Annotated in this window: 100 protein-coding genes and 1 pseudogene (2 of these 101 cut by a window edge); 56 read left to right on the top strand and 45 right to left on the bottom strand. The window is 63.7% G+C overall.

Annotation, left to right across the window (positions count from 1 at the left end; translation table 11 throughout):
• Positions 1–1,368 carry the 3' portion of a TonB-dependent siderophore receptor gene (locus LOY53_RS11225; RefSeq protein ID WP_258704019.1) on the top strand. It extends 798 nt beyond the left edge of the window, so the window shows 1,368 of its 2,166 coding nt (coding positions 799–2,166); its start codon lies off the left edge, out of view; the stop codon is at positions 1,366–1,368.
• A 147-nt stretch (positions 1,369–1,515) separates the two neighbouring features.
• On the opposite strand, the gene LOY53_RS11230 is transcribed toward LOY53_RS11225, so the two are convergent.
• From LOY53_RS11230 to LOY53_RS11250, 5 genes are all read right to left on the bottom strand, one after another.
• Positions 1,516–2,127, bottom strand: coding sequence for a cell wall hydrolase (locus LOY53_RS11230; protein ID WP_252823790.1), 612 nt, complete (start codon positions 2,125–2,127; stop codon positions 1,516–1,518).
• Between the two features lie 34 nt (positions 2,128–2,161).
• Positions 2,162–3,079: an AEC family transporter gene (locus tag LOY53_RS11235; protein ID WP_252823791.1), complete on the bottom strand. Its 918-nt coding sequence runs from the start codon at positions 3,077–3,079 to the stop codon at positions 2,162–2,164.
• Positions 3,080–3,188: 109 nt separating this feature from the next.
• A complete protein-coding gene (locus tag LOY53_RS11240) occupies positions 3,189–4,052 on the bottom strand; it encodes a LysR family transcriptional regulator (protein WP_085274271.1) in 864 nt (287 codons plus the stop codon).
• Between the two features lie 81 nt (positions 4,053–4,133).
• The gene (locus LOY53_RS11245; protein ID WP_252823792.1) at positions 4,134–4,982 is read right to left on the bottom strand and encodes a proline/glycine betaine ABC transporter permease; all 849 of its coding nucleotides are present in this window, start codon (positions 4,980–4,982) and stop codon (positions 4,134–4,136) included.
• The gene (locus LOY53_RS11250) at positions 4,979–5,995 is read right to left on the bottom strand and encodes an ABC transporter substrate-binding protein (protein WP_252823793.1); all 1,017 of its coding nucleotides are present in this window, start codon (positions 5,993–5,995) and stop codon (positions 4,979–4,981) included. The genes LOY53_RS11245 and LOY53_RS11250 overlap by 4 nt, the downstream gene beginning before the upstream one ends.
• Before the next feature lie 359 nt (positions 5,996–6,354).
• On the opposite strand from LOY53_RS11250, the gene LOY53_RS11255 reads away from it, so the two are divergent.
• Positions 6,355–8,085 carry a S8 family serine peptidase gene (locus LOY53_RS11255; RefSeq protein ID WP_258704020.1) on the top strand — a complete coding sequence of 577 codons (1,731 nt, stop codon included), beginning with the start codon at positions 6,355–6,357 and terminating at the stop codon, positions 8,083–8,085.
• 32 nt (positions 8,086–8,117) lie between these two features.
• Here the strand turns inward: LOY53_RS11255 and LOY53_RS26870 are convergent, their stop codons facing one another.
• The gene (locus LOY53_RS26870; protein ID WP_371097434.1) at positions 8,118–8,873 is read right to left on the bottom strand and encodes a methyl-accepting chemotaxis protein; all 756 of its coding nucleotides are present in this window, start codon (positions 8,871–8,873) and stop codon (positions 8,118–8,120) included.
• A gap of 102 nt (positions 8,874–8,975) precedes the next feature.
• Positions 8,976–10,262 (bottom strand): annotated as a pseudogene (locus tag LOY53_RS26875) (HAMP domain-containing protein); the annotation flags it as partial.
• Between the two features lie 187 nt (positions 10,263–10,449).
• Here LOY53_RS26875 and LOY53_RS11265 point away from each other — a divergent pair.
• Positions 10,450–11,769 carry a Na+/H+ antiporter family protein gene (locus LOY53_RS11265; RefSeq protein WP_258704021.1) on the top strand — a complete coding sequence of 440 codons (1,320 nt, stop codon included), beginning with the start codon at positions 10,450–10,452 and terminating at the stop codon, positions 11,767–11,769.
• A gap of 13 nt (positions 11,770–11,782) precedes the next feature.
• Here the strand turns inward: LOY53_RS11265 and LOY53_RS11270 are convergent, their stop codons facing one another.
• The 3 genes from LOY53_RS11270 to LOY53_RS11280 form a co-directional block, all read right to left on the bottom strand.
• Positions 11,783–12,790 (bottom strand): FecR family protein, encoded by a 1,008-nt coding sequence (locus LOY53_RS11270; protein ID WP_252823796.1) that lies wholly within the window; start codon positions 12,788–12,790, stop codon positions 11,783–11,785.
• A gap of 170 nt (positions 12,791–12,960) precedes the next feature.
• Complete coding sequence (locus tag LOY53_RS11275; protein WP_258704022.1) at positions 12,961–14,730, bottom strand: acyl-CoA dehydrogenase C-terminal domain-containing protein; 1,770 nt, start codon at positions 14,728–14,730, stop codon at positions 12,961–12,963.
• Between the two features lie 78 nt (positions 14,731–14,808).
• On the bottom strand, positions 14,809–16,431 hold the full coding sequence (locus tag LOY53_RS11280; protein ID WP_252823798.1) for an acyl-CoA synthetase: 1,623 nt from the start codon (positions 16,429–16,431) through the stop codon (positions 14,809–14,811).
• A gap of 195 nt (positions 16,432–16,626) precedes the next feature.
• Between LOY53_RS11280 and LOY53_RS11285 the strand changes: the two genes are divergently transcribed.
• From LOY53_RS11285 to LOY53_RS11310, 6 genes are all read left to right on the top strand, one after another.
• Complete coding sequence (locus tag LOY53_RS11285; protein WP_258704023.1) at positions 16,627–18,033, top strand: sensor histidine kinase; 1,407 nt, start codon at positions 16,627–16,629, stop codon at positions 18,031–18,033.
• Positions 18,034–18,045: 12 nt separating this feature from the next.
• Positions 18,046–18,678: a response regulator transcription factor gene (locus LOY53_RS11290; protein WP_258704024.1), complete on the top strand. Its 633-nt coding sequence runs from the start codon at positions 18,046–18,048 to the stop codon at positions 18,676–18,678.
• 251 nt (positions 18,679–18,929) lie between these two features.
• Positions 18,930–19,403 (top strand): MarR family winged helix-turn-helix transcriptional regulator, encoded by a 474-nt coding sequence (locus LOY53_RS11295; RefSeq protein WP_099429125.1) that lies wholly within the window; start codon positions 18,930–18,932, stop codon positions 19,401–19,403.
• Positions 19,404–19,433: 30 nt separating this feature from the next.
• Positions 19,434–20,627 (top strand): HlyD family efflux transporter periplasmic adaptor subunit, encoded by a 1,194-nt coding sequence (locus LOY53_RS11300; RefSeq protein WP_258704025.1) that lies wholly within the window; start codon positions 19,434–19,436, stop codon positions 20,625–20,627.
• Positions 20,624–22,159 (top strand): DHA2 family efflux MFS transporter permease subunit, encoded by a 1,536-nt coding sequence (locus LOY53_RS11305; RefSeq protein ID WP_258704026.1) that lies wholly within the window; start codon positions 20,624–20,626, stop codon positions 22,157–22,159. The genes LOY53_RS11300 and LOY53_RS11305 overlap by 4 nt, the downstream gene beginning before the upstream one ends.
• A 484-nt stretch (positions 22,160–22,643) precedes the next feature.
• On the top strand, positions 22,644–23,390 hold the full coding sequence (locus LOY53_RS11310) for an SDR family oxidoreductase (RefSeq protein ID WP_027593552.1): 747 nt from the start codon (positions 22,644–22,646) through the stop codon (positions 23,388–23,390).
• Between the two features lie 5 nt (positions 23,391–23,395).
• Here LOY53_RS11310 and LOY53_RS11315 read toward each other — a convergent pair whose 3' ends face one another.
• The 6 genes from LOY53_RS11315 to LOY53_RS11340 form a co-directional block, all read right to left on the bottom strand.
• Entirely contained in the window at positions 23,396–25,102 is a 1,707-nt protein-coding gene (locus LOY53_RS11315) for an ATP-binding protein (RefSeq protein ID WP_252823803.1), read from the bottom strand.
• 46 nt (positions 25,103–25,148) lie between these two features.
• Positions 25,149–27,218: a PAS domain-containing sensor histidine kinase gene (locus LOY53_RS11320; protein WP_252823805.1), complete on the bottom strand. Its 2,070-nt coding sequence runs from the start codon at positions 27,216–27,218 to the stop codon at positions 25,149–25,151.
• A gap of 64 nt (positions 27,219–27,282) precedes the next feature.
• Positions 27,283–28,938 (bottom strand): PAS domain-containing sensor histidine kinase, encoded by a 1,656-nt coding sequence (locus LOY53_RS11325; protein WP_252823806.1) that lies wholly within the window; start codon positions 28,936–28,938, stop codon positions 27,283–27,285.
• Positions 28,939–28,995: 57 nt separating this feature from the next.
• Positions 28,996–30,405, bottom strand: a complete 1,410-nt coding sequence (gene mapR / locus LOY53_RS11330) for a GntR family transcriptional regulator MpaR (protein ID WP_252823808.1) — start codon at positions 30,403–30,405, stop codon at positions 28,996–28,998.
• A gap of 52 nt (positions 30,406–30,457) precedes the next feature.
• Positions 30,458–31,861 (bottom strand): cytochrome c oxidase accessory protein CcoG, encoded by a 1,404-nt coding sequence (gene ccoG, locus LOY53_RS11335; RefSeq protein ID WP_252823810.1) that lies wholly within the window; start codon positions 31,859–31,861, stop codon positions 30,458–30,460.
• A gap of 121 nt (positions 31,862–31,982) precedes the next feature.
• Positions 31,983–32,222, bottom strand: a complete 240-nt coding sequence (locus LOY53_RS11340; protein ID WP_027593546.1) for a DUF3203 family protein — start codon at positions 32,220–32,222, stop codon at positions 31,983–31,985.
• A gap of 154 nt (positions 32,223–32,376) precedes the next feature.
• Here LOY53_RS11340 and LOY53_RS11345 point away from each other — a divergent pair, with 154 nt between their 5' ends.
• On the top strand, positions 32,377–32,907 hold the full coding sequence (locus LOY53_RS11345) for an MgtC/SapB family protein (RefSeq protein ID WP_238213352.1): 531 nt from the start codon (positions 32,377–32,379) through the stop codon (positions 32,905–32,907).
• A gap of 529 nt (positions 32,908–33,436) precedes the next feature.
• Here LOY53_RS11345 and LOY53_RS11350 read toward each other — a convergent pair.
• From LOY53_RS11350 to LOY53_RS11360, 3 genes are all read right to left on the bottom strand, one after another.
• Positions 33,437–34,336, bottom strand: coding sequence for a hydroxymethylglutaryl-CoA lyase (locus LOY53_RS11350; RefSeq protein ID WP_252823812.1), 900 nt, complete (start codon positions 34,334–34,336; stop codon positions 33,437–33,439).
• A gap of 20 nt (positions 34,337–34,356) precedes the next feature.
• Positions 34,357–34,755, bottom strand: a complete 399-nt coding sequence (locus tag LOY53_RS11355; protein WP_027593543.1) for a MerR family DNA-binding transcriptional regulator — start codon at positions 34,753–34,755, stop codon at positions 34,357–34,359.
• Positions 34,756–34,821: 66 nt separating this feature from the next.
• On the bottom strand, positions 34,822–35,700 hold the full coding sequence (locus LOY53_RS11360) for a helix-turn-helix domain-containing protein (RefSeq protein WP_099454378.1): 879 nt from the start codon (positions 35,698–35,700) through the stop codon (positions 34,822–34,824).
• A 171-nt stretch (positions 35,701–35,871) separates the two neighbouring features.
• On the opposite strand from LOY53_RS11360, the gene pobA reads away from it, so the two are divergent.
• From pobA to sodC, 6 genes are all read left to right on the top strand, one after another.
• Positions 35,872–37,059 (top strand): 4-hydroxybenzoate 3-monooxygenase, encoded by a 1,188-nt coding sequence (gene pobA, locus LOY53_RS11365; RefSeq protein WP_258704027.1) that lies wholly within the window; start codon positions 35,872–35,874, stop codon positions 37,057–37,059.
• Positions 37,060–37,238: 179 nt separating this feature from the next.
• Entirely contained in the window at positions 37,239–39,044 is a 1,806-nt protein-coding gene (ggt, locus tag LOY53_RS11370; protein ID WP_252823816.1) for a gamma-glutamyltransferase, read from the top strand.
• Between the two features lie 70 nt (positions 39,045–39,114).
• Complete coding sequence (locus LOY53_RS11375; protein WP_252827412.1) at positions 39,115–39,996, top strand: LysR substrate-binding domain-containing protein; 882 nt, start codon at positions 39,115–39,117, stop codon at positions 39,994–39,996.
• A gap of 53 nt (positions 39,997–40,049) precedes the next feature.
• Entirely contained in the window at positions 40,050–40,565 is a 516-nt protein-coding gene (locus LOY53_RS11380; RefSeq protein ID WP_099454376.1) for a sigma-70 family RNA polymerase sigma factor, read from the top strand.
• The gene (locus tag LOY53_RS11385; RefSeq protein ID WP_252823818.1) at positions 40,562–41,509 is read left to right on the top strand and encodes a FecR domain-containing protein; all 948 of its coding nucleotides are present in this window, start codon (positions 40,562–40,564) and stop codon (positions 41,507–41,509) included. Before LOY53_RS11380 ends, LOY53_RS11385 begins: the two co-directional genes overlap by 4 nt.
• A 120-nt stretch (positions 41,510–41,629) precedes the next feature.
• The gene (gene sodC / locus LOY53_RS11390) at positions 41,630–42,145 is read left to right on the top strand and encodes a superoxide dismutase [Cu-Zn] SodC (protein ID WP_252823819.1); all 516 of its coding nucleotides are present in this window, start codon (positions 41,630–41,632) and stop codon (positions 42,143–42,145) included.
• A gap of 111 nt (positions 42,146–42,256) precedes the next feature.
• Here the strand turns inward: sodC and ctlX are convergent, their stop codons facing one another.
• Together ctlX and LOY53_RS11400 are read right to left on the bottom strand one after the other, a co-directional pair.
• Positions 42,257–43,216, bottom strand: a complete 960-nt coding sequence (ctlX, locus tag LOY53_RS11395; RefSeq protein ID WP_177323884.1) for a citrulline utilization hydrolase CtlX — start codon at positions 43,214–43,216, stop codon at positions 42,257–42,259.
• Positions 43,217–43,249: 33 nt separating this feature from the next.
• Positions 43,250–44,302, bottom strand: a complete 1,053-nt coding sequence (locus tag LOY53_RS11400; RefSeq protein WP_252823821.1) for an ornithine cyclodeaminase — start codon at positions 44,300–44,302, stop codon at positions 43,250–43,252.
• A 193-nt stretch (positions 44,303–44,495) separates the two neighbouring features.
• Here LOY53_RS11400 and LOY53_RS11405 point away from each other — a divergent pair, with 193 nt between their 5' ends.
• Both LOY53_RS11405 and LOY53_RS11410 read left to right on the top strand, forming a co-directional pair.
• Complete coding sequence (locus LOY53_RS11405; protein ID WP_027593533.1) at positions 44,496–44,918, top strand: Lrp/AsnC family transcriptional regulator; 423 nt, start codon at positions 44,496–44,498, stop codon at positions 44,916–44,918.
• 380 nt (positions 44,919–45,298) lie between these two features.
• On the top strand, positions 45,299–46,717 hold the full coding sequence (locus tag LOY53_RS11410) for an amino acid permease (RefSeq protein ID WP_252823823.1): 1,419 nt from the start codon (positions 45,299–45,301) through the stop codon (positions 46,715–46,717).
• A gap of 48 nt (positions 46,718–46,765) precedes the next feature.
• Here the strand turns inward: LOY53_RS11410 and LOY53_RS11415 are convergent, their stop codons facing one another.
• The 5 genes from LOY53_RS11415 to LOY53_RS11435 all read right to left on the bottom strand — a co-directional run bounded on the left by LOY53_RS11415 (position 46,766) and on the right by LOY53_RS11435 (position 51,818).
• Positions 46,766–47,689 (bottom strand): LysR substrate-binding domain-containing protein, encoded by a 924-nt coding sequence (locus LOY53_RS11415; protein WP_099454370.1) that lies wholly within the window; start codon positions 47,687–47,689, stop codon positions 46,766–46,768.
• A gap of 90 nt (positions 47,690–47,779) precedes the next feature.
• Complete coding sequence (locus tag LOY53_RS11420; protein ID WP_252823825.1) at positions 47,780–48,385, bottom strand: START domain-containing protein; 606 nt, start codon at positions 48,383–48,385, stop codon at positions 47,780–47,782.
• A gap of 101 nt (positions 48,386–48,486) precedes the next feature.
• Positions 48,487–49,323, bottom strand: a complete 837-nt coding sequence (locus LOY53_RS11425; protein ID WP_027593529.1) for a bifunctional allantoicase/(S)-ureidoglycine aminohydrolase — start codon at positions 49,321–49,323, stop codon at positions 48,487–48,489.
• 106 nt (positions 49,324–49,429) lie between these two features.
• Positions 49,430–50,821 carry an LLM class flavin-dependent oxidoreductase gene (locus LOY53_RS11430; protein ID WP_252823826.1) on the bottom strand — a complete coding sequence of 464 codons (1,392 nt, stop codon included), beginning with the start codon at positions 50,819–50,821 and terminating at the stop codon, positions 49,430–49,432.
• Between the two features lie 16 nt (positions 50,822–50,837).
• Complete coding sequence (locus LOY53_RS11435) at positions 50,838–51,818, bottom strand: aliphatic sulfonate ABC transporter substrate-binding protein (protein ID WP_252823828.1); 981 nt, start codon at positions 51,816–51,818, stop codon at positions 50,838–50,840.
• Between the two features lie 218 nt (positions 51,819–52,036).
• On the opposite strand from LOY53_RS11435, the gene LOY53_RS11440 reads away from it, so the two are divergent.
• Positions 52,037–52,921, top strand: coding sequence for a hypothetical protein (locus LOY53_RS11440; protein WP_258704028.1), 885 nt, complete (start codon positions 52,037–52,039; stop codon positions 52,919–52,921).
• A gap of 8 nt (positions 52,922–52,929) precedes the next feature.
• Here the strand turns inward: LOY53_RS11440 and LOY53_RS11445 are convergent, their stop codons facing one another.
• Positions 52,930–53,814 (bottom strand): DMT family transporter, encoded by an 885-nt coding sequence (locus LOY53_RS11445; RefSeq protein ID WP_258704029.1) that lies wholly within the window; start codon positions 53,812–53,814, stop codon positions 52,930–52,932.
• Between the two features lie 180 nt (positions 53,815–53,994).
• Between LOY53_RS11445 and LOY53_RS11450 the strand changes: the two genes are divergently transcribed.
• A complete protein-coding gene (locus tag LOY53_RS11450) occupies positions 53,995–54,666 on the top strand; it encodes a TetR/AcrR family transcriptional regulator (protein WP_027593524.1) in 672 nt (223 codons plus the stop codon).
• 6 nt (positions 54,667–54,672) lie between these two features.
• Here the strand turns inward: LOY53_RS11450 and LOY53_RS11455 are convergent, their stop codons facing one another.
• Positions 54,673–55,680, bottom strand: coding sequence for a GlxA family transcriptional regulator (locus LOY53_RS11455; protein ID WP_027593523.1), 1,008 nt, complete (start codon positions 55,678–55,680; stop codon positions 54,673–54,675).
• Between the two features lie 302 nt (positions 55,681–55,982).
• Here LOY53_RS11455 and LOY53_RS11460 point away from each other — a divergent pair, with 302 nt between their 5' ends.
• Positions 55,983–56,195: a PLDc N-terminal domain-containing protein gene (locus LOY53_RS11460; protein WP_027593522.1), complete on the top strand. Its 213-nt coding sequence runs from the start codon at positions 55,983–55,985 to the stop codon at positions 56,193–56,195.
• 50 nt (positions 56,196–56,245) lie between these two features.
• Here the strand turns inward: LOY53_RS11460 and LOY53_RS11465 are convergent, their stop codons facing one another.
• Entirely contained in the window at positions 56,246–56,563 is a 318-nt protein-coding gene (locus LOY53_RS11465; protein WP_258704030.1) for a hypothetical protein, read from the bottom strand.
• A 266-nt stretch (positions 56,564–56,829) separates the two neighbouring features.
• On the opposite strand from LOY53_RS11465, the gene LOY53_RS11470 reads away from it, so the two are divergent.
• The gene (locus LOY53_RS11470; RefSeq protein ID WP_258704031.1) at positions 56,830–57,702 is read left to right on the top strand and encodes a DMT family transporter; all 873 of its coding nucleotides are present in this window, start codon (positions 56,830–56,832) and stop codon (positions 57,700–57,702) included.
• Here the strand turns inward: LOY53_RS11470 and LOY53_RS11475 are convergent.
• Both LOY53_RS11475 and LOY53_RS11480 read right to left on the bottom strand, forming a co-directional pair.
• Positions 57,699–58,418, bottom strand: a complete 720-nt coding sequence (locus LOY53_RS11475; RefSeq protein ID WP_238213421.1) for a TorF family putative porin — start codon at positions 58,416–58,418, stop codon at positions 57,699–57,701. The two genes, LOY53_RS11470 and LOY53_RS11475, sit on opposite strands and share 4 nt — an antisense overlap.
• Before the next feature lie 81 nt (positions 58,419–58,499).
• Entirely contained in the window at positions 58,500–58,751 is a 252-nt protein-coding gene (locus LOY53_RS11480; protein WP_252823835.1) for a hypothetical protein, read from the bottom strand.
• A 131-nt stretch (positions 58,752–58,882) separates the two neighbouring features.
• On the opposite strand from LOY53_RS11480, the gene LOY53_RS11485 reads away from it, so the two are divergent.
• From LOY53_RS11485 to LOY53_RS11495, 3 genes are all read left to right on the top strand, one after another.
• Complete coding sequence (locus tag LOY53_RS11485; protein ID WP_258704032.1) at positions 58,883–59,542, top strand: hypothetical protein; 660 nt, start codon at positions 58,883–58,885, stop codon at positions 59,540–59,542.
• A 93-nt stretch (positions 59,543–59,635) separates the two neighbouring features.
• A complete protein-coding gene (locus LOY53_RS11490; protein ID WP_252823839.1) occupies positions 59,636–61,102 on the top strand; it encodes a DUF3300 domain-containing protein in 1,467 nt (488 codons plus the stop codon).
• The gene (locus tag LOY53_RS11495; protein ID WP_027593515.1) at positions 61,099–61,992 is read left to right on the top strand and encodes a DUF2950 domain-containing protein; all 894 of its coding nucleotides are present in this window, start codon (positions 61,099–61,101) and stop codon (positions 61,990–61,992) included. The genes LOY53_RS11490 and LOY53_RS11495 overlap by 4 nt, the downstream gene beginning before the upstream one ends.
• A gap of 27 nt (positions 61,993–62,019) precedes the next feature.
• On the opposite strand, the gene LOY53_RS11500 is transcribed toward LOY53_RS11495, so the two are convergent.
• From LOY53_RS11500 to LOY53_RS11515, 4 genes are all read right to left on the bottom strand, one after another.
• The gene (locus tag LOY53_RS11500; RefSeq protein WP_252823842.1) at positions 62,020–62,976 is read right to left on the bottom strand and encodes a helix-turn-helix domain-containing protein; all 957 of its coding nucleotides are present in this window, start codon (positions 62,974–62,976) and stop codon (positions 62,020–62,022) included.
• 149 nt (positions 62,977–63,125) lie between these two features.
• Entirely contained in the window at positions 63,126–65,210 is a 2,085-nt protein-coding gene (locus tag LOY53_RS11505; RefSeq protein WP_258704033.1) for a hydantoinase/oxoprolinase family protein, read from the bottom strand.
• A 13-nt stretch (positions 65,211–65,223) separates the two neighbouring features.
• Positions 65,224–66,969: a hydantoinase B/oxoprolinase family protein gene (locus tag LOY53_RS11510; protein ID WP_258704034.1), complete on the bottom strand. Its 1,746-nt coding sequence runs from the start codon at positions 66,967–66,969 to the stop codon at positions 65,224–65,226.
• Positions 66,970–67,124: 155 nt separating this feature from the next.
• Positions 67,125–67,979: a LysR family transcriptional regulator gene (locus LOY53_RS11515; protein ID WP_252823845.1), complete on the bottom strand. Its 855-nt coding sequence runs from the start codon at positions 67,977–67,979 to the stop codon at positions 67,125–67,127.
• A gap of 93 nt (positions 67,980–68,072) precedes the next feature.
• Between LOY53_RS11515 and LOY53_RS11520 the strand changes: the two genes are divergently transcribed.
• Positions 68,073–68,504: a multidrug/biocide efflux PACE transporter gene (locus tag LOY53_RS11520; RefSeq protein WP_252823847.1), complete on the top strand. Its 432-nt coding sequence runs from the start codon at positions 68,073–68,075 to the stop codon at positions 68,502–68,504.
• A gap of 4 nt (positions 68,505–68,508) precedes the next feature.
• On the opposite strand, the gene csiR is transcribed toward LOY53_RS11520, so the two are convergent.
• On the bottom strand, positions 68,509–69,207 hold the full coding sequence (gene csiR, locus LOY53_RS11525) for a DNA-binding transcriptional regulator CsiR (RefSeq protein WP_027593509.1): 699 nt from the start codon (positions 69,205–69,207) through the stop codon (positions 68,509–68,511).
• A gap of 196 nt (positions 69,208–69,403) precedes the next feature.
• Between csiR and glaH the strand changes: the two genes are divergently transcribed.
• From glaH to proP, 6 genes are all read left to right on the top strand, one after another.
• Positions 69,404–70,381 (top strand): glutarate dioxygenase GlaH, encoded by a 978-nt coding sequence (gene glaH, locus LOY53_RS11530; RefSeq protein ID WP_085272973.1) that lies wholly within the window; start codon positions 69,404–69,406, stop codon positions 70,379–70,381.
• Between the two features lie 22 nt (positions 70,382–70,403).
• On the top strand, positions 70,404–71,654 hold the full coding sequence (gene lhgO, locus LOY53_RS11535; RefSeq protein ID WP_252823849.1) for an L-2-hydroxyglutarate oxidase: 1,251 nt from the start codon (positions 70,404–70,406) through the stop codon (positions 71,652–71,654).
• A 158-nt stretch (positions 71,655–71,812) separates the two neighbouring features.
• On the top strand, positions 71,813–73,204 hold the full coding sequence (gene gabP, locus LOY53_RS11540; protein WP_027593506.1) for a GABA permease: 1,392 nt from the start codon (positions 71,813–71,815) through the stop codon (positions 73,202–73,204).
• A gap of 119 nt (positions 73,205–73,323) precedes the next feature.
• Positions 73,324–74,217, top strand: coding sequence for a PA4780 family RIO1-like protein kinase (locus LOY53_RS11545; protein WP_027593505.1), 894 nt, complete (start codon positions 73,324–73,326; stop codon positions 74,215–74,217).
• A 165-nt stretch (positions 74,218–74,382) separates the two neighbouring features.
• The gene (gene hemB, locus LOY53_RS11550) at positions 74,383–75,357 is read left to right on the top strand and encodes a porphobilinogen synthase (protein ID WP_027593504.1); all 975 of its coding nucleotides are present in this window, start codon (positions 74,383–74,385) and stop codon (positions 75,355–75,357) included.
• A gap of 142 nt (positions 75,358–75,499) precedes the next feature.
• A complete protein-coding gene (gene proP / locus LOY53_RS11555) occupies positions 75,500–77,002 on the top strand; it encodes a glycine betaine/L-proline transporter ProP (RefSeq protein ID WP_027593503.1) in 1,503 nt (500 codons plus the stop codon).
• A gap of 42 nt (positions 77,003–77,044) precedes the next feature.
• Here the strand turns inward: proP and LOY53_RS11560 are convergent, their stop codons facing one another.
• From LOY53_RS11560 to LOY53_RS11575, 4 genes are all read right to left on the bottom strand, one after another.
• The gene (locus LOY53_RS11560; RefSeq protein ID WP_252823850.1) at positions 77,045–77,746 is read right to left on the bottom strand and encodes a YoaK family protein; all 702 of its coding nucleotides are present in this window, start codon (positions 77,744–77,746) and stop codon (positions 77,045–77,047) included.
• A 2-nt stretch (positions 77,747–77,748) separates the two neighbouring features.
• Positions 77,749–78,378 (bottom strand): riboflavin synthase subunit alpha, encoded by a 630-nt coding sequence (locus tag LOY53_RS11565; protein WP_252823851.1) that lies wholly within the window; start codon positions 78,376–78,378, stop codon positions 77,749–77,751.
• Between the two features lie 83 nt (positions 78,379–78,461).
• A complete protein-coding gene (gene treS, locus LOY53_RS11570) occupies positions 78,462–80,528 on the bottom strand; it encodes a maltose alpha-D-glucosyltransferase (protein WP_258704035.1) in 2,067 nt (688 codons plus the stop codon).
• Positions 80,529–80,778: 250 nt separating this feature from the next.
• A complete protein-coding gene (locus tag LOY53_RS11575) occupies positions 80,779–81,696 on the bottom strand; it encodes a LysR family transcriptional regulator (protein WP_027593499.1) in 918 nt (305 codons plus the stop codon).
• A gap of 120 nt (positions 81,697–81,816) precedes the next feature.
• On the opposite strand from LOY53_RS11575, the gene LOY53_RS11580 reads away from it, so the two are divergent.
• From LOY53_RS11580 to LOY53_RS11590, 3 genes are all read left to right on the top strand, one after another.
• The gene (locus LOY53_RS11580) at positions 81,817–82,575 is read left to right on the top strand and encodes a 5-oxoprolinase subunit PxpA (RefSeq protein ID WP_099454349.1); all 759 of its coding nucleotides are present in this window, start codon (positions 81,817–81,819) and stop codon (positions 82,573–82,575) included.
• A 93-nt stretch (positions 82,576–82,668) separates the two neighbouring features.
• The gene (locus LOY53_RS11585) at positions 82,669–83,556 is read left to right on the top strand and encodes an allophanate hydrolase subunit 1 (protein WP_027593497.1); all 888 of its coding nucleotides are present in this window, start codon (positions 82,669–82,671) and stop codon (positions 83,554–83,556) included.
• Entirely contained in the window at positions 83,553–84,524 is a 972-nt protein-coding gene (locus LOY53_RS11590; RefSeq protein ID WP_027593496.1) for a biotin-dependent carboxyltransferase family protein, read from the top strand. The genes LOY53_RS11585 and LOY53_RS11590 overlap by 4 nt, the downstream gene beginning before the upstream one ends.
• Positions 84,525–84,551: 27 nt before the next feature.
• On the opposite strand, the gene LOY53_RS11595 is transcribed toward LOY53_RS11590, so the two are convergent.
• Together LOY53_RS11595 and LOY53_RS11600 are read right to left on the bottom strand one after the other, a co-directional pair.
• Positions 84,552–85,418: a TIGR03915 family putative DNA repair protein gene (locus LOY53_RS11595; RefSeq protein WP_252823855.1), complete on the bottom strand. Its 867-nt coding sequence runs from the start codon at positions 85,416–85,418 to the stop codon at positions 84,552–84,554.
• Positions 85,409–86,629 carry a putative DNA modification/repair radical SAM protein gene (locus LOY53_RS11600; RefSeq protein WP_027593494.1) on the bottom strand — a complete coding sequence of 407 codons (1,221 nt, stop codon included), beginning with the start codon at positions 86,627–86,629 and terminating at the stop codon, positions 85,409–85,411. Before LOY53_RS11600 ends, LOY53_RS11595 begins: the two co-directional genes overlap by 10 nt.
• Positions 86,630–86,785: 156 nt before the next feature.
• Between LOY53_RS11600 and mqo the strand changes: the two genes are divergently transcribed.
• The 3 genes from mqo to LOY53_RS11615 all read left to right on the top strand — a co-directional run bounded on the left by mqo (position 86,786) and on the right by LOY53_RS11615 (position 90,485).
• Positions 86,786–88,366, top strand: a complete 1,581-nt coding sequence (gene mqo / locus LOY53_RS11605; RefSeq protein ID WP_252823857.1) for a malate dehydrogenase (quinone) — start codon at positions 86,786–86,788, stop codon at positions 88,364–88,366.
• A gap of 276 nt (positions 88,367–88,642) precedes the next feature.
• Complete coding sequence (locus LOY53_RS11610; RefSeq protein WP_027593492.1) at positions 88,643–89,689, top strand: class I SAM-dependent methyltransferase; 1,047 nt, start codon at positions 88,643–88,645, stop codon at positions 89,687–89,689.
• Between the two features lie 100 nt (positions 89,690–89,789).
• The gene (locus LOY53_RS11615; protein WP_258704036.1) at positions 89,790–90,485 is read left to right on the top strand and encodes a tRNA (adenine(22)-N(1))-methyltransferase TrmK; all 696 of its coding nucleotides are present in this window, start codon (positions 89,790–89,792) and stop codon (positions 90,483–90,485) included.
• Position 90,486: 1 nt separating this feature from the next.
• Here the strand turns inward: LOY53_RS11615 and LOY53_RS11620 are convergent, their stop codons facing one another.
• Positions 90,487–90,750, bottom strand: coding sequence for a DUF2790 domain-containing protein (locus LOY53_RS11620; RefSeq protein WP_027593490.1), 264 nt, complete (start codon positions 90,748–90,750; stop codon positions 90,487–90,489).
• A 125-nt stretch (positions 90,751–90,875) separates the two neighbouring features.
• On the opposite strand from LOY53_RS11620, the gene LOY53_RS11625 reads away from it, so the two are divergent.
• On the top strand, positions 90,876–91,808 hold the full coding sequence (locus tag LOY53_RS11625; protein WP_252823861.1) for a LysR family transcriptional regulator: 933 nt from the start codon (positions 90,876–90,878) through the stop codon (positions 91,806–91,808).
• A 73-nt stretch (positions 91,809–91,881) separates the two neighbouring features.
• Here the strand turns inward: LOY53_RS11625 and LOY53_RS11630 are convergent, their stop codons facing one another.
• Together LOY53_RS11630 and LOY53_RS11635 are read right to left on the bottom strand one after the other, a co-directional pair.
• A complete protein-coding gene (locus LOY53_RS11630) occupies positions 91,882–93,033 on the bottom strand; it encodes an acyl-CoA dehydrogenase family protein (RefSeq protein WP_258704037.1) in 1,152 nt (383 codons plus the stop codon).
• A gap of 16 nt (positions 93,034–93,049) precedes the next feature.
• Positions 93,050–94,120, bottom strand: coding sequence for an enoyl-CoA hydratase/isomerase family protein (locus tag LOY53_RS11635; protein ID WP_252823864.1), 1,071 nt, complete (start codon positions 94,118–94,120; stop codon positions 93,050–93,052).
• 344 nt (positions 94,121–94,464) lie between these two features.
• Between LOY53_RS11635 and mdcA the strand changes: the two genes are divergently transcribed.
• From mdcA to LOY53_RS11720, 17 genes are all read left to right on the top strand, one after another.
• Complete coding sequence (mdcA, locus tag LOY53_RS11640) at positions 94,465–96,126, top strand: malonate decarboxylase subunit alpha (protein ID WP_252823865.1); 1,662 nt, start codon at positions 94,465–94,467, stop codon at positions 96,124–96,126.
• Entirely contained in the window at positions 96,126–97,082 is a 957-nt protein-coding gene (locus tag LOY53_RS11645) for a triphosphoribosyl-dephospho-CoA synthase (RefSeq protein WP_258704038.1), read from the top strand. The genes mdcA and LOY53_RS11645 overlap by 1 nt, the downstream gene beginning before the upstream one ends.
• A 1-nt stretch (position 97,083) precedes the next feature.
• Positions 97,084–97,383, top strand: coding sequence for a malonate decarboxylase subunit delta (locus LOY53_RS11650; protein WP_085272968.1), 300 nt, complete (start codon positions 97,084–97,086; stop codon positions 97,381–97,383).
• Positions 97,376–98,224: a biotin-independent malonate decarboxylase subunit beta gene (locus tag LOY53_RS11655; protein ID WP_258704039.1), complete on the top strand. Its 849-nt coding sequence runs from the start codon at positions 97,376–97,378 to the stop codon at positions 98,222–98,224. Before LOY53_RS11650 ends, LOY53_RS11655 begins: the two co-directional genes overlap by 8 nt.
• Entirely contained in the window at positions 98,221–99,012 is a 792-nt protein-coding gene (mdcE, locus tag LOY53_RS11660; RefSeq protein WP_252823871.1) for a biotin-independent malonate decarboxylase subunit gamma, read from the top strand. Before LOY53_RS11655 ends, mdcE begins: the two co-directional genes overlap by 4 nt.
• 1 nt (position 99,013) lies before the next feature.
• Positions 99,014–99,628, top strand: coding sequence for a malonate decarboxylase holo-ACP synthase (locus LOY53_RS11665; protein ID WP_252823873.1), 615 nt, complete (start codon positions 99,014–99,016; stop codon positions 99,626–99,628).
• Positions 99,625–100,545 (top strand): malonate decarboxylase subunit epsilon, encoded by a 921-nt coding sequence (gene mdcH, locus LOY53_RS11670; protein WP_252823875.1) that lies wholly within the window; start codon positions 99,625–99,627, stop codon positions 100,543–100,545. The genes LOY53_RS11665 and mdcH overlap by 4 nt, the downstream gene beginning before the upstream one ends.
• A gap of 62 nt (positions 100,546–100,607) precedes the next feature.
• Positions 100,608–101,030 carry a malonate transporter subunit MadL gene (gene madL / locus LOY53_RS11675; protein ID WP_027593479.1) on the top strand — a complete coding sequence of 141 codons (423 nt, stop codon included), beginning with the start codon at positions 100,608–100,610 and terminating at the stop codon, positions 101,028–101,030.
• Between the two features lie 2 nt (positions 101,031–101,032).
• Complete coding sequence (madM, locus tag LOY53_RS11680) at positions 101,033–101,797, top strand: malonate transporter subunit MadM (RefSeq protein WP_027593478.1); 765 nt, start codon at positions 101,033–101,035, stop codon at positions 101,795–101,797.
• 271 nt (positions 101,798–102,068) lie between these two features.
• Positions 102,069–107,936: a manganese-oxidizing multicopper oxidase MnxG gene (mnxG, locus tag LOY53_RS11685; RefSeq protein WP_258704040.1), complete on the top strand. Its 5,868-nt coding sequence runs from the start codon at positions 102,069–102,071 to the stop codon at positions 107,934–107,936.
• Positions 107,937–107,954: 18 nt separating this feature from the next.
• Complete coding sequence (locus LOY53_RS11690; RefSeq protein ID WP_258704041.1) at positions 107,955–109,946, top strand: cytochrome D1 domain-containing protein; 1,992 nt, start codon at positions 107,955–107,957, stop codon at positions 109,944–109,946.
• Positions 109,943–110,635 (top strand): SCO family protein, encoded by a 693-nt coding sequence (locus LOY53_RS11695; RefSeq protein ID WP_252823880.1) that lies wholly within the window; start codon positions 109,943–109,945, stop codon positions 110,633–110,635. The genes LOY53_RS11690 and LOY53_RS11695 overlap by 4 nt, the downstream gene beginning before the upstream one ends.
• The gene (locus LOY53_RS11700) at positions 110,632–111,297 is read left to right on the top strand and encodes an SCO family protein (RefSeq protein WP_252823882.1); all 666 of its coding nucleotides are present in this window, start codon (positions 110,632–110,634) and stop codon (positions 111,295–111,297) included. The genes LOY53_RS11695 and LOY53_RS11700 overlap by 4 nt, the downstream gene beginning before the upstream one ends.
• Positions 111,298–111,470: 173 nt before the next feature.
• On the top strand, positions 111,471–112,961 hold the full coding sequence (locus LOY53_RS11705) for an ABC transporter substrate-binding protein (protein ID WP_258704167.1): 1,491 nt from the start codon (positions 111,471–111,473) through the stop codon (positions 112,959–112,961).
• A 12-nt stretch (positions 112,962–112,973) separates the two neighbouring features.
• The gene (locus LOY53_RS11710; protein WP_027593473.1) at positions 112,974–113,615 is read left to right on the top strand and encodes a SurA N-terminal domain-containing protein; all 642 of its coding nucleotides are present in this window, start codon (positions 112,974–112,976) and stop codon (positions 113,613–113,615) included.
• A gap of 248 nt (positions 113,616–113,863) precedes the next feature.
• Complete coding sequence (locus tag LOY53_RS11715) at positions 113,864–114,397, top strand: response regulator (RefSeq protein WP_172960411.1); 534 nt, start codon at positions 113,864–113,866, stop codon at positions 114,395–114,397.
• A 61-nt stretch (positions 114,398–114,458) separates the two neighbouring features.
• Positions 114,459–114,778: the 5' portion of a GspE/PulE family protein gene (locus LOY53_RS11720; RefSeq protein ID WP_258704042.1), read on the top strand. It continues 1,351 nt past the right edge of the window; the window shows 320 of its 1,671 coding nt (coding positions 1–320); its start codon is at positions 114,459–114,461; its stop codon lies beyond the right edge, outside the window.

Consider the following 114,778-nt stretch of genomic DNA (forward strand, 5'->3'; position numbering starts at 1 on the left):
CTGCGTAACTCGGTGCGCCTGGGCGCCGGCCTCACCGATATCCCACGGGCGCCGGATGCCGACCACAACTATGGTCAGAACTGGGCTTGGACTGAAACCGAAGACACGTTCGGCATGGCCCGGGGCGACTACGACTTCAACGACAATTGGAGCGGCTACCTGGCCGGTGGCGTCAAGCACACCCATGAGAACGGCTTCTACGGCACGCCGATCCTGACCAACGCCGCCACGGGCGACGCCACCATCGCCGGTTCGAAGATCCCCCACAATGAAGACAACACCACCTTCATGGGGGGCATCAACGGCCGCGTGCAGACCGGCCCGGTCAGCCATCAGCTGAACATCGGTGCGGCCAGCATCTGGACCCAGCAAGAAAATGCGTTCGTCTTCTACAACGCGCAGGCCACCAACCTCTATCACACTGACCCGTTGCCCAAGCCCACCACCCCGACGTTTACCGGTGGTAAGTTGGATGACCCTGGGGTGACCGGCAAGACGCGCAACCGCAGCATTGCCGTGTCCGATACGCTGGGCCTGTTCGACGATAGCCTGCTGGTCACGGTAGGGGTGAGGCGCCAGCAATTGCGGGTCGAAGGGTATGCCTATGACGGCGAGGGCGCAGACCTTGGGCGCAACGCGTTCTACGATGAGTCGGTGACTACGCCTGTCTACGGCATCGTCTACAAGCTCAACCCGTCGATCTCGTTGTATGCCAACCGCATCGAGGGCCTGGCGCAGGGCGCGACGGCGTCGGGGCAGGTCATCAACGCCGGGGAAGTGTTCCCACCCGCCAAGACCAAACAGATCGAGGCAGGGGTCAAGCTCGACTACCAGACCTTCGGTGCCAACCTGGCGCTGTTCCGTATCGAGCGGCCCACCGATGGCTTTGTTCAGGGCAATGTATTCGTCCAGGACGGCGAGCAGGTAAACAAGGGCATCGAGCTGAGCGTGTTCGGCGAGCCGCTGCAGGGGCTGCGCCTGATGGCCGGCGGCACCCGCATGGACACAGAACTGAAAAACACCCAGAACGGTGCCAATGATGGCAACCATGCGGTCGGGGTACCGACCTTCCAGCTTAACGCCAGCGTTGACTGGGACGTGCCTGGCTTGCAAGGCGTAGCGCTTAATGCCCGCATGCTGCGCACCGGTGGCCAGTACGCCAATCCGGCCAACACGCTTACCCTGCCAACCTGGAACCGATTCGATGTAGGCGCACGTTACCGGTTCAAGGTGCAGCAGAAAGAGGTCACCTTGCGGGTGAACGTGGAGAACCTCACCGACAAGAACTATTGGGCCTCCGCCAACGGCGGCTACCTGACCCAAGGCGACCCGCGCCTGGTCAAGTTCTCCGGCTCGATAGACTTCTGACGCTCACTGTAGGAGCAGCCTTGCGCTGCGAAGAGGCCGGTGAAAGCACAGTGAATCTTCGCTGCTTTCACCGGCCTCTTCGCAGCACAAGGCTGCTCCTACACCCACACACCGCACACCGCACACCCACACCCACACACCCACACGTCAGCGGGCCAGTGCCTGGTTAGGCTTGTAGAACAGAAAATGCGTGGTCTCGGCGGTCTTGCGGTAGGCCTTGGCCCAATCCGGGTGCACATTGCGGTCGTGGAAGTACAGCGCACCGCCGGTAGGGTCCTTGAGCTGCTGGTTGAGCGCCTTGCGCGCGATCTCTTTGGCGATGTCGTAACGCTGCGCTTCCTCGACCTGGTCCGAGCGCCCGTCACACCACCAGGAAAACTGGCAGGCCTTGGTTTCCACGCCCTGTTTGACGACGCCACAAATGGTGTCCGGGAAGCCATCATGGCCCAGGCGGTTGAGCACGACACTGGCCACCGCCGTCATATCCTTTTCGTTGGCACCCTTGGCTTCCCAATAGATGGTGCGGGCCAGGCAGGTGATGCTGTCGTCCAGCGGCGATTGGCCTGCCGGGTCGACTGCTTTTACTTCGCCAGGGGTGATGGTTTCGGCCTTTTTCGGCGGCGGGGCGTCCTCGACCACCTTTTCTTCAAGGACTTCGGCCTTGTCCTCTGCGACCGCGGCCTTGGCCGTGTCTGCGGCGTGCAATGGGCCTGCAAGCAGGGCCGAGGTCAAGCCGATTACCATCCACGAGAGGCGCATGGCCGAGCTTCCGATCGATAAGTTGATTCAGAGTCTAGCCAAGCGTAAGCATTAGCACCAAAGGAAGGGTTGCGGCGGCCACCACGGTCTGTAGGGCGATGATGGTGGCCATCAGCGGTGCGTTGCCGCCCATCTGCCGGGCCATCACATAGGACGACGACGCCGTAGGCAAAGCCTGGAACAGCACGGCCACGACTGCCGCCTGCCCACCCAAGCCGAGCACGCGGCACAGGCCCCAGGTCGTCAGTGGCATGACCAGGAACTTGAACGCCGAGGCGGCCATCAGAGGGCGCACCTGGCGGCCGACGCGGGCACCGCCCAAGGCTGCGCCCACACACAGCAGGCCCAAGGGCAATGCGGCCTGGCCGAGCGCCTTGACCGTCGGCTCAAGCCCTGCCGGCAAGCCCAGCCCTGTGACCCGCAGCAGTAGGCCGCCCGCGCAGCCAACGATCAGCGGGTTGGCGAAGATCGCCCGCAGTACCGTGGCCGGCGAGCTGTGGCGTGCGCTGAATCGGGCGAACACCAGTACGCACAGCAGGTTGACCAAGGGCACGATGGCGGCGTTGGCAACGGCCGCCAAGGCAATGCCGGCACTGCCATAGATGCCCGCCGCCAGGGTCGCGCCGATGTAGTTGTTGAAGCGGATGCCACCCTGGAACACCGAGGTGAAATCGGCACCGTCATGGTTCACCGCGCCTTGGTACAGCACCAGCAGCAAGGCGCCGAGCAGGGTCGACAGCATCAGCACACCGACCATGCCCAGTATCGGTACCCCGTCGAGGTTGGCGGTGGCCAGGCCATGCAGGAACAGCGACGGCAGCAGCACGTAATAGCTCAGGCGTTCGGCACCGGGCCAGAAGGTTTCCGCCAGAAAGCCGCGCACACGCAGAAAGGTGCCCAGGGCGATCAGTAGGATGATGGGTAGCAGAGTGGTCAGCAGCAGGTGGAGCATGGTCGGCGTTCCGTCGTCGGGTACCGCTACAGACTACGGGGGCGCTTTGGTTTGTAAAAACGTTGTTTTCTTCAGTGACCGTTGAGAATAACTGCACGGTTGTGGTGTTTCAGGCATCCAGAGCCGTTTTCAGCACCGCACTCAGGTGGCGCCGCTGGCTTTTCTCATGCTCCAGCAGCACCACCCGGCGCGTCAGTTGCGGCTCGCCAAACGGCAGGCAGGTCGCCGGCGGCAAGCGCTGCAGGTCCGCGTCGGCCATGGGAATGATGGCCACGCCCAGGCCCATCACCGCCATGCTGGCCAGGGCTTCCTGGCTGTCCAACTCCATTTGTTCGCTGACTTGCAGGTGCTGGCGGCGCAGCTCTTGTTCGATCTGCCGCCCGGCCCAGGCGCGTTTGTCGAAGCGCAGAAACGGTTGGCTGGCCAGCAGCTCGGGCACGCTCTGGCCAGCCAGGTCGGGGCTGGCGATAGCCCAGAAGCGGTCAGCGAACAGCGGGGTGAAGACCAGGCTCTGTGGGTAGGGGCTGACTGGCTCGGTGGTGATTGCCGCATCGAGTTCGCCGTCTTCGACGCGCCGGGCCAATTCCGCCGACATGCCCGACGCGACACTGATGTGCAACTGCGGGTGGTGGGTCTTGATCCACAGCAGGGCTTTGGGCAAGCGCCGGGCCAGCACCGTGTGGATAGCCCCCAAGCGCAAACGGCCACGCAGGCTCGGGCCACTGGCCAAAGCATCGGCCAGCTCGTCATAGGCGCCGAGGATGCTCTCGGCGCGCGCGACCGCCAACTGCCCGGCTTCGGTCAGCACGACTTGCCGTCGGCTGCGATCGAACAGGGTGACCTGCAGTTCGTCTTCGAGGGTCTTGATGTGCAGGCTCACGGCCGAAGGGGTGAGGCTGAGCAGGTCGGCGGCACGGGCAAAGGTGCCGTGGCGGGCGATGGTCACCAGGGTGCGCAGGGCTTTGAGGGACACGCGAAGGGGCTCCAGGGCTGAGCGGGCAGTCGTGCATTGTCAGTGCGGGGCCGGTCGCCGGCAAGCCGGCATCTGCGTACTTTAACGCCCCGTGCGCCCATACGCCTGGCTGATGCGGTCAATCACCATGGCCAGCGCCACGATCGCCAACCCGGCCTCGACGCCCTGGCCGACGTTAAGGGTCTGGATCCCCGCCAGCACATCCTCACCCAGCCCGCGGGCGCCAATCATCGAAGCCACCACCACCATCGACAACGCCATCATCACCGACTGGTTGAGCCCGGCCATGATGCTGGGCAGGGCCAGCGGCAGGGCGATGCGACGTAGCCGCTGCCAGCGGCTGGCACCCAGGCCGTGCGCAGCCTGCAACAAGGACGGGTCGATCTGCCGCAAGCCCAGTTCGGTCAGCCGCACCAGTGGCGGCAAGGCGTAGATCAGGGTGGCGAACACCGCCGGCACCTTGCCCAGGCCAAACAGCATCAGCACCGGGATCAGGTAGACAAAGGCCGGGAGTGTCTGCATCACATCCAGCACCGGCATCAACAGCCGTCGAGCCAGCGGGCGGGCCGCCAGCAGTATGCCCAGCGGCACGCCGACTATCACGCACAAGCCCGTGCTGATCAGGACCAAGGCCAAGGTTTGCAACAGCTTGTCCCACAGCCCGAGCACGCCGATCAAGGCAAGCAGGGCCACCATCATCAGGCTGCGCAACAGGCTGCGGCTGGCATGCCAGGCGAGCAGCCCGACCACCAGCAACAGCCCCCACCAGGGCAACAGGCGCAGCAGGTTTTCCAGGCCCACCAGCAGTTGCAGCAGTTGATCCGAGAGGCTGCGCAAGTGGTCGCCGTAGTTCAACACCAGCCAGTCGACTAACTGGTTGACGCGACCCGCGAAGGAAAATTGCAGGGCTTCGGGAAAGCCGCCGCTCATAGGCTGCCCTCGACCTTGGCTGCGACCTGCGCAGGCAACCAGGCTTTCCACACATCGCGGTTATCGCGCAAAAAGGCGAGGGCAGCCTGGTTGGGCGGGATGCGCTTTTCGCTCATCTCGGCCAGGGCGCTATTGAGCCGTTCGATCGGCAGGTCGACTTTTTCGAACACCGCCACCAGGTCTGGGTAGCCTTCTTTAAACGCCTTGGAGACGCCAATCGACAATTTGGCTGGCAGTGACTGGCTACCTTGCGGGTTGGGGTTGCTGGCATCTGTCAGGGTGGCCCAGGCCTTTTCATTGAAGGGCGGCTCTTGCAGGCGGATCAGCTTGTAGCGCCCCATGAGCGGGGTCGGGTTCCAGTAATAGAACAGCACTGGCTGGCCGCGACGGATGGACGAGCTGATCTCGGCATCCAGCGCTGCGCCAGAGCCACTGCGGAAGTTGTTGTACAGCGCATCCAGCCCATAGGCCTTGAGTTTCTGGCTGTTGACCGTCTCGGACGTCCAGCCACTGGGGCTGTTGAGGAAGCGCCCTTTGTCCGGCATTTCGGGGTCGCTGAACACCTTGGGGTAACGCTTGAGGTCGTCGACACTGTGCAGGTCCGGTGCCAGGGGCTTGAGGTTGCGCGACGGGTCGCCCTGGATCACGTAGGCCGGCACCCACCAGCCTTCTTCAGCGTGCTTGACCGTGTCGCCAAGGGCGAACACCTGGCCGGCCTGCTCGGCCTTGATCCACGCGGGGCTGCGCCCGGCCCATTCCTCGGCGATTACCTGCAGGTCGTTGCGGGCCAAGGCCACTTCCATGCTCACAGTGCTGCCGGGCAGCGTGTCGGTGGGGTAGCCGTAACCCCGTTCGACGATCAGGCGCAGGATCTCGGTGGTCAGTGCACCGCTTTCCCAACCAATTGCGCCAAAGTGAATCGGCGCGTTGCGTTCCGCTGAGGCGGCGCTGTCGGTGCTGGCCAAGCCAACAGCCAGCAGCAGGCCGGCCAGCAGCGTTGGAATTCTTTTCATCGGGGCCTCCTCGGTAGCCGCTGAGTCAGTGCCGGCAAGTGTAGACGACCCCTTTGTCTGCTTTGCCTGGCGGGGCAGGGAAAGCGCTCTCTCTGTGCCCCGTGGCACGCGGTTGCAAGAGTGTGCGTTGCCATTTCGGCAGCCCATTTGGCCCACGGCGCGAGGCATTCCTGATGACCCTTGATTTGAGTTTCGTCTATTACCGCAACTTCTGTTTCGACGGAAAATTTCACGTTCGGTGCATGGGTGCAGACCTGCACAAAATCAGAAGCATTCGATACGAGCTGGAGCGGGCCGGGCCTGATGGTGCGGTTTCGTTCAGAGGCGTTTCGGTGCAGTCACAGGCGCACACTGGTCGCTTGAATAATCACGGATGCCCAGCCACGTTGATCGCCGAAGAAGCGGTTGGTGTCTACAGCATCCGGCCAAGGGTCGTCCTGCTGGATGACTATGCCCGGGCTGCGAACCGGCCTACCGGGGCTGCCGGGATCATTGACTTGCCGCCGTTGGTGCTCGAGATCAAGGCCGAGGAGTTGAACCGACGCGTGCTCGAAAAAATACCGCTGCCGGCCGCGGGCGGGCGGGGCAAGCGTGAGGTGGACCAGAGCAGCCGCGAATACGAACCTCGTGAGCAGCTCGCTCAAGGCCATGCGGCAGTGGCGCCAGGTGCCGCGTACCCCACGCTGGTTATCGCGTTCGAAGCGGGTGGCTACCAACGGCTGCTTGATGATCTGCAGCCCGATTCAGGCTCGGTACTGGTTCGTTATTGGCCCAATCTGAATACCGTGCTTACCCCCCGGCCTGTTCTGGATGAGCAGGAGCAGCATGATGATCGGCTTCAGGCATTACGCACGTTCTGCTATCTGGAGCAGCCTCCGAGCATGCTCAACGACACTTACCTCGCACTGCTCAAGACCCTGGCCGCGCTGGAGTACGTGCAGTCCATGCAGTTCCTGCAAGCCAGCGCCCAGCCAAACCTGATTTTGCTTGGCGCGGCGGCGGCGGTAGCCACGCTGTTGACCGGGGCCGCCGTGGTGGCGGGCAATCGAGCCCACGAAAATGCCCAGCCCACGCCGGACTTCGAGCCTCGCCAGCATTACCTCGACGCTCCAGGGCCAAGATGGAAAGGATTGAACGTGCGCAAGGCCTGGGCCGGGGGGGTAACTGGGCGAGGCTCGCGGATCCATTTCAGTGACGGCGGGTTATTTGCGGAACACGAGGACCTGCGGGGCAACCCTGACCTGAAGATCGTGTCGCTAGCGCCCAACGACGATCCCAAGCATGGGACTGCCTCTGTGGGGATCATCCTGGCAACGCGCAATGGGTTTGGGGCAACGGGGGTCAGTCACGACAGCGAATTGTACCTGTACCACAACCGCTCCAAGGATATTCACGGCAACAATCAGGTGCTCAAAGACCTGCTGCGCAACGTGGAACCCGGGGATATTGTCGCCATCAATCGTCAATCCGCCAACCCCACAGTATTGAGCACCCTGCTGCCGTCCGTGCACGACAAGGCCTGGTGGACAGTGATGCAGCAACTGACCCAACGAGGCGCTGTGGTGATCAACGCGGCGGCCAATGGCAGCAGCAAGACCTTGGCGCCAAAAGGGACCCAAGCCAACCAGGGCGTCGACCTTGCCAATTGGCCCTACTTCGACGACTACGGCGACGCCGGTGTCATCTTGATTGGCGCGTGCCAATCGTACAGCGGCAAGCCCCACACGTACTCCAACTACCGCTACCGCCATCGCATGCTCAACGCCTGGGGCGACAGTGTGGTGACCCTGTCCAGGGGCGACTTGCAGGACCTGCCGGGTGAAAACAGGGACTACACCGAGAACTACGCCGGCACCTCCAGTGCAACCCCCCTGGTGACAGGCACACTGAGCCTGATCCAGTCGTATGCCATGGAGCACCATCACGTCTACCTGAATGCCGACCAGATGCACCTGCTGGTCATGGCGTCCGGGTATGAAGACGCCACTGGGTCGGGTACCGATGTACTGCCGATGGGGGCCAGGCCCAACGTACACGGTGCGCTGGTCATGCTCGATCGCATACTCGGCAACGGCCGCTTCGAACCTTGAGGTGAGGCCGGCAAGCGCCGGCCTCTAACGCATCAGACGCGGAATTGATCCATCAGCGCCTGTTGTTGATTGGCCAGGCTGTTGAGCGACTGGCTAACCCGAGCCGACTCGTTGGCTTGCCCTGACAGCGATTCGGTGACGTCGCGAATGGTTGCGACATTGCTGTTGATCTCTTCGGCCACCGCGCTTTGTTCTTCGGCGGCCGAAGCGATCTGCAGGTTCATGTCGGTGATCACCGTCACTGCCTGGCCGATGCGCTGCAGTGCTGTGACGGCCTGGCCGACCTGCTCCACGCCGCCCTGGGCCTGGCGGTGGCTGTTGTCCATGGCACCGACCACTTCGCGGGTGCCGGCCTGCAAGGCCTCGATCACCTGACGGGTTTCTTCCACCGACTCCTGGGTGCGTCGGGCGAGGTTGCGCACTTCATCAGCGACCACGGCAAAGCCACGGCCGGCCTCACCGGCGCGGGCGGCTTCGATTGCAGCGTTGAGTGCCAACAGGTTGGTCTGCTCTGCAATCGAGCGGATCACTTCCAGCACCGAGCCGATCTTCTCGCTGTTCTGCGCCAGGCCCTCGACTTCGGCCATGGCGTTGTTCATGTCGGCGGCCAAGGCATCGATGCTGTGGGTGGTGCGGTCGATCACGGCCAGGCCTTCGCGGGTGGCCTGGTCGGCCTCGCGCGCTGCCTGTGCGGCCTGGGCAGCGCTGCGGGCAACGTCCTGGGCGGTGGCGCTCATTTCGTGCGAGGCGGTCGCCACCTGGTCAACCTGGCGGTACTGCTGCTCCATGCCAGCACTGGTCTCGCTGGCGATCGCCGAGGACTGGTCAGCCGTGCCACGGGCAGCCTGCACCGAACGTTTCACCTCGGCAATGGTGGGCTGCAGCTTGTCGAGGAAGCGGTTGAACCAACCGGCCAACTCGCCCAGTTCGTCCTGTTTCTGGTACGTCAGGCGGCGGGTCAGGTCACCTTCGCCACTGGCGATGTCCTTGAGCATCGCCGCCACGCCCAGAATCGGTCGGGTCACACCACGCGCCATCAGCCACACCAGCAGCAGGCCTGCGATTGCAGCGGCCAGGCCCAGGCCCAGCTCCAGCAAGGTGCCACTGGTGTTCAGTGCATCGAGTTCCTGTTTCAACGTTTCGGCGGGCCCGGTCAGGGCGTTTTCCGGCACATCCAGAAGCACGCCCCAGGGCTGGGCGCCGGGGATCGGCTCGAAGGCCGCCAACACCTTGAGGCGTTGCTGGTCGTGCAGGATGCTCAGCTTGCCCTCGGCCAGCTTGCGCACCAGTTCGGCGCCCTTGGCCGTGTCGACCTGGTCGAAGCGCTGGGCCAGCTTGCCGGCATCGGCGCTGTAACCGGCCAACAGGCCCACCGGGCTGAGAATGCCCACGGTGGTGCGGCCTTCGTAAAGGCTGCGGCTGGCATTCTGGGCCAAGGCCTGCAGGCTGTTGAGGTTGATGTCGATCGACAGGGTGGCGATCACCTTGCCGTTGACGGCAAGGGGGAAGACGATGCTCGTCATCAGCACCCGCTGGCCATCGATGTCATAGAAGTAGGGCTCCACCACGCAAACCTTGCCGCTGCTGCGCGGGCACACCCACCACGTGTTGGCGGGCTGGCCGCTGGGGCCGACCTCGGTGTTGGCCATGTCATGCTCGGGCAGGGCCATGGCGGTCAGCTGGCCGGCACGTGGTTGCGACCAGTACAGCGCGAAACGCCCGGTTTCGTTGCTGCCCAGCTCTGGCTTGGCAGTGAACAGGTTGTCCTTGTGGTCCAGGGCGTTGGGCTCGAACACCAGCGACATGCCGAGCAGGTCGGGGTTGGCCTGCAATGCGGCGCGCACCTGGCGGGTCATGTCCTCGCGCAGGTCGTAGGCGTCGAGGAAGCGCTTTTCAGCCTGCTCGCGCAGGAACAGCACCTGGCGGGCGAAGCCGGCGCCGTACTGATAGGCGTCCATGAATTGACGGCGAATGTTCAAGGCCTGTACTTCACCTTGCGACTCGATGCGCCCCTGGGCCGCATCGGTGAGCATCTGCATGCTGCTCGCCTTGACCAGGTCCGAGCTGTGGTCCATGCGGTACAGCGAAAGGCCGACGAGCAGGGTGACGATGCCGGCCAGGCACAGACCGGCGAGCAGGGTGATCTTCCACTGGATGGAAAGTTGTCGCAAAGGCATGGGGCGAATCCCTTGTAATAGTTCTGGCTGTCGACTGTGTCGGCCATCGCGTTTTTTTCTTTATTTAAACGTTCAATTTAAATTAAGACGGGGCTGAGTAATGCGCCGCAACATGGCGCTTTTGACATCTGCCGCCCACTGCTTCAGAGTGCGCGCTTTTTTTCTGTCCTTATGAGGTAAGCCAACCATGAATGCAGTGATCGCCGCGGTCGGCATCATGCTGATACTCAGCCTGTCGCGGGTACACGTGGTCATCGCCCTGATCATTGGTGCCTTGGTCGGCGGCCTGGTCGGCGGCTTGGGCATCGAGGGCACGCTGAAGGCCTTCAATGGCGGGCTGGGTGGCGGCGCCACCGTGGCATTGTCGTATGCGCTGCTGGGCGCCTTTGCCGTGGCCATCGCCAAGTCAGGGCTGGCGCACGCCCTGGCCGATCGGGCCTTGGCCATGATCGACCGCCAGGGCCATGCCAATGGCGGCAAGGTGAAGTGGATGATGATCGGCCTGATGCTGGTGGTGGCGGTGTCGTCGCAGAACATCCTGCCCATTCACATCGCCTTCATCCCGCTGCTGGTGCCGCCGCTGCTGTATGTGTTGACGCGTTTGCGCATCGACCGTCGGCTGATCGCCTGCGTGATCACCTTTGGCCTGATCACCCCGTACATGTTTCTACCGGTGGGCTTTGGCAACATCTTCCTCAACGAAATCCTGCTGGCCAACGTCGCCCGCGCCGGGGTCGATGTGAGCGGCGTCAATGTGACCCATGCCATGGCCATTCCGGCGGCGGGCATGCTCGTCGGCCTGTTGTTGGCGGTGTTCTTCAGCTATCGCAAGAAGCGCGACTACGACCTGGCGCGTATCGAGCAGGTCGAGCAGGTCAGCGTGCAATACAACCCGTTGACCCTGATGGTCGCTGGCCTGGCGATCGCGGCAGCGTTTATCGTCCAGCTGTTGCTGGACTCGATGATCATTGGCGCCATGGTCGGGTTCCTGATCTTCTCGCTGTCGGGCATCGTGCGCTGGAAAGACACTGACGACCTGTTCACCGAAGGCATGAAGATGATGGCCATGATCGGCTTCATCATGATTGCCGCGTCGGGCTTTGCCGACGTGATGAAGGCCACCGGCGAGGTCAAGAGCCTGGTCGAGACATCGGCGCAGTGGATCGACCACAGCAAGGGCGTCGGCGCTTTGCTCATGCTGCTGGTGGGTTTGCTGGTGACCATGGGCATCGGCTCGTCCTTCTCCACCGTGCCGATTCTGGCGGCGATCTTCGTGCCGCTGTGCGTGCAACTGGGCTTCGACCCCGTGGCCACGGTGTGCATCGTGGGTACCGCCGGGGCATTGGGGGATGCAGGTTCGCCCGCGTCGGACTCGACCTTGGGCCCGACTTCGGGCCTGAACGTGGACGGCCAGCACCACCACATCTGGGACACGGTGGTGCCGACCTTCATCCACTACAACCTGCCGCTGCTGGCGTTTGGCTGGTTGGCGGCGATGACGCTGTAAGACGGGGCGGGCATCAGCCCTTGTCGGGCGGCGGCGAGATCCTGTTGAGGACTGTGCTGCCGTCCTTGCTGCGGGTCAGGTAGACCGGCAGCACCTTGGGCAGGTTGTTGACCAGGCGCCCGACTTCGCGGGTGTTATAGATGCCGCTGATGCGGATCCGCCCGGTGCTGGCATCGGCCAGCAGCAGCGGGGCGTCGAGGTAGCGGTTGATCACCGGCAACGCCTGTTCCAGGCTCAGGTTATCGAGCACCAGCTTGCCATTGCGCCAAGCAAGGGCATTGCCGTAATCGTCGCTTTGCGCGAGTTGCGGCTCGAAATCGCCCTTGTGATAGCTGGCCTGCATCCCAGGGCCGAGACGGTAGCCGCCGGCACTGCCGTCGCTGGACACCAGCACCGAACCTTCCACCAAGGTGACCTTGACCTGGTCCTGGTACTTCCACACGTTGAACTGGGTGCCGGTTACCCGGGTCTGGCCGCGGCCTGCGTGGACGATGAAGGGGTGTGCACTGTCGTGCTGGACCTTGAAGAACGCCTCGCCGCGCTTGAGGGTAACCTGGCGCTGGTCCTTGAAGTTGAGGTATGTCAGCTCGGTATTGAGGTTGAGCTGCACCGTGCTGCCATCGCTCAGCTCTACGGTCTGCATCCGGTCGCTGGCTTCGAAGTGCTGGTAATGGTTGGGCAGCCAACCTTGTTCCCAGCCTATCCAACCTGCCAATGGCAGTACCGCCAGGGCGATGGCCGCAGCCGAGGCCAGCGGGCGCCAGTTGCGCACGCGTGCGGCCTGGCGTGACGGCGGGTTGAAATCGACCACGGTCGCGTTGCGCGGCAGCAGGTCGGCGGTCTGCCAGATCTCCAGCATCGCCTGGTATTCCTCGGCGTGCCGTGGGTCAGTCGCCAGCCAGCGGGCGAACGCCTCGCGTTCTGCCGCCGTGCAATCTTCGGCGTGCAGGCGCATGCACCAATGCGCGGCGGCGTCGGTAATGGCATCGTCTGGGCTGGGATTGAGGCGGTCGTGATTCATTGCGGCTCCGGGTTTTGCGCATTCTACCCTTGCTAGAGGGTTCCCGAGAACCGAGGTAATGGCGAATGACTATCAGTTGTGCCGGTTTTTCGTCGGATTTGCAATGGAATTTCAGCGTTTGAGAACCCTTCGCGGGCAGTGTCGGGGGGCGCTTACGCCCCCCACGCCGATCAGAACTGTTCTGCGTTCAACCCGTACAGGCTCGCGCTGCCGGCCTGGATACTGGCTTCCAGCCCAAGGCTGCGTGGCAACACGCGCTGGAAGAAGAACGCCGCACACGCCAGCTTTGCCTCATGGAAGGTTGGGTCTTGTTCGCGCTTGGCCTGCGCCACGGCGGCCATGCGCGCCCACATGTAGGCGTAGGCGGTCAGGCCGAACAAGTGCAAATACTCCACGGCCACGCTGCTGACCAGGTTGGCGTCCTCGCTTGCGCGTGCCCGCAGCCATGCGCTGGTGGCTTCCAGGCGCACAATACTGGCTTGCAGGGCTTCGCGGTACAGTGGCGCGGCAACGCTGAAGGCGCGCACTTCGGCGGTGAAACTGGCCAGTGCCTGGCCACCGTCTGCCAGCACCTTGCGCCCGAGCAGGTCGAGGGCCTGGATGCCGTTGGTGCCCTCATAGATCTGTGCGATACGTACGTCGCGCACGCGTTGTTCCTGACCCCATTCGCGGATGTAGCCATGGCCGCCATACACCTGCTGGCCGAGCACGCAGCTTTCCAGGCCGTTGTCGGTGAAAAACGCCTTGGCCACAGGCGTCAGTAGCGCCACCAGACGCTGGGCATGTTCGCGTTCTCCGGCGTCTTCGGCGTAGCGGGCCAGGTCCAGCTGTTGCCCCACGTAGGCCGCAAAGGCCCGGCCACCCTCGGTAAGCGTGCGCATGGTCAGCAGCATGCGCCGCACATCGCCATGCTGGATGATCGGGTCGGCCACCTTGTCCTTCGCCTGCAGGCCCGTGGCGGCGCGGCTTTGCAGGCGTTGGTTGGCGTAGCGTGCGGCGCTCTGGTACGACGCTTCGGCGCAGCCGATGCCCTGGATGCCAATGGACAGCCGCTCGTAGTTCATCATGGTGAACATGGCCGCCAGGCCCTTGTTCGCATCGCCTACCAGGTGGCCGATGGCGCCATCGAAGTTCATCACGCAGGTGGCCGAGGCTTTTATGCCCATCTTGTGCTCGATCGACCCGCACTGCACGGCGTTGCGCTCGCCCAGGTTGCCATCGGCATTGACGCGGTACTTGGGCACCAGGAATAGCGAGATGCCTTTGGCACCTGCCGGTGCGTCCGGCAACTTGGCCAACACCAGGTGGACGATGTTCTCGGTCAGGTCCTGCTCGCCACCGGTGATGAAGATCTTGCTGCCACTGATGCGGTAGCTGCCATCGGCCTGGGGCTCTGCGCGGGTGCGGATCAACCCTAGATCAGTACCGGCGTGGGGTTCGGTCAGGCACATGGTGCCGGCCCAGCGGCCTTCATAGAGCGGCGGCAGGTAGGTGGCCTTGAGTGTTTCGCTGGCGTGGGCGTCGATTGCCAGGCAACTGCCGGCACTCAAGGCCGAATACAGGCTGAAACTGCAGTCGGCGGCGTAGAGCATTTCTTCGAACAGTACGCCCAGCATCTTCGGCATGCCCATGCCGCCATGCTCGGGATTGCCGCCCAGGCCAACCCAGCCACCTTCCCGGTAGGTGCGCCAGGCGTCGCGAAAGCCATCCGGGGTGGTGACCTGGCCGGCTTCGAAGTGCACACCCTGCTCGTCACCGTTGCGGCTGAGCGGGGCGATCAGCTGGCTGGTGACCTTGGCCGCTTCTTCGAGGATGGCATCGGCGGTGTCGGCGTCGATGCGCTCGGCCAGGGCAGGGAGACGTGCCCACAGGGCAGGGGCGTCAAACACGTCATGCAGGACGAAGCGCATGTCGCGCAGGGGGGCGATGTAGTCGGTCATCAGGGGCTCGCTAGGTGCGCAAATAGGGGGCGGTGCTGGCCTCAGCGCCGGTCTGCCGGCGATAAGGCCAATGGGCGATCAGAGGGCCTTGGCCTGGTCCCTTAGCAGGTACTTCTGGATCTTGCCGGTGGAGGTCTTGGGCAGCTCGCCAAAAATCACGGTCTTTGGCACTTTGAACCCGGCCAGGTGCTCACGGCACCAGTTGGTGATGTCGGCTTCGCGGGTGTCTTCCCGGCCAGGCTTGAGTGCCACGAAGGCGCAGGGCGTCTCGCCCCATTTGTCGTCGGGGCGCGCCACCACGGCGGCTTCCAGCACCGCTGGGTGTTTGTAGAGGGCGTCTTCGACTTCGATTGTGGAGATGTTTTCGCCACCGGAAATGATGATGTCCTTGAGCCGGTCCTTGATCTCGACATAGCCATCGGCATGCCAGACTGCCAGGTCGCCAGTGTGGAACCAGCCGCCGCGGAAGGCCTCGGCCGTGGCCTCAGGGTTTTTCAGGTAACCCTTCATTACCGTGTTGCCGCGCATGAAGATCTCGCCCAGGGTGTTGCCGTCGCGCGGCACCGGGGCGAGGGTTTGCGGGTCGGCGACCATCAGGCCGTCGAGCGTCGGGTAGCGCACGCCCTGGCGTGACTTGATGCGTGCGCGCGCTTCCAGCGGCAGCGCGTCCCATTCCTCATGCCAGGCGCAGACCGTCACCGGGCCGTACACCTCGGTCAGGCCGTAGGTGTGGGTCACCTGGATGCCCATTTCTTCCACCGCGCCAATCACCTTGGCGGGCGGCGCGGCGCCTGCGACCATGGCCTGCACCGGGTGCTCGATGGCAGCCTTGGCGGCCTCAGGCATGTTGACCAGAGCGTTGAGCACGATGGGCGCGCCGCACAGATGGGTGACCCGGTGTTCGCGGATCAGGGTGAGGATCTTTTGCGGGTCGACCCGGCGCAGGAACACGTGGGTCCCGGCCAAGGCGGTGATGGTCCAGGGGTAGCACCAGCCGTTGCAGTGGAACATGGGCAGGGTCCACAGGTACACCGGGCGGTGGCCCATGGCCCAGGTCATCTGGTTGCCCAGCGCGTTGAGGTAGGCACCGCGATGGTGGTAGACCACGCCCTTGGGGTTGCCGGTGGTGCCGGAGGTGTAGTTGAGCGAAATGGCCTGCCATTCGTCATCGGGCCATTCCCAGGCAAATTCCGGGTCGCCCTCGGCCAGCAAGGCTTCGTAGTCAAGCGAGCTGACCGCGCGGCCTTCGCCGTACTCCGGGTCATCGACGTCGACCACCAGGGGCGGGTGTTCGAGCAAGGCCAGGGCGGCTTCGATGACCGTGTGGAACTCGCGATCGGTGATCAGCACCTTGGCCTCGCCGTGTTGCAGCATGAAGGCGATGGCTTCGGCGTCCAGGCGAACGTTGAGGGTGTTGAGCACCGCACCGGTCATGGGCACGCCGAAGTGCGCTTCGAGCATGGCCGGGGTGTTTGGCAGCATCACCGCGACCGTGTCGCCACGGCCGATGCCGCGTCCCACCAGGGCGCTGGCCAGGCGCCGGCAGCGTTGGTAGGTTTCCTGCCAGTTGCGGCGGATGGCGCCATGGATGACAGCCGGGTAGTTGCCGTACACCGCAGCGGTGCGTTCGATGAAGCTCAGTGGGGTGAGGGCGACATGGTTGACGGCAGAGGGCATCAGGCCCTGGGCATAGATCGACATGCGGTAATCCTGTAGGGGAGGCAAGCGCAGCCAGTGCGCGTGACCCCCGGTGGCTGATTGTTAGCTCTGTTCAGGGTGTGGAAAAGCGTACGGTTGGCCGCTTTCCCCTGTCGCAGTTTTACGCGAGTCGCTATGGTAGATGGAATATCGACTATAGCAATATAGTAAAACTACTATAACAACGAGTTGCACGCCGTGGACAAGACCCTGTCTCCCTTGCTCGCCAAAGACCCACAGCCCAGCCTGTTGCTGGCCGCCGATGCCAGGCCGCTGGCCACCAACCCGGCCTTGCAGGCCTTGCTGCACGAAGGCCCGCTGCTGGCGGCCTGGCTACCGGCCAACTGCGCCGCGCTGGTGCGGGCCTGCCTGCGGCAGCACCGGGCAATTGCCGACGTGGAAGTACAGGTTGGCGAGCGCATCGTGCTGTGGACCTTCATCCCAGATGACCAGGGCCAGCAGGTGCTTGGCCGCTGCCGTGACGCCAGCGCCGAACGCCAGGGTGCCCGCGAAGCCAGCCGCGCCCGGCGCCTGTACCGTTTGATCATCGAGAACACCACGGACCTGATCTCCCGGCACAGCCCTGACGGGCGCTTCCTCGACGCCTCGCCGGCGGCCTTCCGCCTGTTGGGCCGGTGGCCCGAGCAACTGCGTGGCATGGCCGTGCGGACCTTGCTGCACCCGCGTGAACGCCGCCAGGTACTAGCTCAGGCTGCTGCTGCCCTGGACCAGGACGGCTACCACACCATGACCTGCCGGGTGCGCCAGGCCGCGGGCGGCTACCGCTGGTTCGAGATCGCCAGCCGTGCCATCCGCGAGACCTACACCGGGGCAGTGGTGGAAATCGTCAGTGTTTCCCGTGATATCACCTTGCGCATCGAAGCCCAGGAGAGCCTGGCCCACAGCGCGCGGCTGGCCACTTTGGGCGAGCTGGCCTCGGGCATCGCCCACGAGATCAATCAGCCGTTGGCGGCGGTGGTCAACTATGCCAACGCCAGCCAGCGTTACTTGCAAGGCCTGGAGCGCGACCCGCAGGCGCGTGAGCGGGTCGGCCAGGGGCTGCAGCGCATCACCGAGCAGGCTACCCACGCCGCGCAGGTGATCCGCCGGCTACGCGTGTTCCTGCGCAAAGGCCCCCGCCGGCTGCAGGCGCTCGACATGCTCGATGTGGCCAATGAAGCCATGCGCCTGTGTGCCTGGGAGGCGGCGCGCGACCAGGTCAGCATCGAACTGCGCATGAGCGCGCAATTGCCGGCGGTGTATGCCGACCGGGTGTTGCTGGAGCAGGTACTGCTGAACCTGCTGCGCAATGCCATCGATGCCAATCGCGAGCAGCAGGGCGAACGGCCCTCACGTATCCTGCTGGGCGCCGTGCGCGAAGGCGACGGCGTGTTGGTCGAGGTCACCGACCAAGGGCCGGGCGTGGCGGCCGAGCGCCTGGATGAAATCTTTACCCCATTCACCACCAGCAAGGCCGATGGCCTGGGGCTGGGCCTGAGCATGAGCCGCAGCCTCATCGAAGGCTTTGGTGGCAGCTTATGGGCGCGTGCGGGCGAGAACGGTGGGTTGGTGTTGTGCTGCCGCTTGGCAGTGAGCAGGGAATAACGGGAGGTCAGGGTGCAAGCGAAGGTGTATGTGGTCGACGACGACCAGGGCATGCGTGATTCCACGGTCTGGCTGCTGCAGTCGGTGGGGCTCGAGGCCCTGTCGTTTGCTGGTGGGCAGGCGTTTCTGGACGCGTGCATCGATGACGGCCCGGCCTGCGTGCTGCTGGATGTGCGCATGCCTGGGCTGGGCGGGCTGGCGGTGCAGCAGTTGATGAAGGACCGGGGCTTGGACCTGCCGGTGATCTTTGTCAGCGGCCATGCCGACGTGCCGATCGTGGTTAGGGCCTTCAAGGCGGGTGCCTGCGATTTCATCGAAAAACCCTACAGCGACCAGTTGCTGCTCGACAGTGTGCAGGCGGCATTGGAGCGAGCAGGGCGCGCGCGTCAGGGCGACCAGGCATTGGCCCAGGTTCAGGTGCGGGTCGATGGCCTGACGCCACGGGAGCGCGATGTGTTCGTGCCGTTGGCCCAGGGCTTGAACAACCGCGAGATCGCCGAGCGCCTCGGGGTTAGCGTAAAGACCGTTGACCTGTACCGGGGGCGGGTGATGAAACGGCTGCAAGCAGGAAGCCTGGCGGAACTGGTAGGCATGGCGATTGCCTGCGGCGCTGTGCCAGCGTTGGGTTTGGCACCTGAGCGGTGACCTAACAGAAATTTGATCTGGCAGGGACTTGTGGGAGCAACTGTCTTGTGGTGCTTGTGCCGGCCTCATCGCTGGCAAGCCAGCTCCCACAGGTACAGCGCTGGCCTTGAGCACTGAAAGGTCCCTGTGGGAGCCAGCTTGTTCAAGAAAAGCGCGGCCAAATCATGAAATTTTGCATAGCACCCTAATCAAAGCTTTGACATTCACTGCCTAGGCAGTAATATTTTTAAACAATTAACCGGGCAGACTCCATGGCGCATTTCTCTCCAGAAAACTTCCAGACCTGTGCCATCGGCATGCTGCTGGGCCGCGCGGCGATCCTCAAGGACCGCATTCTCGACTGGCACCTCGAATCAGAGGGCGTCACCGCCGCGCAGTTCAAGGTGTTGATCATCGTCACCCAGTACCAGGTGGACACCCCGGCCGAGCTGTGCCGCTACCTGGGCCTGGACAGCGGTTCGATGACCCGCATGCTCGACCGCCTCGAGCAGAAGGGCCTGATCCTGCGCAACCGCTGCGCCGACGACCGACGCCAGGTGCGCCTGGCCTTGACCGCCGATGGCCAGCGCCTGGCGGACCGGCTGCCAGAAATCGGAGCGGCAGCGATGAACGAATTGTGCGGCGCACTGCAACCCGAAGAGCTCAAGACGCTCGAGCGCTTGTTGGCCAAGGTGCTGCTCAGCGCTGGCGACCCTTTGACGATCCGCCGCTTTGGCGATCGTTGACCCCTGTTACGCATTATCCAAGGTATTGTCATGGCCACTTCCACAGACACCCCAACCCCTGCCGACGCGCCTGCGCCGTCGCGCAAACGCAAGGCCTGGCTGCTTGGCTTGCTTCTGCTGCTGATCCTCGGCGGTGTCGGCGCCTGGGCCTGGTATTCCCTGGTCGGGCGCTGGCACGAAAGCACCGATGACGCCTACGTCAATGGCAACGTGGTGGAGATCACCCCGCTGGTGACCGGCACCGTCACCAGCATTGGTGCCGATGACGGCGACCTGGTTCACGCCGGCCAAGTGCTGCTGCAGTTCGACCCGTCCGACAGTGAGGTGGCGCTGCAGTCCGCCGAAGCCAAGCTGGCGCGCACGGTGCGCCAGGTGCGCGGTTTGTACAGTAATGTCGATGGGCTCAAGGCCCAGTTGCAGACGCGCCAGGCCGAATTGCAAAAGGCCCAGGACAACTACAACCGGCGCAAGGTGCTGGCCGACAGCGGTGCGATTGCGGCAGAAGAAATCTCCCACGCCCGTGACGACCTGAGTGTGGCCCAGAGCGCCCTGGCCAGCGCCCGTCAGCAGCTCAACACCAGCACCGCGCTGGTCGACGACACCGTGGTTTCCTCGCACCCTGAAGTGATGGCAGCCGCTGCCGACCTGCGCCAGGCTTACCTCGACAACGCCCGCACCACCCTGGTGGCGCCGGTGACCGGGTATGTCGCCAAGCGTACCGTGCAACTGGGCCAACGCCTGCAGCCGGGCACCGCGACCATGGCGGTGATCCCCCTGGACCAGGTGTGGATCGATGCCAACTTCAAAGAAACCCAGCTGCGCGACATGCGTATCGGCCAGCCGGTGGAAATCAGCGCCGACCTGTACGGCAGCGCGGTCAAGTACAGCGGTACGGTCGACAGCCTCGGTGCAGGTACTGGCAGCGCGTTTGCCCTGCTGCCGGCGCAAAATGCCACCGGCAACTGGATCAAGATCGTGCAGCGGGTGCCGGTGCGTATTCATTTGAGCCCGGACCAGCTCAAGGACCATCCGCTGCGTATCGGCTTGTCGATGCTGGTGGAGGTCGACTTGCACGACCAGAGCGGCCCGACCCTGGCCCAGCAACCGCCGCAGCAGGCCAGCTACACCACCCAGGTGTACGACCGCCAACTGGTCGATGCCGATAACCTGATCGCCCGGCTGATTCACGAGAACAGCGCATCCGGCAAGACGGCGCAGCGATGAGCAACCAGGCTGCCGCCCAGTTCACGCCGCCGAGCCTGTTGCTGACCACCATCGGGCTGTCGCTGGCAACGTTCATGCAGGTGCTCGACACCACCATCGCCAACGTGGCCTTGCCGACCATTTCCGGCAACCTGGGGGTGAGCTATGAGCAGGGCACCTGGGTGATCACCTCGTTCGCCGTGAGCAACGCCATTGCCTTGCCGCTGACAGGCTGGCTGAGCCGGCGCTTTGGCGAGGTGAAGTTGTTCATCTGGGCCACGTTGCTATTCGTGCTGGCATCGTTCTTGTGTGGCATCGCCCAGTCTATGCCGGAGCTGGTGGGCTTTCGTGTGTTGCAGGGCGTGGTGGCGGGGCCGTTGTACCCGATGACCCAGACCTTGCTGATAGCGGTATATCCGCCGGCGAAACGGGGGATGGCCCTGGCGCTGTTGGCAATGGTCACGGTGGTGGCGCCGATCGCCGGGCCGATACTGGGGGGCTGGATCACCGACAGTTACAGCTGGCCGTGGATCTTCTTCATCAACGTGCCGATCGGGCTGTTTGCCGCCGCTGTTGTACGCCAACAGATGCGCTCGCGGCCGGTGGTGACCAGCCGCCAGCCGATGGACTATATCGGGCTTTTGACGCTGATCGTGGGGGTGGGGGCGTTGCAGGTGGTGCTCGACAAGGGCAATGACCTGGACTGGTTCGAGTCGTCGTTCATCATCATGGGCAGCTTGATCTCGGTGTTGTTCCTGGCGGTGTTCGTGATCTGGGAGCTGACCGATCGGCATCCGGTGGTCAACCTGCGGCTGTTCGTGCACCGCAACTTCCGGGTCGGCACCATCGTGTTGGTCGGGGGCTATGCGGGGTTCTTCGGTATCAACCTGATCTTGCCGCAGTGGTTGCAGACGCAGATGGGTTATACGGCGACCTGGGCGGGGCTGGCGGTGGCGCCCATCGGGCTGTTGCCGGTGATCATGTCGCCCTTTGTCGGCAAGTACGCGCACCGGTTCGACTTGCGGCTGCTGGCGGGGTTGGCGTTTCTGGCGATTGGCACGAGCTGCTTCATGCGTGCTGGGTTTACCAGTGAGGTGGACTTCCAGCATGTGGCGTTGGTGCAGCTGTTCATGGGGATTGGCGTGGCGCTGTTCTTCATGCCGACGTTGAGCATTTTGCTGTCGGACTTACCGCCGCATCAGATAGCCGATGGCTCGGGGCTGGCGACCTTTCTGCGTACGCTGGGGGGGAGTTTTGCGGCGTCGCTGACGACGTGGATCTGGATACGGCGGGCGGATCAGCATCATGCGTATCTGAGTGAGAATATCAGCCAGTTTGATCCGGCGACGCGGCATACGCTGGAGCAGCTTGGGGGGGCCAGTGTGCAGAACTATGCGCGGTTGGAGCAGATCGTGAATGCGCAGGCTTACATGATGTCTACGGTGGACTATTTCATGATGATGACTTGGGTGTTTGCGGGGTTGATTTTGTTGGTTTGGTTTGCGCGGCCGCCGTTTACGGCTAAGGCTGGGCCTGCTTCTGCGGGGCATTGATTCTTTGGCTAAAGATGGGGCCTTCGCTGGTATTGAGAGATAGGCAGGGGCCAGTTGCCGGGGCGACGCTTAGTCACCTTTCCGCCCTTACGGCGGGTCACTTTTTGGCAAACGCCCCAAAAAGTAACCAAAAAGGGCTGCGCTCCATCATCCGGCCCCTACGCTGCGCTTCGGGGTCCCCTCGCTACGGCCTTGCTCCCGGGAGGACCGCGCTGCAGGGCCCATCCTGGGCCCCAGCGCTTGACGGGCATCCTTGCCCGTCACCTCCCTCCGCAAGGCCTGCGCTCGGCCTCCTGAGTCGCTGAAGGTCAAAAGCCAGATCAAGATCACGATCAAGATCAAGATCAAGAGCTGGATCAAGGGCCGGATCAAGAGCTGGGGCAACGTCGCGTGCGATTGTGCGCTTTGGGGAAGGGGTGGCATTCCCATGCGTTGGCATTTGTCCTATTGTCGAAAGCCCACTTTCAACAGCATTGGCAGACCCATGGAGAACGTCATCGTCATTACTGGCGCCAGCCGAGGTATCGGCGCGGCGACAGCCCTGCTGGCCGCTCGGCAGGGGTATCGTATCTGCATCAACTACCACGCGGATGACCAGGCTGCCGAGCGCGTCCTTGGGCAGGTTCGCGCGCTTGGCGCCGAAGCGATCGCGGTGCGGGCCGATGTCAGTGTCGAGGATGAAATCATTCAGCTGTTCCAGCGTGTCGATGAGGCGCTTGGCCCGGTGACTGCACTGGTCAACAATGCGGGCACCATCGGCCAGCAGAGCCGTGTCGAGGAGATGTCCGAGTTTCGCTTGCTCAAGATGATGAAGACCAACGTCGTGGGGCCCATGCTTTGTGCCAAACATGCGCTATTGCGCATGGCGCGTCGGCATGGCGGGCAGGGCGGGGCGATCGTCAACGTCTCTTCAGTGGCTGCGCGCCTGGGCTCGCCTAACGAATACGTCGACTACGCGGCCTCCAAAGGCGCGTTGGATACTTTTACCCTTGGCTTGGCCAAGGAAGTGGCAGGCGAGGGCGTGCGGGTCAATGGCGTGCGCCCAGGCTATATACACACCGGCTTCCATGCGCTTTCCGGTGACCCGGACCGGGTCGCCAAGCTCGAACCCGGGTTGCCCATGGGCCGCGGCGGCCGGCCAGAAGAAGTCGCCGAAGCCATTGTCTGGTTGCTCTCGGACAAGGCCTCGTATTCCACCGGCAGCTTCGTCGATCTGGGCGGCGGACGCTGAGGGGCTTATCCTTCCAGTAACTGGCCGACCTGCTCGGCCAGTGCCTCGAGGCTGAAGGGCTTGGTCAGCACGCGCATGTCGGTTTCCAGGTTGCCGTTAGCCAGCGCTGCACTCTCGTCATAGCCCGTGACGAAGAGCACCTTGAGCCCGGTGTAACGCCCGCGCAACGTGTCGGCCAACTGGCGCCCGTTGATCCCGCCCGGCAAGCCCACGTCGCTGATCAGCAGGTCGGGCGCCGGTTGCTCTGCCAAGCCTGCAAGCGCTTGGGGGCCATCTTCGAACATCATCACGTCGTGGCCCAGGTCATGCAGCACTTCTGCAATCACCAGGCGCATGGCGCTGACATCCTCGACCACGGCGATCCGCTTTGTCGCGCCTGTATTCGAGCGCGGTACCGGTGCTGCGGGTTTGAGTACGGCAGGGGCAGGCTGCGCGTGGTGTCGCGGCAGCAGCAAGCGCACCGTGGTGCCCTGGCCCTGGGACGATGCGATGTGCAGTTGCCCACCGGACTGGCGCACAAAACCGAAGACCATCGACAACCCCAGGCCCGTGCCGCGGCCAAGCGGTTTGGTGGTGAAAAACGGGTCGACGGCGCGGTTCAGGGTCTCATCCGTCATGCCACTGCCGTTGTCTTCGACGCTGAGGCAGAGGTAGTCGCCAGGCTTCAGCTCAAGCTGCGCAGCTTGCTCGCTGGTCAACGAGACATTGCACAGGGCGATGCAGACCCTGCCCCCATCGGGCAGGGCATCGCGTGCATTGATGCACAAGTTGAGCAGGCTGCTTTCAAGCTGGGGAGGGTCGATATGCACCGTCCAGCAAGCCTCGCTGCACTGGTAGTCGAGTTCGATGTGGGGGCCGGTGCTGCGGCAGATCAGGTCCAGCATGCCGGTGACCAGCTCTGCGACATCGGTAGCGCGTGGCTGCAAGGTCTGTTGACGGGAGAACGCGAGTAATCGATGAACAAGCGCCGCAGCCCGTTGTGCTGCACTATGGGCGCTTTCCAGCAAGGGGGTGATGGTTGCCTTGGGCTGGTCGATGGCCACCCTGTCCCTGGCCAGCTCCAATGCACCGAGTATGCCGCCGAGCAGGTTGTTGAAGTCGTGCGCAACGCCCCCTGTCAGCTGACCTACAGCCTCGATTTTCTGCGCTTGGCGCAAAGCTTCTTCGGCCTTCTGGCTCTGCGCCACGGCTTGTTCGACACGCTGCTCAAGCTCTGCATTGAGGTCTTGAAGGGCACTCTCAGCGCGCTTGCGCGCTGTCACATCACGAAAGATGACCGCAACCTGATGATTGTGGGCCGGTTCGATACGGATTGCCGCCAGCCCAAGGCAGCGGCCGGTGGCAAGCAACTCATGCTCGAAGTACAACGGATTGCCAGTGCGCTCCACGGTGCCGAAGTAGTCGAGCCAGACATGGGCCTCGTCGGGTATCACTTCACGCAGGGTGCGGCCCACGACATTGGGCAGCCCGGCATGGCGGCAGTAAGCCGGGTTGGCCATCAGGTGTACATAATCGCTCAATGGCCCAAGCGGGCCATCGATGAACTGGATGATGCAGAAGCCTTCTTCCATGTTCTCGAACAGAAAGCGGTAGCCTTCCGACGCCTGCGCGCGTGCGTTCAAGCGCAACAGTTCGCTGCTCAACAGGCTGTTTTGCTGTTCGAGATGATCGATTCGCTGGCGTAAAACCTCCAGCTCATCGGTTGTGTTCAAGCAATCACCGGGCATTCATTTCGCTCCATCGATAAACCACGGGCCGCTAGTGCGTCAGCAGCTGTGCGACCCTTTCCACGAGTGCCGCCAGGTCAAAGGGTTTGGTCAATACACTGGATGCTTCCAGGGGCTGGCCGTGGCTGAGTACGGCGCTTTCATCGTAACCGGTGATGAACAGCACTTTAATGTGCGGGTGCCGGGTGCGGCTTCGGTCTGCGACTTGTCGCCCGTTCAGCCCACCGGGCAGGCCGATATCGGTGATCAGCAGGTGCGGCGGCGGGCAGCGCTCGAGGTACGCCAGCGCGCTTGGGCCGTCGGCGAATGCCTGGACGTCATGGCCGAGCTCTTCGAGTACTTCGCGGATGACCAGGCGCAGAGGCTCCTGGTCTTCTACCAGCACGATTTGCCCAGCCTGCACGCTGTTGCAACTCGTCGGCAGGTGAGCCGGGGTTTCGAAGCTGTTCGTCGCTTGCCGCGCAAGGTGGCGCGGCAGATACAGTTCGACCAGCGTGCCTTCATCGGGGTTGGACAGGATGCGCATCTGGCCCCCAGACTGGCGCACAAAACCGTAGACCATGGAAAGCCCAAGGCCAGTGCCCTGGCCCATCGGCTTGGTGGTGAAGAACGGATCCACCGCGCGCGCCGCGACCTCAGCCGACATGCCTCGCCCGTTGTCCTTGACCCCAAGGCGTAGGTAATCGCCAGCAGCCAGGTCGAGGCTTTGGGCGAGCGGCGGGTCAAGGGTCAGGTTGTCGCCGCTGAGGGTAATTGCGCCACCTTCTGGCAGTGCGTCTCGGGCGTTGATGCATAAGTTGAGCAGGGCGTTTTCCAGCTGAGGCGGGTCGATGAACGTTGGCCACAGGTGCTGCGGGAAGTGGCTGTGCAACTGGATGGACGGGCCGATGCTGCCACGGACCAGCTGCTCCATGCCATTGACCAAGCGGGTGACATCGGTGGGCTGCGGTTGCAGCGTCTGCTGGCGCGAGAACGCCAGCAGGCGGTGCACGACGGCGGCGGCACGCTGCGCCGCGCCACTGGCAACGTCCAGCAAGCTGTCGAGTTGGTCGTGACGCGCCTGTTGCAAGCGTTGCTGCATCAATTCCTGGGCCGCCAGGATGCTACCCAGCAGGTTGTTGAAGTCATGGGCGATGCCCCCACTCAAGTGCCCCACAGCCTCCATTTTCTGCGCATGCCGCAGTGCCTCTTCAGCGTTGAGCAGGCGCTGCTGGGCGGCGACGCGTTCGCTGATGTCATAAGCGAACAGGTAGGCACCAAGAATCGCGCCATCAGGGTCGCGAAGGCAGTTGAAGCGCAGCTCGTAATGCCGTTGTGCAGCCCCTGTGCCGAAACGCTGGGTTATCGTGAACTGCTCGCCCGCCAGTGCACGCTGCCACATCGGCATGATCACGTTCAGGTCGGTGAGGTTGTCGCCCATCAGCGCGGGCAAATAGTCGCCCACTTCCGGGGTGGCGCCATACAAGTAATGAAATTCCAGCTTGGCCTGCCGGTTGATCGCCAGCCAGCGCAAGTTGCTGTCGATCATGTGCACGTTAGCCAGGCTGTGCTCGACCACTTCAGCAAACAACCGGCGCTCTGCCAGCGCCGCATTGACCCGCTCTTCGAGCTCTTCGTTCATGCGCTGCAGGGCCAGCTCTGCACGACGCCGTTCGGTGACATCCTTGAACAGCACCGCCACCTGGCGCCGCTCAGCGGGTTCGACGCGAAAGGTGGTGACGGACAGGACATGGCCAGTGGCAACCAGCTCCTGTTCGAAGTGCAGCGGCTCGCCGGTGCGCAGCACTTCGCCGTAGCGGGCTACCCAATCATCCGCCTCGTCGGGGACCATCTCGCGCAGTTTTTGCCCGACCACGTTGGGGATGCCGGCATGTTTCGCATACGCCGCATTGGCTACGACATGCACGTAGTCACTCAAGGGGCCATGTGGCCCATCGAAGAACTCAATGATGCAGAACCCTTCGTCCATGGTGTCGAACAAGGAGCGATAGAGAATCTGATCGTGTTCCTGGTAGCTCGCCAACTGCGACTCCAGCAGTGCGTTACGGCGCTCCAGGTCTTCGACGTGTTGGCGCAGGGAAAGCAGGTCGCGGGAAGGCATGCCGACGTCCGACGAGATTAAAGGCCCAAACTCTAACGTGTTCACCCCAAGGGCGAAAACACCCTTAACGCAAATGCGCAGCCACACCCAGCAAGCGATCGATCCGCTCACCCAGTGCCTTGAGCTCGAAGGGCTTGGACAGCACCTCGGTACGCTCTGCAGACCAGCCTCGGGCCATGCTGCTGGCAATGTCGTAGCCGGTGATCAGTATCACCGGCGCTTCACTGGCAAGGCACCGGTAGGCCTCTGCGAGCTGGTTGCCGTCGATGCCGCCGGGCAGGCCGACATCGGTGATCAACAAGTCAGGCAATGGGCCGTGCTGCAACGCCACGAGTGCGCTGCGGCCGTCCTCGAAAACCTGAACCTGGTGGCCCAGCTCTTTCAGCACTTCGCCGAGTACCAGGCGCAGGGTCGCTTGGTCTTCTACCAGCATGATCCGGTGTGGCCTGTGAAGCGGCCTGGCGTCAGCATGTTCAGGTGCAGTGCAAGAGTGCGCGGGCGTGATGTTTTCGTCCCGGGGCAAATACAGGTGGACGCTGGTGCCTTGCCCGGGCGTGCTGTCGATGCGTAATTGCCCGCCAGACTGGCGCACGAAGCCATAGACCATCGACAGCCCCAGGCCAGTACCCTGGCCCATGGGTTTGGTCGTGAAGAACGGGTCGAGGGCACGCTGCATCACGTCCTTGCTCATGCCCATGCCGGTGTCGTCCACCCGAATGTGCAAAAACTGCCCTGGCGGCACGTCCAGGCGGCGGGCCTGCTCGTCGTCGAGCTCGGCATTCTCACAGCCAATGCGCAGGGCACCACCCAGGGGCATGGCGTCGCGGGCGTTGATACACAGGTTAAGCAGGGCGTTTTCCAGCTGTTGAGGGTCGATACGGATCGACCACTGGCTAGCCAGTGTTCGGTCCTGCAAGTCGATGTGTGAATCGATCGAACTGCGGATCAGGTCGTGCATGCCGGCCACCAACCGCTGTACATCGACCGGTTGCGGCAGCAGCGTCTGCTGGCGCGAAAAAGCCAGCAGGCGCTGCACCAGCGAGGCAGCGCGCAGCGCGTTATCTTTGCCGACTTCGAGCAGCCTGGCGGTGTCCAGCACGCGATGCTGACTCAGGCGTTGCTCGGCCAGCTCCAGTGCGCCGAGGATGCTGCCAAGCAGGTTGTTGAAGTCATGGGCAATGCCACCGGTCAATTGGCCGACGGCTTCCATTTTCTGTGATTGGCGCAGTGCTTCTTCGGTTTGGTGCAAGCGTTCCTGCTCGGCAATGCGCTCGGTGATGTCGTAGGCGAACATATAGCCGCCCTGGATGCGCTGCTGCGCGTCGAGCAGCGGGTGGTAGCGGATTTCATAGTGGCGCAGGGCGTCAGGTGGCCCGAGGGCGATGGTATCGATAAACGCTTCGCCGGCCAGTAGGCGCGGCCACACCGGGGCCAAGCGGCCCATGATGTCCGGTTGGTTGGCGAGAAACTGCGGGATGTAATCACCGATCTGCGGCACAAAACCGCGCCACCGCTGGAAGGTTTCGCGGGCTGTGCGATTGATCGCCAACAGGCGCATTTTGCGGTCGGCTGCAAACACATTGGCCAAGCTGTTATCGACCAGTTCGCCGAGCAGATTGTTGTTTGCCTGCGCAATGTCACCGCGCTGGCCCAGCAGGGTTTCCAGCTCTGCGACACGCGCCTGCAGTTGCTCGTGGGAAGCTTGCGTGACTGGCTGCATGGTGGCGAACCGGTGAGCGGATCGGGCAACTATAGTCGCGACGCAGGCTGACAGCTATCAAAACGAACGAATGATTCGCCCGAGGGTTTCCATGGCCTTTTCGGCGCCCTCATGCCAGGGGCTGCCGTAGTTCAGGCGGATGCAATTACCGAAGCGACGGGTCGGTGAAAAGATGGGGCCGGGGGCGATGCTGATGCCCTGGGCCAAGGCCATGTGGAACAGCTTGAGCGCATCCATCTGCTCTGGCAGTTCAAGCCACAGGAAGTAGCCCCCAGACGGTTGGCTGACCCGCGTCTGCGCCGGGAAGTGGCGGGAGATGGCGGCGAGCATGTTGGCTTGCTGGCCTTCCAGCGCGTAGCGCAGCTTGCGCAAGTGGCGGTCATAGCCGCCGTGTTGCAGGTAGTCGGCGATGGCCGCCTGGGCCGGCATCGATGCGCACAGCGAGGTCATCAACTTGAGGCGCTCGATCTTCTGCGCGAAACGCCCGGCGGCCACCCAGCCGATGCGGTAGCCGGGCGCCAGGCTCTTGGCGAACGAACCGCAGTGCATCACCAGGCCTTGAGTGTCGAAGGCCTTGGCGGGCTTGGGTGCCTGTTGCGCGTAATACAGTTCGGCGTAGACGTCGTCTTCGATCAGCGGCACCTGGTGGCGTGCCAGCAACTCGACCAGCGCCTGCTTCTTGGCCTCCGGCATGCTGGCGCCTACCGGGTTCTGGAAGTTGGTCATGCACCATACGGCCTTGACCGGGTGCTTCTCCAGGGTCTGCGCCAGTACGCTCAGGTCCATGCCTTCGCGCGGGTGAACGGGAATTTCCACGGCTTTGAGTTTGAGCCGCTCCAGCACTTGCAGGCAGGCATAGAAGGCCGGCGCTTCAATCGCCACCAGGTCGCCGGGTTCGGTCACGGCCTGCAGGCACAGGTTCAGGGCTTCCAGCGCGCCGTTGGTGATCAGCAGTTCTTCCATCGGCAGCATCAGCCCGCCGACCATGTAGCGCAGGGCAATCTGCCGACGCAGTTGGGGGTTGCCGGGCGACAGGTCGGTGACCACCATGCGCGGGTCCATCGCGCGGCTGGCACTGGCCAGCGAGCGTGACAGGCGCTGCAATGGGAACAGTTCGGGGCTTGGGAAGGCCGAGCCGAACGGCACCGTGTTGGGGTCCTTTATCGAGTCGAGGATGGAGAACACCAGCGCGCTGACGTCGACATCGGTGGACTCGCTGACCGGCTGCAAGGCCTGTGGTTCGCAGAACTGGCGCGGTGCATGGGCGTTGACGAAGTACCCCGAACGCGGGCGCGCGCGAATCAACCCGCGCCGTTCCAGCAGGTAATAGGCCTGGAACACCGTGGATGGGCTGACCCCGTGGGTCTGGCTGGCATAGCGCACCGACGGCACCCGCTGGCCAGGACCTAGCACACCCGAGCGGATCAGTTCGGCAATGTCATCGGCGAATCGTTCGTAGCGTTTCATTCTGGCCTTCTGTCGAAGCCTGGCAGGCAAGGTGGAAAAACAGTGTAAGGGATCAGCGGTTCATCGGTGCGACGAAGCGGCTTTGGGCCACGCTGCGCACGGCAGGTTCATCACTGTCCTGCACCTCGAAACTCAAGGTTTGCGAACTGCTGGTCGGGCGTTCTGCAAGCATCGCCACCGAGACCGGCAGTTCGCTCATTTCGCCAGCCGGGATGATGAACTCGGTCTTGCCCTGCAGGGTGAAGCCGTCAGCGTCCAGCAGGCGCAGGTGATAGCGCTGGGTGCTTTCGGTCTTGTTGATGACCTTGAGCAGGTAGATGTTCTCGATCTGGCCGTGGGCGTTCTCGCGGAACAGGCCGCGGTCCTTGATCACGTCCAGCGACACCATCGGGCGCAGCTGCAAGGCAATGACCAGCGCGCCGACCATCACCACCAGTGCCGCGGCGTAGCCCAACAGGCGCGGGCGCAGCCAGTGGGTGGTGCCGCCCTGCAGGCTGTGCTCGGACTTGTAACCGATCAGGCCGCGGGCATAACCCATTTTGTCCATAACCCCGTCACAGGCGTCGATGCAGGCCGCGCAGCCGATACAGGCCATCTGCAGGCCGTCGCGGATGTCGATGCCGGTAGGGCAGACCTGCACGCACATCGTGCAGTCGATGCAGTCGCCCAGGCCTTGGGCGTGGGCGTCGCTGCCTCTCTTGCGCGGGCCACGGGTTTCGCCGCGGCGCGGGTCGTAGGCCACCGCCAGGGTGTCCTTGTCGAACATCACGCTTTGGAAGCGGGCATAAGGGCACATGTGCAGGCACACCGCCTCGCGCAGCAAGCCGGCGTTGATGTAGGTGGCGGCGGTGAAGAACAACACCCAGAACAGCGCGACGCCACTCAATTGCAAGGTGATCAGTTCTGCCGCCAGGGGCCGTATGGGGGTGAAGTAGCCGACGAAGGTCAGGCCGGTGAGCAAGCCAATGGCCAGCCACAGGCTGTGCTTGAGCGCCCGGCGGGCCAGTTTTTCCAGGCTCCAGGGGGCAGCGGCCAGCTTGATGCGCTGGTTGCGGTCACCTTCGCTGACCTTTTCGCACCACATGAACAACCAGGTCCAGGTACTTTGTGGGCAACTGTACCCGCACCACACGCGGCCGGCGTAGACCGTGATGGCGAACAGTCCAAAGGCGCAGATGATCAACAGCGCAGACAGCAGGATGAAGTCCTGCGGCCAGAACGTTGCGCCGAAGATATGGAACTTGCTGCTGCCCAAGTCCCAGAGCACTGCCTGGCGGCCGTTCCAGGTCAGCCAGGCAGTGCCGAAGAACAGTGCGAACAACGCCCCCGCAAAACCGATCCGCAGGTTGCGGTACAGCCCGGTGAAACTGCGGGTGTGAAGGCCGCTGTCAACGTGGCGTTTGGCGGCTGAACTTGCGGACGCGGCGATCTCGGTAAAGGGGATTCTATCGTTCATGGCTCGGTGCTCATCAGGCCTCGATCAGGCATGAGCACTATGGCCCCCGAGCTGTTATCAGCACAGGCTCAGGTTTGGCGATAAAAACCGTATCAGATGATCAGCAAAACCACGCCAGGCCTTAGATTACCGAGCCTGGCACGCTGGTCTTCAGATGCCTGCGGCTATCCACCGCACCCGCTACGGTCAGGGCATCAGCTTCTGCTTCGGTGATTGGCACCCGTTCCCCCGCCAGCACCGCCACCGACATGCGCAGCTGCTCATCGGTGATGATTTCGATGGCAGGGCCATCGCCTTCGAGGTGCACATGGTCGCCGATGAGCGTGCAACGGCGGGTGCTTTCGTCGATTTCAACCGGCATGGGAATGTCCTCTTGGTGGCGGTTACAGGTGTGACCACGGTGCAGAGGTGGTTGCTGCATCGATCCGCTGGGCGGGATATATCGCACTTGCCGGCGCTGCGCGAGTCAACTCTCACAGAGGCACCCCCAGCGCATTCTGGTCAGGAGCGTCACGATGAACCCTTGGTGGCATCCGATTTGGCAAACCATTCAGGCTGAGTTCGCCGACCTCGGCGACGAGCGCGAAGTCACGCAGGTGCTGGTGCGCCTGCTGATGGCGGCCGTGCTGGGTGCTGTGCTGGGTTTTGAGCGTGAGCACAAAGGCAAGTCTGCCGGCGTGCGCACCCACATGCTGGTCTCGCTGGGCGCTGCGCTGTTCGTGTTGGCGCCGAGCATGGCCGGGGCCGACGAGCAGGCGCTCAGCCGGGTGATCCAGGGCATTGTCGCCGGTATCGGTTTTCTGGGCGCGGGTACCATTCTCAAGGGCAACGGCCAGGACACCAGCCATGTGAAAGGGCTGACGACTGCTGCTGGGCTGTGGATGACCGCCGCGATCGGTACGGCCGCTGGCATGGGGCGCGAAGCCACGGCATTGATCAGCACGGTGCTGGCACTGTTGGTGCTGGGCACGATGCCTATGCTGGTGGACAAGGTCGAGAAACAGGATGAGGAGAAACAGAGCGAGGAGGAGGGCAGGAAGCACTGAGGGGAGCCGAAGCTCCCCCCAAAGCGTTGTTGCCTGCTCTTTTTATTATTGAAGACGGCCTTTTGTTGTTTTTGTCAGCCTGTCTTTGTGTCGCGGGCGACCCCCATGCGGGGTCAAGAACAAACGTATTTTTTTGAGCGCTGACCTGCTTTCATCATGACTGATCCGATGCTGACTGCCGCTACCTTGAGGTAGTTTTATTGTTCTGTGTCAGACCGCGGGGCGTACCGCTGAAAAGCGTGTCTACTCCAAAAAAATCTGCTTGCTACGCCTCTGCCGTGTTGTTCTTGTTATGTCAGAGCCGTTACCTGTTGTTTTTATTGGGTGTCACATTTTTTTTGTTCTTGTACCAAAGATATAGCATGGCCCGTGCCAACTTTTTCAAATCCTTTAAAATCAATCGCTTAGGTGTTTTGGTCAAAAATGATCGACCTGAAATTTTGTCGATTTGTTTCCCTGTTACCCGATTTTTTGCTGCGAAACGTGGGGGAGGTAACACTCCACCCACATTCATGTGACACCCGTGTGACTAGTGCGCGCTGCGTGCGCGTGCCACCCGCGACCCGTTGGCGCGGCCCAGCACCGTGCTGATGCGTTGCCCTGCGGCGATCAGGCGGTCCAGGTCGATGCCGGTCTCGATGCCCAGCCCCTGTAGCAGGTACACCACGTCTTCGGTTGCGATATTGCCGGTGGCGCCCTTGGCATAGGGGCAGCCCCCCAGCCCGGCCACCGAGCTGTCGAACACACTGATACCTTCAAGCAGGCTGGCATAGACGTTGGCCAGGGCCTGGCCATAGGTGTCGTGGAAGTGCCCAGCCAACTGCTGGCGCGGCACCTGGGCCGACACCACGTCGAACAGCCGGCGGGTATCGCCCGCAGTGCCGGTACCGATGGTGTCGCCCAGCGATACCTCGTAGCAGCCCATGTCATGCAGGGCGCGGGCGACCGGGGCGACCTGTTCGGCGCTGACCTTGCCTTCATAAGGGCAGCCCAAGACGCACGACACATAGCCACGCACGCGCACGCCGTGGCTGCGCGCAGCTTCCATGATCGGCTCGAAGCGCTTGAGGCTGTCGCTGATCGAGCAGTTGATGTTGCGCTGCGAGAACGCCTCGGATGCTGCGGCAAACACCGCCACCTCTTTCACCCCGGCAGCCAGCGCATCTTCGAAGCCGCGCAGGTTCGGCGCCAGGGCGGCATAGGTAACACCGGGGCGCTGCACGATGCCTGCGAACACCTCTGCGGAACCGGCCATCTGCGGTACCCACTTGGGCGAGACAAAGCTGCCGACTTCGATGTAGGCCAGGCCTGCTTCGGTGAGGTCGTCAACCAGGCGCACCTTGTCGGCGACGCTGATGGGCTGGGCTTCGTTCTGCAGACCGTCGCGGGGGCCTACTTCGACCAGACGGACTTCTTTAGGCAAGGGCATGGCGGGTTTCCTGTGGCGGGTCAACGGTTGTCTTTATTGTTCAAGGTCGCGGCAAGGGCCTGCTCGCAGCGCTCCTGGGCGGTGTCGAGCTCCAGTTGCATCTGGTGGATGTCGAGCATCTGCTGCTCCAGCTGGGCACGTCGTTCGGCGATTTTCACCAGCATGCTGTTGAGCTGTTTCAGGTTGCCGCTGGTGGGGTCGTACAGCTCGATCAGTTCACGGCATTCGGCAAGGGAAAAACCAATGCGCTTGCCGCGCAGGATGAGCTTCAGGCTGACTTTGTCACGTGCCGAGTAGATGCGTTCCAGGCCGCGTCGCTCGGGGCTCAGCAAGCCTTGTTCCTCGTAGAAGCGGATGGCACGGGTGGTGATGTCCAGCTCGCGGGACAGGTCGGAGATGCTGTAGGTCTGGAGGCTCATGCGGGGGCTCGGCGTGGGGTATGGGGCTATCCTGAATGCAGGTTGACGTATACGTCAAGCAGGGCGCTATTCAGGCACCCCCACCCGGCGATAGCCATTGGGCGTCTGTCCGCTCAGCCGCTTGAAAAACCGCGCGAAGTAGGTGGGGTCGGTGAACCCCAGGCTATCCGACAATTGCCCAATGCTCATGCGCGTATAAAGAAGGTTGCGCCGCGCTTCCAGCAGCAGCCGCTGATGCACCACCTGCAAAGCCGTTTGCCCGCTCAGTGCCCGGCACAGCTGGTTGAGCTGCAGGCTCGAGACATTCAGGCGCGCGGCGAAGTCCTCCACGGACAAATGCTCGCGGTAATGCGCCTCGACCAAGCGCAGGTATTGCCCGAGCAACTGCCGGTCCCGCTCATCACGGTTACGGGGTGCTTGGCCCAGTTGCTGCCGGCGGCTGATCCAGACCATCAATGCGGTCACCAGCGCCTGCAGCATCGTCGCCCGTGCCGGGGCATTGCCCTGGTATTCCTGCTGCAGCGTGTCGATCAGGCTGCGTAAACGCTGGCGGTCCTTGCCCAGCGCATAGCATGCCGGCGTGGCCAGCATACCCAAGGGCGCGCCCAGTTGCTGTTCCAGTTCGGCCACCAGCGCGGTGCCGAAGGTCAGTACATGCCCCTGGATATCGGCGCTGAAGCGAAAGCCGTGCACGGTCAGTGGCGGTACCACCTGGATGGCGGCCTGGCTGATCGAGCTGCGGACACCTTCGATCTCCACCTCGGCCTGGCCACGCTGCACATACAGCAACTGGAACAGCTCGGCATGCTGGTGCGGCTTGATCTCCCAGTGGTGCAAGCGGCTGCGTGCCGGGATCGACTCGCAGTGCAACAGGTCGGTGCCGGGCCACGCCTGGTTTTCGCCGTACAGCTGGAACAACGGAATGCCGGGGAGGGTGGATTTCATGCGGTTTTGCCTGTCCGTTAATCGAACGTTTTTTGTAAAAGTGCAGGTTTTGCATGGAATAGCACACTTAACCGGCAGCCTTTGCCAGTAAAAATGCAGGTGTAAACCCTAACAGCAGATGCCATGCCACTGCCAGTCCAGGCCGGCATCGCCCGACTAGAGACAACAACAATGAAAACTCAGGTTGCAATCATCGGCGCAGGTCCGTCCGGCCTGCTGCTCGGCCAGTTGCTGCACAAGGCCGGCATCGAGACCGTCATCGTCGAACGCCAGACCCCCGAATACGTGCTCGGCCGCATCCGTGCCGGCGTGCTGGAGCAGGGCACGGTAGACCTGTTGCGTGAAGCCGGCGTGGCTGCGCGCATGGACCGCGAAGGGCTGGTGCATGAAGGCGTCGAGCTGCTGGTCGGCGGGCGTCGCCAGCGCCTCGACCTCAAGGCCTTGACCGGTGGCAAGACGGTGATGGTCTACGGCCAGACCGAGGTCACCCGTGACTTGATGCAAGCGCGTGAAGCCATTGGTGCACCGATCATCTACGCGGCGAGCAATGTGCAGCAGCATGACCTCAAAGGCGAGCGTCCGTACCTTACGTTCGAAAAGGACGGGCAGGTTCACCGCCTGGACTGTGACTACATCGCCGGGTGCGATGGCTTCCACGGCGTTTCCCGGCAGAGCATCCCCGAGGGTGTGCTCAAGCAGTACGAGCGGGTGTATCCGTTTGGCTGGCTGGGCTTGTTGTCGGACACCCCGCCGGTCAATCACGAGTTGATCTACGCCCATCACGAGCGGGGCTTCGCGCTGTGCAGCCAACGCTCGCAGACGCGCAGCCGCTACTACCTGCAAGTGCCGTTGGACGATCAGGTCGAAGCCTGGTCCGACGAGCGTTTCTGGGACGAGCTCAAGGCCCGCTTGCCCGAGGACGTGGCAGCGAGCCTGGTGACCGGCCCTGCGCTGGAAAAAAGCATTGCCCCGCTGCGCAGCCTGGTGGTCGAGCCGATGCAGTACGGGCATCTGTTCCTGGTCGGCGATGCCGCCCACATCGTCCCGCCTACCGGTGCCAAGGGCCTCAACCTGGCGGCATCGGACGTCAATTACCTGTACCGGATTCTGGTCAAGGTCTACCACGAAGGGCGCACCGACCTGTTGCAGCAGTACTCGCCGCTGGCCTTGCGCCGGGTCTGGAAAGGCGAGCGTTTCAGCTGGTTCATGACCCAGTTGCTGCATGACTTTGGCACGCACAAGGACGCTTGGGACCAGAAGATGCAGGAGGCTGACCGCGAGTACTTCCTGTCGTCGCCGGCGGGGTTGGTGAACATTGCCGAGAACTATGTGGGCTTGCCGTTCGAAGAGGTGGCGTAGGGGTAAAGATCGAGCGCCGCTGGCGCTGCGCTTCGCAGCACAAGGCAGCTCCTACAGTTTGTATCGGGCCGGTGACTCCACAGGCATAATTGGCCCGAATTGAACTGTAGGAGCAGCCTTGTGCTGCGAAGCGCAGCGCCAGCGGCGCTCGATCTCAAGAGCGAAAAAAATCCATCGCCATGCACTCAAGCCTCTCATCATTCCCCCGGCAACTGATAACCGCCCTGTGCCTGGCCGCTACCGTTGGCCCTGCCTGGGCCGACCAGGTACTTCCCCCTCCCCCAGAATTGCAGTCCGGCTACCGCAGCGCCTTGCAACCCGTCCACGCCAGCCGGCACATGGCCGCAGCTGCCAACCCGCTGGCCAGCGAGGCGGGGCGTGCGATGCTGCGCGCCGGTGGCAGTGCCATCGATGCGGCGATCGCCATGCAGATGGTGCTCACCCTGGTCGAGCCACAATCCAGTGGCATAGGTGGCGGGGCCTTCATCCTCTATTGGGACGGCAAGCGTGTGCAGGCGTTCGACGGCCGAGAGGCAGCGCCTGCAACGGCCACGGAATCACTCTTCCTGCAAGCCGACGGAACGCCGATGCCCTTCAGGGCGGCGCAAATCGGTGGGCGCGCGGTCGGCGTTCCTGGCGTGCTGCGGGCGCTTAAACTGGCCCATGAACAGCATGGCAAGCTGCCGTGGCAGGATTTGTTCGCGCCTGCGATAGCGCTGGCGCAAAAGGGCTTTCCAGTCTCTGAGCGTCTACACACCTTGCTGGCAGCTGACCCTTATGTCGCCCGCTCACCCAGCATGGCCCGCTACTTCCTTGGCGAAAACGGCAAGCCACTGCCGGTCGGCACGATGCTGCGCAACCCCGAGCTTGCGCAGACCCTGGCGCGCATCGCCGCGCAGGGGCCTGATGCGTTCTACACCGGTGAGGTGGCCGAAGCGATCGTTGCCCAGGTGCGTGGGCATGCCAATGCCGGGCAACTGTCATTGCAGGACCTGAGCCAGTACCGTGCACGCGAGCGTGAGCCGGTCTGTGGCCCGTACAAACTGTGGCGTATCTGTGGCATGCCGCCGCCTTCTTCGGGCGGGGTCGCTGTACTGCAGACACTGGGCATCCTTGAAGCGCTACAGCGCGCTTCGCCGCACTATGACCTGGCGAAACTTGCGCCACGCTCAACGTCATCGCCCGCCGGCCTGGAGCCCACGCCGCTGGCGGTTCACGTGATCGCCGAGGCCGAACGCCTGGCCTATGCCGACCGCGCCCAATACCTGGCCGACAGCGACTACGTGCCGGTGCCGGTCAAAGCCCTCATCGACCCTGCCTACCTCGCTGGGCGCGCCGCGCAGATCGGCACCTACAGCATGAAGCGCGCCCGCCCTGGTACCCCGCAGGGCGCCGACCTGGCCATGGCCCCCGACCGTTCGCCGCTGCGTATTTCCACGTCGCACCTCTCTGCCGTGGACGACAGTGGCCAGGCCTTGGCCATGACCACGTCAGTGGAGGCAGCGTTCGGCGCACACGTGATGGTCAAAGGTTTTTTGCTGAACAACCACCTGACCGATTTCTCGTTTCTGCCACAGGAGCAAGGTAAGCCCGTGGCGAACCGGGTCGAGCCGGGCAAGCGACCCTTGTCGGCCATGGCGCCGACCTTGGTGTTTTCGCGGTCATCGGGTGAACTGGTGGCCAGCCTCGGTTCCCCCGGCGGCTCGCAGATCATCGGCTACGTGAACAAAGCGCTGGTCGGCCTGCTGGACTGGCAACTGAACCCGCAACAAGCCAGTGACCTGCCCAATTTCGGCAGCCGTAATGCCGGCACCGAGGTGGAAGCGGGGCTGACCAGCCCGGCGCTGATCCGGCAACTGGCGGCCTGGGGGCACGAGGTCACGCCCATGACCATGACCAGCGGCATGCAGATCATCCTGCGCACTGGCACTGGCTGGTCCGGGGGCGCTGACCCGCGACGCGAAGGCGCGGCACTCGGCGATTGAGCAAGCGCGTTGCGGGGTGCGAGGTGGCGTGATAGAACGCTACCTTGCCATTCAGAAGTTGAATACCCAGATGTCTATCAGCGTGAAATCGAATAGAGCACTGTTCGACCTCGACTTGCTGCGCGCGATCGTCGTGGTGGCCGATTGCGGCAGTTTCACCACCGCCGCCGCGCGCCTGCACTCGACCCAGTCCACCATCAGCCAGAAGGTGCGCCGACTCGAAGAAATGGTCGGCCACCGTTTGCTGGTGCGCGGCAACCGTGACGTGCTGCCCACCGACGCCGGGCAGACCTTGCTCGGCTATGCCCGCCATATGCTGGCTTTGAACGACCAGATGCTCGAAGCGCTGGCAGGGGCGATGGTCGGTGTCACCGTGCGCCTTGGCGTGCCCGAGGATTTCGTCGGTGGGCGCACCACTAACGCCCTGTCGGCGTTCAGCCGGCTGCACCCGCAGGTCAAACTGGAAGTGACCAGCGGGCTGTGCCGTGACCTCAGCCAAGCCTATGACAATGGCGAGCTCGACCTGGTGCTGCTGAAACAGCGGCGCAACAGCCGCGAAGGGGTGGCCTGCTGGCCGGAGCGCCTGCAGTGGATCGACAGTGCGCGCACGCCCGCTTTTGAACTCGACCCGATCCCGTTGGTGACCTTTCCGACACGCGGGCTGTACCGGGACGACATGATCACCGCCATCGAAGGCATGGGCAGGCGTTGGCGCATCAGCTTTACCAGTTCCAGCCTCAGCGGCATCCAGGCTGCAGTCGCCGATGGCATGGGCATCAGCCTGCTACCGCCGCGGGCGGCAACGCGTGAGCATCGGGTGCTGGGGGGCGAGCAGGGGTTGCCCGAGGTCGACAGCTACGAAATCGTCATCGTCCACCGGCCAACGGCAGACGTGATGGTCAAGGCACTGGCCGAGGTGATGACGCAATTGTTGGCTGGAGGTGGGATCTAAAAGCAATTAGAATCAGTCGCATTCATACCTTTAGCCCGCTAGCGTGCCCTTGAATGACCGACTCCACTCCGGCAGACGAAACCTCCTTCGGCACGCTTTACCGCGACCATCGCAGTTGGCTGGAAGGCTGGCTCTCGCGCCGCCTGGGCGATGCCTGGGAAGCTGCCGACCTGGCCCAGGACACCTTTTTGCGGGTGCTCGCCGCGCACCCGGGGCAAAAGCTGCCCAGCCTGCGTGAGCCCAGGGCCTATCTACTGACCGTGGGCAAGCGGCTGCTGATCAACCACTACAAGCGGCGCAGCCTGGAGCGCGCCTATCTGGAGGCTCTGGCCAACCTGCCCGAAGCGCTGGCGCCCTCGCCGGAGCAGCGCTGGTTGCTGCTTGAAGCCTTGCAGGCCTTGGACGAACTGCTCGACGGCCTGCCACGCGCCGTGCGCCAAGCTTTTCTATGGGCTCAGTTAGAAGGGGTCGACTACGCAACCATTGCCGAGCGTTTGCAGGTCTCTGAGCGTACGGTCAAACGCTACATGGTCAAGGCGTACGCGCATTGCCTGTTGGTGGCGTTGTGAGTGCGCCCGTCGACGCCCGCGCTCGGCAGCTGGCCCGCGAGGCCGCGCATTGGTTGGCCTTGCAGGACGCTGGCCCGCTGGATGATGGGCAGGTTGCCGCGCTGCTTAGCTGGCGTGCACGCAGCGCTGCCCATGAAGCGCTGTGGCAAAAAGCCGAGGCCCTGCGCACGCAGTTTTCCGCCGTGCCATCGTCGCTTGCCGTGGCCTGCCTGGACCGTCCGGACCCCGACCGCCGCCGGTTGCTGGGCCAGGCCTTGGCGATCGGCACCCTGGCGCCGCTGGCTTGGTATGGCTACCGTCAGCTACCCGTGGACAGCTGGCGCGCCGACCTGCACACCGCCACCGGAGAACGGCGTGGCCACGTGCTGGCAGGGGGAGGGCGCGTGCATTTGAACACCGCCAGTGCGGTGAACCTGTTTATGCAGGGCGGCCAGCAAATCGTGCAACTGGTACGGGGTGAGATTGCCGTGGACTGCGTTGGCCCGTTGCAGGTGCAGACCGCCCAAGGCGCCGTCTTTGCTACCCGCGCGAGTGTTTGTGTGCGTCAGCAAGGGCAGCACTATCGCGTGTCGGTCAGCGATGGCGCCGTGCACCTGCAAACGGCCCAGGGCGGCGCGCTGTCGTTGCAGGCTGGGCAGCGGGTAACCCTTGCTGCAAGCGGGGCGGGGCCTGTCGAGGCCTTCGACCCGCAGTTGCCGGGTTGGCAGCAAGGCCTGTTGATGGTCGACAACCAGCCCCTGGGCGATGTGTTACGCGAACTCGACCGCTATCGCCCCGGGCTGCTGCGTTGGGACCCGGCTCTGGAGCGCCTGAGCGTGACCGGCAGCTTCCAGCTCGACGACAACGACCGCATCCTTACCTTGTTGGCTGCCAGCCTGCCGCTGCAAGTGCATTATCGGACCCGCTACTGGGTGTCGCTGACACCGCGCAAGCAACTTGCCTGAGGGTACACCGCACACGTGTAAGTGTTTCAGTCTGTGGCCAAATGGAATACCTGGCGGGCTGCGCAGTCCCAACTGTTACCTGGGTACGACACCCGTCATCCCATGCCATGGAGAACCCACATGAAAGCAGCGCTTTTCGTTGCATTGCTGGCCAGCACCGGCCTTGCGCAGGCCGCCCAGACGGTAGAACTCAAGTTGGCAGGCCCCGACGGCCCAGGCAAGTCGATCGGGACCATCAGCATCGAGCAAAACCAATACGGCACCCTACTGACCCCTGATCTCAAGGACATGCCGCCCGGCGTGCATGGCTTCCATTTGCATCAGAATGCGTCGTGCGCACCCACCGAGGAGAACGGCAAGCCGGTGCCTGCTGGCGGGGCGGGTGGCCACTGGGACCCGGATTCGACCCAGGCGCATAAAGGCCCCTACGATGACAGCGGCCACCGGGGTGACTTGCCGGCGCTGTACGTGGGTGCCGATGGCAAGGCCAGCTATCCGGTGCTCGCACCACGCCTCAAGGCTGCGGACTTCAAAGGCCATGCGTTGATGGTGCATGCCGGTGGCGACAACCACAGTGACCACCCGGAGAAACTGGGCGGTGGTGGTGCGCGGATGGCATGCGGGGTTGTGCAGTAACGGCGGGTAGAAGCAGCCTTGCGCTGCGAAGAGGCCATTGCAGCCACATCCTCTGCAACAGCTGTACCGGCCTCTTCGCAGCACAAGGCTGCTCCTACAGGTGGCTTTCAATTAATTGATCGAAAGCGGGCGTGAGCTTCTCGGTGACAGGTGAATCCCGGCGATCATGCAGCGCACCGAGCCCCCGGCCATCTCGATGGTCGGCACATCCAAAGGCACCAGCCGCGCCGAACGCTCGATGCGCTGACGCTGCTCACCCGTAAGGCTGTCGAACGCTTTGCGCGAAAGCGCAAGGATTCGACCATCACGCCCAGAAAGCTCGATGGCGTTGCCGGCAAACTGGCTGATCTGCTGGTTGCTCAGGTCGATCACATCACGGCCTGACTCGATCAGGCGCATGCGCACCTCCTGCGCACGGCTCGGGTTGGTGAACGTGTCAAACCCCACCAGTGCAAACTCCGTCGCCACGCACATCAGGACGTTGGTGTGGTAGATCGGCGTGCCTTGCTCGTCTGCCGTGTCGAACACCATGGGCTCGAAGTTGAAGTGCGTGCTAAAACGCTCGAGGGCGATCGGGTCGGCGCGGTTGGAGCGGGCGGTATAGGCGACCCTGGACAAATGGTCGAACACCATCGCCCCAGTACCTTCGAGAAACAGCTCGTCCTGTTCCAGCCCGGAATAGTCGATCACATCCTGCACCCGGTACTCATGCTTGAGCATCTCGATGACATCCGCCCGCCGTTCGCGGCGGCGATTGCGCGAGTACATCGAGTAGATCGCGATGTGGCCGCCCGGGTGGGTGGAAAACCAGTTGTTAGGGAACACCGAGTCCGGCGTGTTCTGCTCGCCAAAGTCGTCGAACAGGTGCACCCGCACGCCCTCGGCTTCAAGCCGCCCCGCGGCCTGGGTGACTTCGTCGCGCGCCACATCGGCCACGGCCTGCGCGGCGACGTCAGGGTGGGTGCTCTGGAACGAGTTGTCTGCCGCTGTTTCGGGGTTGGGGGTGAAGGCGTGCGGCCTGACCATGACCACTGCCGCAGGTGCTTGAATCGAACGCGTTGGAAATGCCATCTGGAATACCGAAATTAAGAGCTGACCGTAGGGTTATGCAACGCGTCGGATGCGGCTTTTGGTAGCGCGGCCGCGGGTGTGGCTGAACAGGTCTTTCGGGTCTTCGTCCACCCAGGGCACCAGGTCGATTTTTGAGCCCAGGCCGCGTTTTTCGGCTTGCTGTAGTACATACCGTAGTACGGTATAGTCTTCGAGCGCGAAGCCCACCGAGTCGAATACCGTTACCTGGCTGTCGCTTTGGCGGCCTTCGGTTTCGCCCCGCAGTACACGCCAAAGGTCGACCACAGGGAAGTCGCCAGGCAATTGCTGGATGTCACCTTCGATACGGGTCTGCGGTTCGTACTCGACGAACACGCGTGCGCTGCGCAATACATCGGCATGCAGTTCGGTCTTGCCTGGGCAGTCGCCACCCACTGCGTTCACGTGCATGCCGGGTTCGAGCATGTCGGGGGTGATGATGGTCGCGTAGGCCTTGTCGGCGGTCACCGTGGTGATGATGTCGACGCCTTTGACCGCCTCGGCAACAGAGCGGGCCTTGCGAATGGTAAGGCCGCTGTACTCCTTGAGGTTGGCGATCAGCTTGGCGGTGGCCAGCGGGTCGGTGTCGAAGGCGACGATTTCTTCGATACCCAGGTGCTTGTGGAAGGCCAGTGCCTGGAATTCGCTTTGCGCGCCGTTGCCGATCAGCGCCATTTTTTTCGCGTTTGGCCGGGCCAGTGCCTGGGCAGCCATCAACGATGTGGCTGCAGTGCGCAGGGCAGTGGCGATGGTCAGTTCAGACAGTAGCACCGGGTAACCGGTCGCCACGTCGGCCAACACGCCAAAGGCCATGACGGTATGTAGGTCTTTTGCTGTATTGGCAGGGTGCCCGTTGACGTATTTGAACGCATAGCGATGCGTGTCGGCGACCGGCATCAATTCGATCACACCCACTTCCGAATGGCTGGCAACACGGGCGGACTTATCAAAGTCCTGCCAACGTATAAAGTCTTCGCGCAGGGCGGCGGCGAGTTCGCCAATGAAGGGCGCTACGCCAATGTCATGGACCAAATCGGACATGGTTGGAACATCAATGAAATACGTCATGCTCTTGCACCTTTTATGCGCGCGCTCTCACCTCAAGGCCTGCAGGGTGAACGCTTAAGATTGTTGAGGGGTTGCCAGCACGAAGAGTTTGATGAAAGGTTGCGTCAAATTGAAGAGAGCAGGTTGCCAGTTTCGTCATCTTTCTAGACAATCTGCGACCCCAGAATAACAATCTGATTAATGGGCAGGCACCATGGACACTGTAGACCGGGAACTGATCGCGCTGTTGCGTGATAATGCACGCACGCCGATCCTCACCCTTGCCAAGAAACTCAAGGTTGCCAGGGCAACGGTGCAGAACCGCATCACCAAGCTTGAGGAACAAGGGGTGATCATGGGCTACACGATTCGCCTCAGGTCAGATGCCCTGGAGCAAGGCGTACGGGCAATTACCAGCATCGGCATCAGCGGCCATCATGCTGCGGAGGTCAAGCACGCGCTGCGCGGGCACCCCAACGTGGTGGCCATTCACACCACCAATGGCCGCTGGGACCTGATGGCCGAGCTGCGGGCCGACACCCTTGAGGCCTTCGACCGAGCGTTGAACACCATTCGCTCGATACAACACATCGAGAACACCGAGACCAGCATTTTGCTCTCCACCTTCAAGATGTGATCACCGCGATAGCCGGAATGGGCAGGCGCCTGGCGCAAACTGTCACCCCGGCCTTTCACAGTGCAACAAATCCCATTTCGTGTGTGCAGTCTGTAGCGTTCCGATTGACCACAACGGCTGGCAAAATGAAACAGCGTCAGCACGCTGTGTTTCACGTTTAAACGTCTTGCCGGGCATGTTCAGATTAATCGGCGTGTACGTGTGATGGGCTTTCATAATTAATTAAGCCTGATGAGAAGTTTCATCGGGGCGTGTATTTCCGTCTGCGTTAATACCCATGCCTGCCGCACTTGTCATTACAAAAAGTGTGCACGTGCGTACCAATTAAAGGGCGCCGTGAAGGGCATGTGGTTTCACAGAAAAAGAATAAGAGGTCAACTATGCAGCAAACGTGCAACTCGCAAGACGCGACTGGGCAACCTGGCCGTACGCTGAAGCGACGGCTGGAAAACAGGCACATTCAGCTCATTTCGATCAGTGGTGCGATCGGCACCGGGCTGTTCATGGGCTCGGGCAAGATCATCGCGCTTTCCGGCACTTCGATCATCCTGGTGTACGCCATCATCGGCTTTTTCGTGTTCTGCATCATGCGTGCAATGGGCGAGATGCTGCTGGCCAACCTGCACATGGAGTCGTTCGCAGACCTGGTGCACAACTACCTCGGGCCGCGCGCCGGTTTCATCCTCAGCTGGTCCTACTGGCTCAGCTGGGTGGTCGCGGCGGTGGGTGATGTGGTCGTGGTGGCAGGCTTCTTCCAGTACTGGTACCCCGATGTGCCCACCTGGCTACCGGCATTTGCCACGATGTTCCTGCTGCTGGGCCTGAACATGCTGGCGGTAAAGGCGTTTGGCGAGGTCGAGTTCTGGTTCGGGCTGATCAAGATCGTTGCGATCGTGCTGCTGGTGGTCACGGGGCTGGTGATGGTGGCCACGTCTTACACCTCGCCAGCCGGGGTCACGGCGTCCTTCAGTCATCTGGTGGCACCCGGTGTGGTCATGCCCCACGGCATTCTCGGCTTCCTCGCCGGCTTCCAGATCGCGATCTTCTCGTTCGTGGGTACCGAACTGATCGGTACCGCGGCCGCAGAAGCCAAGGACCCGGAAAAGACCCTGCCCAAAGCGATCAACACCATTCCCGTGCGCATCCTGCTGTTCTACATCTGCTCGCTGGTGTGCATCATCAGCGTGGTCTCGTGGGCGAATGTGCCAGCAAACCGCAGCCCGTTCGTCGAGCTGTTCCTGCTGGGCGGCCTGCCGGCTGCGGCCGGCATCATCAATTTTGTGGTGCTGACGTCTGCCGCCTCGTCGGCCAACAGCGGTGTGTACTCGGGGTCGCGGATGCTTTACGGCCTGTCTCACCAGCAACAGGCGCCGACTGCGTTCGGGCGTCTGTCCGGGTCGGGTACGCCGGTCAGGGCGCTGGTGTTTTCGGGGGTGTGCATGGCGATTGCGTTGACGCTGTTGTTCGTGATCCCGGAGGTCATGACGGTCTTCACGTTGGTGTCGACCATTTCGGCGGTGATGATCATCGTCACCTGGTCGCTGATCTTGATGTCCTACTTTGCCTACCGTCGGCAAAACCCCAAGGCGCATGAGCAGTCCAGCTTCAAGCTGCCAGGTGGCAAAGTGACGGCGGCATCGGCGCAGCTGTTTCTGATCTTCGTGTTGTGCCTGTTGGTGCTGGAGCCTGACACACGGACCGCGCTGTATGTGATGCCGCTGTGGTATATCGGCTTGCTGCTCGCCTACCGGCGCCGGGTTAAGGTGTGCGCTCGGCAAGTAGCGGCTACGGCTTCCTAAAACGCTGTGCAGTTGGCCGTGGGGTCACGCCCACGGCCATTGCCGCTTTCAGCTGTCGCGCAGCCAGTCCACCAGGCCCAGAATGGTCGGGGTAGTGCTGCGGCCATGGGGCACGACCAAGTAGTAGGCCTCGCGGGGTTTGACCACCAGGTCGGTCAGGCGCACCAGCTCACCGGACGCCAACAGGTGATCGACCATTCGGCCCCACCCCAGCGCTACACCATGCCCATGCAGCGCCGCCTGAACAGTGTCTGCATACAGGTGGCAACGCAGGCTGTAGCGAAGTTTGGGCGGGTGCCCACCCGCTTCGCGGAACCAGGTAGGCCAGGTCATCCAGCCCTCGGTCGTGGCATCGGCATCGAGCAAGTCGGCGCTGTACAAGCCTTCTAGTGACTCCGGCAGGCTGTTGCGGGTGAGCCAGTCGGGTGAACACACCGGAAATATTTCTTCCTCGAACAGCTGCACGGCGGTGCCGTCTTCCCAGCGCCCGTTGCCATAGCGCACCAGCAGATCGACGTCGTGATTGCGCAGGTCGCCCATGAACATCTGTGTGGCCAAGCGCAGGCGCACGTGGGGCAGGGCGGTGCGCAAGGTGCCCAGGCGCGGCATGACCCGCAGCTGGGAAAACGTCGCGGTGCAGCTCAGCACCAGTTCTTGCTCGTTGCCACCCTCGCTGAGGCGGTCGAAGACCGAGGCGATCTTTTGCAGCGAGTCGGAAATGACCGCATACAGGGCTTGGCCCTCGCTGGTCAGGCGCACGCCCCGGTGCAGGCGCTGGAACAGCTGGCTGCCGAGGGTTTCTTCGAGCTGCTTGACCTGCTTGCTGACTGCCGCCTGGGTCACGCCCAACTCCTGCGCGGCCAGGGTGAAGCTGTTGTGCCGGGCCACGGCTTCGAATTCGAGCAGTGCCGTCATCGACGGGATGATGCGCCGGTAGCCTTTGTGTTTGTTGCCGTATTCTTGTGTTTTCATGCGACGTCCTGGCAAGGCGCGACGCGCTGGTCCGCGTCGCGCCCAGACAGTGGCAGAAAAACCGCCAGGGCGGTAGTCGCCAGCATGCCTTCAGTGCTGGCGCTCGGCCACCGCCCGCAGCGTGCGCAACGTCACCACCGGTGCATCCACCACAAAGCGGTTGGCCAACCACCCCGGCACATCCCCGGCCGGGTCTGCCTTGAGCTGGTACGTGACTTCGGTCTGCTTGTCACCCAGCGGTTTCATCACCCACTCGCCACTGAGGCGCTGCACGCGGATCAGCCCCTCCACTTCGGGGATCTTGCCAGGGTCGGCGCTCAGGTGGCGCAGCAGGGTGCCGTCGTCGCGCTGTTCAGTGGTCACCTTGACCACGATGTCGCGCGGCAGGGTCGGCCACGGCAGGTTGGTGGTCAGGTAGACCCAGGTACTGTCGCCGTCGACCTCCAGCAAGCGCATCTCGGCGCAGGCATACAGCCATTTACAGGCCACGCGCAGGTTTTCCTGCAGGTCTGTCAACGTGCGTACGCTGGCCTTCATGGTGCTGACACCGCGAAACTGCTGGTAGGGGGAATCGCCGGCGCCGCTGAGGTAGACACGGATGCCTTCCCTGTCGTAGGCCAGGTTCCAGTCGTCGGTCGCCTGAACGGTACTGGACAGCGCCAGCAACAAGGCGGCAAGCAGGCGGTAGCGGTTCATGGTGAGCACCGCGCAGGGCAGGATTATTCAGTATGAGCGGCAAACAGAAAGCCCGCCAGGGAGGCGGGCTTCGGTCCAACAGGCTGGGCTTAACTAAACGCTTAGCGCTGTGGGTTGAGCGTCAGGTGCACGTGGCGGTTGACGTCCTTGTACAGCAGGTAGCTGAAGTTGCCTGGGCCACCGGCGTAGCAGGCTTGCGGGCAGAAGGCGCGCAGCCACATGAAGTCACCGGCTTCGACTTCGACCCAGTCCTGGTTCAGGCGGTACACTGCCTTGCCTTCCAGCACGTACAGGCCATGTTCCATGACGTGGGTTTCAGCGAACGGAATCACGCCGCCCGGCTGGAAGGTCACGATATTGACGTGCATGTCGTGGCGCATGTCGGCCATGTCGACGAAGCGGGTGGTTTTCCAGCGGCCTTCGGTGCCCGGCATTTCGATGACGGTGGCGTTGTCACGGTGGGTGACGAAGGACTCTGGCAGGTCCAGGCCTTCAACCTTCTGGTAGTGCTTGCGCAGCCAGTGGAAGGTGACGTTGGCCTTGCTGTGGTTACGCAGGCTCCATTCGGCGCCTGGGGCGATGAAGGCGTAGCCGCCTTGCTTCAGGGTGTGGTGCTTGCCTTCCAGGGTGATGTCGAGCTCACCCTCGACCACGAACACCACGGCTTCGGCGTTTACGTCCAGCTCTGGGCGCTCGCTGCCGCCTTCCGGGGCCACTTCGACGATGTACTGCGAGAAGGTCTCGGCAAAGCCGGTCAATGGGCGGGCGATGACCCACATGCGCATTTTGTCCCAGAACGGCAGGTGACTGGTGACGATGTCACGCATCACGCCCTTAGGGATGACGGCATAAGCTTCGGTGAACATGGCACGGTCAGTCAGCAGCTCGGTTTGAGCCGGGTGCCCACCGTGGGGGGCGAAGTAGGAATGATTCGACATGGACGATCTCGACTTGTTGTTCTCTCCCCGTGCCGTGAACCGCACCGGCCGGTGCGGCGCAGGGGATGTGCCGACAGAATAGGGTCGAGCGCGTGCCATCTACAAATTAAATGTTGGAATACCCGGTATTTGCTTGCTGAATGCTAACCTGGCGCCCTGCATGCTGCTCCGGCAAGCGGTCGCCCTGGCCGAACAGCTTGTGGCGCAGCGTGCCTTCCTGGTAGTGCAAGGGGTAGCGGCCGCGGCGTTGCAGCTCGGGCACCAGCAGCTCGACGACGTTGGCCAGGTCATCCGGTTGCACCGCATACGTGAGGTTGAAACCGTCGATGCCGGTCTCGTCTAGCCATGTTTCCAACTGGTCGGCGATGTCAGTGGCAGCGCCCACCAGGACCGGACCACGGCCCCCCAGGCCGACGAATTCGGCCGCTTCGCGCACGGTCCAGCGGCGGTTGGGGTCGGCGGCGGTGAAGGCGGCCAGGGCGGCGCGGCCGGCATCGTTCTCGACATACTCGATCGGTGCGTCGGGGTCGAGGCCGGCGAAGTCGATGCCAGTCCAGCCCGACAGCAGGGCCAACGCGGCGTCCAGGTCGACATAGCCCCGGTACTCGGCAAAGCGGGCTTCGGCCTCTTCACGCGTGGGGGCGACGATCAGCAGTGCCTGGGCGTAGATCAACACCTCGTCGCGGCCGCGCCCGGCCACTTCGCTGGCCTGGCGAATGCCTTCGGCATAGCGGCGCAGTACCGTAGTCGTTGGCCCGCTGATGAACACGCACTCGGCATGCTGCGCAGCAAACTGCTGGCCGCGTGCCGAGGCGCCGGCCTGGAACAACACCGGCGTGCGTTGCGGCGAGGGCTGGCACAGGTGGGTGCCGGGCACCTGGAAGTGCTCGCCGACGTGGCCGATCGGGTGGACCCGGGAAGGGTCGATATACCGGCCGCTATCACGCTCCAGCACCACCGCGTCGTCGTCCCAGCTTTTTTCCCACAGTTTGTACAGCACCTGCAGGTATTCCTCGGCCAGGTCGTAACGCTGGTCGTGGCCCAGTTGGCGCGCCAGGCCCAGGTTACGCGCGGCGCTGTCCAGGTAGCCGGTGACGATGTTCCAGCCGACACGGCCATTGCTCAGGTGATCGAGCGTGGACATGCGCCGGGCAAAGGGGTAGGGGTGTTCGTAGGTCAGTGAAAAGGTCACGCCAAAGCCCAGGTGGTCGGTTACGCCGGCCATGGCCGGGACCAGCAGCAGCGGGTCGTTGACCGGCACCTGCACGCCTCCGCGCAAGGCCGCTTCGGGGCCGCCCTGGTAGACGTCGTAGATGCCCAGTACGTCGGCAATGAACAGCGCGTCGAACAGGCCGCGCTCCAGCAGGCGGGCCAGCTCGGTCCAGTAGCCCAGGCGGTTGAAGGCCACGCTGGTGTTACGCGGGTGGCGCCACAGGCCGGGGGACTGGTGGCTGGCGGCGTTCATGCTGAACGCGTTGAAGCGGATCGGGCGGGGCATGGCGGTCATTCTCCGGTCACGGCAGCACGGAAGCCGGGTAGACCGCATCGGCTACCTGCAACTTACGCGGGATCAGGCCCAGGCCCTGGAAGGTGTCGGCCAGCTTCTGCTGTTCGGCGACGATCTGCGGGGTGATGGCCACGGCGTTGTAGTTACGGCGTTCGCTGGCCACTTCCAGCACATCGGCCTTGATCCCCAGCTGCGGCGCCAGCAGCGCGGCGACTTCGGCGGGCTTGGCGTTGGCCCATTGGCTGACCTTGCCCAGTTCGGCGAAGAAGGTCTTCAGCAGGGCGCGGTGCTGGTCGGCGAATGCCGCAGTGGACAGGTAGAAGGTGCGGTTATTGGACAAGCCACTGCCATCACGCAGGTTCTTCAGGCCCGGCTGGCTTTCTGCCGCGGCGAGGAACGGGTCCCACAGGGTCACGGCCTGGACGCTGCCCGATTGCAGGGCGGCCACGGCATCAGCCGCATTATTGACGTAGGCGGGGGTGATGTCCTGGTAGCTCAGGCCGGCTTGCTCCAGCGCGACGGCTAACAGGTATTGCGCGTTCCAGCCACGGCCGGTGGCTACCCGCTTGCCTTTAAGGTCCTGCACGCCTGTGAGGTGGTCCTGTTCGCGCACCACCAGGCCGATACCGCGGGGGTAGGGTTGCTCGGCGGCCAGGTAAACCACTGGCTTGCCGGCGGCCTGGGCAAAGACCGAGGGGGCGTCGGCGGCGTGGCCGAGGTCGATGGCGCCGGTGCTCAGCGCTTCGAGCAGTTGTGGGCCCGCGGCGAACTCGTGCCAGCTGACGGTCACCCCTTGCGGGGCGAGGGCCTTCTCCAGGGCACCACTGCCCTTGAGAATATTGATGCTGTTGAATTTCTGGTAGCCGATGCGCAGGGTTTTGGCCTCATCGGCGAGGGCGTTGGACCAGGGCAGCAAAGCGCTGGCGACACTGGCCAACAGGCCGCCGATCAACAGGCGGCGCAAGGGGGAAAAGGCACGGGTGGGCATGAGGGGGGCTCCTGGAATGGGGTGATAATCCGTGCGCCCAGACTAAGGAGGTGGCGTTTGGCTTTCAATTTTTTAATTCCATTTGGTTAGAATGTTTAGTTATTTTTATATCCTTTTTGTAGTTTAGAGGCGTGCGCTTGCACAGAAAGGCACTGTGCCATCACTTTTTTTTCACATCTCTTTGCTAGGATCCCGATCACGTTTGAGGAGCCTTTTTCATGCCGCACACCCTGCGCAAGCGCAGCACCCGCATCGCCCTGACCGCTACTGCCAGCCTGCTCGCGGCCACGCTTGGCTTCTTTGCCTGGCAGAGTTTCTACCCCGTCCAGGCTACCAGCGGCTGGGACGTCGAGGTGTTGCACCGCGACGTGGCCAAAGCAGCCTCGTTGCTGCCGCAAGCCGACGGCAGCCTGCTGGTCAGCCGCGAACTGGACGACGGCAAAGGCAGCATCCTCAAGATCACCGCCCAGGGCGACCGGGTTGTGGTGATCGACAACCTGTCCAAACCTGACGGCATGGTCGCCGTCGACGGCGGCTGGGTGTTCAGCCAGGAAGGAGGCTTCGCACCGGTCAGCCTGTCGCGTGATGGTCAGGTGACCCGGCTGTTCGACGGCGAGAGCGTGCAAGGGTTGTGGAACGAGGGCGATCACCTGTATGCCATCGAAGACCGCAAGGGCAATGGCCGTTTGATGCGCTATGACTGGCGCACTGGCCAGCTTGACGTGCTGCGTTCCGGGCTTACCGAAACCGAAGGCCTGACCCGCTGCAGCGATGGCCGGCTGCTGTATACCGAGAAAGCCAACGGCAAGGTCCGCGCGTTGTCCGAAGACGGCCAGGACCCGGTGGTGGTCGACGGCCTGCGTAACCCAACCTTCCTGTTCTGTGATCAGCGCGGTTTGTGGATCAGCGAAGACAACACGCACCGCGCCCGCTTGCTGCGTATCGACGCTGATGGCTCGCGCCAGACCGTGCTGTCGTTCCTCAAGGCGCCGCAGTCAATCGTCGCCGATGGCAAGGGCGGCTATCTGCTGGCTGAGGGCGGGCGCAACCGCGTGCTGCACCTGACCCCACCGGTGGAGCGCAGCACCGCGCAGCGTGACTGACCGATCGTTCAGCTCGGCAGGCGTTGCTTGCGCCCGGGCAGCAAGCCCAGCACCAGCATGCAGCCGAGCAGGATCACGCCGCCGCCGGCCACCTGCAGCAGGCTCAAGGTTTCATCGAGGAACAGCGCCCCCACCAGCACCGCCACCAGGGTGACCACGAACTCTACGCTGATGGCGCGGGTGGCACCGATACGTGCGACCAGGCCGAAAAACAGCACATACGTGGTAGCGCTCATGACCCCGCCGCTGATCAGCAGGTAAAGCCAGTCGCTGGCCTGGGGCACGCTAGGCACGGGCACCACCAGCAACAGCGGCAAGGTCATCAGGCCGCCGGCCAGGAATGCGCCGCCGGTCACCGTCCATGGGTCCTGACCACGCAAATACAGGCTGGCGTAGTTGCTGCCGAACGCAGCGCTCAAGGCACCGAACAGCGACGCGATACAGCCGTGGATGAAGACGTCGTTGACCGGTTGGGCCGGAAACCCCACCAGCATGGCGATACCGACAAAGCCCAGCAGCAGGCCGATGAGGCCTTGCAGGGTGATCTTCTCCAAGCCCCAGACACGGCCGATGATCATCGAAAACAGCGGGATGGTGGCCACGAAGATCGCTGCCATGGCCGTGCCGATCCGTGGCGTGGCGTAAGACATACCGATCAACTGCCCGGCCACGGTAGTGGCGCCGATCACCAGCAGTGGTTTCAGCAACGGCCGCAGGCGCAGGGTACGGCCGCACACCGCGCCCAGAATGGCCAAGGTACTGCCGGCAATCAGCGAGCGCAGGCTGACCGCGCCGACCCAGCCAAAGGCGTGCACCGTCTTGAGCACCACCAGAAAAGAAAAGCCCCAGGCAATGGCTAGAAACAGGTAAGCGGCAAGGTCACGCGGTTGCATGCGGCAGGGTCCGTCCGGGGCAGAGAAACGCAGGCTAGCGGGTTGAGGGGCGTGACGACAAGCGCCGCCGGTGGTTTGCCTGTAATGCCCTTTCGTGGCTACCCGACCAACAGCGTGCTTCCCTGCATGGCCGCGCTCACGGATAATCACCTCATTCCAATAAACAGCCTGTGAGTGGGTATGAGTGATTCCGTAGTCAGCCTCGGCCAGCCTGAGATCGAAGGGGTGCGCAAGTCGCGCAAGAACAACCCCGAGAAAACGCGCGAGGACATCCTTCAGGCCGCCATCAACGAGTTCGTCCAGCAGGGCCTGGCCGGCGCGCGCGTCGATGCCATCGCCGAGCGCACCGCCACCTCCAAGCGCATGATCTACTACTACTTCGGCAGCAAGGAGCAGTTGTACGTCGAGTGCCTGGTCAAGCTCTACGGTGATATTCGCAAGACCGAACAAAGCCTGGACCTGGAGTCGCTGCCGGCCGAGCAGGCGATCCGTCGCCTGGTGGAGTTCACCTTCGATCACCACGACCGCAATGTCGATTTCGTGCGCATCATCTGCACCGAAAACATTCACTATGGTGAGTACGTCAAGCAGTCGCCGGTTATCCGTGAGATGAGCAGCCTGGTGCTCGAGGCCCTTGGCAGCACCTTGCGTCGGGGCGAGCAGGAAGGCGTGTTCCGTTCTGGGATCGAGGTCATCGACCTGCACATGCTGATGAGTTCGTTCTGCTTCTACCGGGTGTCGAACCGCCACACCTTCGGCGAGATTTTCCAGATAGACCTCGCCGACGACGAGATCAAGCAGCGCCACAAGAACATGATCTGTGACGCAGTCATCCGCTATATCCGCGCCTGAGCGGGGTCACTCGCCCAGCCGTTGCTCGCGTGACGGCGGGTAGCCGAAGTACGCCGCATAGCACTTGCTGAAGTGCGACACCGACACGAATCCGCAGGCCACTGCCACTTCCATCACCGACAGGTCGGAATACTGCAGCAGCCGGCGGCTTTTGGTGATGCGCAATTCCATGTAGTAGCGCCGAGGCGAGGTGCCCAGCTGGGCCTGGAACAGGCGGTCGATCTGCCGGCGTGAGCGCCCGCTGTAGGCGGCCAGTTGATCGAGGCTGAGGGTTTCTTCGAGGTTGTTTTCCATCAGCTCGACGATGGTGCGCATGTGCAGGCTCATGGACTTTTTCGCCCCGGGCCCGACCTGGCGATAGCGTGCGCCGGAGAACGACAATATTTCTTCGACGCCTTCGGCCAGGCCATCGCCGTACAGCCTGCGGACCAGGCCGAGCATCAGCTCCATCGCGCCATTGGGGCTGGCGGCGCTGAGGCGGTCGCGGTCGAGGGTGAAGCTGGCCGGGGTGATGCGGGTTTGCGGGCTGCGTTCGGAGAGGCTGGCGCGTTGCTCGGGGTGGATGCTGCACCCGTAGTCGTCCAGCACGCCTGCGCGGCCGAGGAACCAGGCGCCGTTCCACAGGCCGCCCAGGGCCATGCCATGGGCGGCGCAGTCGTCCAGCATGCGGTCGAGTTCAGGGTACTTGAGCGGGGTGCGCAGGCCACCGCAGATGATCAGCAGGTCGAGTTCCTTGAGCGCTTCGGCGGACAGTTCGCTGGCGACCAGCTCCAGCCCCAGGTCGCTCAGCACCCGGTCGCCGTCCAGCGACAGTGGGGTGAACTGGAAGCTGTCGGCGCGCAGTAGGTTGGCTGTGACCAGCACATCCATGGCCACGGTGAAGCTGGCCATGGAGAAGTGTTCGAGCAATACGAAATCGACCCGATAGGGCGCTTGGGCATTTCCGGTGGTGGACTTTAGCCGCAGCATGTTGCTGGTGCTGGTCTTCTTGCTGAACTGGCGTGGGGTGGGCACTCTGGACTCCGCTTCCTGGCTGGCCAGGCGGAGTGTGGCGGGTGGCCGGGGGAAAGACAATCTCTCGGGTGGGCCTGTCGTATTTCAGGTCGTGTTCAGGCAATGGGTTGAAGGGTGGTTGTGAAGTCGAGCGCCGCCCGCGCGTAGGGTTTGTAGGAGCAGCCTTGTGCTGCGAAGCGCCGCCCGTACGGCGCTCGATCCAACAGGCGCTGCAAGCCCGACGGCATGCCCCCGGGAAATCAATCTGAACCCTCAGCGCCCAAGGCAACCCAACCCATTACATGCCAAATGGGAGAGCGCTCATGGAAATCGGAACGATCTGGATCATCATCGCGGCCTTTGTGATCCTGCTGGAAATCTGGGCCATCTGGCACATCATCGGCAGTGACCGCCGCGCCGAGCGCAAGATGCTGTGGGTCGTCTTCGTGGTCTATGCACCGTTCCCCGGCCTGCTGTTCTGGGCCTGGCGCGGGCCGCGAGCGGTGAAGGGCAGGGCAGTGCTGCAAGAAAAGTGATGGCCATGGCACCAGGCGCGGGGGCGCCTGGTGCGGTCACTGCTCGCGGCTCAGGGCACGATGCTGAAGTGAATGGCCTGGCCCAGGCCGTCGACCATCAGGCTGCCGTGAAACTTCACCCGCGACACCACACGTAGGCTTTTGAGCTCTTCGTGTATGCGGTCGCGAATCTGCTTTTCGGCTTCATCGATACGGGCTGCCGTGGTGCCTTGGTAAAGCTGGACCACGCCTAACAGGGTGGTTTCGATGTGTTCCATGGTGTCCCAGCCGATTTTGCGCAAGTGCAGCCGGGCGCGGGCGGCCTCGTCGTCATCGCCGTCATGCCGTGGATTAATGGTGTAGGCAAGTTGAAAGTGGTGCTTGGTCATTGTCGCTTTCCTTGTTGCGGGCAGGCCTCCGTGCCGGGCTTTGCAGTCTAGCGGCAGGCAGACGCCGCTGAAAACACACGCGTGGTTCAACACGCTGACGGCATCATGTGAAAAGTCCTACAGTGCGCTTGACCTCAAGATAACTCGAGGTCTGATATTCGGCGGCACTTTCTCCGTGAGAGTATTCACCAGGGAAACACTCTGTTGTATATCGGTAGCTGCAGGGCCGATATAACAACAGTAACCCTCTCAGAGGTGACCCCACCATGAGCACCGGCACCACCACGCTTACCGACCGCAAGGCCAGGGCCTGGCTCTGGCCCGCACTGTTCAGCCTGGTGGCTTTTGCTGCCAATTCGGTGTTTTGCCGGTTGGCACTGCGGGACGGGGCTATCGACCCCGTATCGTTCACGGTGGTGCGCCTGGCCAGTGGTGCGCTGTTCCTCATGCTGCTAATAAGGCTGCGCAAGCCCGCAGTCCCCCAGGGCGGCAGCTGGAGAGGCGGCCTGGCGCTGTTCCTTTATGCATTCCTGTTTTCTGCGGCGTACCTGCAACTGGGCGCTGGCGCAGGTGCGTTGCTGTTGTTCGGCGCCGTGCAGATCACTATGTTTGGTTTTGCCGCGTACAAAGGCGAGCGCATCACCCCGCGGATGCTGCTGGGCATGCTGATCGCCTTCGCCGGCCTGTTGCTGCTGTTGTTGCCCGGTGCAGAGGCGCCACCCTTGACCAGCGCCTTGCTGATGGCCGCCTCGGGCGTGGCGTGGGGTGTGTATTCGCTGTTGGGCAAAGGCTCACCCAGACCGCTGGCGGATACCGCCGGCAACTTTGCCCGCAGCCTGCCATGCCTGGTGCTACTGGCACCCGTGCTATGGGTCGGTGGTGGCACGCAGTTGACCGCACCGGGTTTACTGTATGCGCTTGCCTCGGGCGTGCTGGCCTCGGGGGCAGGTTATGCGGTGTGGTACGGCGTGGTCAGGCAGGTCAGCGCACAACAGGCGGCAACGATGCAGCTCAGTGTGCCGGTGATTGCCGCAGTGGGCGGCGTTTGCCTGATTGGTGAACCGCTGTCGATTCGCTTGCTGCTGGCGTGTGTCGTGGTGCTGGGCGGTATCGCGCTGGCGCTGGCAACGCGCCGTTAAAAGAAGCTGCGCTGCGCCTTGAGCGTGACTACGCTTTCGCAATACGTGTTGATCCCCGAATACGCATCACAACCGCCGCCACTGAGGTTGGAGTTGCTGTAGATCAGGTTCAGGTCGATGCCCAGCCAAGGCCGCGACAGTTCCAGCGACCAGTCGGAAAAGGCATTCACCTGGCTGCCATCGCCAATGGTGAACGGCGTGCCCAAACGGTGATGGGCGAGTTTGACGGTGAGGTCGACGTCGAACAGCGGCAATTGGCCGAAGTCGGCGAAGAGGGTGCCGGTGCGGTTGTCGGGGTTGTCGCGCAGTGCCCCGCCAAAGCGGCTGCCCAGCACCGACACGCCGCCATACAGCGCGTAACTGTCGGGGCCTGCGACAGTGGGCTGGCTGTAATGAATCAAACCCACCTCGTAACCCAGGCTGCTGTCAAAGTGATGCTTGTAGCCCAGGTAGCTGTCCAACCGCAGGGTGGAGTTCGGGGTGACACCCATGCTCGGGGCGTATTGGCCCAGGTACCAGCCACTGCGGTGGCTGAGGTCGAGGCCACCATGGAATGCGCCGATGGCGCTGGGCGAAATCAGCCCTTGGGCCATGCTGCGGGAGGGTGTGGTGCCTAGCGTGAAGTCGATGTCGCCCAGTTCGCGTTTCATTTGCTGGGCCAGCAGCAGGGGGCTGAAGAGCAGTGCAGCACTCAGCAACAGAAGGGGCCTGGTCATGGTCTCCGTCCTGGAAGGCTTGCGGTTGAGCGGTAAAGGATACCTGCGCAGGCGGGAGGAGGGAACCGTTGGCTATCCCTTTCAGCCTTTGGTCGAAGGGGCAGCGTCGGCGGCTTCAGTGACCACAGGCAGGTCGTTGGCACGCTGGATCACCCGCCGTTGCTGCTCATAGTCGTCCAGCGACAGGCCACGGCGCTGCAAGGCTTCCAGTTGCAGTTGGCGGGTTTCTTCGGCGCTGTACGGGCGCAGTTCGGGGTGGCTGGCACAGCCGCTCACAAAGGCGACGGCAAAAACGGCAAGGGACGTGAGCAGCAAGCGGGCCAGGGTATTCATCGGGGTAGCTCCAGGGGCCGGGGTCGTGGGCGGCGGCTCGATGGAGCAAGGTTATTCGGCAACGTCGTTGGGTAGAAATTGCCGTTCTCGATAGTGACTATCGACGGATCCTGAGGGGCCGGGAGGGCGTGATGGAGCAAGACGAGCAACCGCGTAAATGGGGTGTGCTGGAGCCGATCGACCGCATTACCGAAGTCATTTTCGGTCTGTTGATGGCGATGACCTTCATCGGCTCGCTGAGCGTTGCCACAGCAGGGCGCGAAGATGCCCGGCTGATGCTGATTGCGGCGTTCGGCTGCAACCTGGCGTGGGGGTTGGCCGATGCGGTCATCTACCTGCTGCGCACGTGGACCGAGCGCACGCGCAGCCGTACCTTGCTGGCCCGCCTGCAGGCCGGTGATGACAGCCAGGGGCGCAGGTTGATTGCCGATGCGCTGCCGGCGCGTATCAGCCTGGCATTGGATGAAGATGGGTTGGACGTGCTGCGGGTCCGGTTGTTACGTGATGCCAACCGCCCGGTACCCGTACGTTTGGGCCTGGATGACTTCAAGGCTGCCCTGGCCACCTTTCTGCTGGTAGTAGTGGCGACATTCCCGGTGGTCATCCCCTTCCTGCTGATAGACGTCACTGCCACGGCCATCCGCGTGTCGCATCTGGTCGCCCTGGGCATGCTCTACCTCGCAGGCTGTTTGCTGGCGCGCTATTCCGGTGGCCGCATGCAATTGACCGGCGTGATCCTAGCGGCGGTTGGGGCGTTGCTGATCCTGGCAATCATTGCCCTGGGCGGTTGAACCGTACGTCAAATGTTTGCGCTGTGGCGTCTGGCCAAAAACGTGGCCATTGCTACCCTTAACCCACGCGGTCTGACCTCATGGGGATTAGCGATGCGCATGCCATTGATTGCCGTCCTTTCGGCGGTGCTGTGCCTGAGCGCTGCACCCGGCCGGGTGCTGGCAGAAGATGTACCCGCGCCGGACCCGGCCCCACAAGCCGACACGCTCGCGGCCAAGGAGGCGGTGTTCACCCAGGAGCAACTGGACCAGATGCTCGCGCCCATCGCGCTGTACCCCGACGCGTTGCTGGCCCAGGTGCTGATGGCCGCCACCTACCCGGGGCAGGTGAGTGAAGCCGTGACCTGGTCCAAGGCCAACCCCAAGGCCTCTGGCGACGATGCGGTCAAGCAGGTGGCGAAACAGCCCTGGGACCCGAGCGTGCAGGCGTTGGTGGCCTTCCCGCAGTTGCTGGCGACCCTGGGCCAGGACCCCGTGTGGGTACAACGCCTGGGCGATGCTTTCCTAGCGCAACCCGATGATGTCATGGCCGGCGTGCAGCGCTTGCGTCATCAAGCGCAGGCGGCCGGCAACCTGCAGAGCAACCAGTACCAGAACGTGACCGTGCAGGCGGCTCCGGCGGCAGCGCCGGCTTCCAGCGGTGGTAGCAGCAAGCAGGCGGCCCCGGCCAGCAGCCCGCCCACCACCATCATTATCGAGCCGGCCGACCCGCAAGTGGTGTACGTGCCCAGCTACAACCCGACCACCACCTACGGCACCTGGGCCTACCCGGCCTCGCCGCCGGTGTACTACCCGCCACCGCCGATGTACTACGCCGGTTCCGCGCTGGTGGCGGGCCTGGCCTTCGGTACGGGTGTGGCGATTGTCAGTTCGCTGTGGGGCGACTGTGACTGGGGCAACAATGACATCGACATCGACGTCAACCGCTACAACAACATCAACGGCAACAACCGCATCACCAACAACCAGAACAAATGGCAGCACAACGCCGCGAACCGCGAGGGTGTGCCTTACCGCGATGCCCGCAGCCGCCAGCAGTATGGCCGCCAGCTGGACGGCGCCACCCAGCGTACCGCGTTCCGTGGCGACGACGCCCAGCGTGCCCAGGCACGCAACAAAGCCAGGGCTTCGATGGACCGTGCTGGCATCGAGCGGCCGGCCACCAGCAACCGCCAGGCCCGCCAGCAGGTGCGCGAGGCGCAGGCGGGCAATTCGGTCGGCAATCGCATGCAATCGCGTAACGACGCGGCACGGCCAGCCGACCGCCGACAGGACACACGTAATACCCAAGGCCGGCAGCAGAACAACCAGGTGAACTCACGCAGACAAGGCGAAGGCCAGGCGCGGCAAGGGGCGCAGAACCGCCCCGCCAATACCGCAGGCCGGGCGCGTAACAATGCCTTCGACGGCGTGCGCTCGCCGTCGCGCACCAGCGCGCAGGCCAGCCGCGGCCGTACCAGTCAGTCGTTCGCCCAGCGGCCGAACGCATCGCGTGCCGCCGGGCACCAGATCTCCCGGCCCAGTGCGCCTGCACGCCGCGGGGGAGGTGGCCGTCGATGAACCGTCCATTACTCGGGGCATTGCTGCTCACTGCAGGCCTGGCCTGGTCATCCCTGGCCGCTGCGCAAGACGCTTTTCCGACACCGGAGAAGGCCGTGGAGGCCTTCGTCGCGGCGCTGGGCCAGGAGCAACCTGATGAAGCTCGTCTGGCCCAGTTGTTGGGCGATGATTGGCGTACCTATATCCCGCGCGGGGGGGTGCAACGCAGCGATGTGGACACGTTCCTGGAGCAGTATCGCGCGCAGCACAGCATCGACATGACGGCCCAGGGCAAGGCCATACTGGCGGTGGGCAGTGATCACTGGACGTTGCCTATACCCCTGAGCAAAAGCAGCCAGGGCTGGCGTTTCGACCTCAAGGCCGGCAGTGCCGAAATCCGCGCCCGGCGCATTGGCCGCAACGAACTGGGCGCCGTGCAGTCGATGCTGGCGTACCACGACGCGCAGATGGACTACGCCTCACAAGACCGCAACGGCAATGGTGCGCTGGAATACGCGCAGAAAATTTTCAGCGAGCCTGGCAAGCATGACGGCCTGTACTGGGACGATGAAGGTGATGGGCAGGTCAGCCCGCTGGGGCCGCTGTTCGGCCAGGATGTGGTGGGTGACGACTGGTATGGCTACCACTTCCGCATCCTCGATGCGCAAGGCCCGTCGGCTCCCGGTGGCGCTTACAGCTACCTGATTGGCAACCAGATGAGCCGCGGCTTTGCCCTGATCGCCTGGCCAGCGAAGTATGACGACACAGGGGTGATGAGCTTCATGATCAGCCATGACGGCCAGGTCTTCGAGAAAGACCTCGGGCCACACGGGGACAGGCTGGCCAAGGAGATGAAGCGCTTCGACCCGGATGACAGCTGGAAAGAGGTCGATACCACGGCGATCGAGTGAGCACGGCGCATCCCTGCGCTGCCGCCTTCAGTGTGCGCGCGCTGCGCGCACCTCGCGGGCGGTACACCCATAGCGCTGGCGAAAGGCCCGGGTGAACTGCGCCTGGTCGGTAAAACCCCAGCGAAACGCCAGTTGGCCGATAGACAGATGGCAGTGCGGATCGCGCAGTTGGCGATGCACTGCCTCCAGGCGCTGTTGGCGCACCCATTCGCCCAGGGTATAGGGCGTGATCGAGAACAGCTTGTGCAGGTAGCGCAATGACAGGCCGCAGGCCGTGGCGACGGCTTGCGGTGACAGGTCGGGGTCGCCGAGGTTTTGCAGCACGTAGTGCTCGACACGGGTCAGGTGCAACGTGCTGAGGTTGGAGCCTTCACTGCCCAGCACCCGTTCGTCCTGCTGCAAGGCCAGCAGCAGGGTCGCACTGGCCTGCTCCAGCAACAGGTGGCGGGCGGCTGCGGGGCTGGCGTCGAAGTGGCGCGCGCAGAGGTCCAGTTGCTCGACAAAGATGCGCCCAAGGCCTTGGCTGGCGTCGAAGCAGTGGCGGGTGTAGCGCTTGTGCCCAAGCAAGTTGGCCTTGAGCGCGCGTTCAGGCAGTTTCAGCACCCATAGGTCGTTCTCGGCTCGGTAATGGAAGCGGTAAGGCGCATCGCCGCGCTCGACGATGAAACCGCCCGGGCGGCAGCTCACTGGGTGGCCATCCTGCTCGAAGTGCACCTCGCTGCGGCTGGGCACGGTGACCAGGTAGAACGCGTCAGTGTCCTGGCCGATGTGCGCCTTGCTGCGGGAATAGCCAAGCTGGCTGGAGCGCAGGCGTGACAGGCTCAGCGGCGTGCTGGGGGTGCTCCAGCGCTGCAGGTGGCCATTGAAGGGTTGCTCGGCGGCAAATTCCAGGCTCAAGGGGAAGTAGGTGTCGCTGATGGCTTCGGCCCAGCGTGCCTGGCGTTCGGGTTGCGGCCAGCCGTGGGTCGACAGTTCTGTGGGCATGGGTTGTCCTTTTTCAAAGAGGGCAGCATTGAAAAAAGGAACTGCAGGCAAGCTACTCAAGCAGCTCTTGTTATTGTGCAAAAACGCCCGGCAGCGCAACGCTGCCGGGCGGGTGTCACGCCCATGATCGGCGCGTGCCGACCCTTTGATCAAGCCCCGCGTGTCACCCGGTACGTGGCCGAAGGTTCCAGGCAGGCCTGCCAGCCTGGCGGCACGACGATGTTGGTGGTGTCCTCCTCGATCACACAGGGGCCTTGCACCGTGTGCCCGGGCAGCAGGTGGTTACCGTTGAACACCGGGGTGTGCTGCCACTCGCCGTCGGCACTGAACAGCATCGGGCGCTCGCCCGCCGGGATTGCAGCAGGTGGCTGGGCCGGCCCCTGCAGTTCTGGCTGCGGTGGGCGCGGCAGGTGACCGATCACCGAGCACTCCAGGTTGACCAGTTCTACCGGGCTGTCGGGCTCACTGTACGAGTACAGCGTCTGGTGGCGAGCGTGGAAGGACTCGATCAACGCTGCCAGCCCGTCACTGTCCAGGCTGTGGCGCTCCAGCTCCACGCTGCACTCATGGATCTGCCCGCTATAGCGCATTTCCAGTGTGTAGTGACAGCTGCTGGCCTGGTCGCCGAAGCCGTCTTCACGCAGGTTCGCCAAGCCTTGCTGGCGCAGTTCGGCCAGGGCCTGGTTGAGCTGCGCGAGGTCGGCGTGTTCGGCGTCCAGGCGCATCGACAGGCTGGTGAGCTGGTCGTAGCGCACATCCGAAAGGATCTGGCCGAAGGCGCACAAACCAGAGGCCACCTTGGGGATCAACACGGTGTGCATGCCAATTTCTTCGGCCAGGCGCACCACGTGCATACCCGCTGCGCCACCCGCGCCGATCAGGGCGAAGTCGCGCGGGTCGTGGCCGCGTTCGATGGAGACACGGCGGATGCCGTTGACCATGTTCAGGTTGACCAGGGTGGTAATGCCAAACGCGGCGCGCTCAACACTGATGCCCAGCGGTTCGGCGATCTTGCTGCGGATGGCCTCCAGCGCAGCCTGGCGATTGAGCGTGATACTGCCGCCCAGCAACGCACGGTCCGGCAGGTAGCCCAGGGCCAGGTTGGCGTCGGTCACGGTGGGTTCACTGCCGCCTTTGCCGTAGCACACCGGGCCAGGCTTGGCGCCCGCACTACGGGGCCCGACCTGCAGCATGCCGAACTCGTCGAGGTGCGCGATGGAGCCACCGCCGGCACCCAGTGTCTCCACCTGGATCATCGGCACGCCGATGCGCTGGCGCAGGAAGTCCACATCCTTGCTGAAGTTGGTGCGTCCGGCATTGGTCAGGGTGATGTCGAACGAGGTGCCCCCCATGTCCACGGTGATGACGTTGTCGATGCCAAACGGGCGGGCGACCGAGAGCCCCGCCTGAGGCGCCGAAGCCGGGCCGGAGTTGATGGCATTGACCGCGCGTTCACGCATCAGGTGGCCGGGCGCCAGGCCACCGTTGGACTGGAAGTAGCGCACCGGTTGCTGGGCGCCCAACTCCTCGAACAGGCTGTCGATACGCGCCACGTAGCGCGCCATCACCGGGCTCAGGTAGGCGTTGACCACGGTGGTGGAGGTGCGGGTGTATTCGCGGATTTGCGGGAACACTTCAACGCCTGTGCAAACGAACACCCCGGGCAGCGCTGCCCTGACCAGCTCGGCGGCACGCTGCTCATGGCTGGGGTTGCGCACCGACCAGAGGAAGGAAATGGCCACCGCTTCCACGCCTTCGGCACGGAAGTAGTCGATAGCCTCATGCACCGCGCGCTCGTCCAGCGGGCTGTGCTCGCGGCCATCGCCGAGGATCCGGCCACCGATCGGGCGCCGCAGGTGACGCGGGGCGAGCATGTGCGCCGGCGGGTAGTGGGCGTCATAGCGATGGCCCTCTTCCTTGTGGCCCAGGCGGATTTCCAGGCTGTCTTCGTGGCCCTCGGTGCACAGCAAGCCGACCTTGACCCCGGTGCGCTCGATCAGAGCGTTGAGGGCGACCGTGGTGCCGTTGATGCACAGGTCGCAGTTGGCGATGATCTCGGCCGGCGTGTGGCCGGTGGCGTCGGCGATTTGCGCCAGGCCCGCGCGGATGGCCAGGGTGCCGTCCTGTGGCGTGGAAGGGGCTTTGAACAGCTGCACGCCGCCATCGCGGTCAGCCAGGATGAAATCGGTGAAGGTGCCGCCGGCGTCGATGCCCAGGCGATATTGATTGCGCATGATGGGTCTCCGGTCAGTGCAGGTCGCGGGCAAGGCGGGTGGCGGTTTCGTCGAGGTGGCCGTCAGCATCGACGACCACGCCGTATTCCAGGGCGGCGCCCTGGGGCGAGACCAAGCCGTTGCGCAGGTCTTGCAGCACGGCGGCTACCGGGCGGCGCAGGGGGTCGCCATAACCGCCGCCCCCCGGGTTGATGTTGATGATCCGCTCGCCGGGCTGGAGGGTGAGCATGGGGTTCTGGGTGTAGTGGTCTTCCGAGCCATCGGCGTGCCGGTGGATCAGGCGGCCGAGTTTGGGCTCCAGCAGGGCATTGCGGGCCCCGGCGGCGCCGGCGGTGGGCAGTTGGCGGCCCTCGCCGAAGCCGACCACGGTCATCGCGTGTTGCAGGGGCTCGATCTCCAGGCGGGTGCCGGAGCCGCCGCGAAATTCACCGGCGCCGCCACTGTCGGCCATCAGGCTGTAGCGGTGGATGAGTATCGGGTAGGCGTGCTCCAGCAGCTCGATGTCACCGCTCATCAAGGCGCCGAAGCAGCACAGCGGCCCACAGGCATGCCAGCCATCCATGACTTTGTTGGCCCCCGCGCCGGCAATGATCGAGGCCAGGACCATGGTCACGTACTCGCTGTTGCCGTTGCGTGGGTCGTGGCCGGCGATGTTGATGCCGCTGGTATGCCCCCAGGAGGCCGTGACCCGCTGCGGCGAGGCTTGCTCCAGTGCCGTGCGCACGGCATCGGCCAAGGTTTCCATTGGGGTGGTGGTGCAGTTGACGTGAGGCGCCGGTTCCTGGGCGTTGCACAGTGTGCCCTTGGCGCCGACATCGACCGTGACGCAGCGATACAGGCCTTCGTTGTAGGGCGGTGCGACCTGGGCGAACATCATCAGGCCAAGGTACACACCCGACACCGAGTTGCCCTCGTAGGAGTTGATGAAGTAGGGCACCTGCGGCGGGCTTTCGATACGCACATGAGCTTGCTCGCCGCGTATCTCGACATGCGCGGTGATGGCCAGTTCGCCCAGGCCGTGGCCGGCGTCTTCGAGCACGGCGGTGCCGCTGTAGTGGCCGTCCGGCACGTCACGCAGCAAGGCGCGCATGTGGCGGTCGGCCATGTTCTTCAGCTCGGCGATGCAGGCACGCACTTGCTCCACGCCGTACTTGTCGAGCAAGTCGAGCAGGTGCCGCTCACCGACTTTGCAGGCGCCGTACTGGGCGTTGAGGTCGCCCTCTTGATAGGGGCGGGCGCGCATGTTGGTGAGCATGAAGTTGATCACGTCTTCGCGGCGTTTGCCCTTTTCCCACAGCTTCACGGGCGGGATGCGCAGGCCTTCGGCGTAGATTTCCTTGGCGTCTGGGTTGTAGCCGGCCGGTACCGGGCCGCCGATGTCGGTCAGGTGGCCCTTGCACACGGTCCAGAACACCAGTTCGCCCTGGTAGTACACCGGCTTGTACATGCAGCAGTCGAGGATGTGGCTGCCCTTGTACGCCGGGTCGTTGTGGTAGATCACGTCACCTTCGGCGATATCGTCACCGAAAAACTCGGCCACGCACTTCATGGCGGGGATCAGTGAACCCAGGTGGATGGGGATATCCTGGCCTTGCAGGATCATTTCGGGGAGGTGGTCGAACAACGAGTTCGAGTAATCATGGGCCAGGTTGAACACACTGGAGCGGCCGGTCTTTTCCAACGTCAAGGTCATTTCGCGCTGCGCTGTTTCCAGCGCACCCCGGACCACCGCAAGGGTGATCGGATCTACTGTTTTCATAGGTCACCAACGTTTGTTCTTGTGCTTTTGGGTGCGTGCCGCAGTGATCGGCGCGTGGTGACAGGCTACGGGGCGAGCGGGGTGGCTGACTTGTCGGTGGGTGTACTGCTTGTTGCGCTTGGGTGCACTGGCCTCTTCGCAGCGCAAGGCTGCTCCTACACGCCCAGCAACCGCTGCACCAGCCATTGCCCGGCTGGGCCGAGGGCGCGGCGGCGGGACCAGGCGATGTCCATGTCGACGCGGCGCGGATAACCGGCCACCTGCAATTCCACCAAGTCGCTGCCAAAGCGTGTGACCAGGGCCTTGGGCAGTTCTGCCCAGCCAAAGCCACGGGCGGCGAACTCCAGCAAGGTCAGGTAGTCCGGCGCCGACCAGGCCTGGCCGCGGTCGTGGTGCAAGCTGGGGGCGTAGGTCTTGATGTACAGCTGGCGTACGGTCTCCAGGTGCTGGCGCTGCACCGTGCGCAGCGCCGCCAGCGGGTGCTCGGCGCTCACGTACACACAAAACTCCGCCTGCTCAGGCAGGCGCGCTACGGCGACATCGGCGGGGTACTGGCGCTGCGCGGCAAGAATGCCGATCTGGGCCATGTCCTGCTGCACCAACTCGATCACGTCAGCGTCTTCCGAGGGCCCACAGCGCAGCTCGGTATGCGGGTAGCTGTGTGCGAAGCCGGTCATGACCGCGCTTTGGAAGGTGACGCTGTAGCTGTCCGACATCACCACCGAGACCAACGCTTCAACGTGCTCAGCCAGCCTCAGTGACAAGGCGTCGAGCCCGGCACTGGCGTCGAGGATCGCTTCGACATGGGGCAATACCTGGCGCCCGGCAGCATTGAGCGTAGGGTGGCGCCCGCCGCGGTCGAACAGGGGGCAGCCGATATCCGCCTCGAAATTGGCTATCGCAATGCTGACGGTGGACTGGCTTTTCTTCAGTTTACGGGCCGCCGCAGAGAACGAGCCCAGCGAGGCGGCTTCGACAAAGGCAAGCAAAGCTTCAGGTGAGTAGCGCATAGGTATTGATAAAACCGATAGGAGCTATGTCGCGAGTATCTGTTCCATCAAAGAAAATAGGAAGCACGTCTCAATCAAATGATGGAATTCAAGATGAAAAAGGTCTCGTTCACCGAACGCATGGTCCATGCCGTAGGTTATGAAGTATTCGCTGTACTGTTGTGCGCACCGCTGTTGTCCTGGGTGCTGGGCAAGTCGTTGGCAACGGCCGGGGGGCTGGCGGTGACCCTGTCGGTGATCGCCATGGCCTGGAACGTGGCCTACAACGCACTGATCGACCGCATCGTGCAGACCGAACGGGTTGCCTGGAAGCCTTGGACGCGTGTCGCCCATGGCCTGGGCTTCGAGGCAGGCCTGGTGGTGTGGTGCCTGCCCGTGGCGGCCTGGATGCTGGATATTTCGCTGCTTCAGGCGTTCATGGTCGAGCTGGGCTTCTTCGTGATCATCCTGCCCTACACCGTGCTGTACAACTGGGCGTTCGACAAAGCCCGGCACTATGTGGTCCAGCGCCAGGCCGCCGCCTAACGGCCTACTCCCCGCGCCCGATGCCCTCGGCATGCATGATCTGCGCGATGATCGGCACGGGGGTCATCAGGTGCGAGTGCATCATGGCGCTGGCGCGCTTGGCGTCGCGGGCCAGAATCGCCTCCACCAACGCTGCGTGCTCCTGGCGCTTGAGTTCAAGGGCCTGCTCGGAAAACACCGTTTGCGTCAGCCACAGATGCCGATAACGCTCGGCCTGGTCGAACAGGTAGGTGCGTGCCTGCAGCAAGTGCTTGGAGCCGCACCCGGAGGCGATGGCGGTGTGAAATGCCTTGTGCCGCTCATCCCAGACGTCCAGGCGCTGCTCGCGGGTTTTCACTTCCACCACTTTGGCCAAGGTATGCGAACAGGCCAGCACCGAGGCCTCCCAGGCGTCGTCGCCGCGTTCGATGGCCAGGCTGATGATCATGGCTTCCAGGTTGGCACGGGCATCGTAGATGTCGTTCATCTCCGCCAGTGACATGGGGGCGACACGGTAGCCCTTCTGGCTGATGGCATTCACCAGGTGCTCGGCCACCAACTGCGAGAGCGCCTCGCGCAGGGGCCCTACACCCAGTTCGTAGCGGTCTTTGAGGGTGCTCATCAAGAGCTTTTCCCCCGGCTTGAACACACCACGGATGATGTCCTTCTTGAGCCTCTCATACCCGCTGAATGCTGAATTTTGTCGGGGCGCGAGCGCTTCCAAGGTCCTGTTCCTCAAAACGTTTTGCCGATCATACCGAAACCACTGGCGGACGAAAAACAATGGACATATACGATGTTTGTCTTCGTTTTATAAAAATGTAGACATTTTTATTGAGTAGCGATATTTTTGCTTCGCCTGCACTGATCCAGATCACGTACTGGGCAGCGCCACTCACTTTTTCTGCCAGGACCTAGCCATGAACGCTTTTACGCAGATCGACGAACTTGTCATGCCGTTGCCACTCGAACCGCGGGGTTACACCATCGCCCCTTCGAAGCAGTCGCCGCGTCTGCTTGAACTGACCTTTGCCCGCGAGACCGTGGAGGCGTTCGTCAAGGCCGTGGCCGAGTGGCCGGTGCAGGCGTTGGAGTACAAGTCGTTCCTGCGTTTCCGGGTGGGCGAAATCCTTGATGAGCTGTGCGAAGGCACGCTGCGCCCGGTATTGCTGAACACCATCCTCGACCGCGCCAGCGGCGGCATGCTGATCACCCCGGTCGGGCTGGATGACGTGAGCCAGGCCGAGGACATGGTCAAGTTCACCACCGCCTGCGCCCACCTGATCGGTCGCTCCAACTACGACGCCATGAGCGGCCAGTACTACGCCCGCTTCGTGGTCGTGAACAGCGACAACTCCGACAGCTACCTGCGCCAGCCACACCGCGTCATGGAGCTGCACAACGACGGCACCTTCGTGAACCAGATCACCGACTACGTGCTGATGCTGAAGATCGACGAAAAGAACATGGAAGGTGGTAACTCGCTGCTGCTGCACCTGGACGACTGGGAGGACTGCGACGCATTCTTCCGCCACCCGATGGCGCGCCGCGAGATGCGCTGGACCGCGCCACCGAGCAAAAAAGTAGCCGAGGATGTGTTCCATTCGGTGTTCGATACCGATACCGAAGGCCGACCGACCATGCGCTACATCGACCAGTTCGTGCAGCCGGAAAACTTCGAGGAAGGTATCTGGCTGAACGCCTTGTCCGAGTCGCTGGAGGGCAGCGACAAGAAACTTTCCGTTCCGGTGGCGGTGGGCAGCTTCGTCTTGATCAATAATCTGTTCTGGCTCCACGGCCGCGACCGCTTCACCCCGCACGACGGCTTGCGCCGCGAGCTGATGCGCCAACGCGGCTATGTCGCCTTCCCCAAGCCGCTGTACCAGCGCGGCCAGTAAACACGGCGCGGGAGGTAACACTGTGTACGACTTCATCATCATCGGCGGTGGCATTGTGGGCATGTCCACTGCCATGCACCTGATCAAGGTGTACCCGGACGCCAAGATTCTCCTGTTGGAGAAAGAGTCCGGCCCGGCCCGCCACCAAACAGGGCACAACAGCGGCGTAATCCATGCCGGGGTGTACTACACCCCTGGCAGCCTCAAGGCGCGCTTCTGCCTGGAAGGCAACAAGGCGACCAAGGCCTTTTGCACCGAGCACGGCATCGCCTTCGATGAGTGTGGCAAGTTGCTGGTGGCCACCAACGACCTGGAAATGCAACGCATGAAGGCGTTGTGGGAGCGCACCGCGGCCAATGGCCTGGAGCGTGAATGGCTGTCTGCTGCCGAGCTGCATGAGCGCGAGCCCAACATCGTCGGCCTGGGCGGGATCTTTGTCCCCTCCAGCGGCATCGTCAATTACGCCGAGGTCACGGCGGCCATGGGCCGTCAGTTCCAGCGTGCCGGTGGCGAGATCCGCTACAGCGCCGAGGTGATCGGCCTGGAAGAACGTACCAACGAAGTGATCGTGCGTACCCGCAGCGATGAGTTCCACAGCCGCTTCCTGGTCACCTGCTCGGGGCTGATGGCCGACCGCGTGGTGAGCATGCTGGGCATCCAGACCAATTTCGTGATTTGCCCGTTCCGCGGTGAGTACTACTTGCTGCCCAAGCAGCACAACCAGATCGTCAACCACCTGATCTACCCGATTCCGGACCCGTCCATGCCGTTTCTAGGCGTGCACCTGACGCGGATGATCGACGGCACCGTGACCGTCGGGCCAAACGCGGTGCTGGCGATGAAGCGCGAAGGTTATCGCAAGTCCGACGTCAGCCTTGGCGACATGTTCCAGACCCTGACCACACCCGGCATCCTCAAGGTGCTGGCCAAGAACCTGCGGCCGGGCCTGATCGAGATGAAGAACTCGCTGTTCAAGGGCGGGTACCTCAAGCAGGTGCAGAAGTACTGCCCGAGCATCACCAAGGACGACCTCACGCCATACCCGGCGGGTGTGCGGGCACAGGCGGTGTCACGCGATGGCAAGCTCATCGACGACTTCCTCTTCGTCAACTCCGCGCGCAGCGTGAACGTGTGCAATGCGCCGTCGCCTGCCGCCACCTCTGCCATTCCGATCGGCGCCTACATCGTCGAGAAGGTCTGCGAACAAGTCAGTTGCCAAGGGGGCGGCTCGCTCAAGCCTGACCTGGCGGGCAAGCAGCGCGCTGCCGGCTGAGGCGGCAGCTAACCCCGGCGGATCTGCGTTTCGTTTTACTCAACCCGTCCTTGCCCTACTCACCATTTAGGGCAGGGCGGGCTTTTTCGCGCCCGCGTTCGCTAGCCATGCGTGCTGACGGCCTAGCGCGGGCATGACAAGAATAAGAAGGTAAGACCATGCAAACAGACAAGAACAATTTGAGTCATGGATTGAAATCGCGGCATGTCACCATGCTGTCCATTGCCGGGGTGATCGGCGCCGGCCTGTTCGTTGGTTCCGGGCGTGCCATCGCCGAGGCCGGGCCTGCCACTATCCTGGCCTATATCCTGGCCGGCGGGCTGGTGGTGCTGGTGATGCGCATGCTGGCGGAAATGGCAGTCGCTTCGCCGGACACCGGCTCGTTCTCCACCTATGCCGACCTTGCCATCGGCAAGTGGGCCGGCTACACCATCGGTTGGCTGTACTGGTGGTTCTGGGTGCTGATCATCCCCATCGAAGCCAACATTGCCGCCACCATCATCAACACTTACGTGCCGCAGATGGAGATCTGGGTATTGTCGTTGGTGATCACGCTGCTGTTGACCGCCACCAACCTGTTCAGCGTGAAAAACTACGGTGAGTTCGAGTTTTGGCTGGCGCTGGTGAAGGTCATTGCCATCGTCGCCTTCATCATTCTGGGTGCCTGTGCCATTTTCGGCCTGCTGCCCAGCTCCGGTGTCAGCGGTGTTTCGCGCCTGTGGGACACCGGTGGGTTCATGCCCAACGGCTTTGGCGCGGTCCTCAGCGCCATGCTGATCACCATGTTCTCGTTCCTTGGGGCCGAGGTAGTGACCATTGCCGCTGCAGAGTCCGACGAGGCAGGCAAGCACATCTCCAAGGCCACCAACTCGGTGATCTGGCGAATCACGCTGTTCTACATCCTTTCGATCTTCATCGTCATCGCGCTGGTGCCCTGGACCGACCCACGGCTGGCCACTGAAGGCTCGTATGTCACGGTGCTGGATACGCTCGGCGTGCCGCATGCCAAGGCCATCATCGACTTCGTCGTGCTGACCTCGGTGACCAGCTGCCTCAACTCGTCGTTGTACACCGCCTCACGCATGGTCTATTCGTTGAGCCGCCGGGGTGACGCGCCGGCCTGTGCCCAGGTGACCAGCCGCAGCGGTACGCCGATTGTCGCGGTGCTGTTGTCCACCGGGGCGGCGTTCTTGGCGGTGATCGCCAATTATCTGGTGCCGGCCAAGGTGTTCGGTTTCCTGATGGCCAGCTCCGGCGCCATTGCCTTGCTGGTTTATCTGGTTATCGCTATTTCCCAGCTGCGCCTGCGCAAGCGCCTGACCGCCCAGGGCAAGACGCTGAGCTACCGCATGTGGCTGTTCCCGTGGCTGACCTGGGGCGTGATCCTGTTCATCAGCAGCGTGCTGGTGCTGATGCTGTTCCGCCCGGATCATCGCCTCGAGGTGGTTTCGACAATGGTGCTGGCGGTGTTCGTGGTGTGCTCGGGGTTGTTGATCACGCGCCGACGGGCGCGGGTGGCGCAAGGCAGTGCTGTGGGGCAGGGCGCCTAGGCGCCCGAAACACCCCGAACAGACGAACGTTGCATCACAGACGAGCAAGATCCATCAGGCTGTGAGAGGATGACCGCCACCTCCACGGCTCGGCCACAGGACCCCAGAACTCAAGCCTGATGAAGACTCCAAAAAGAATCGAACCCCTGATCGAAGACGGCCTGGTCGACGAAGTACTGCGACCTTTGATGAGCGGCAAGGAAGCAGCCGTCTACGTAGTGCGTTGCGGTACCCAGGTGCGCTGCGCCAAGGTCTACAAAGAAGCCAACAAACGTAGCTTCCGCCAGGCCGCCGAGTACCAGGAAGGCCGTAAGGTCCGCAACAGCCGCCAGGCCCGGGCCATGGCCAAAGGCTCCAAGTACGGCCGTAAAGAGGCCGAGGATGCCTGGCAGAACGCCGAAGTGGCGGCCCTGTTCCGCCTGGCCAGTGCCGGTGTTCGGGTGCCAAAGCCTTATGATTTCCAGGATGGCGTACTGTTGATGGAGCTGGTGACGGACGCCGATGGCGATGCCGCGCCACGCCTGAACGACGTGCACCTGGAAGCCGACGAGGCCCGCGAGTTCCATGCATTCGTCGTCCGCCAGATCGTGTTGATGCTGTGCGCGGGGCTGGTGCATGGTGACTTGTCTGAGTTCAACGTGCTGCTTGGCCCGGAAGGCCCGGTGATCATCGACTTGCCGCAGGCGGTGGATGCGGCCGGTAACAACCATGCGTTCAGCATGTTGCAACGTGACGTGGGCAACATGGCGCTGTACTTCGGCCGCTTCGCCCCCGAGCTCAAAAGCACCCGTTACGCGCAGGAAATGTGGGCGTTGTACGAGGCCGGCGAGCTGAAACCGGACAGCCCGCTGACTGGCGAGTACGAGGAGGATGACGAGGCAGCCGATGTGGATGGCGTGTTGCGCGAAATCGACGCCGCACGGCTCGACGACGCCCGCCGCCGAGCGGCGCTGGCCGATGCCGAGCGCGGCCCGGTCAAGGGCGAAGAACCGCCACCGCCCTGGTTGCAGTAAACAGTCACCCACAGGTACAGCGCCGCTTTTACCCAAAGCGCTGTGCCTGATGGGCGCCAAACTCCCGCTATTACCCCCACCGCAAGACACAATCTCGTCATTCAGCCTTTTCACTGAAGCTCAACAGGCATATGGTGTACGCCGTCCATATTCCCTGGAGCTGTCATGTCCAACCGTTTTCCCTCCGTTCGTCCCCGCCGTCTGCGCCAGAACGAATCCCTGCGCTCGATCTTCCAGGAAACCGAGTTTCGCCTTGAAGACCTGATCCTGCCGATTTTCGTCGAAGAAGGCATTGACGATTTCGTGCCGATCACCAGCATGCCTGGCGTCAACCGCATCCCTGAAAAGCTGCTGGCGCAGGAAATCGAGCGCTACGCCCGCGCCGGCATCAAGTCGGTGATGACCTTTGGTGTCTCGCACCATCTGGACGAGGTTGGCAGTGACACCTGGAACGAGAACGGCCTGGTGGCGCGCATGGCGCGGATCTGCAAGGACACCGTGCCGGAAATGATCGTGATGTCCGACACCTGTTTCTGCGAATACACCAGCCACGGCCATTGCGGCGTGGTGCACGACCATGGCGTGGACAACGACGCCACCCTGGCCAACCTGGGCAAGCAGGCTGTGGTCGCAGCCGCAGCCGGTGCCGACTTCATCGCGCCATCGGCGGCGATGGACGGCCAAGTCCAGGCGATTCGCGGCGCCCTGGATGCCGCAGGCTTCCATGACACCGCCATCATGGCCTACTCGACCAAGTTTGCCTCGTCGCTCTATGGCCCCTTCCGCGAAGCGGGCGGCACAGCGCTCAAAGGCGACCGCAAGAGCTACCAGATGAACCCGATGAACCGCCGCGAAGCGGTGCGCGAATCGTTGCTCGACGAGCAGGAAGGGGCCGATGTGCTGATGGTCAAGCCGGCCGGCGCCTACCTGGACGTGATTGCCGACATCCGCGCGGCCTCGCGCCTGCCGCTGGCGGCGTATCAGGTCAGTGGCGAGTACGCGATGATCAAGTTCGGCGGCCTGGCCGGTGCCATCGACGAAGGGCGTGTGGTGCGTGAGAGTATCGGTGCCATCAAGCGCGCCGGTGCCGACCTGATCCTGACCTACTTCGCCATGGACCTGGCCCGCGAAGGCATCTGATCAGTAGAAGGTGTTCGCGGCCCTCCGAGGGCCGCGAATACCCACAGATGGCCTCTAGCCACAAAAAATTTACTAAGCGCTGAATTATTTTGTGTCCCTTTGTCTCTGATGCCATAGAGCATTCAGTGACAAGGAAATGGGCATGAAATCTCGCAAGAAAAGCGTCAAGCCAATTGGCTTGAAAGATATCACCATCGTCGACGACGCCAAGATGCGCAAAGCGATCACCGCTGCCGCGCTGGGCAACGCCATGGAGTGGTTCGACTTCGGCGTTTATGGCTTCGTCGCCTACGCGCTCGGCAAGGTGTTCTTCCCCAACGCCGACCCCAGTGTGCAAATGATCGCCGCCCTGGCGACGTTCTCGGTGCCGTTCCTGATTCGCCCGCTGGGTGGGTTGTTCTTCGGCGCCCTGGGCGACAAGTTCGGCCGGCAGAAAATTCTCGCCGCGACCATCGTGATCATGTCGTTGAGCACCTTTGCCATCGGCTTGATACCGTCCTATGCCACCATCGGCATCTGGGCGCCCATCCTGCTGTTGCTGGCCAAGATGGCCCAGGGCTTTTCGGTGGGCGGTGAATACACCGGGGCGTCGATTTTCGTTGCCGAGTACGCACCCGACCGCAAACGCGGCTTCCTCGGCAGCTGGCTGGATTTCGGCTCGATCGCAGGCTTTGTGCTCGGCGCAGGTGTGGTGGTGTTGATTTCCACCGTGCTGGGCGAGGAGAAGTTCCTTGAGTGGGGCTGGCGTCTGCCGTTCTTCCTGGCCCTGCCGCTGGGCATCATTGGTCTCTACCTGCGCCACGCACTGGAAGAAACACCGGCGTTCCAGCAACACGTCGAGAAGCTCGAACAGGGCGACCGCGAAGGCCTGGCCTCCGGCCCCAAGGTGTCGTTCAAGGAAGTCGCCACCCAACACTGGCGCAGCCTGGTGACCTGCATTGGCGTGGTGATCGCCACCAACGTCACCTACTACATGCTGCTCACCTACATGCCCAGCTACCTGTCGCACAACCTGCATTACAGCGAAGACCACGGGGTGCTGATCATCATCGCGATCATGGTCGGCATGCTGTTCGTGCAACCGATCATCGGCCTGCTCAGCGACAAGTTCGGCCGCCGGCCTTTCATCATGGTCGGCAGTGTCGGCCTGTTCGCGCTGGCCATCCCAGCCTTCATGCTGATCAACAGCGGCGCGCTCGGGCTGATCTTTGCCGGGCTGTTGATCATTGCCGTGCTGCTGAACTTCTTCATCGGCGTGATGGCGTCGACGTTGCCGGCGATGTTCCCCACGCATATCCGCTACAGCGCGTTGGCCAGTGCCTTCAATATCTCGGTGCTGATCGCCGGGCTTACCCCGACCTTGGCGGCCTGGTTGGTGGAAAGCACGGGCAACCTGTACATGCCGGCGTACTACCTGATGGTGATCGCGGCCATCGGCCTGATCACGGGCCTGACCATGAAAGAGACCGCCAACAAGCCGCTGCGCGGCGCAGCGCCTGCCGCGTCGGACATCGATGAAGCGCGCGAGCTGCTGCAGGAGCACCACGACAACATCGAGCAGAAGATCGAGGACATCGACACGCAGATCGCCGAGCTTGAGGCCAAACGCAAATTGCTGGTGCAGCAACATCCGCGCATCGATTAAGGGACGGGCCGAAGGTTTTTCGGCGCTAGCCGCAGCGTTTGATTAACGCGGCATGTAGCCGCGTTGCCATGAGCGCGGAATGAACCGTGTCACCAGGGCCAGCAGGCACGCCAGCGCGCAACTGCCTGCCAGCGCCTGCAGGCCCAGTTGGTGCTCAAGCCAGGCGCCCAGTGCGGCGCCCAGCAGCATGCCAGCCCAAGGCACCAGCTGTACCCGCCAGCCATTGCGCCGTTCGCCCAGCAACCAGCGCCCCAAGCCGCGGCCGAAGCGGGACAGGGCGCCGGTGACGTAGGTCAGGCCGATCGGCAGGCCATTCACTTGTTCGACCACAGCATTGATCATGCCCATCGCCAGCGTCGCTGCCAGCAGCGCCGGAAAGGTCATGGGCAGCGGCCAGGCTGCCGCCATGCCAAGCAGTACGGCGACCATCAGCAGCACCGGCCAGGCGCGGCGTCGGCAGGCCCGGGCCAGTATCACCCCCAGCGCGTTGCCTGCGACAAAGCCGAGCACCGCGCCACTCAGGCGCAGCACCATGGCCAGGTCCGCCTCGCTGATGGCCACTGCCAGACGGGTAGTGTTGCCACTCATGAACGACACGAAATCACCCAGCGCCAGCAGGCCGATAGCATCGGTCATGCCGGCCAGTACCGACAGCGCGGCGACCAGCCCCAGGCCCACGCGACCGCGCAGGGCCTGCAGCTTCAGCCGTCGTGCGTTGCGGGCGGGCAGTGCGTTGGGCAGCATGCTCAGCGCAGCAGTGTTTCGCGGGCCAGCGTGCCCTTGAGCGTTCGCTCGACCACATCGACCAGTACCATGGTCTGGTGGTCCACTTCGATGTTGAGCAGCTCGCCAGCCTTGTAGTGGGCGAAGGTGGTCTGGCGCAAGGTCTCGGGGATCAGGTTGATGGTGATGACATTGTCATCGACATCGGCGACGGTCAGGCTGCAACCGTTGACCCCCAGGAAGCCGCGGGGGAATACGTACTTGGCCCATTGCGCTGGCATGCGGAAACGGATGAACGCACCGGTCTCTTCGATCACCTGTTCGACGATCTCGGCGGTGGTGGCGATGTGCCCGGCCATCAGGTGGCCGCCAACCTCGGCGTTCATCTTCGCCGAGCGCTCGATGTTCACGCCTTGGCCGGCCGTCAGGCAGCGCAGGTTGGTGCGTTCGAGGGTGGCATTCATGGCGTCGAACTTCACCTGGGTGCCGTCGATCTCGGTGACTGACAGGCACGTGCCCTCGACACTGACGCTGGCGCCGATCTTGAGGTCGTCGAGCAGTTCAGGGGTGAGGTCGACGGTGAACTGCCGGTGGCCTGGGTAAGGGGTCACAGCAAGCAGCGGGCGAACGGCCTGGACGATGCCGGTGTACATGGAAATTGCTCCTGGGCACGGGAAAATGAAGTCCCCCGGAAACTATGCCTCTGAAGCGGTAAAAGCAAGGCGGACGCTGCCCCTCAAACATGCCCGCTGCTGTTCACGATGCGCAGGCACAGCGCCTCGTACGGCTCCAGGTTGACCATCAAGCGCCCATCTTCGGTCAAGTCCCCCTCGACCGTCTCGTTGATCATGTCCACCACCGTTCCCGGTGTGAAGCCGGTCAAGAGCAGCTCCTCGGCAATGACCATCTGGCCAAAGTTCAGTGCGCTGATCTGGATGCCGCGCCCCGCTGGTAGCTCGTGCACCATCACCAGCAACCCAGGGCTGCTGACCTCGGGCACTAGCACTTGGCGGCTGGTGGCGATGCCATAGGCCTGGCGCACGGCCAGCAGTTTTTTCACCTTGCTGGCGAACGAGTCGCTGTTCTCGAGCTGGCTGTCGAGGCTGCCGTAGAGCGCCCGCGCCCGGGGCATGCCGCGCACCGACGCCTCGGCGTCGGGGGCGAGCCCGGCCAGGTCGTAGCCGCCACGGTGGATCCAGCGGGTGTCGCCATCGAGCATCCGTTCGGCCACCACCTCGGCAGGCAAGGGCAGGGCGCCGACCAGGTCCCAGCCGGACAGTGCGACAACGCCGGGCTGCATGGCGTTGTACATCACCAGCAGCAAGTGGATTTTCTGAATGCGCTCGATATCCGCTGCGTCGATCTGCTCAAGGTCGCGGATACCCAGCGCGGCGGTGATCAGGCTGGCGGTGGTGCAACTGATGCCATTGGTGACGAAGCGCAAGTTGTAGGGGGCATGTTCGCCAGACAGGCGCTCATAGATTTCTTCGCGAATGTGCTCACGCAAGATACTGCCAGGCAGGGTTTGGCCCTTGAACAGGTACATGTCGTGGGCATGCAGGGTCCAGAAGTGCACCAGTTCGACGGTCAGCTCGTCATGGTTTTGCAGGGCGTGGATCAAGGAAGCCGGGTCGATACCAAACGCGTGCATCTCCTTGAGCATCAGGCGCAGGAACTCGGTGTCGCCGGTCAGCAGTGCATGCTGGTAGGCGGGGCGGGTGATGAAGTCATAGGACAGATCGGCGCCGCCTGTGGACATCTGGGCAATGTCGTCGATTGTCAGGTTAAGCTCCTGAAAGCTGAACCCGCCCGCCTTGCGAATCATGCCGCCAATCAACTGGTTGCCGACGATCGACAGCGGGTGGCTTTCGGACCAGGCGGTGCCCTGGGGCCGAGTTTCCACCCCGAGAAAACCATTGGCATCCAGGCGCAGGCCACGCGCGCCCAGGCAGTCCAGCGCATGCAGGGCATCCCCGATGATCATCTGCTGGGCGGCGAAGGTTGGGTCGAGCCAGTTGAGCGAGGGCTGCCCTTCCTTGAAGTAGTGCAGGTACACCCAGCGCCGGGTCTTGCCATCGACGCCGGTGATGGGCGGGGTGACGCTCCAGTCGGTCTCCTTGACCCCAGGCTCGAAGAAGATCACCCGCTGCAACTGGCCGACGATGTAGTGGCGGGCCTTGAGCTCGTCGCACACGGCCGGCAACAGGTTGACCGCATCACGGCCTGGCGGCACCTCGGGCAGCAGCGACCAGTCTTCCTCGCGCACTTCGACCATGTGGTAGAGCCCAGGGTAGGCCCCGTGGGCCAGCTCAGCCAGGCGGAAGTCGGCACCTTTGCCGGTGTGCGAGGGGATCAGGTCATCGATGGTCACAGCGTTGTGCGCAGCGGCCATGCGGCTCATCTGGATCAAGTCCTGCTCGCTGCCGTAGAGCGGGTCGATGTCAAAGCTGATGCGGTCGAAGTTACCGTCCACGCTGGGGGTGAATTCGCGGCCACGCACGCCGCCGGACTGTTTGATCGGGCCAGTGTGCACGCCTTGTATGCCAATCTCCGACAAGCGCTTCCACAGCGCCTCGTGGGCCAAGGCCGCCAGCACCGAGCCGCCCTCCGGGGCAATGATGGCGTCGGGGTAGACCGTCAGCCACACCGAGGCGATTTCAGTGGCGCGGCGGGGCTGGGCTTCGGCGTAGGGGTTCTGCCACAGGCGCGATTGCCCCGAATACAGGCGGGCCCGTTCCTGGGAGGCCTTGAGCATGGAACGGTCTTCGAGCCACTTGATGTATGACGGGTCGGGTTGGGTCATCTCGCGTCCTCTCTGCGTGTCGGCACCGGCCACAGTTATGACGGCGTTGCAGGCGGAACGTTCGGCGTGAAACGCGGTGGCTGCAATCTTCAAGCTTGCTTCGCCCCAGTGGGAGCAACTGTCTTGTGGTGCTTGTTTGGCGTCATCGCCGGCAAGCCAGCTCCCACAGGTGCGGCGCTAGACTTGGAGGCTACACAGTTCGGGTGGGAGCCGGCTTGCCGGCGATTGGGCTGCAAAGCAGCCCCCCGGTTCAACGCCGCGCCGACAACTGCTGCGGTGCCAGAAATGCACCATGAAAGTAGTTGCGCAACGCCTGCATCGCCGGGCTGAACGCCCGCTCGCGATGCCAGGCCAGGCCCACGCTCATCGGCGTGACCGGGTCGCTGATGGTCACCGTTTCGATCCGTTTGCCTTCCAGCGACCAGGGCCTGTGCACCAAATCAGAGAGGATCGCCACGCCGCTGCCATTGGCAACCATGCTGCGCACGGCCTCCACCGAGCTGGTCCGCACGCGCACGCTGGGCCGCTGCCCGGCCTGCTCCCAGTAACGCATGGCGCTTTGTTCGGCTTCGTCCACGGTCAGCAGAATGAACGGTTCGCTGGCCACATCGGCCAGGCTCACCGCCGAGCGCTCGCACAGCGGGTGGTGGCCTGGCAGCCACAGCCGGCGCTCGGAGTTGAACAGGGTTTCCGAGACGATATCCGGGTGGGTGAGGTTGGCGGTGAGCACCACGGCCATATCGAAGCGCCCCTCCAGCAGCCCTTGCTCGATCGCGCTGCGCTCCTGCTCGTGCACTTCCAGGGTCACGTCCGGGTGCCAGTGTTCGAGGCGTTGCAGGTGGTGTGGCAAGAAGTAACCAATCACCGTATAGCTCGCCGCCAGGCGCAGCAGGCCGCTGGCGCGCACGTCTGGCAGCGGGCTGTTCAGCGCATCGTCGACGCTGCGCAAAATCACGTAGGCGCGGTTCAGAAAGTGCCGGCCCGCCTCGGTCAGGCTCATGCCTTGGGCCGAGCGCTGGAACAGCAGCACGCCGAGCATCGCCTCGAGTTCCTTGATTGCGGTGGTCACCGCCGATTGGGAAATGTTCAGGTGGATCGCCGCCTGTGAAATCTGGCCGATCTCGGCAGTGGCGACGAAGTAGCGGACCTGGCGCAGGGTCAATGACACGGTTGGCTCCCGGTGTATCTGATTTTCAGAAGGCACCCTATCTGTTTATAGATCTTCCCAAGGGGGTGTGGAAAATCTAACGTGGCTTGCATGCAGTCACAAGTGCCAGGAGATACGTTCATGCAGGTGGTGGATTTCAATTCGGACATGGGGGAGGGCTTCGGCCCGTGGACCATCGGTGATGGCGTCGACAACGAGCTGATGGCTTTTATCAGCTCGGCCAACATCGCCACCGGCTTCCATGCCGGCGACCCCGGCACCATGCGCCGCACCGTCGAGCGGGCCAAGGCGCTGGGCGTCGGCGTCGGTGCACACCCAGGCTTTCGTGACCTGGTCGGTTTCGGCCGCCGGCACATCAATGCCACCGCCCAGGAGCTGGTCGACGACATCCTGTACCAGTTGGGTGCGCTGCGTGAAATCGCCCGTGCGCAAGGTGTGACCTTGCAGCACATCAAGCCCCACGGCGCGTTGTACATGCACCTGGCGCGCGATGAGGTGGCGGCCCGGCTGCTGGTGCAGAACCTGCGCGTGATTGAGCCTCAATTGCTGTTGTACTGCATGCCAGGCTCGGTGATCTGCCGTATTGCCGAAGAACTTGGCCAGCCGGTGGTGCGCGAGTTCTATGCCGACCGCGAGTACGATATGAGCGGCTCCATCGTGTTCACCCGCAACGTACGCGGCTACCAACCCGAGGCCGTTGCCGAGCGCGTGCTGCGCGCTTGCCAGCAAGGCCTGGTGCGCACGGTCGAGGGGCAGGACCTGGCCATCACGTTCGATTCCATTTGCCTGCACAGCGATACCCCCGGCGCACTCGACCTGGTCGAGACAACGCGCAAGGCGCTCGATCAGGCCGGTATCGAGGTGCGTGCGCCGCGCTGAGTTTTACCGGCACCCGGCGCACCTAAGCCGGGGCCGCTGTATCGATTTGATTTCGCCTGCCTTTCTATAAAGATTCCAAGAAAAGGAACAGTCATGGCCGAGCCGGTTGCTTCTACCCCGATCCGCTACAGCTTCGGTGCCGACGAGCACCTGTTTGCCGAAGTCAGTGACAGCATGTCGCTGGAGGCCTTTTTCAAAGGCATGGCCGTCACCCGCGCGGTGGAGCGGCTTGGCCTGGAGGGCGTCCTCGACGTGTGCCTGGCCAACGCGTCGTTCCAGATCCGCTTCGACCCTGACCGTATTGCCCCCGAGGCCCTGCTCGAAGCCGTACGCGGCGCCGAGGCAGAGGCGGTGGCCGAGCGCTCGCTGCACACCCGCATCATCGAAATCCCAGTGCTGTACAACGACCCCTGGACCCACGAAACCCTGATGCGTTTTCGCGATCGCCACCAGGACCCGAGCAGCACCGACCTTGAATATGCGGCGCGCGTCAACGGCCTGGCCGATGTCGAGGCGTTCATCGCCGCCCACAGCGGCGCACCCTGGTTCGTGTCGATGGTCGGCTTTGTCGCCGGCCTGCCGTTCATGTTCCAGATGGTCGAGCGCGAGCGGCAACTGCAGGTGCCCAAGTACCTGCGCCCACGTACCGACACACCCAAGCTGACCCTTGGCCATGGTGGTTGCTTCGGTTGCATCTACTCGGTGCGCGGGGCGGGGGGCTACCAGATGTTTGGCGTCACCCCGGCACCGATCTACGACCCGCAGCAGACGCTGGCCTACCTCAAGGCGCACATGGTGTTCTTCCGCCCCGGTGACATCGTGCAGTTCAAGCCGATCGACCGCCGTGCCTATGACCAGGCGGTGGCGGATGTGGAAGACGGTTGCTTCAACCTGCGCATTCGTCCGGTGGCGTTCTCCCTGGATGCCTTCCTCGCCGACCCGGTCGGCTACCCCAAGACGCTGCAGGAGGTGCTGGCATGATCAAGGTACTCAAACCCGGCCTGGCCACCTCGGTACAGGACCTCGGCCGCGAGGGCTATTACCACCTGGGCATTCCGCCTTCCGGGGCGCTCGACCAGTACGCTTTGAGCGCAGCCAACCATCTGGTCGGCAACCCGGCAGGCGCCGCGGGGCTTGAATGCGCGCTGGTGGGCCCAGAACTTGAGTTCCAGCAGGATGCGCTGGTGGCGGTGTGCGGCGCGCAGATGCCGGCATTGCTCGACGGCCGTGAGCAGCGCCCCGACACCGCGTTCGCGGTCAGGGCAGGGCAGGTATTGCGCTTCGGCTTCCCCACGGCAGGTGCCCGGGCGTACCTGGCCGTCGCCGGCGGTATCGATGTGCCCGAGGTGCTCGGCAGCCGATCGACTTACGCGCTGGGGGCCTTGGGGGGGCACCATGGGCGAAAGTTGCTGGCAGGCGATGTGCTGCCAGTCGGTGTGCCCAGCGGCAAGACCCGCGCCGGCGCAAGCCTGCCGATGGCGTTGCGACAGTCGCTGGGTGGCGAGGTGGTGTTGCGGGTGGTCCCAGGCTTGTATTTCCATCGCCTGACCGACGCAGCAGCGCAGCGCTTCTTTACCGAGGCGTGGACCGTCGGCTCCGAGGCAGACCGAATCGGCTACCGCTACAAAGGCGGCAGCCCATTGAGTTTCCAGCCGCGTGAGCAGCCGTTTGGCGCCGGCTCGGACCCCTCGAACATCGTCGACAGCTGCTACCCGATCGGCTCGATCCAGGTGCCGGCGGGTCTGGAGCCGATCATTCTGCACCGCGATGCGGTGTCCGGCGGTGGGTACGCCATGATCGGCACGGTGATCAGTGCGGACCTGGACCTGGTCGGGCAGATGCAGCCTAATCAGCAGGCGCGGTTTTTGCCGGTGAGCCTGGAGCAGGCGTTGGAGGCGCGGCGGTCGTACAAGAAGAAGCTGGGGTGTGTTGCCAGGCTGTTTGGCTGAGTGCTGGGGCGGGATCTTGCTTGCCCGTTATCGGTCAGAGGATTTCGGTATTCTCTGGCCGTTCTCGTTTATTTGCTTCCCCCGCTGCGCAGCCACCTCCAGCGCCTGCCCATCCCGCTGCTTACCCTGGCGCGCCAGGCCTTCGAGCTGGGGTATCAGCATCCCTTCCGGCAAATGCCGCCAGAACCGCCCCGGCATGTGCAGGCGCAGCGCGTCCGGGTTGAGGCGGGCGGGGTTGAAGGTGTGGCGATAGTAGGTGCGCCACAGCTCGGCGCCGGGGTCGTCGGCATTGCGTGCCCATTGCCGCCACTCGTCAGGGCAGGTACGCCGGTAGTCGAAGGCCTGGCCGTCGAAGCGGATAGCGTCGGCAGGGGTCGCGATCAACCAGCGTTGCCGGCCCAGGCGGTCGGCGAAATGCGCACTGGCACTGTGCAGGATGTCGTGGGCGGGTTCGTAATAGGCGACCAGGTCCAGTTGCAGCTGCTGCGCCAACGCTTCGGGTAGCGGCACGAAGCGTACGAAGGCATGCAGGTGATGGGCTTCACGGCTGACCTGTTTGATGCGCCGGTGCAATTCGCTGCCCAGGCGATCGCCGGCCAGCATCGCGGTGCGGTCACCATGGGCCACCCGCCAGAGCACTTCGTACAGCAGGTTCCAGCGTTGCTCGCCGCGGTAGCAGGCTGCCTGCTCCAGCTGGCTCAGTAGGGCTGCCGGCACTTTGCCGCGAAACGGGCCGGGGCCTTGGGGCAGCGGTGCAGGGGTGGCCAGCAGATCATCGATCGGGCCTTGTGACCAGGTGACGTCGGCTGGGTCTATGCCATGGCCGAGCAACGTTCGGGCTTGGTCACGCCAGGTGGCGAAGCGGTCATCGCAGTCGAGCGCGATCATCCCCATAACCCCATTTGCACCGGTGCCTGGGGTTCGCGCAGGCGTTCGCGCAGCAGGCCGCTGCGCAGCTCGGCCTGGGCCGGGCGGTAATCACTGGTGACGATGAATGGGCGCGCTTTGTCCAGCACGCAGCGCAGTTGAATCAGGTCGTCGTAGCGGATGCGCCGCTCTCGTCGCAGCGCCACCAAACGCTGCACGCTGCGCAGGCCGATGCCCGGGATGCGTGCCAGCAGGGCCGGCTCGGCGCGGTTCACATCCAGCGGGAAGACCTCACGGTTGGCCAGCGCCCACGCAAGCTTAGGGTCGATGTCCAGCGCCAGGTTGCCGCTTTGCGCCAGCAGTTCGCCGGCCTTGTAGCCATAGCCACGCAACAGGAAGTCGGCTTGGTACAGGCGGTGTTCCCGCAGCAGCGGCGGCGCTGCCAAGGGCACACTGTCGGGGCTGTCGGGGATCGGGCTGAAGGCCGAGTAGTAAACGCGCTTGAGGCCGTAGCCCTGGTACAAGGACTCGGCATTGCGCAGCAGGGTGCTGTCGTCGGTGGCGTCTGCGCCGACGATGACCTGGGTGCTTTGCCCGGCCGGGGTAAAGCGCGGCGCCTTGGGTTCGTTGGCCACGGCTTGCTGGCCGTGGTGGATGACTGCCATGGCCTGGCGGATGGTGTGCGCGTGTTTCTCAGGGGCCAGGCGCTTGAGGCTGGCGTCGGTTGGCAACTCGATATTGACGCTCAGGCGGTCGGCCAGGCGCCCGGCTTCTTCGATCAGCAGCGGGTCGGCATCGGGGATGGTCTTGAGGTGGATGTAACCGCGGAAGTTGTGCTCCTCGCGCAGCAGGCGTGCCACGCGGATCAATTGCTCCATGGTGTAGTCGGCCGAGCGGATGATGCCGGAGCTGAGGAACAGACCGCTGATGCAGTTGCGTCGGTAGAAGTCGAGGGTCAGGCGCACCACCTCTTCTGGTGTAAAGCGCGCCCGCGGCACGTTGCTGGAGCGCCGGTTGACGCAGTACTGGCAATCGTAGAGGCAGAAGTTGGTCAGCAGCACCTTGAGCAGCGATACACAGCGCCCGTCCGGGGTATAGCTGTGGCAAATGCCCATGCCATCGGTGGCGCCCAGGCCTTCGCTGCCGCGCGAACTACGCTTGGGCGCACCGCTGCTGGCGCAGGAAGCATCGTACTTGGCGGCGTCGGCAAGAATGCCGAGTTTGGCGATGAGTTGCATGGCGGCTGACTCGAAACACTGAATATTCATACAGTATTTTGAGAATGCCCTGATTGCAAGCCCCATCGATGAAGGCCGTGGATCAATGCCCGAGTAAATCCGTCAGCTAAGCTTGTGCTGGACTTACGGACAGCAACGAGGCGCGCGGGAGAGGACATGAAAATCACCAACGAAGCGAAGCGGGCGCTGGCCGGCCTGGCGCTGGCCATGGGGTTGGGCGCAGTCATGCTCAACGCCCAGGCCGTTGAAACGAAAAAGGTCGATGTACTGCTGGTGGGCGGCGGCATCATGAGTTCGACCCTGGCTATCTGGCTCAACGAGCTGGAGCCCGGCTGGTCGATGGAGATGGTCGAGCGCCTGGACAAGGTGGCCGAAGAAAGCTCGAACGGCTGGAACAACGCCGGTACCGGCCACTCGGCCTTGGCAGAGCTGAACTACACGCCAGAGAAAGATGGCAAGATCGACATCAGTAAGGCCGTGGAGATCAACGAGTCATTCCAGATCACCCGCCAATTCCTTGCCTGGCAGGTCAAGCAGGGCGTGTTGAAAAACCCCCATTCCTTTATCAACACCACGCCGCACATGAGCTTCGTTTGGGGCGACGACAACATTCGCTTCCTGAAGAAGCGTTATGAGGCGTTGCAAGCCAGCCCGCTGTTCAAGCCCATGCAGTATTCCGAAGACCACGAACAGATCCGCAAATGGGTGCCCTTGATGATGGAGGGCCGCGACCCCAATCAGAAACTGGCCGTGACCTGGACGCCGATCGGTACCGACGTCAACTTTGGCGAGATCACTCGGCAGTATGTGGGATACCTGCAGACTCGGCCTAACTTCGACCTCAAGCTGTCGAGCGAGGTACAGGACATTACCCGCAACGCCGACGGTTCCTGGCATGTCGAGTACAAAAACCTGAAAGATGGCAGCCAGGCGGCCACCGATGCCAAGTTCCTGTTCATTGGCGCCGGCGGCGCGGCGCTGCCCCTGTTGCAGAAGTCCGGCATCGATGAAGCCAAGGACTACGCCGGCTTCCCGGTCGGTGGTTCGTTCCTGGTCACCGACAACCCGGCGATTGCCCAGCGCCACATGGCCAAGGCCTATGGCATTGCGGCGACCGGCGCGCCGCCGATGTCGGTACCGCACCTGGACACCCGCGTCCTTGATGGCAAGCGCATGATCCTGTTCGGGCCATTTGCAACCTTCTCGACCAAGTTCCTCAAGCAGGGCTCGTTGCTCGACCTGTTCGCCAGCGCCAGTGTTCACAACGCCTGGCCGATGGTGAGGGTAGGTGTACGTGAGTTCGATCTGGTGCAGTACCTGGTCGGTCAGGTTTTGCAGTCGGACGATGACCGCTTCGAAGCGCTGCGCACCTACTTCCCCGAGGCCAAGAAGGAAGACTGGCGCCTTTGGCAAGCCGGCCAGCGGGTGCAGATCATCAAGAAGGACGAGGCCCAGGGTGGGGTGCTCAAGCTGGGTACCGAAGTGGTCACGTCCAAGGACGGCAGCATCGCCGGCCTGCTTGGGGCCTCACCGGGTGCCTCGACCGCGCCACCGATCATGCTGGATGTGTTGAACAAGGTGTTCAAGGACAAAGTGGCCTCGCCGCAATGGCAAGCGAAGATCAAGCAGATCGTGCCGTCTTACGGCATTCGCCTGAACGAGCACCCGGACAGGGTGCAGCAGGAGTGGACGTATACCAATGAGGTACTGCAGCTGAATCCCCCGTCAGTACCGTAAACAGGGCGAATGCGCTGTAGGAGCAGCCTTGTGCTGCGAAAGGGCCGGTCTGGCTATTGAGGATCTTGTTGCCGCACGGGCCTCTTCGCAGCACAAGGCTGCTCCTACAAAAGCGCGCGCACTCTGCAGGCTGCGCTTGGCAGAATATTGTCCATCTACACTTACACAGCACATCACGGCGAATGTCGTGGTGAGCGAATTAATCACCGGACCACCGCCCCCTCGGACCCGGACTTCCCTCGTTGACGGTGGCCTTCTTGCAGAGGAGGGCAGGTCATGGACGAGGCACGGCTTCACGAATTCATGGGCAAGCTGGTGGGTGACATGGGCGCTGCGGCGACGCTGGCCAATGTCATTCTGGGCGACGAGCTCGGGCTGTACCGGGCGATGGCCGACAGCCTGCCTACCACCCCTGACGCGCTGGCGGCAAAGACCGGCTGCCACCCGCGCCTGGTGCGCGAATGGCTCAATGCCCAGGCGGCGTCGGGCTACATGGTGCATGACAAGGGCAGTTTCGTGCTGCCCGAAGAACAGGCCATGGCCCTGGCACTGGAGGATTCGCCGGCCTACATGGCCGGTGGCGCCGCGGTGGTGGCGGCGCTGTTTCACGACAAGGACAAGCTGGTCGCGGCCATGCGCGGCGACGGCGGGTTGGCGTGGGGCGACCACCACCCGTGCATGTTCAGCGGCACCGAGCGGTTCTTCCGGCCGGGTTATCGGACGTTTCTGGTGGCCGAGTGGCTGCCGGCGCTGGACGGGGTAGTGGCCAAACTGCAAGCGGGCGCCAAGGTGGCCGATGTGGGCTGTGGCCATGGCGCCTCGACATTGGTCATGGCCCAGGCGTTTCCTGCATCGACCTTTGTCGGCTACGACTATCACGGGCCATCCATCGCCACCGCCAACCAGCGCGCCGAAGAGGCGGGGTTGGGCGCGCGGGTGCATTTCCAACAGGCCACTGCTAAAGACTACCCGGGCCACGACCATGACCTGGTGTGTTTCTTCGATTGCCTGCACGACATGGGCGACCCGGTGGGCGCCGCGCGCCATGCCTACCGTGCCTTGAAGGCTGACGGCACGGTGATGCTGGTGGAACCGTATGCCGAAGACTCGCTGGAGGGCAATCTGACGCCGGTAGGGCGCTTGTTCTACGCAGCGTCGACCTTTATCTGCACGCCGAACTCGCTGTCTCAGGAGGTGGGGTTGGGGTTGGGTGCCCAGGCCGGGGAGGCACGGCTGCGGGCGGTGTTCGAAGAGGCGGGGTTCACCCGGTTCCGGCGTGCGACGCAGACACCGTTCAACCTGATCCTGGAGGCGCGTAAATAGCCGCTGCCCTTGCCGCAACCGGGCCATTCGGCTTTTACGCATTGTAATGCCGCGCCCTGATCGTCAGAATCGCGCCCGGTTGTCGAGCAAGGGGCTTACGTTGAACGAACAGACACTCTCCATGCGCCTGGAGCGCGTGGCGGCGCATGTGCCACACGGCGCGCGCCTGGCCGATATCGGCTCGGACCACGGTTACTTGCCGGTAGCGTTGATGCTGCGCGGCACTATCGAAGCGGGCGTGGCCGGTGAAGTGGCGCAGACGCCCTTTGCCTCCGCTCAGCGCAATGTGCGCCGCAATGGCTTGGAAGCACGCATCACCATTCGCTTGGCCGATGGGCTGGAAGCGATCGAAATAAACGACCGGATCTCTGCCGTCAGCCTCTGCGGCATGGGCGGCGACACCCTGTGCGAAATTCTGGAGCGCGGCAAGCATCGCTTGAACGGCACCGAGCGCCTGATCCTGCAACCCAACGGCGGCGAGTGCGCGCTACGGGGCTGGCTAATGACCAATGGCTATCGCATCGTCAGCGAAGAGTTGCTGCGGGAGAACCGCTTCGACTACGAAATCATCGTCGCCGAACCGTGTGAGGCAGTGGCGTATACCGCCGAAGAACTGTACTTCGGCCCACTGTTGATGCGCGAGAAAAGCCCAGCGTTCATGACCAAATGGCAGCGCATGTTGCGTCAGAAGCAGCAGACGTTGGCCAACTTCAAGCGCGCCCGGAATGCGATCCCACAGGAAAAACGCGACGATTTCGCCCGGCAAATCACCTGGATCAACCAGGTATTAGCCTGACTCACTGCTGCGAGCAGTTGCCCATTTCCCGGTAATTGATTTCGCGGGTGTGGCCTTGGTGGTCGACATAGACCATGTGCGCGGTGCCAACCTGGCAATCTGCTGCATTGCTGGCTGGGGTGATGGAGATGACTTTGGCCACATCCAGCGGCATGCCGTATTCGTAGTTGCTGCTGGCAACAGGCTGGTTAGTGCCTGCGTCAGCCAAGGCGCCGAACGAGGCGAGGGCAGCGGTAACGGCAAGCACAGCGATCGAACGTTTCATGGCAGGTTCCTTTTTCGATGTTTTACCAATGATGTATTCGTTGGTGATCCACAATAAATGGGCTAACCCGTGATAGATTCCTGCCTTGAACGTAAGAATAAGATTGAACAAGGAGCCCATCCCTCATGGACATGCTGCATGCCATGCGTACCTTCACCCGGGTGGTGGAGTGCGGCAGCTTTGCGGCGGCTGCCAATGCCCTGGATATTTCAGCGGCGCAGGTGTCGCGCATCGTTGCCGAGCTTGAGAACCAGCTACAGACCCGTCTGCTGCACCGCACCACGCGCCGTTTGCGCATGAGCGAGGCGGGCGAGCGTTTTCTTGAGCGCGCCCGGCAAATCATGTTGTTGACCGAAGAAGCCGTGGGCGAAGCGCGCGGCGCGCACCTCACGCCCCGTGGCCGCTTGCGCTTGCATTGCCCGCACGGCCTGGGCCTGCTGCTGATGCCGCTGGTGGCGGGCTACAACGCGCTGTGCCCGGAGGTGGTGGTCGAGTTGACCCTGTCCCAACGCAACCCCGACCCGCTGGCTGAAGGGCATGACGTGGTGATCACCGTGGACGGTGCCTTGCCGGACTCGCAATTGATTGCGGTGCCGTTGGGCGACATCTTCAGCATCCCTTGCGCGGCGCCCAGCTACCTGGAGACCTTTGGGGTACCTGAGCGGCCTGAAGACCTGCATGATCATCGTTGCCTGCGCATGGCGTATCCGATGTATGAAGGCGACTGGGTATTCCCGCAAGGCGTCGATCAGTGCGTGATCGCGCCGCGAGACAGCTTCCTGACCAACGTCGCCGATGCCATGCTGCTGGCCAGCGAGTTGGGCATGGGCATCGGGCTGTTGCCGTTCTACACCGCCAGCCAGGCCATCGAGCATGGGCGTTTGCGCCGGCTGCTGGCCCCGTATCGCCTACGCGAGTGTGCGCTGTACGCGATCTACCCGTCGCGACACTACCTGGATGCCAAGGTACGTACCTGGATCGACTACCTCAAGGAACAGCTACCCGCGCTGTTCGAGGCCCATGCGCGGATAGTGGATGATGAGCGGTATTGGCGCTGAATCGGGCTGACTTAGCTGAACCTGTGGGAGCCGGCTCCCACAAGTCAGTTGCTCCCACAGATTGGACTGCCCGCTACAGCGGATAGTGCTTGAGCTCCCGCGCAATCAGCATCCGCTGGATCTCGCTCGAGCCTTCGTAGATCTGCGTGATCCGTGCGTCGCGGTAATAGCGTTCCACCGGGTAATCCTCCAGGTAGCCATAGCCACCATGCACCTGGATGGCCATGGAACATACCCGCTCGGCCATTTCCGATGCGAACAGCTTGGCCTGCGAAGCCTCCGACAGGCACGGCTTGCCGGAACTGCGCAAGCGGGCTGCATGCAGGATCAGCAGGCGTGCGGCATTCACCTGTACCTGCATGTCGGCCAGCAGGTTGGCGATGCTCTGGTGTTCGTTGATCGGCTTGCCGAACTGCACCCGATTACGGGAGTAGACCAGCGCGGCTTCGAACGCGGCGCGTGCGATACCCAATGCCTGCGCGGCAATGCCGATACGCCCACCTTCGAGGTTGGACAAGGCGATGGCCAGGCCCTTGCCGCGCTCACCGAGCATATTGGCGGCCGGGATGCGGCAGTTGTCGAAGGTCACCGCGCAGGTATCCGAGGCGCGAATGCCCATCTTGTGCTCGCTGCGGTCAACCTTGAAGCCAGGGTTGTCGGTGGGTACCAGGAAGGCCGACAGGCCTTTCTTGCCCAGTTCCGGGTCGGTCACCGCGAAGACGATCGCCAGGCCCGCTCGGCGAGCATTGCTGACAAACTGCTTGGACCCATTGATTACCCATTCGCCCTCCACGCGTTCGGCACGGGTGCGCAGGTTGTGCGCCTCGGAGCCGGCCTGGGGTTCGGTCAGGCAGAAGCAGCCAATCACCTCGCCCGTGGCCAGGCGTGGTAACCAAGCCTGTTGCTGTTCGGCTGTGCCATAAGCCAGCAACGGGCCGCAGCCCACCGAGTTGTGGATGCTCATCATCGCCCCAGTGGCGCCGCAGCCAGCGGCGATTTCTTCCACGGCCAGGGCGTAGGCGACGTAATCGGTATAGCTGCCGCCAAAGTCTTCAGGCACCACCATGCCGAGCAGCCCCAGCTCGCCCATCTTGCGGACCACGCCATCATCGATCCAGCCGGCTTTTTCCCAGGCCTGGGCATGGGGCGCGATTTCGCCACGGGAAAAGTCCCGGGCCATGTCGCGGATCATGATCTGCTCTTCGCTCAGTTCCAGGTCTTGCATCTGTGTACTCCCGGGCTCACAGGCCTTCGAAGAATTGGTCGATCCGCTGGCGCTCGAGCTCGGCCAGGGTGGGCGGGTTCCAGCGGGGCTGCTTGTCCTTGTCGATGATCAGGGCACGCACACCCTCGATGATGTCGCCGTACTGGAACCACTGGCGGTCCAGGTGCAGCTCCATGGCAAAGCACGCCTCAAGTGCCAGGTGGCGACCGCGGCGCAGCATTTCCAGCGTAACCGCCATGGCCAGTGGCGAGCGGCTTTCCAGCTGGTCGGCGGTTGCCAGGGCCCATGTGTGGCTGTCGCCGATGCTGACGGTGCGCAGTTGCTCGATGATCGCTGGCAGGTCGGGGAGGGCAAAGAAATGGTCGATGACCGGGCGCAGCTTCTCTAGCGGCGCGTCATCCAGCGCCTGAGTGCCGAGCTTGGCCAGCAGGCCTTGCAGGTCCTTGAGCGGGTGGTCGCCAAAGGTCAGGCGGTCCAGGCCCTGGTCGAGTGCGGTGAGTTTATCGCAGGGCACGTGCCAGTCGGCGAGCCCGCAATACAGGGCGTCGGCGGCCTGGATCTGGGTGCCAGTGACACCGAGGTAAGTGCCCAACTCGCCGGGGATGCGTGAGAGGAAATAGCTGCCGCCCACATCCGGGAAATAGCCGATGCCGACTTCCGGCATGCCCAGCCGGCTGCGCTCGGTCACCACCCGCAGGTCACAGCCTTGGGCCAGGCCCATGCCGCCGCCGAGGGTGAAGCCATCCATCAGCACCAGCACCGGTTTGCGGTAATGATGGATGCACAGGTCGAGCGCATATTCCTCGACGAAAAAGTCTTCATGCAGGCGTTCTGCGTTTTTGTAGCTGTCGTGCAGCGAGCGGATATCGCCACCGGCGCAAAATCCTTTAGGGCCTGCACCACGCAGTACCACTGCGCGCACCTGCGGGTCGTCTGCCCATTGGTCGAAGTGCAGGCGCAGGCTGCGCACCATGTCCAGGGTCAGGGCATTGAGGCCGGCGGGGCGGTTCAGGGTCAGGTGGCCAATCTGGTTGCGGACTTCAGCCAAGACATGATCCGTTGCCGAAGTGTAAGCATGCGCGGTCATCGCGTTCTCCCTGCTTTGTTATTGATTTTCCAAGTGAAGTCTGGAGTTCGCTGGAGGATCGCTGGATCCTGTCATGCGAATTTGTCGTGCACAATCGACAAATCTGCAGGGGTGTTCTGCATTTTTGCCTTGTGCTCAGGTTAAGCCTTGCAGCGCTTGGGAGACCGTGCGCCGCGCGGGCGGCGCTCGATCTGCGCCACCCACTAATATCACGCCATACACCCCAAGCCCAACCCACCCTCAATTCATTAACCTGAGCGTAACGATCACCCACCCAGCTTGATTGATGCACCCTCACGCCTCGCCCTAAGGTGGCTCCACGACAGCGAACCCGTGGAGTCACCATGACAACAACCAAGAATCCACCGCCGCAATGGTCGCGGCGGCGCGCCGAGAAACAGCGCCGCCTCGACCGGGTCCGCCACCTCGCCGACGGCGTGGTGCTGCCCACCGCGCAAATCGTCGAGGCACTGGAACTGCTGCTCGCCCCCGGCGACCGGGTGGTGCTGGAAGGCAACAACCAGAAGCAGGCCGATTTTCTCTCCCGTTCACTGGCCAAGGTCGACCCCGCGCGGCTGCACGATTTGCACATGATCATGCCCAGCGTCAGCCGTGCCGAGCACCTGGACCTGTTCGAGCGGGGCATCGCCCGCAAGCTCGATTTCTCGTTCGCCGGGCCACAGAGCCTGCGCATCGGGCAATTGCTGGAAGACGGCCTGCTCGAAGTCGGCGCCATCCATACCTACATCGAGCTGTACTCACGGCTGCTGGTCGACCTCATCCCCAACGTGACCCTGGTCGCGGGCTTCATGGCCGACCGCGATGGCAACCTCTATACCGGCCCCAGCACCGAAGACACACCGGCCCTGGTCGAACCCGCCGCCTTCAGTGACGGCATCGTCATTGCCCAGGTCAACCAATTGGTAGAGCGGGTCGACGACCTGCCGCGCGTCGATATCCCCGCGTCCTGGGTCGACTTCGTGGTGGTCGCCGACCAGCCGTTCTACATCGAGCCGCTGTTCACCCGCGACCCACGCCACATCAAGCCGGTGCATGTGCTGATGGCGATGATGGCGATCCGTGGCATCTATGAAAAACACCAGGTGCAGTCGCTGAACCACGGTATTGGGTTCAATACCGCAGCCATCGAGCTGATCTTGCCGACCTATGGCGAGTCCCTGGGCTTGAAAGGCAAAATTTGCCGCAACTGGACACTCAACCCCCACCCCACGCTGATTCCCGCCATCGAAACGGGCTGGGTCGAGAGCGTGCATTGTTTTGGTACTGAACTGGGCATGGAAGACTACATCGCCCAGCGCCCGGACGTGTTTTTCACCGGCCGCGACGGCTCGCTGCGCTCCAACCGCATGATGTGCCAGCTGGCGGGGCAGTACGCCGTCGACCTGTTTATCGGCGCCACGTTGCAGGTGGATGGCGATGGCCATTCCTCGACCGTGACCCGCGGCCGCCTGGCGGGCTTTGGCGGTGCGCCGAACATGGGCCACGACCCCCGTGGGCGCCGCCACGCGACACCGGCCTGGCTCGACATGACCGTGCCCGAAACGATGCTCGAGCGCGGCCGCAAGCTGGTGGTGCAGATGGTCGAGACCTACCAGGAGGGCGGCAAGCCCACCTTCGTCGAAACCCTCGATGCGGTCGAAGTGGCGAAAAAAGCCGGCATGCCGCTGGCACCGGTGATGATCTATGGCGACGACGTTACCCACTTACTCACCGAAGAAGGCATCGCCTACCTGTACAAGGCGCGCAGCCTTGAGGAACGCCAGCAGATGATTGCAGCCGTGGCCGGTGTCACCGCCATTGGCCTGCGGCATGACCCCAAAGACACCCAGCGCCTGCGCCAGCAGGGCCTGGTGGCGTTGCCCGAGGACTTGGGCATCCGCCGTACCGATGCCAGCCGTGAACTGCTGGCTGCGCGCAGCATCGCTGACCTGGTGGAATGGTCCGGTGGCCTGTACAACCCACCCGCACGGTTCAGGAGCTGGTGATGAAAGTACTCGACCTGCAATCGCATGGGCTGCTTCGCCAGCAAGCTCGTTCCTACAGGTATGTAACGGGCCTTGAAGCCAGTGGGGGCTCTGTGGGAGCGGGCTTGCCCGCGAAGAGGGCTGAACAGACAACCGAAATCCCTCTGGCCGACCACCTGGCGGATTTGGCAGTAGAAGCCCTGATCGACGAAGCCGACCTGTCGCCCAAACCGGGGCTGGTAGACCGCCGCAGCAACGGTGCGCACACCGACATGACGCTAGCGTTGATGCACGCTTCGGCGCTGGCCCTGTGGCCGTGCCTGCGGCAGATGGCCGAAGCAGCCGAGGCCATTGGCGGCGTCGGCCAGCCCTTACGCACTGCGCTGGGCCGCATTGGCCGCGAAGGCGAGGCTGCGATGCTGGCGACCACTGGCGGGGTGAATACCCACCGAGGGGCGATCTGGGCTCTGGGGCTGCTGGTGGCGGCCCGTGCCCTGGGGCCCCACGCTGACCCGTGCGCAGTGGCGGCACGCGCCGGGCGCATCGCGCTGATCGACGACCCCGGCGCAGCATCGGAAGACAGCCATGGTGCCCAGGTTAGGCGCCGGTATGGCAGCGGTGGTGCCCGTGAGCAGGCGCAACTGGGCTTCCCAGCGGTTATCGCGCATGGCCTGCCACAGCTGCAGCGCAGCCGCGCCTTAGGTGCCAGCGAACCCCACGCGCGGCTCGATGCCTTGCTGGCGATCATGACGGCGCTGGCCGACACCTGTGTGCTTTGGCGCGCCGGGCCACAAGGGCTGGCAACGGTACAGCAGGGTGCCCGCGCCGTCCTGGACGCGGGTGGCAGCGCCACGCTGGACGGGCGCCGGCAACTGCGTCTTTTGGATGAACAATTGCTGCAACTGAATGCCTCTCCGGGTGGCGCTGCCGATCTGTTGGCGGCCTGCCTCTTCCTCGACAAATCCGGGAGCCTGTGACATGGAAACCCTGACCTTTCAATTTCCCGCCGCCGAACCGGGGCGCGGGCGCACCGTGGTCGGCTGCGTCAGCTCCGGCGACCTGGAAGTGCTGATTGAGCCCGGCATCGCCGGCAGCCTGCAGATCCAGGTCGTGACGTCGGTCAACGGCAGCGGCGCGCGCTGGACGCAACTGTTCCAGCGCCTGTTCGAAGGCCGCCAATGGCCAGCGGTGAACATCGACATCCATGATTTTGGTGCCACCCCAGGCGTGGTGCGCCTGCGCCTGGAGCAAGGTTTCGAGGAGATCGCCCATGACTGACACCGAACGTTTGTTGCACAGCCGCAGCCTCGTCGAAATGGGCGCCCGCCAGCGCGCCCGGGCACTACTTGACCCAGGGACGTTCCGCGAGCTGCTGGGCCCCTTCGACCGACTCATGTCACCTTGGTTGTCGCGCCAGGGCATCGTGCCCCAGGCCGATGATGGCGTGATCATTGCCAAAGGCCGGTTGAATGGCCGCAACACTGTGGTCGCCGCTATCGAGGGTGGCTTCCAGGGCGGCAGCATGGGCGAGGTGGGCGGGGCGAAGATTGCCGGTGCGCTGGAACTGGCCATCGAAGACAACCGCAACGGCACCCCGACCTGCGCCGTGCTGCTGCTGGAAACCGGTGGCGTGCGCCTGCAGGAGGCCAACCTGGGCCTGGCGGCGATCGCCGAGATCCAGGCCGCGATCGTCGAGCTGCGCAGCTACCAGCCGGTGATCGGCGTGATCGCAGGCTCGGTCGGCTGCTTCGGCGGTATGTCCATCGCTGCCGGCCTGTGCAGCCACCTGCTGGTCACCCGTGAGGCGCGCCTGGGCCTCAATGGCCCGCAGGTCATCGAGCAGGAAGCGGGCATCGCCGAATACGACGCCAAGGACCGCCCCTTTATCTGGAGCCTGACCGGTGGCGAGCAGCGCCATGCCAGTGGGCTGGTCGACGGCTACGTGGCCGATGATGCAGATGCAATACGCCAGCAGCTTTTGCACCTGCTCGACACCCCCAGCACAGACCGTGCTCGCCACTACGCCTGGTACCTCGAGCGGCTGTCGCGCCTCGGCGATGACTGCCCGCAACTGGATGCCGCCGCCGTACGCAGCCTCTACCAAGGAGAAGCCAAATGAACCGAGCCATGAACTGGCTGCCGGGCCTGGCCGGCGGGCAAGCGCTGCGGGGTTACCCCGCGTCGCTGCTGGTGGTCGACGGCGAACTGGACAACCGCCTGGCACGCTTCATTGCCGTGGTGCCCGATGCGCACAACCCGTTCCCCCGGGCGTGTGCGGGCGAGGTCGGTCTGCTGGAGGGCTGGGGGCTGGCCAAGGCGGTGAGCGAAGCGGTCGCGGCAGACCGCGACGGCGAGAAGCGGGCCATCGTCGCCGTCATCGATGTGCCCAGCCAGGCCTATGGCCGCCGCGAAGAGGCGCTGGGCATTCACCAGGCGCTGGCCGGTGCTGTGCAGGCGTATGCCGAGGCGCGCTTGGCCGGGCACCCGGTGATTGGGCTGCTGGTCGGCAAGGCGATGTCCGGCGCCTTCCTCGCGCATGGCTATCAAGCCCAGCGACTGATCGCGCTGGACGACGCTGGGGTGATGGTGCACGCCATGGGCAAGGCCGCTGCCGCGCGCATTACATTGCGCAGCGTCGAAGCGCTGGAGGCCCTGGCCGCCGAAGTACCGCCGATGGCCTATGACCTCGACAGCTATGCCTCGCTGGGCTTGCTGTGGCGACGTCTTGGCGTGGACAACGCCGAGACGCCAAGTGCGGCCGACCTGGCCAAGGTACGTACCTGCCTGGCCGAAGCGGTGCGCGATATCGGCAACTCGACCGACCTGTCATCGCGGCTGGCGGGCGAAAACCGGCGTGCCTCCCGCGAGGTGCGCGAACACTTGCGCCGTCAGTGGCAGGGGGCCTGAGATGAATAGCCCACGCGCGCACGACCTGCTGTGGGGGTTGCCCCTTTGCGCGCTGCCTGAAGATGCCCCGCAGTGGGCGCATCAGGTGGTGGCAAGCGGTCAGCCTGTGGTGGTGCGCCGCGCCGCCTGCGCTGACGGCTGGGTGGCGGTGGGCCTGCGCGGCCTGAGCCGGGATCAGCGGCTGGGCACACAGATGCGCCTGGCCGATATCCAACGCCTGCAAAGCCCTGAGTCCCTGCGCTGGCAAACACCGAGCCCGTGGCCTGCATTGCAGGCGTTGGCCTCGGTGGCCCCGGTGCTCGATACCACCGGGCTGGCCTGGGGGCCGACAGGTGGGGTGGGGTACCAACTCGCTACCGAGACTGGCGTGCTGCACCTGGCCAGTGACCTGGACGTGGTCGTGCGCACGCCGCACCCCCTGGCACGCGCAAAAGCGCGGGAACTGCTGGACATACTGGACTGCGCGCCATGCCGTATCGATGTGCAATTGGAAACACCGGCAGGTGCCGTCGCCCTGCGTGAGTGGGCCGGTGTTGCCCGCCGCGTACTGCTCAAGTCGCCCCATGGCGCGCGCTTGGTGGTCGACCCCTGGGCAGCCTGGGCGTGTGCGGCATGAGCAGCTTGTTCGCGTTCCCCGGCCAGGGTGCACAGCAGGTAGGCATGTTGCACCGCTTGCCCGAGGGGGCCGGCCCACTGTTGGAGGAGGCCAGCGATACGCTGGGCCATCAGGTGCTGGGCCTGGACAGCGAGCAGGCATTGCAGAGCACCCGGGCCGTGCAGCTGTGCCTGCTGCTGACCGGGGTGGCCTGGGCGCGCCGACTGTTGCAGCAAAGCTCCGCCCCCGACTATGTGGCAGGGCTGTCGATAGGGGCGTATCCCGCCGCTGTCACGGCCGGTGCGCTGGCGTTCGCCGATGCCGTGCGCCTGGTTGCCCTGCGCGGTGAATTGATGCAGCGCGCCTATCCGCAGGGGTATGGCATGACCGCGCTGAGCGGCCTGGACCTGGCCAGTGTCGAGCGCTTGCTGGTGGAGGCGGGCGGTGAGGTCTACATCGCCAACCTCAACAGCGAAAACCAGATTGTCATTGCCGGCAGTGAGGCGGCCATGGCTGCGGTAGCCCAACGCGCGCGCAGCCTGGGCCAAGGCGTCGCGCGGCGCCTGGCGGTCAGCGTGCCGTCCCACTGCCCACTGCTAGATGCCCCGGCTGCGCAACTGGCCGAGGCCTTTGCTGCGGTCGAACTGCGAAGGCCCATCATCACCTACCTGAGCGGCAGCAGTGCACGGCCGATCTACGACCCGCAACGCTTGCGCGACGACCTGGCCGGCAACATGGCGCGGGTGGTGGATTGGCGTGCCACGTTGCGCAATGCCTATGAACGCGGGGTGCGCCTGCACCTGGAAATACCACCGGGCAGCGTGCTCAGCGGCCTGGCCCGCCAGGTGTTCGCCAACGGCCGCGTGGTGGCCATCGAGTCCACTCGCCTGGACAGCGTCGACGCGCTAATGCGTCAGGAGGTGGCCGGCAACCGATGACCGTGCTGTGCAACGCGAAGGACAACAACAAGCAACTTCGACAACACCTGAGGACAACAACAATGATTATTTATGGTGTGGCTCTGCTGGCGGTGTGCACGCTTGCCGGCGTTATCGTCGGCGACTTCCTGGGCGTGCTGCTGGGCGTCAAATCCAACGTGGGCGGGGTCGGTATCGCCATGATCCTGCTGATCTGTGCGCGGCTGTACATGCACCGCCATGGCGGCATGAGCAAGGAGTGCGAGTTCGGCGTCGGCTTCTGGGGCGCGATGTACATTCCGGTGGTGGTGGCCATGGCGGCCCAGCAGAACGTGGTCACGGCCCTGCACGGCGGGCCGGTGGCGCTGCTGGCGGCCGTCGGCGCGGTACTGGTGTGTGGCGCGACCATCGCGCTGATCAGCCGCAGCCACCGCGGTGAGCCCTTGCCCGCACTTGAGCCCACACCCGAAACACCTGTGCAGGTTGCCCCTGCAGGAGGGCGCTGATCATGTGGCCGATCATTGATAATGCCTTGGAACATAACGGCCTGATCACCGCGTTCGCGGTTGTCGGGGCGATCATGTGGTTGTCGGTACTGATGTCGAAATACCTGACGTTCGGCCGGGTGCACGGCTCGGCGATTGCCATCGTCATTGGCCTGGTGCTGGCCTGGGTTGGCGGTACCGTGACCGGCGGGCAAAAGGGCCTGGCGGACATGGCGCTGTTCTCTGGCATCGGCCTGATGGGTGGGGCGATGCTGCGCGACTTCGCCATCGTCGCCACGGCCTTCGAAGTGCAGGCCACCGAGGCGCGCAAGGCCGGGATGATTGGCGCTGTGGCGTTGCTGCTTGGCACGGTGCTGCCGTTTATCGTCGGTGCGGCGGTGGCCTATGCCTTTGGCTATCGCGATGCCGTAAGCATGACCACCATTGGCGCGGGCGCGGTGACCTATATCGTCGGGCCGGTGACTGGGGCGGCGCTGGGTGCGAGCTCGGACGTGATGGCCTTGTCGATAGCCACCGGGTTGATCAAGGCCATCCTGGTCATGGTGTTCACCCCGGTTTCGGCACGCCTGTTGGCCCTGGACAACCCGCGTTCGGCCATGGTGTTCGGTGGCTTGGCAGGGACGGTGTCGGGGGTGACCGCAGGCTTGGCGGCCACGGACCGGCGGCTGGTGCCGTACGGCGCGCTGACCGCGACCTTCCATACCGGCTTGGGCTGCTTGATGGGCCCTTCGATACTGTATTTCTGCGTGCGCGGCTTGATGGGCTGACCCACCCTTCACGCATTCTCTGTAGGAGCAGCCTTGCGCTGCGAAGAGGCCCGTAATAGCGGCAACTCTCTACGGTGTTGTCACCGGCCTCTTCGCAGCACAAGGCTGCTGCTACCTGCAACTCCATCCCCCGAATCGGGGAAAACCGCTGGGGAATCCTCCCCAATCTGTTTCGGTTAGCCCTGTAACTCACCAAAAAATATAACAATTCTCATCTGGCATATACCTTGCTCAACCTCCACCCAGAGACCCTGTGTTCCGGAGGTGCAGCATGTCGACCCCGCTCAAAGGCCCCGTCCTGTCATCCCTTGTCCTGGCCCTGCTCGGCTGGGAAGCGACCAGCGAGGCAGCTGTGCAGTGCCAGCGCACCCTGGTTGCCAATGTGGTCGCACTGGACCAGCCGCTGATGTTCAACCGCCTTGGCGCGCAAAACGCCAATGGCATGATGTTCGCCCTGCGCGAAGATGTCGTGGACGAGCACCAGGTCCCGCTTGGCAAAGGCGGGGCCGCAGTGCCTGGCAAAGTCACCTTGCGCCCGGACAAACGCCCACGGCCAATCGTCTTGCGGGTCGCTGCCGGTGACTGCCTGACCGTCAACCTGACCAACCTGCTCGCCTACCAGGCCAACCCCAACAAGCACGTTATCGACCACGAAGAGAACGAGGCCGAAGGTGAGGAAGAAGAAGGGCCGGAAACCGAATTCGAGAACGAAGGCGGTGAGCACTTCGTTGCGGATGAACAAGTCAGCGACCGCCACGTAGGTTTCCAGGTCAACGGCATGCAAGCCGTCAACAGCATTGGCGACATCGCCGCCAACACCGGCCGCAACGGCAACTTCCTGGTGTCGCCGGGCAACACCCGCAGTTACACCCTGTATGCCGAACGCGAAGGGGCCTTCGCCGCAACCAGCCAAGGTGCGACCTTCGGCGGCCAAGGCGGTGCCGGCAACGTTGCCAACGGCTTGTTCGGCCAGGTGGTGGTGGTGCCCAAAGGCGGGCGCACCTTCCGCAACACCCTGACCGAAGAAGAAATGCGCCTGGCCACCACCGGCCGTACCCCTACAGGCCAACCTGTCATCGATTACCAGGCCCGTTACCCGCAGGCCGAGCCCTGGATCACCGAAGGCAAGGCCGGCAAGCCGATCATCGCCATGGTCGATGGCAACGAGATTCTCAACAGCGAGACCGATGCCATCGTCATGGGCCCCAACCCAGACGGCAGCTTCCCCCGTTCGACCTACCCACTGGAGAGCGTCAACAAGCGCAACCCGGCGCTGCCCAACCGGCTGGATGCGTTTCGTGATTTCGCCTCGCAGTTCGCCGACGAAGTGGCCGGCACCCAGGCCTTCCCCGGCTACTGGGCCGACCCGATCATGGGCCACGTGCTGGAGCCGACCCGCGATTCGTTCATGATCAACTACGGCTCGGGCGGCATGGGCGCTGAGGTTGTGGCCAACCGACTGGGCGTGGGCCCGATGCATGACTGCCTGTCGTGCGCCTACGAGGAGTTCTTCCTCAGCGCCCACACTGTGGGCGATATCGGCACGCTGGTGGACGTGCCAGCCAACGTCGGCCTGGAGAACATCCGCCCCGGCGAAACCCCACCGGCCAATGCCGTGGGCGTCAAGGCCAGCATGGCCCTGTACCCGTCGGAGCCGGCCAACGTCCACCACAGCTACATTGGCGACTTCACCAAGTTCCGTAATACGCACAATGGCCATGAACAGCACATCTTCCACTTGCACGGCCACCAGTGGCTGTTCAACCCCAACGACGACAACTCCGACTATGTGGACGCCCAAGGCATCGGCCCGGGCATCGGGTACACCTACGAGATCGCCAACGGCGGCTCTGGCAACCGTAACCGCGTAGCGGGCGATGCCATCTATCACTGCCATTTCTACCCGCACTTCGCCCAAGGCATGTGGGCCATGTGGCGGGTGCACGACGTGTTCGAGGAAGGTACCCGGCTGGAGGTCAGTGGCCAGGATGCAAACGGCTTCCACCGCACGCCGTTTGCCCTGCGCAGTGGCAAGCCAGCCGTCGGCGCACGGGCATTGCCGGACGGTGAGATCATTGCCGGTACGCCGATCCCCGCCATCGTCCCGCTGCCGGGCAAAGCCATGGCGCCGATGCCGGGCAAGGTGGTCGTGGTGCCTAAGCTTGCAGAGCAGTGGGTGGCCGCGAATGAGCAGGACGATGATGAAGACGAAGAAGAGGGCGACGATGACCATGGCCACGGGGCAGCTGCGCCCAAGGCTGTCGGCTCCCTGGCCCTGGTCGACCGTAGCGAGACCAACCGCAACGCCGACGGCACCTTGAAAAACCCCGGTTACCCGTTCTGGATCGGTGGCATGGAAAGCAGCGTCGGCCAGCGCCCACCGACCCCGCCGCTGGACATGCTCGACCCTGCGCTTGCCCAGCAACTGAAGAACAGCGGCAATGCCTTGTGGGCCAACCTGGACCCCAACCAGGTCGATGGCTGGGATGGTGGCCTCGGCCGGCACGCGCTGGATGGCATCTCGGCAGGTGGCGAAGCACTGACCACCACCACCAAGCTGGATTTCTCCAAGGTGGTGCATAAAGCCAAGCCGATCTACCTGCCGGAAGAGGGCACCGAAGTCGAACAGGCGGCCATGAAGTTTCACGCCAAGGCTGAGCACCCCAGCTATGCGCTGATGCCGGGCAGCCAGCCGGTGGCGCGCAACTTCCGCACCAACGGCGCCTTGCCGACGGCTGGGGCACCGTTTTTTGAACCGTGCATGGACGACCGCGGCAAGCGCCTTACCCAGACCTCGGGCATAGGCGAGTTCGCCAGCGGTGAAAGCCTGACCGGCATGAGCTTCCGGGGTGCGTCTGCCTTCACCGCCGACCGCCCACGCATCTACAAAGGTGCCAACATCCAGTTCGATGCGGTCTACAACAAAGTCGGCTACCACTTCCCGCAGGCGCGCATCATTGCCCTCTGGGAAGACGCCTGGCCAGTGATCACCAAGCAGCGCCCACCCGAGCCGCTGGTGATGCGCATGAACACCTTCGACTGCACCATGTACCAGCACACCAACTTGATCCCGTCCATTTATGAGATGGACGACTACCAGGTGCGCACCCCAACCGACGTGATTGGCCAGCACATCCACCTGCCCAAGTGGGACCTCACCGCGGCCGACGGCTCGGCCAACGGCTGGAACTACGAGGACGGCATTCTTTCGCCCGGCAGCGTGGTCGAGCGCGTGCATGCCATTCGCGCCTACAACGGTTGCACCGAAGGCGATAGCCGAGACGGCACCGCCGCCTGCCCAAGCGCCAAGCAGCACCCGTACTTCGGGCGCTTTGGCCGGGCTGACTGGCTGGGCGCGCGTACCGCTATGCAGCGTTGGTTCGCCGACCCTGTGGTCAACGTGCACAACGTCGACCGCGGCCTGGGCACCATCTTCACCCACGACCACCTTGGCCCATCGACCCACCAGCAACTGGGCCTGTACGCCACAGTACTGGCCGAACCTGCCGGCTCCACCTGGTACCACGCCGAAACCGGCGAGCAGCTGTACAACCCGGCTGTACGCCAGGACGGTGGGCCAACCTCGTGGCAAGCAGTGATCAAGACCGGTGACCACGATGGCGACGGCAAAAACGACAGCTACCGTGAGTTCTTCCTCGAGTACAGCGACTTCCAACATGCCTATGAAGCCGGCGTGTACGTGGGCGCAGGGCCGGACGGTATTCCCAATGGCCAGTCGTACCCGGCCACGGCCGACAGCTTCCGCTACGCCATCAACCCACCGGTACGGCAGAAAGCCTCGTCGCTGCTCGAATCGGTGGTGGAGTCGCGTGGTGGCTTGAGCCCTGGCTGCCCAAGCCGGCCGTGCCCACAAGCCATTTCGGTGGATGACCCTGGGATGTTCGTCGTCAACTACCGAAACGAACCGCTGGCCCTGCGGGTGTTCGACCCCAACAAAGTGGCCCCGGACGGCAAGCGCGGCATGCAGGCCGACGGCCTGGGCGGTGACCTGAGCTATGCCTTGCAGAGCCGCACCGACCGTGCCATCCCAGCGATGAACATGGCGCCTTCGGCGATCACCTCAGCGGTCGGCCCAACCGGTGGCACCACGGTGTTCCCGCCGCACATCAACACCGCCGGTAGCGAGCCCGGTGACCCGTTCACGCCGCTGCTGCGCACCTACTCGGGTGACAACGTGCGCTTGCGCATGCATGCCGGTGGCCATGAAGAGGAGCACAACGTCACGCTGCACGGCGTCAAGTGGCTGCAGAATGGCTCGGGCTTCGGCAGCAGCTCCAACTCGGGCTGGAAGGCGTCGCAAATGATCGGCATCTCCGAGCAGCTGGGCTTCATGGCGCCGGTGTCGATGATTTCCAGCTCTGCGGCCACCAACGGCGACTACCTGTACTCGCTGGATGCGGCACTGGAAGGCTACTGGAACGGCATCTGGGGCATCATGCGCAACTACACCACCTTGCGCCCGGACCTGTTCCCGCTGTCGAACAACCCGCAGCCGGTGGCCATGCGCAACACCGTGAACTTTGACGGCATATGCCCAAAAACCACCACCAACGCCAACGGCATTGGTACCCGCGCCACGGTCAAGCGCAGCTACGAGATCGTTGCCGCACTGGCCAACGACATTCTTGAGAACCGCCACGGGGTCAGCATCACCGACCCGGCCGGCGTCGGCCAGCATGTCGGTGGGCCGCTCAAGCCTGGCGGTGGCACGCTGGTGTTCAACAGCCGCAAGACCAGCATCCCGCAGGTGAGCGTGGTGGATGAGGAGGACGGCACCACCTTCACCGTTGGCGGCCACAGCGCACCGCTGCACGACCCGACCGCAGTGCTGTATGTGCGCAAGGCAGACCTGGACGCGACCACCGGCAAGCTCAAACCCGGCGTGCCGGTAGAGCCCCTGGTGCTGCGCGCCAACGCTGGCGACTGCATCAGCATCACCTTGGAAAACCGCCTGCCGCTGGTGATGCCCGACCTGCCAAGCACGGCCGTGATGCAGAACGTGGTCAAGCGGGACCGTAATGGCAGCGAAGGTTCCACAGCGTTCAACAACAACCTGATGCGGCCGTCCAGCCATGTTGGCCTGCACGCGCAGTTGCTGGCCTACGACATCACCAAGTCCGATGGTGCCAACGTCGGCCTCAACCCGGTGCAGACCGTGCCGCCGCGTGCCGGCAACAGCGGTGCCTACCCGAGCAAGGTGTACCAGTACTACGCCGGGCACCTGGAGCGTGAAGGCAAGCCGGTGCTGCAACTGGGCCGTACGGTGGACAACATCAACACCACGGCGATCGAATTCGGCGGCCTGAACCTGACCCCGTCCGACTTCATCAAGCAACCGCAAAAAGGCCTGGTGGGCGCCATGAGCATCTTGCCGCAAACCGCCACCTTCATCGAGGACACCGCCAGCCGTGCTCAGGCCACGGTGAAAGTCAGCGGGCAGCCGGACTACCGCGACTTCGTCACGGTGTGGCAGCGCTCGATGAACATGCGCTGGGCAGACGGCCGCCCCGTGGAAGGTATCGCCACGGAAGGCAATGGCGTGCCGGGCGATCCGAAGGACAACGGCAACATGGCCATGAACTACAAAACCGAACCGCTGTGGTTGCGCTTTGGCATGGCGCCGGACGCACCGTTCGGCCACGCCGACGGCAATGGCTTCGCCGATGTGCCAAACGCCCACATGGCCTACAGCAACGCCCTGGTCGGTGGCGACCCACAAACGCCCGTGCTCTGGGCCAAGCCCGGCCAGCCGGCACGCAGCCATGTGCTGATGCCCAGCGGTGGTAGCCGCGGCATCACCTACCAGCTGGACGGGCACCTGTGGCCACTGCACGCCTACCAGGCCGAGAAGAACGACGCCGATGGCTACCCGATGAACCTGCCAGGCATCGGTTCGGTGCGCTTCGGCTTCAACCCGATGTCGATCTACATCGGTGCCCAGGAAAGCGTACTGCCGGCGGCGCACTTCAGCTTCATGCTGCCCAGCGCGGGTGGTGCCAACGCGGTGCCGGGGGACTACCTGTTCCGCGACTATGCCGCCTACGGCAACCTTTCGGGGCTGTGGGGGATTTTGCGGGTCAGCAACGAAGCGCCGCCCGCAACGGCTGCGCCACAATAACGACACGGGAGTGCGAGCATGAACAAGAAGACTCGCCCTGCTTACTTGGGGGTACTGCTGGGAGTGGCACTGATCGGCCTGGGCGTGGCATATGAGCAGCTCTGGTGCGACCCACGCGAACTGCTGCAGGAGCCTGCCGACCCGCAGGCCCTGCACCGGCTCAGCCGGGACGGGGTGACTGTAGAGTTCGAGGCGCGGCCGGTGGCCGGGGGTGAACTGCGTGAAGGCGCCTTCGCCAACGTGCGCTTCAAGGTCAGCGACCAGACCAGCGGCCAGCCGCTGTCGGGCATGGCGCCGGGGGCCTGGATCGACCCGGCCCAGTCGGCACCGGTCGGCGACCGCGACCAAAGCTGCAAGGCCCGTGTCGCGCTTTTTCTGAAAAGCAGCATTGGTGCCCGGCCGTTGCTCGACCTCAACAGCTACTTCCTGTTGATGCTGAACAAGGACGCCAGCCTGACGGTCATCGACCCGACGGTTTCGGTGGGGGGCGTCACCAGCACCATGGCCCGTATCGAACTGCCAGGCAGGCCCATGGACTGGGCGGCCACCGGCGACGACAAACAGGTATTCGTGTCGATCCCGGAGCGTGGCAAGGTGGCGGTGATCGATACCGAGACCTTCACCCGCGTGGCCGACCTGGATGCTGGCGACCAACCGACGCGGGTGGCGCTGCAACCGGACCAGCATCGGCTGTGGGTCGGCAACAACAGCAGCGACCCGGCCAAGGGCGGGGTAACGGTGATCGACGTGCCCGGGCGCAGCACCCTCAAGTCCTTCGCCACTGGCTCCGGGCACCACGAGATTGCCTTCAGCAGCGACTCGCGCTACGCCTTTGTCAGCAACCGCGACAGCGGCACCCTGAGCATCATCGACATCCCTGAAATGCGCCTGGCCAAGACCCTGGAGGTGGGGCCGCACCCGCTGTCGGTGAGCTACTCGGCGCTGTCCCAGGCGGTTTACGTGGTCGACGGCCAAGAAGGCACGGTGCGGGTCATCGACGCCCGCAGCCATCAACCGCGCCACACCGTCACGGCGGAACAGGGCCTGGGCCCGATGCGTTTTAGCAGCGACGGGCGCTACGGCATCGTGCTCAACACCCTGGAGAACCAAGCCTTGGTGATCGATGCCAGTACCGACACGCTCATCCACCGCATCCCGGTGGCGGCCGAACCCTACCAACTGACCTTTACCAAGGGCTATGCCTACGTCCGCGGCCTGGCCTCGCCCAAGGTCAGCATGATCAACCTGAGCAGCCTTGGGGAAGGGCGTTCGCCGATCGTCCAGGGCTTCGACGCCGGCCCTGCCGCGCCGCGCCAAGCCGGTGATCTGCCGCTGGCACAAGGGTTATCGGTGTCGCGTGACGACAACTCGGTGTTCGTGGTCAACCCGGTGGACAACACCACCTACTTCTACGCCGAGGGCATGAACGCGCCGATGTCGGGCTACAACAACCGCGGCCACCAGGCCCGCGCCGCCATCGTCGTCGACCGCAGCCTGCGCGAGGTGGCCCCAGGGGTGTACGGCTCGACGGTGAAGCTGCCGGCGGCCGGCAAGTTCGACGTGGCCTTCCTGCTCAACCAGCCGCAAATCATCCACTGCTTCAGCACCGATGTGGGCGAGGCGCCAAATGCCCGCAAGCACAAGGGCGCGCATGCCGAGTTCCTTGGCCTTGAGCAGCCTTTGCCGCAGCACGGCGCCTTCACCGCACGGGTGCGCATCGTCGGCGACGACGGTGAACCGCGCCTGGGCCTGAATGACCTGAGCCTGCGCTACTTCCTGGCGCCGTCGTCGATGCCGCGCAACCTGCGCCTCGAAGAAGTGGGCGAGGGCGTCTACCAGGCGGCCTTGACCCTGCCCGAAGCCGGCGCCTGGTACCTGCATGTGCAGTCACCGTCGCTGGGCCGCAAGTTTGCCGAAGAGAATTACACCAGCCTGCGTGTCCTGCCAGCCTCGGCCTCCACGGCGTCCCAAGAGGACGCTTCCCAGATGCAAACCAGGAGTGTGCGATGAACGCCAAGCATGCTTTCACACGGCTGGGCCTAAGCCTGGCGCTGCCGCTGTTGATGTCCAGCAACCTGGCCCTGGCCCATGCCGGGCATGACCACAGCGGCCATGCCGAGCAACCGCCCACCGCGCGACAGGAGAAAGCCAGTGTGCGCTTTGCCGATGTCTCGCTGCTGGACCAGGACGGCATGCCTGTGCGCCTGGAGAAGGACCTGGTCGGCGATCACCTGGTGGTGATGGGTTTCATCTACACCAGTTGCACCACGGTGTGCCCAGTGGTGTCGTCGATCATGGGCAAGGTCCAGCAGCAGTTGGGCGGCCGTGTGGGTGAAGAAATCCACCTGGTGTCGATCAGCGTCGACCCCCAGCGCGACGATTCCAAGCGCCTGCAGAGCTACGCCAAGGCCTTCCAGAAAGGGCCGGGCTGGAGCTGGCTGACCGGTACGCCGTACGCCATCACTGAAACCCTCAAAGGCCTGGGCAGCTTCAGTGCCGACCTCAGCCAGCACCCGCCGCTGATTCTGGTGGGCGATGGCCGCAGCGGCCACTGGACCCGCTACTACGGCTTCACCGACCCGGCGGTACTGGTCGCGGAAATCAACCGCCTCAGCGCCCGCCGGGTGCATGCCAAGAGCACGGCCATCGCCGAACACCATGCCGACCACACCGGCGACCATAACGAGGTGCAACCATGAGCCATCTGATCTCACGCCGCGCCGGCATGCGCGGTCTCGACTGGCTGGTACTGGGCGGTTGCCTGTGGATTCTTGCCTCGGTCGCATTGGCCCATGAAGGCCATGCCCAGCAGGCGCCCGAGCCACAGGCAGCGCCCCAGGCGATGACCAGCGGCGGGGGCACCCGCGATGCCCAGACCTGGTTCACCGACACCGTGCTCAAGGACCAGAACGGCCGCGACCTGCGCTTCTACAGCGATGTGCTCAAGGACAAGGTGGTGATGCTTAACGTCATCTTCACCCACTGCACCGACGCCTGCCCGTTGATCACCCGTAAGCTGCGCGAGGTACGCGAGGCCATGGGGCCGGCGTTGGCCGGGCAGGTGACGTTCGTCTCGATCAGCAGCGACCCGCTCAACGACACCCCGGCAGCGCTCAAGGCCTTTGCCGAGAAGCAGGGCGTGGATGGCCCCAACTGGCTGTTCCTGACTGGCGACAAGGCCAGTGTCGACCTGGTACTGGGCCGCATCGGCCAGTTCCTGCCCAGCCCCGAACAGCATTCCACGCAGCTGATTGCCGGTGACGTGGCAGGCAAGCGCTGGAGCAAGATCCGCCCCGATGCGCCAGCGATGGCGATCGCGCAGCGCATGCAGCTGCTGGCCCAACCACTGGCGGGGCGGTGACGGCCATGAATGCCTGGACTGCATTGCGCTGGCCCCATCGCCGGCAAGCCGGCTCCCACAGGGTATGCACAACTTTCAGCGGCAGCGCTATCCCTGTGGGAGCCGGCTTGCCGGCGATGGGGCCAGCGCAGGCAAGAAATGCCCTCATCAGGTCCCTGACCTTGCTCATCACCATGAGCCTATGCAGCACAGCCTTCGCCCTCGACCTCACCGAGCACGAACAGGCCGGCAAACGCCTGTACCGCGAAGGCCAGTCGAGCAGCGACGCACAATTGCTGGCGCGCGTCGGCTCCAGCGACATGAGCGTCCCTGCCAGCGTCTTACCCTGTGCTAGCTGCCACGGCACCGACGGCCGCGGCCGCGCCGAAGGCGGTGTACGCCCGCCGAGCCTCGACTGGCAACGCCTGGCCCTGGGCCAGGGCGAGCGGCAGGCCAATGGCCGCAGTTATCCGCGTTACACCGACGCCAGCCTGGCCAGGGCGATCCAGCAGGGGGTGGACCCTGCCGGCAATCGCCTGGACGCCGCCATGCCGCGTTTCGAATTGACCCTGGCCGACCAGCGCAACCTCACCGCCTACCTCAAACGCCTGGCCGAAGAGCGCGACCCGGGCGTGGAGGAGGGCGTGCTGCGCCTGGGCACTTTGCTGCCGGCCTCCGGCCCACTGGCCGAAGCAGGGCACGTGGTGCGCGCAGTACTCGAAGACGGCCTGGCGCAACTCAACCAGCAAGGCGGTGTGCACGGGCGGCGCCTGGAACTGGTGGTGCTCGACCCTGGCAGCGACGCCGACAGCGCCGAGCAGGCCCTTCGCCAACTGCTGGGCAAGGAGCAGGTGTTCAGCCTGATTACCCCCCTGGCACCCATGCTCGACCAGCGCCTGACCGCGGTGTTGGCGCAGCAGAACGTGCCGCTGATTGGCAACACCCCGCGCAGTGGCGGCAGTGCGCAGATCTTCGACCCGCTGCCGGGCTTGCCTGCGCAACTGCTGAGCCTTGCCGGCCACGCCCGTGACACCTTGGGCCTCGCCCCAGATGGCTTGCGCGTGGTGTATGCCGGTGACGAGCAAGCGCCGCTGGCCGAGCAGGTGCGTGAACACCTTGTGCAGCAAGGCTGGGCCCCCGGCGCCCTGCAGCCCTTCGACGGCCAGGCGGTGGACGGCCAAGGCATTGTCTTCGTTGGTCGCGCCCAGGCCTTTGCCGAATTGGCTGCCGCGTTGCAGGCGGCAGGCCGTCAGCCTTACCTGTTTGCAGCGTCCAGCCAGGTGGTCGGGGCCGTGGCGAACTTGCCTGCGCAGTGGTCGCAGCGCGTCTACCTCGCTTACCCATTCGTGCCCGAAGACTGGACTGAGCAGGGCCTGGCGACCCTCGCCGGGCTGCAACAACGCCAGGGCCTGGACCCGCGTCAGGCGTCCTTGCAGGTCAACACCCTGTGCGCCTTGCGCTTGCTGACAGAGGCCCTTAAACAGATCGGCCGAGATGCCAGCCGCGAGCAACTGATCACGGCCCTGGAGGGCCTGCACGACGTCACTACCGGCCTCACGCCAGCGCTGGGCTTCGGCCCCGGTCGCCGGCAGGGCATGGCCGGTGCCCACGTGGTGGCGGTGGCCTTGCCCGGGCCGCGCTTCACCTCGGTCACCCCGTACCGGCCAGTGCCGGACACCCCTTGAGCGGAGGTTGCCATGCGTACCCTGTTGCTGTGCCTGTTGCTGCTGGTCGCCAAGGCGAGTTGGGCCGATGTGCCGGCCGCGCGGGTAAACGGTGTCGAGATCGATGTGATGCGCCTTGAGCGCTACTTCACGGAATACCTCGAAGCCCAGGGCCGCGCGGTGGCCAGCATCCGCAACCCGACCCTGTACAAGCGCCTGCGCGACCAGGCCTTGGACGAGCTGATCGACAAGGAGCTGCTGTGGCAGGAGGCCCAACGCCAGGGCATCGGCATCAGTGATGAACAGGTGTCTGCCCAAGTTGGTGAAGTGGAGGCGGCGTTTGGCAGCCCGACAGTGTTTGAACGGCGTCTGGCGCAGGCAGGCTTCGATAGGGCAGAGTACGCTGATTACACCCGTCGCGAGCTGGCTGCCCAGCGGGTGTATGCCCAGCTCAGCGCGGTCGACGCGCCCAGCCAGGCCGAGGTGGAGGCCTTCTACATGGCCAATCGACAAAGACTGCAAGGAGCGCAGAACCAAAGTGATAACCCTTCTGTCATACGGGAACAGGGCCTGGTCTTGGCCAGGGCCTCGCTCATCGGGCAATTGCAGGCGCAAGCGCGGCAAGCTGTGCGCCAACGTTTGCGCGAATCCGCTAAAGTGGAAATCGCCGACTGAAGGCCCCGATGGCGTTTCCCCAAAGCTGGGGAATAACGACTTGGCAAAGTGCCATCAGGTCCCCCGGATGTGGGGAACCGGGCGAGCTCGCCTGCTCGCTGCGCCTGGGGTGTTTTCGGGCACCCTTGCCAGATCAACGACTTACAGTGGTGCAGCATGACTATTCACGCCTGGCACGAAGCCTGCTCAAGCCTTATCGAGGCCGCACTTCGCAGACCGGGAAACCGGGCAGTATTTGGGAGTCGACCTTGGTGAACAGAGTATTGGTAGTCGATGACGAACAGACTCTTGCGCAGAACCTGCAGGCGTATTTGCAGGCGCAAGGCCTGGAAGTTCATGTTGCCCACGACGGTGCCAGTGGTATCGAGCAGGCTGAACGCCTGGCACCGCAAGTGATCGTGCTGGATTACCGCTTGCCCGATATGGAGGGTTTTCAGGTACTGGAGACCGTGCGCAAGAACAGGCAGTGCCACTTCGTGCTGATCACCGCCCACCCGACCGCCGAGGTCCGTGAGCGAGCCGCCGAACTTGGCGTGACCCATGTCCTGTTCAAACCGTTCCCATTAGCGGAACTGGCGCGCGCGATCCTCGACCTGATGGGCATCGAGCGCCGGCGCAGGGCCACGGACAACCCGGCAGAAGGGTTCGTCGAACGACGCCAGACCAGGAACGAATCGTTCCCCCTGCAGTTGTACGATGGTAGCTGGGTACTGGCCGACCGCCGCCGTAATGGCGCCAAGCCCCCAGGTCCGGATGACGAACAACTGCTCACAGGGGAATAGCGGCGCCCGCTGCCCTGGCTGAGCCAGCCTGCGACGCGCCCCCTGAGCGGAGTCGCAGGCCATGTCCGAAGTACTCGAGATTGTCGGTTTTACACGCGAGCTGCTGGCCCAGGCCCGTTTGCAAGCCAGTGACGAACGCCTGCTCAATTGCCTGGAGCGCCTGGCCAACGACACCCCGGACACCTTCACCCGCCGCCTCGGCATCACCCTGCATTACCCCGTGCTGCACAGCCAGGCGCTGCTGGCCAGCACCCCCCGCTTCGACAAGGTCAGCCTGGCCCAGTGCCTGAAACGCGAGTTCGTGCTGATCGAGCAGGGCGGCGAACTGCTGGGTGTGTTCGCCGACCCCTTCGACCCTGCGCGCCTGGCCTGGATCGACGA

This window comes from Pseudomonas sp. B21-031, from assembly GCF_024748985.1.
Taxonomy (GTDB): Bacteria; Pseudomonadota; Gammaproteobacteria; order Pseudomonadales; family Pseudomonadaceae; genus Aquipseudomonas; species Aquipseudomonas kermanshahensis.

Excerpts from the sequence above, each read along its gene's own strand:
- LOY53_RS11230 (WP_252823790.1), bottom strand. The coding sequence starts at position 2,127 with ATGCGCCTCTCGTGGATGGTAATCGGCTTGACCTCGGCCCTGCTTGCA.
- LOY53_RS11235 (WP_252823791.1), bottom strand. The coding sequence starts at position 3,079 with ATGCTCCACCTGCTGCTGACCACTCTGCTACCCATCATCCTACTGATC.
- LOY53_RS11245 (WP_252823792.1), bottom strand. The coding sequence starts at position 4,982 with ATGAGCGGCGGCTTTCCCGAAGCCCTGCAATTTTCCTTCGCGGGTCGC.
- LOY53_RS11250 (WP_252823793.1), bottom strand. The coding sequence starts at position 5,995 with ATGAAAAGAATTCCAACGCTGCTGGCCGGCCTGCTGCTGGCTGTTGGC.
- LOY53_RS26870 (WP_371097434.1), bottom strand. The coding sequence starts at position 8,873 with ATGGAGCAGCAGTACCGCCAGGTTGACCAGGTGGCGACCGCCTCGCAC.
- LOY53_RS11265 (WP_258704021.1), top strand. The coding sequence starts at position 10,450 with ATGAATGCAGTGATCGCCGCGGTCGGCATCATGCTGATACTCAGCCTG.
- LOY53_RS11270 (WP_252823796.1), bottom strand. The coding sequence starts at position 12,790 with ATGAATCACGACCGCCTCAATCCCAGCCCAGACGATGCCATTACCGAC.
- LOY53_RS11275 (WP_258704022.1), bottom strand. The coding sequence starts at position 14,730 with ATGACCGACTACATCGCCCCCCTGCGCGACATGCGCTTCGTCCTGCAT.
- LOY53_RS11280 (WP_252823798.1), bottom strand. The coding sequence starts at position 16,431 with ATGTCGATCTATGCCCAGGGCCTGATGCCCTCTGCCGTCAACCATGTC.
- LOY53_RS11295 (WP_099429125.1), top strand. The coding sequence starts at position 18,930 with ATGGCGCATTTCTCTCCAGAAAACTTCCAGACCTGTGCCATCGGCATG.
- LOY53_RS11300 (WP_258704025.1), top strand. The coding sequence starts at position 19,434 with ATGGCCACTTCCACAGACACCCCAACCCCTGCCGACGCGCCTGCGCCG.
- LOY53_RS11305 (WP_258704026.1), top strand. The coding sequence starts at position 20,624 with ATGAGCAACCAGGCTGCCGCCCAGTTCACGCCGCCGAGCCTGTTGCTG.
- LOY53_RS11310 (WP_027593552.1), top strand. The coding sequence starts at position 22,644 with ATGGAGAACGTCATCGTCATTACTGGCGCCAGCCGAGGTATCGGCGCG.
- LOY53_RS11320 (WP_252823805.1), bottom strand. The coding sequence starts at position 27,218 with ATGCCTTCCCGCGACCTGCTTTCCCTGCGCCAACACGTCGAAGACCTG.
- LOY53_RS11325 (WP_252823806.1), bottom strand. The coding sequence starts at position 28,938 with ATGCAGCCAGTCACGCAAGCTTCCCACGAGCAACTGCAGGCGCGTGTC.
- mapR (WP_252823808.1), bottom strand. The coding sequence starts at position 30,405 with ATGAAACGCTACGAACGATTCGCCGATGACATTGCCGAACTGATCCGC.
- ccoG (WP_252823810.1), bottom strand. The coding sequence starts at position 31,861 with ATGAACGATAGAATCCCCTTTACCGAGATCGCCGCGTCCGCAAGTTCA.
- LOY53_RS11340 (WP_027593546.1), bottom strand. The coding sequence starts at position 32,222 with ATGCCGGTTGAAATCGACGAAAGCACCCGCCGTTGCACGCTCATCGGC.
- LOY53_RS11345 (WP_238213352.1), top strand. The coding sequence starts at position 32,377 with ATGAACCCTTGGTGGCATCCGATTTGGCAAACCATTCAGGCTGAGTTC.
- LOY53_RS11350 (WP_252823812.1), bottom strand. The coding sequence starts at position 34,336 with ATGCCCTTGCCTAAAGAAGTCCGTCTGGTCGAAGTAGGCCCCCGCGAC.
- LOY53_RS11355 (WP_027593543.1), bottom strand. The coding sequence starts at position 34,755 with ATGAGCCTCCAGACCTACAGCATCTCCGACCTGTCCCGCGAGCTGGAC.
- LOY53_RS11360 (WP_099454378.1), bottom strand. The coding sequence starts at position 35,700 with ATGAAATCCACCCTCCCCGGCATTCCGTTGTTCCAGCTGTACGGCGAA.
- pobA (WP_258704027.1), top strand. The coding sequence starts at position 35,872 with ATGAAAACTCAGGTTGCAATCATCGGCGCAGGTCCGTCCGGCCTGCTG.
- ggt (WP_252823816.1), top strand. The coding sequence starts at position 37,239 with ATGCACTCAAGCCTCTCATCATTCCCCCGGCAACTGATAACCGCCCTG.
- LOY53_RS11375 (WP_252827412.1), top strand. The coding sequence starts at position 39,115 with ATGTCTATCAGCGTGAAATCGAATAGAGCACTGTTCGACCTCGACTTG.
- LOY53_RS11380 (WP_099454376.1), top strand. The coding sequence starts at position 40,050 with ATGACCGACTCCACTCCGGCAGACGAAACCTCCTTCGGCACGCTTTAC.
- sodC (WP_252823819.1), top strand. The coding sequence starts at position 41,630 with ATGAAAGCAGCGCTTTTCGTTGCATTGCTGGCCAGCACCGGCCTTGCG.
- ctlX (WP_177323884.1), bottom strand. The coding sequence starts at position 43,216 with ATGGCATTTCCAACGCGTTCGATTCAAGCACCTGCGGCAGTGGTCATG.
- LOY53_RS11400 (WP_252823821.1), bottom strand. The coding sequence starts at position 44,302 with ATGACGTATTTCATTGATGTTCCAACCATGTCCGATTTGGTCCATGAC.
- LOY53_RS11405 (WP_027593533.1), top strand. The coding sequence starts at position 44,496 with ATGGACACTGTAGACCGGGAACTGATCGCGCTGTTGCGTGATAATGCA.
- LOY53_RS11410 (WP_252823823.1), top strand. The coding sequence starts at position 45,299 with ATGCAGCAAACGTGCAACTCGCAAGACGCGACTGGGCAACCTGGCCGT.
- LOY53_RS11415 (WP_099454370.1), bottom strand. The coding sequence starts at position 47,689 with ATGAAAACACAAGAATACGGCAACAAACACAAAGGCTACCGGCGCATC.
- LOY53_RS11420 (WP_252823825.1), bottom strand. The coding sequence starts at position 48,385 with ATGAACCGCTACCGCCTGCTTGCCGCCTTGTTGCTGGCGCTGTCCAGT.
- LOY53_RS11425 (WP_027593529.1), bottom strand. The coding sequence starts at position 49,323 with ATGTCGAATCATTCCTACTTCGCCCCCCACGGTGGGCACCCGGCTCAA.
- LOY53_RS11430 (WP_252823826.1), bottom strand. The coding sequence starts at position 50,821 with ATGCCCCGCCCGATCCGCTTCAACGCGTTCAGCATGAACGCCGCCAGC.
- LOY53_RS11435 (WP_252823828.1), bottom strand. The coding sequence starts at position 51,818 with ATGCCCACCCGTGCCTTTTCCCCCTTGCGCCGCCTGTTGATCGGCGGC.
- LOY53_RS11440 (WP_258704028.1), top strand. The coding sequence starts at position 52,037 with ATGCCGCACACCCTGCGCAAGCGCAGCACCCGCATCGCCCTGACCGCT.
- LOY53_RS11445 (WP_258704029.1), bottom strand. The coding sequence starts at position 53,814 with ATGCAACCGCGTGACCTTGCCGCTTACCTGTTTCTAGCCATTGCCTGG.
- LOY53_RS11450 (WP_027593524.1), top strand. The coding sequence starts at position 53,995 with ATGAGTGATTCCGTAGTCAGCCTCGGCCAGCCTGAGATCGAAGGGGTG.
- LOY53_RS11460 (WP_027593522.1), top strand. The coding sequence starts at position 55,983 with ATGGAAATCGGAACGATCTGGATCATCATCGCGGCCTTTGTGATCCTG.
- LOY53_RS11465 (WP_258704030.1), bottom strand. The coding sequence starts at position 56,563 with ATGACCAAGCACCACTTTCAACTTGCCTACACCATTAATCCACGGCAT.
- LOY53_RS11470 (WP_258704031.1), top strand. The coding sequence starts at position 56,830 with ATGAGCACCGGCACCACCACGCTTACCGACCGCAAGGCCAGGGCCTGG.
- LOY53_RS11475 (WP_238213421.1), bottom strand. The coding sequence starts at position 58,418 with ATGACCAGGCCCCTTCTGTTGCTGAGTGCTGCACTGCTCTTCAGCCCC.
- LOY53_RS11480 (WP_252823835.1), bottom strand. The coding sequence starts at position 58,751 with ATGAATACCCTGGCCCGCTTGCTGCTCACGTCCCTTGCCGTTTTTGCC.
- LOY53_RS11485 (WP_258704032.1), top strand. The coding sequence starts at position 58,883 with ATGGAGCAAGACGAGCAACCGCGTAAATGGGGTGTGCTGGAGCCGATC.
- LOY53_RS11490 (WP_252823839.1), top strand. The coding sequence starts at position 59,636 with ATGCGCATGCCATTGATTGCCGTCCTTTCGGCGGTGCTGTGCCTGAGC.
- LOY53_RS11495 (WP_027593515.1), top strand. The coding sequence starts at position 61,099 with ATGAACCGTCCATTACTCGGGGCATTGCTGCTCACTGCAGGCCTGGCC.
- LOY53_RS11500 (WP_252823842.1), bottom strand. The coding sequence starts at position 62,976 with ATGCCCACAGAACTGTCGACCCACGGCTGGCCGCAACCCGAACGCCAG.
- LOY53_RS11505 (WP_258704033.1), bottom strand. The coding sequence starts at position 65,210 with ATGCGCAATCAATATCGCCTGGGCATCGACGCCGGCGGCACCTTCACC.
- LOY53_RS11510 (WP_258704034.1), bottom strand. The coding sequence starts at position 66,969 with ATGAAAACAGTAGATCCGATCACCCTTGCGGTGGTCCGGGGTGCGCTG.
- LOY53_RS11515 (WP_252823845.1), bottom strand. The coding sequence starts at position 67,979 with ATGCGCTACTCACCTGAAGCTTTGCTTGCCTTTGTCGAAGCCGCCTCG.
- LOY53_RS11520 (WP_252823847.1), top strand. The coding sequence starts at position 68,073 with ATGAAAAAGGTCTCGTTCACCGAACGCATGGTCCATGCCGTAGGTTAT.
- glaH (WP_085272973.1), top strand. The coding sequence starts at position 69,404 with ATGAACGCTTTTACGCAGATCGACGAACTTGTCATGCCGTTGCCACTC.
- gabP (WP_027593506.1), top strand. The coding sequence starts at position 71,813 with ATGCAAACAGACAAGAACAATTTGAGTCATGGATTGAAATCGCGGCAT.
- LOY53_RS11545 (WP_027593505.1), top strand. The coding sequence starts at position 73,324 with ATGAAGACTCCAAAAAGAATCGAACCCCTGATCGAAGACGGCCTGGTC.
- hemB (WP_027593504.1), top strand. The coding sequence starts at position 74,383 with ATGTCCAACCGTTTTCCCTCCGTTCGTCCCCGCCGTCTGCGCCAGAAC.
- proP (WP_027593503.1), top strand. The coding sequence starts at position 75,500 with ATGAAATCTCGCAAGAAAAGCGTCAAGCCAATTGGCTTGAAAGATATC.
- LOY53_RS11560 (WP_252823850.1), bottom strand. The coding sequence starts at position 77,746 with ATGCTGCCCAACGCACTGCCCGCCCGCAACGCACGACGGCTGAAGCTG.
- LOY53_RS11565 (WP_252823851.1), bottom strand. The coding sequence starts at position 78,378 with ATGTACACCGGCATCGTCCAGGCCGTTCGCCCGCTGCTTGCTGTGACC.
- treS (WP_258704035.1), bottom strand. The coding sequence starts at position 80,528 with ATGACCCAACCCGACCCGTCATACATCAAGTGGCTCGAAGACCGTTCC.
- LOY53_RS11580 (WP_099454349.1), top strand. The coding sequence starts at position 81,817 with ATGCAGGTGGTGGATTTCAATTCGGACATGGGGGAGGGCTTCGGCCCG.
- LOY53_RS11585 (WP_027593497.1), top strand. The coding sequence starts at position 82,669 with ATGGCCGAGCCGGTTGCTTCTACCCCGATCCGCTACAGCTTCGGTGCC.
- LOY53_RS11590 (WP_027593496.1), top strand. The coding sequence starts at position 83,553 with ATGATCAAGGTACTCAAACCCGGCCTGGCCACCTCGGTACAGGACCTC.
- LOY53_RS11595 (WP_252823855.1), bottom strand. The coding sequence starts at position 85,418 with ATGGGGATGATCGCGCTCGACTGCGATGACCGCTTCGCCACCTGGCGT.
- LOY53_RS11600 (WP_027593494.1), bottom strand. The coding sequence starts at position 86,629 with ATGCAACTCATCGCCAAACTCGGCATTCTTGCCGACGCCGCCAAGTAC.
- mqo (WP_252823857.1), top strand. The coding sequence starts at position 86,786 with ATGAAAATCACCAACGAAGCGAAGCGGGCGCTGGCCGGCCTGGCGCTG.
- LOY53_RS11610 (WP_027593492.1), top strand. The coding sequence starts at position 88,643 with ATGGACGAGGCACGGCTTCACGAATTCATGGGCAAGCTGGTGGGTGAC.
- LOY53_RS11620 (WP_027593490.1), bottom strand. The coding sequence starts at position 90,750 with ATGAAACGTTCGATCGCTGTGCTTGCCGTTACCGCTGCCCTCGCCTCG.
- LOY53_RS11625 (WP_252823861.1), top strand. The coding sequence starts at position 90,876 with ATGGACATGCTGCATGCCATGCGTACCTTCACCCGGGTGGTGGAGTGC.
- LOY53_RS11630 (WP_258704037.1), bottom strand. The coding sequence starts at position 93,033 with ATGCAAGACCTGGAACTGAGCGAAGAGCAGATCATGATCCGCGACATG.
- LOY53_RS11635 (WP_252823864.1), bottom strand. The coding sequence starts at position 94,120 with ATGACCGCGCATGCTTACACTTCGGCAACGGATCATGTCTTGGCTGAA.
- mdcA (WP_252823865.1), top strand. The coding sequence starts at position 94,465 with ATGACAACAACCAAGAATCCACCGCCGCAATGGTCGCGGCGGCGCGCC.
- LOY53_RS11645 (WP_258704038.1), top strand. The coding sequence starts at position 96,126 with ATGAAAGTACTCGACCTGCAATCGCATGGGCTGCTTCGCCAGCAAGCT.
- LOY53_RS11650 (WP_085272968.1), top strand. The coding sequence starts at position 97,084 with ATGGAAACCCTGACCTTTCAATTTCCCGCCGCCGAACCGGGGCGCGGG.
- LOY53_RS11655 (WP_258704039.1), top strand. The coding sequence starts at position 97,376 with ATGACTGACACCGAACGTTTGTTGCACAGCCGCAGCCTCGTCGAAATG.
- mdcE (WP_252823871.1), top strand. The coding sequence starts at position 98,221 with ATGAACCGAGCCATGAACTGGCTGCCGGGCCTGGCCGGCGGGCAAGCG.
- LOY53_RS11665 (WP_252823873.1), top strand. The coding sequence starts at position 99,014 with ATGAATAGCCCACGCGCGCACGACCTGCTGTGGGGGTTGCCCCTTTGC.
- mdcH (WP_252823875.1), top strand. The coding sequence starts at position 99,625 with ATGAGCAGCTTGTTCGCGTTCCCCGGCCAGGGTGCACAGCAGGTAGGC.
- madL (WP_027593479.1), top strand. The coding sequence starts at position 100,608 with ATGATTATTTATGGTGTGGCTCTGCTGGCGGTGTGCACGCTTGCCGGC.
- madM (WP_027593478.1), top strand. The coding sequence starts at position 101,033 with ATGTGGCCGATCATTGATAATGCCTTGGAACATAACGGCCTGATCACC.
- mnxG (WP_258704040.1), top strand. The coding sequence starts at position 102,069 with ATGTCGACCCCGCTCAAAGGCCCCGTCCTGTCATCCCTTGTCCTGGCC.
- LOY53_RS11690 (WP_258704041.1), top strand. The coding sequence starts at position 107,955 with ATGAACAAGAAGACTCGCCCTGCTTACTTGGGGGTACTGCTGGGAGTG.
- LOY53_RS11695 (WP_252823880.1), top strand. The coding sequence starts at position 109,943 with ATGAACGCCAAGCATGCTTTCACACGGCTGGGCCTAAGCCTGGCGCTG.
- LOY53_RS11700 (WP_252823882.1), top strand. The coding sequence starts at position 110,632 with ATGAGCCATCTGATCTCACGCCGCGCCGGCATGCGCGGTCTCGACTGG.
- LOY53_RS11705 (WP_258704167.1), top strand. The coding sequence starts at position 111,471 with ATGAGCCTATGCAGCACAGCCTTCGCCCTCGACCTCACCGAGCACGAA.
- LOY53_RS11710 (WP_027593473.1), top strand. The coding sequence starts at position 112,974 with ATGCGTACCCTGTTGCTGTGCCTGTTGCTGCTGGTCGCCAAGGCGAGT.